Here is a 101150-nt window from a genome sequence, read left to right on the forward strand (position 1 = left end):
TTCCTGGTGATCATGGCGGCGGGTTCTATCGTTGGCACCTTCATTGGTGGTCAATTGCTAGGCTTCGTTCCAAGCGGGGTGCTGCTTCCGGGGCTTGCATTTATCCTGCTGATATCCGCTGCAAAGGTATGGAGGCACCGCTAACAAGGACCGCTGGGTACGACTTGGGCCGGTTGCGGGCGTTCAGCCCGAGGGATTAGCACGTCCGCCGACCACCCTCCCGCGACCTTCCCGTCTGCAAACGGGCGGCCGCGCCTCCCCGAGCCGTGTGGACGAGCGTGCTGCACTGGGCATGACGATCTCCGGTCGCCTCAATAGCCCTGCTGGATCGCGACGACGACGGCCGCCACATCGGCCCGGGCGGCGGAGTAGTCCTGCAGCGACAGGAAGGGGATGGTGTTGACCATCAGGCTATAGACAAGCCGGCGTCCGCTCCTGGCGTCGATATATCCGGTCTGGGTGGTGGCAAGCGCGACGAGTTGCCCGGCAGCACTTCCGGCGACCATATCGCCATCCTTGATCCGGACATGCGCGGCCGCCGGCGATCCAGCCCCATTCAGCGCCTGCGAGCCGTCGACCCCGAGGACGGCCATGCCATCATGAAAAGCGCTGCCCCAGGGGGTGGTCGTGATCTCCCTCAGGAACGTCGCGAGATCCGACGGCGTCGTCCGGCTGTCATGGCTGCTTCCGGCACCGTCGAAGACATAGGTTCCGGTCGACGAAACGCCATGCCGGGCGAGCAGCTTCAGCACCCCGGCCAGCCCCTCGCCGCAATCGCGGCTTCCGGCCTTCACCGCGGCAAGACAGACCATGAGGTCGGCGCCGCGGTTGTAGCTCACCTTCAGGATCACCTTGACGAACTCGGACAGCGGCGGCGAGACGTGTTCCGCCACCCGGTTGGCAGCACTATGGGCGCCCGCCTCGGGCAGCGGCCTGGCGGGGCCGAGCCGAGGCGCGGTGACCCTGATCCCGGCCCGCACGAGCGCCTCGATGAAGACGCTGCGCGCGAAGGCAGTGGCATCGGCGATCTGGGACATCGTCAGGATCGGCGGCCCGTCCGAAGCGATCTTTCCGCTGACCCGAACCACCCCGCCGCCTGGTGTCGTCACCTCGAGCGGCCCGGCCGTGCCGGCAACCGTGGTGACGTCGTTCTCGACGGCGATGGCCGCGCTCTTCGGACGCCAGTCGATTTTGGGTTTCTCGCCGGGCTTCGTCGGCGTCACCATGATGTCGATGACGTTCTCATTGACCCAGATCGGAGCGATCGGCCCTGACGAGAACCCCCGATAGGTCTCGAAGAGACGATCGTCGATCATCACATCGCCGGTGATTTCGCGAATCCCCGCAGCCTTGACCTGCGCGGCCAGGGCATCGAGCGCCGCGAGCGGATCGCTGTTCCGGACATAGGCGCCGCCCGGGAAGCCGGTATAGGTGGTGTTGTGGTCGACCTCCGGCAGGCTGTTGAAGCCAAGCGTGCCGTCGGGCTGCTCGCGGAGTCCAAAGCTGAAATCGCCGGACGCGACGAGGACGAGATCTCCGTCGAGCACGTCGCCCTTGACGGGGCCGAGCCTGTAGACCGGGGTCCGGAACCGGTAATCGGCGCCATAGAGGTCAAGGGCGGTCGCAACGCTGTAGGTCTTCATCACCGAGGCTGGCAGCAGCGACTTACTTCCGGCCTGATCGATCAACACCTTGCCAGTCGCGAGATCGACGAGGTGGATGCCCCAGCTCATATGGGCAAAGACCGGCTTGGCTTCAAAACCCCTTATGGCCTGGGCAACGGAAGCCGGCACCTCTCCGGATGTCCCCGCTGCGGGATCAGCGGTCGCTGCGCCCCCCGCCGACAGCACCGCCAGGAGAGCGATCGCGACACGACTGATCACGGTCATGGCCTGGACCTGCCTCACCAGCCGCGCTGCTGCTTGAACATGCGCTTCTGCGCGTCTTTCTGGTGACGCCAGTAGTCCTTCTGCGCCTCCTGCTGCATTTGATAGTAATCGCGGATGCGCTCCTTCCGGGACGTCGTGTCCCGGTAGCGCTGCCAGTCATAGTGATCGTCGTGAACGTAATCGTCCTGATCGCCCAGGAAATCGATGATCCCGCGAAGCATGTTGGCGGCCGGCAGGATATGCCGCTGCTCGCTCAAGGCCTGAGAGGGAGCAGCGGCCGGGGCCGCGTCAGCCGCGGCGGTCACCATGCTGAAGGCGAGGACCAAGGGAATTGCGGCCAGGCTACTGGAGAAAATCTTCATTGGGCTCGTCCTCGGAATGGCTCGGGCCTATTGGCCAGGCTGGCGTGTGAAGACATGCGGCAGTTCCGGAGAGAGCCAGCGAAGCTCGCTGATGCTGCCGGCGCTGTCGCGGTCGAACCGGATCTGGGTGAAGGGAACATCGCCGGCGATGGCCACGAGCGGCTCATAGCCAGGCGTCGCCAGGAGGCGCGCCGAGAACAGGTTCGGATCATCCTTGCTGGACACGAGCAGAGCGACCGCGTCGGTCTTTTCAAGCGTCATCTGCAGTTTTCCGTCGACGGCGGCGACCGTCGCCGTGCCGAGAACCGGAGAGACATAGCTCCCGACAAATGCGCTGGCGGAGGGAGCAAGCGGCCCTGGGATGAAGGCCGCCGCCTGCTTGCGCTGCAGCTCATGGTTGGCCCGCATGGCGGCGGCGGCGAGTGCGATGTTGTCGATTTCGGGATTGCCGAGAACCCGGTCGTAGAACCATTGCGCGAGCGCATCCGCCATCGCCGCGTTGCCGAGATTGCTCAGGATCACGATGCCGGTCCTGCCATCCGGCAGGAAGCCGGCATGGGCGCCGAAACCCGGGGTCCCGCCATTATGCCAGATCACGCGCCCGTTTGGCGTGGTGTTGACGACCCAGCCGACGGCATAGCTCAGGCGCTCGCTCATCGCGACGCGCGGTGTCCAGGTGACGTCGAGATTCTCCTCGGAGACCAGGACCTTCTCTCCGAAATGCCCGCGTCCGAGCTGCAGGCGCAGCCATTGCGCCATGTCCTTGACATTGGAGTTGATGGCGCCGGCGGGGCCGTACGCATAGGGGAAGGCGGCGTGGAACGGGATCGCGACCGGACCCTCGGCAAATCTGTGGCCGGTGGCATGGTCGGCCGCTTGCGTGATGGCTTCGAGGCTGGCGGTCGTCGAGGACATGCCGAGAGGGTCGAGCAGCGTCCGCTTGACCGACTCGTACCAGCTTGGCGAACCGTTCACCTTCGCCAGCACCTCGCCCGCGACCATCTGCGGGATGTTGAGATAGGCGAACTGCGAGCGGAAGATGCCCGTCTGCGGCGCGACGCGCAGAGACTGGATCAGCGTCTGCTTGTCAAAGCCGAGAAGGGTCAGGTCGTCATTGACGTAAGGGGTGAGGCCGGAGCGCTGCGCGGCGAGGTCGAGGATGCGGAGATCGCGCGAGACCCAGGGATCCGCCAGTTGGAAGGAAGGCATGTGATCCACGACGTGATCGGCCCATTTCAGCCGGCCGCCATCCACGGCCTGGGCGAGCGATGTCGCGAGGAAGGCCTTGGTCGTCGAGCCGATCTGGAAAATGGTGTCGGGCGTGACGCGGTCGGCCTTGTCGATCGTCCTGACGCCAAAGCCCTTGCTGTAGACCAGCTGGTCGTCGAAGACGATGCCGATCGCCATGCCGGGAACCGAGAACTCCTTCATCCCGAGAGCGGCCTGCTTCTCGAGGCCGGGCAGCAGCGCCTGAATCTTTTCGCCCGTGATCTCTGCTTTGACCGGATGAACGGCAGCGAGCGTGACGAGCGCCGCGGCGATAAGACTTCCGCTATGTTTCATGTCGATCGGCTTTCGCTCAAAGGATGTTGATGCTTTGCGTGGCATAAGGAAATGATCCCGGATTTTGCAGTATTCCGCAGGGGACTAACCCGTCGATCAGCGACTCAAGTGGTTCAAGATCGTGAACCCCAGTCTCGCAAAGGCCGGAGGACGAAGAGGTGCCCAGGAATTCGACGATGCCCTTGCCTAGCGCCGGCCTTGCGACATCGCCGCGATAACCGAGGCCCGCCAATTCACGCTCGACCAGCCCCCCGTCCGCATCGAGATAGCCTGTGCGCGCGACCCAATTCTCGGCCTGGACGCCCTGCGCCCGCAGAAGCAGGATGCGGCAGGCGGTCGCCCGAGCGTCGGGATCATGCAACGCCGCGCCGCTGAGAATGCCGCCCAAGATATTGGCTGGGGGGATGAGATTGGCCGGCGGGCAGAGACTGGCCGGCGGCGCTGGCAGGTTCAGCGCCAGAAGCGACAGCCGGTGCGTGGAGGCGCAGGTCAGGGCGCTTTGTGCGGTGCGGCCATCGCTCAGCAATGGCCCGCTCATGACGACCTTACGGTTGAACAGGTTTTCGCTGTAGCTGATCTGCAGACGCTGCATCGCATCGGCGTGGATCGTCACTGTTCCCATGATCAGCCGGCCCGCCTCGACGCGAGAACGGGCCGGCGAGATGGCGAGGTAGGCGCCCTCCAGCCAGTGCCCGCCGGGCTGCCGCCCGCTCCCCCTCGTCAGCGGCGATGCGATGGCGACCGGGGCCCGGCTCGGCGGCAGGCCGGCCTGCGCCCTCAGGGCCGAGAGCGCGGTTTCCGGCACGACGAAGCGGGTGCAGACCGCGTCCTGAAACTCTTCGAAGGAGGACGAGGCCAGGAACGGCGCGGTCAGGAACGGCGCGGTCAGGAACGGCGCGGTCAGCCCACCGCCGAGCACCCGCGCCCAATCCTCATAGACGCTGGAGACCCGCGGCATGGCCTTGCCGCTCATCCATTTATAGGCGTTCTGGGGCACGAACAGCGTCGTCCCGTTGCTGGCGGCGAAGCGCGCACAGAGTTCCTTGTGGGTCGAGCAGCCCAGCACCAGCGACGTCAGCCGCAGTTTCAGCGCGAGGTGGCGCGACGCTTCGGCCATTTGCAAGCGGCGATCCATGTCGACCGGTCGTAGTCCGCTGCCATCCAGTCTGAATTGCTTCACCGCGTTCCCCAACCGGTTGAACTGAACATGGGGCGGCTGGTCGAACCGGCGTCCAAGCCAAAGGATGATCGCGCCTGCGCGCTGCCGTTCACCAGATGCCGCGACGGCCGCGCCACGCTGCCGTGCACCGGCCCGCGCCCGATCCGAAGCATGCAAGATCGAGCCTGACGTTCAGGCGCAGTCACGCTGCGGCAGGTGCAGCTCCGGCAGTCGCAAGACAAGCTCTTCCTCCCCCCAAAAGCTGTCCGGACCGCCATCAGGCTCCCCATTGCTGCCCTGCATGTTGCCGGTATGTGCCATATCGGACGACGCGGGCGATGAGGTGTTGGGTAAGGACCCGATTTTCATTGCCGAATGTGTCGACCCGTTGCCGAATTTGTCTAATGTGGCTTGAAACCGGGCATCGAGGCCGGAGCTGGGGATGCCGATGCCTGCGCCTGTGATTGATCCCGCCCTGCTGGCGACGTTCGATGTCGTCCGGGCAAGGCATTCAGAGGATCTGAGCGGCACATTCCGCGTGACCGAACGGGCCCCACGGTCAAGCCGCACCTACACCTATCAATTGCAGGATCGCGCGCTGTGGCGCCTGCGCTTCGAACAGCCGATCTTCACACTCGCGACGCGCAGCGTCGGCTCGATCGTCGCAAGCTACGCCGACAGCAGCTTCGCCACCAATGGCTTCGTCGATGGCGACGACGGCGGTCTGTTTTGTTTCACGACGATGCTCACGGGCCATACGACCCTGGAGCGAAAGGGAAAGTCCGCGACAGCCACAAGCCGATCCGGCCTTGTCTGGAGACCCGCTCCAGGCGGCCGTCTCTTGATGAGCAACGACAACGCGCGAACCAACATCTTCTTCAAGGTGGCGGATCTGGAGAGCGCGCTGGAGCACATGCTGGATGAGCCATTGCACGAGCCACTCGATTTCGAGCCTGTTCTCGATTGGACCACCGGGCTCGGCTTCAGCCTGAAGCACCAGCTCGATTTCGTCATGCAGGAGTTTCAGCGGGACGACGGCGTGACCAGCAGCCCGGTCGCACTGGCATCTCTGACCGACCTGCTGGCCTCGCTGGTCCTGCGCGGCACCGCCCACAACTATACGGACAGGCTGGCAAACACCGCCGGCAGCGCAGTTTCCGTTTATGTTCGACGTGCGGAGGATTTCATGCGCGCTCAGGGTGCGCAGCCGATCCGGATGGCGGATGTCGCTGCGGCCGCCGGCTGCAGTGTGCGGACCTTGACCGCGGTCTTCAAGCATTTCCGCGGCGATACACCCTTGGCCGTGCTGCACGCCGTCCGGCTCGATCTGGCGCATGCCGACCTCGTTCTCGGCACCTGCGACGCCGCGGTTGCCACCGTCGCCCGCCGCTACGGTTTCACCAACACGGCACGGTTCGCTGCCGCCTTTCGCAGCCGGTTCGGCAAAACACCCACCGAAACCGCCCGGAATGCATCCAGTCGCATGAAGCCCGGACCGGGCGGTCCAGCGAAAGATCGGTAGCCCGCGACGGACCGATCGGACGCACAGAAGAAGGGCAGAACCGGCGTCACCGCCTGGCGTTCGTCACCCGCCGAAGCCGATTTCAGTCCTTGCGCTGGTTGAGCTCGCCCTCGTAGCGCTGTTCACTCTCGATCCATTTGCCGTCCTGGCCGCGCTCGCGCGAATGCTGCGCCTTGTCGCGGTTCGAGAGGACCGCATTGTCGGGAAGCTCGGGCGTCCGGCTGCTCATCGCGCCAACGCCGTCGCCCTTTCCCTTGGCCCCCGCGCCGAAATGCTTCTTGTCTGCCTTGGCCATGTCGGCCTCCCTCGCTTTCTCACTTTCGTGCGCGTGCAGCGCGCCCGTCACGCGCGCTCGCCTTGGCGATGCCGCCCTGGGCGTTGACGTCGTTCTCGCGGTCGCCCTCGATCGTGTTCTCGCCGGCGATCATCTCGAGATCGTCGCCCGCCTGCGGCCGGCCGATGCCCTTCGAGCCACCGATCAACGGGTTGCCGCGCAGATCGGCGTCGCTCGGCTTCTCGGGTTTCAGGTGCTTGCTCATGATGTTCGACTCCAGTGTTTCGACTCCCGATGTTTCAACTCGCGATGTTTCGACTCCCGCGTCTCAGGCGGGCCGGCTGCCGCCGCCCTTTTTCTCGGGATCGCGGGTATGATGAATGTCGCGCTCGCCGCCGCCGCCGGAGATCCGCGAATGGCGGCGGTTGTCCTCGTCGGCCGGCGGCTTCTCGACGCGCAGCGGCTTCTTGGCGTTCTCGTGCGAGGCGCCGGGGCCCCCCTGACGGATGGTCTGTGGCGCTTTTGTCGATGTCGACATCGTATCCTCCCGGCTCAGCGATCCTGCTGATGGCCCTGATGGGTCGTGTTGATGCGCGTGTTGCCCTGCTGTCCCGTGTTCTCGGGGTCGTTCGGGCGGCTTCGCGCCTGTTGGTTACGGGCTTGATCGCGCTGCTTGTGGTCGGCCTCACCCGGGCCCTTGTTGCTGCGGTTGGCGGGTGGGATCGGTGGTTGCTTGCTCATCGCATCCTCCTGTGCTGTCCATGTCGGAACCCCTCCACCCGGCCCGTGGTTCCGCGCCCTGCTTCACGATGCCGCTCCCCCCAGACGCGCAACCGCCACCGCGCCGGCGGTGTCGCAAGCGGAGCGTAGACATTCCGTGGAAGGCCATTTTCGCAACCGATCGGACCCGGCGCGAATGCCATCGCCGCGCTCTTCGGGACGCAGGTGAAGGCGATCTTCGACGCATTGAGGCGCCCCCGGTGAAAGCCGCCGATTTCTTGCTACCCGGTTTCCTGGTTCCGATTTCCTGGAACCGATTTCCTGGAACCAATCTCGGCCTGGCTCAGTTGCACCGAGAACTCCACCGCAGCGGTGCAGGAGCATGAACACGCTCGGGCCGCATGGCGCTGTCGGGGGTGGTCGCTCCCGTGCACGTGGCCGCGTGAAGCCCATGGCCGCCTGAAGCACATGGCCGCCTGAAGCATATGGCCGCCTGAAGAAGGAGCATGACGATGGTTGGCAGAAAGACGCATGAGCAGCAATTGCGCACGCTGGAGCGCAAACCCGACATTCCGGACGGCCGCCAAATGGAGGCGGAAATCCGCTCCGGCGGCAGCGGCGAGCGCCATCGCGAGGCGGCAGCCACGCCGCGCCCCACCGAACATCCGGTAAGCCACACCGGCATGAACCAGGAGGACCGCGATCACAACAAGCATAATCGCGGCGGGCAGCAGGGTCACAAGCCGCAGCGGCACCGTCAGGCGGAAGAGAAAACCTGAGCCCGCCTGCCCTGTCCGGCGGTTGGCACGATCGCCCGTCCCTGTCGCGCCGGCCGCCCCTGCGAGAACGAGCAGCACGGACATCGTTGAAGGCGGTTGGCTAGGGCCACGGTCAGGCGTCGCCTGAGGGTCGGGATCGAGGTCGGGACATGCTCGGGTCGGCCATGATCATCTCGTCGTCCCGCCACAACGTGCCGTCGAAGAAGCTGCCCGCCAACTCGGCCTCGGCCGCTCGACAATTTGCCGCGAAATGCGCCGCTTCGGTATCAGCAGGCCAGCGTAGGGATCATCACGCGTTCCAGAAACCGCTCTTGCGGCCATGCTTCGCCTTGCGCGCCGCAACGTAGGTATCGTGATCGACGTGCCTGTTGTAATCCCCGATCCGTCTTGCAAGATCAGCACAGGTTTGCAGGTGCCGGGCCGCGTGGGGATAACGCGTGGCGCGGGCCTTATCGAGCGCGAAATCGATCATCGCCCTTAGCGCCAATGTCGCGGCCAACGGGTGTTTTGTCTCAAGCGCTTCGGCCGCGTCCGTCAGACAGCCGTAATGATCGCCATCAAGCTCGGAATGGCGAGCGAGGATCATTTTCGCTGCGGCCTCAGGCGCTGGCCATTCGATCAGAAAACCAAGCCCCTGATGAAAATCAGCGAAAGTCCCGGCATGAGCCAAGGCACGCTCCTCGGCTTCGTCGTTATCAAAATCCGGCAGCCGCTTGAGGTAAGCTTTCAGATAATCAGCATGCAGCAGTTTCTCGAAAAGAGACCAGCGCACACGCTGTGCCTCGTCCGCCCGCCCCGAGGCATCCAGCGTATCGATCCGAACCCGGTCCCAATCGGGCCAGGACCCGCCCGTCTTCCGCAGCGCTTCCGCCTTCGTGAGTGCTGCCATCGCGTCGCCGGCCCGGCCCGCAGCCAGCAACCGCTCTGCAATCTGGGCAGCAATCGCGGGATTGGCCTGCTCTTCCCTTGAAAACCGCGAGACATAGCCGTCCACATCGCCCAGAGTATCGGCTATCTCGGTCAGTGCCGATTGAACGAGACGCGCATGGCGACGGATCGCAAGATCGTCCTCATACAGTGCACCGCGCGACGAGGACCAGCCGATCGCGCGCCGTTCGTCCTTGCCGGCGGGCTTCGGCGGATCGGCCGCCAGAGCCTCGAACTTCTTCTTGAGAATCGTCAGCCCTTCCTGCCCCAGCGGCCCGGCCATCAGGGTGACGAGATGATCGAATTGCCCGTACTCATTGGCGCAAACGCCGGCGAAAACCTTCTCCGCCAGCATGCCCGGTGCAGGTTTCGCGGCCTGGGCCGCTCGCCCCAGATCTTCGAGCGCTTCGCTCATGATGCCGCCGACCATCCCGTTGCTGTCGTCACACCGTTCATGAATAGCCGGCGCCAGCCCCAGAAACTGCCAGAGCAGATCGAAGGCTTCCGACGGCTGCTTCGGCGCGACATGGGTCACGATCGCCTGGCGCTGAGCCTCAAGGTCCTGCGCAAACGCACGCATCTTGTGCCAGTCGATGAAAGAACGAGATTTGGCTATCGTCGCCAGTCGTTTGCGAATTTCCCCGGCAACCTGATCCGTACCGACGCTGCTGGCGAGTTCCAGACGAAGGCGTCTCTTGATCGCCGCATCGCCTTCCGCCAGTTCGAACAGGATTTGTGCGAGCCGCCCCACCCCAAGAGCTGCAATGCGCTTGCTATCGAATGTCTTGCCAGACGCCATCCCTCCTCCTCGCAAAGGGACGGGAACCGGTCAAGCACTGGCCCGGTGGACAAGAAGCAAACACGATCAACATAGCCAATCACGAATGGGCACAAGACCGTCCCGGGCGCTGGCGCTCACTACCATCCGTTCCAGGAACGCTCCTCGCGCCATGCCCGCCAGGCGTTGCGCTCGCGCCAGCGCTCCGCACGCCAAGCGTCGCGCTCGTGGAAGCGTTCCGCGCGCCAAGCGTCGCGATTGCGCAAGCGTTCTGCACGCCAAGCGTCGCGATTGCGCAAGCGCTCGGCGCGCCAAGACGGGTCGGAGTATGGATTGTAATAGTGATCGTACTGGACCTGAACCACGCTGGAATCGGCGTGCCTTACAAGCAGATCAACGGTGATCGGCGCCGTTGCCGCCCCCGTTGCGAATCCAGCGGCACCCAACGCCACCACCGCGGCAATGCCAAGGCGAACTTGCTTCATCTCTTTCTCTCCTCTTGTCCCTTGACACGGTCGTCAGCCGCTGGAGCAGGAGTCAGGGCATCTCCCGCACCCGCCTGATTGCATCGCGATTCACGGCGGCCAGAGGCGAAGCGGGATCGGCACCCCGGACTCCATTTATATCCGGCAAAATATATCAAGAGCCACCGCGGTCTATAACCAGATTAAGATGCTAATGTGGCAGAATTTTGATATAATTCTAATTTAGAAACAATCAACTTGCAGATGTTTTTCAATATAGAACTTGATCTTTTATATAAGTCATAATTGAATTCTTGACACATGGACGATTAGAACCTTGATATTGGCTTCTCGACCGAAATCAATTTTGTGATTATCTGACGTACGGTGAATGTCATCTTGAATGAATCATTGTCCGCGACCATTCATCGACTTCCTCGTCGCAATCGCTACGTGCTTGCCTCGATCCGCGATCAGGATGCTCTCGAAGCCTCGCCGCTTGGCGATCTTCTCGTGTTCGTCGATCCCGAGTCGGATGTGGAATGGCTGCGGAGCACGTTTCCGCTTGTTGGCGTCGCGGCCTCCGATGCGGGGGGCGATGACCTGCGGGCCGCGCTCAAGCGGCTCCAGAAGGTGAGGTCCCTGCCGGACATTCCGGTCGTCCGGCTGCAGGAGGCGGCGCTTGCCGCGGAGGCAGGGCTCGCGGCGCAGGTGATCGAGGGCGGTCTCGGGCGCCTGTCGCGCCATATGGCGAATGTCAGCACCGAGCTTGCGATGCTGCGGCGGGAGCGGGAAACACTCTTCGAGAATTACCGCGCGCTCGAAAATGCATTCCATGCACGCAATTGGGACACGGTGTCGGAGGTGTTCAGCCACGAGCCCTCCACCGATCCCAAAGACCAGGGGCTCGCAACCCTGCTGCTCCAATCCGAGATCGAGCAACTCTTCCCGGTCTCAAGCTATGCCGTATCCGGCTTCGCCTTGCACTTTCGTGATATCCCGACGGACGGAGCCGGCCAGCTCATCGTCACGCTCGATTATGTCGAGAGCGGCGAGGGAATCGCGGAATGGCTCATTCCCTATGGCAGCGTCACCCCGGGCTGGAATTTCTTCTCGCTGCCAAAGGCATGCGACGGCAGCCATCGCACGCTGCGGCTCAAGATTTCCGCCAGCGGCGGCATACCGCCCGAACTCTCCCTCGGCCATGTTATCGCCAACGAGCGCTACGCCGCCCGGGCACGGTTGCCGCATGGCGACCTCGACATGCGCCCGCTGGCCTTCCGGATTTTCACCGGGCTTCCGGGCGTGCGTCCAACGGCCCTGCCGAACGTTTTCGTGCCGTCCGCGCTGATCTCCGGGCGCAAGGTCGAGGACTACCGGCTGCCGGTCGAACTGCTGCGCGCTATCGCCAATGTCTCGCTGAGCCCGATCGAGCCGGGCTTTCCGACGGTACGCTTCCTGGAGCTCGAGGATGCGATCGTCTGCCATCCGCTCAGCGAGGGCATCACCGCCGGCGCCGTCCGCCGGGTGGTGGCGCCCGGCACGGCGCGCATCTCGGCGCGCGCCGTGATCGATCATCCCGAAGGCAAGCCCGCCACGGTCGGGCTGATGCTCGTGCCGCTGTCGGCCGATGTCAAAGGGGAGATCGCGACTTTGGCCGGCGGCGGCGAACTCCCGCCCACGGCGTTTTTCAGCGGCTGGACCGATATCACGGCCGCGCAACCGGTGGATATCAACTTCATGCTGGAAGCACCGGCGCCGCGCACGATGGACCTTGTCGTCCTGAGCAAGGCGACCAGCAACTCGGTCGATTTCGCCTGGCTCAAGGTCTTCAACTTCCGACTGGTCAAATATCTCGAAACCCGCCCGGCCCGGGAGCGCGCCGATGCGTGACGAGCCGCAGCAGGATCTGGTCGCCATCGCCATGCCGCTCTACGGCCATGCGGCGCTCGTGCTCGAGGCGCTCGAATCCGCCTTGGCTTCGGTGACGGGTTGCCGCCTGGCGATCGTGGTCTCGGTCGATGGCGACCCGCGCCACGAGGTCTTCGATCAGCTCGTGTTCCAGGCGGCGGCGCATCCCGAGATCCGTGTGATCTTCGGCGAGAATGCCGGCCCGGGCGGCGCCCGCAACCGCGCGATCGACTATATTCTCGAGGAATTGCCCGAGGCCAAGGCGGTCTATTTCCTCGACGCCGATAATCGCGTCCTGCCGCACTCGATCGAGACGCTCTATCGCCGGCTCCAGGCGAGCGGGGCCGGCTGGGTCTACACCAATATCGATACGTTCTCGGTCAATTGGCGCGCGCATTACGGCAACAGCTACTCGCGCCTGATCCACTGCATCACCGACAATATCTGCGACACCGGCTCGATGATCTCGATCGACGTCTTCCGCAGCGGGGTACGCTTCGACGACGATCGCCAGAACGGCTTCGAGGATTGGGAGTTCTGGCTCTCGGCCATCGAGGCCGGCTTCGTCGGCGAGCCCTGCCACGACGCGGCTTTCGAATATCGCCTGCGCGCGGAAGGTCGCTTCAAGGAGGCCAACCGCGAGCGCTCGGCCTCGATCAGCTTTCTCCGCCGACAGCACAAGGCGCTGTTCCGCCGGCCGACCCTGGTCGGCTTCGAGCATCAGGAAGCGCCGCGCTATGCCTTCATCCGCACCGGCGAGGGAGCGCTCGACGTCTTCACCGACCCGACGCTGCCCGCCGGCGCGATGGGCTTCGACGATGCGGTCCGCGCCTTCTGGGGCAGCGTCGGCGAGCCCGACAATTTCCATTTCCCGCCCTTCCTCGCAGCCTGCAGCAGCGAGACGCTCAAGCTTCTTGCGCGCTCGCGGCTCCTGCCGAACATCCTCTGCCATCTCGAGAAGCTGGCGGAGCAGTGCAACGTCGTCTTTGTCGAGCTCGGCAACGTCGATTCGGAGCGGAGCATCGAGTGGGACGTCCTGCCCTCCGGCGCGCGGCAAGGTGCCGCCGATCTCACCTTCGTCTCGACCGGGCTGATCCGGAACGTCATCGACAACAACGCGCTCGACTGGTTCTCCTCGATCGGCGGCGAGCAGGCCTGGCCGACATCGGCGCGCCTCAAGGTCCGCTTCCCCTTCCCGAAGGCAAGGCAGCGCCGCTCGCTGGTCCGGCCTGAGCAGGCGCTGCTGAATCTCGTCAGCGCGATCGCGACCAGCCCGCTGCGACGGACCGCCTCGACGCGCTGGACCTGGCGGCCGCGCCGGCTGCCGGCCCTGTCCGAGCTGTACAAGGAGCTCAGGACCGAGCTCGGCGGCTCGCCGGTGCTACCGCTCGCGCATAACGCGGCGCAGCGCCGGACGGCGGCCGTGCTGGTCCCGAACGCCTCCTTCGGCGGGGCCGAGAAGGTCGCCTATGCGGCCGGGCGCGAGCTCAGGCAGGACGGATTCGAAACCCATCTCTTCGTGCTCGGCACTGGGCGGATGGACGTGCTCGACGAGTTCGACCAGGCCTTCGACTATGTGCATTTCTGGAAGGACGGCGTGCCGGCCTGGGGCGACACCAGCCATTTCCTCGGCCAGGATTTCATCACCGAGGATCATGCGCTCGACTGGCCCGGGCTGAGGGGCCTGCTCTCCGGCTTCGACCTCATCGTCAACAACCACGTCATGGCGGCGCACCCGCTGATGGCGAAGTTCCGTTCCGAGGGCACGCGCACCGCCTGCTATCTCCACGTCGTCGACGAGACGGCACTCAGGCGGCCGGCCGGGCAGCCCTATGCCGCCATCGCCTTCGAGCACTCCTACGACGCCTTCCTGACCTGCTCGGAGCAGCTCAAGAGCTATCTGCACAGCTTCGGCGTTCCTTTCGGCAAGGTCTTCGCCGTGCCGAACAGCGCGAGCTTCTCCATCGATACGCGGCTACGGACACAGGTGAGCGAGGCCCGCAAGGCCGGGCGCGGGAGCGAGCCGATCCGCCTGCTCTATATGGGTCGGCTCGACCGGCAGAAGGGCATCGACCGGCTGCACGGCACGCTCGTCCAGCTCAAGGAGCGCGGCATCGCCTTCGAGGCGCGGGCCGTGGGAGGCGAGATCCTGTCCGACGATCCGAGCTCGTCCTGGATGGCGCGCCTGCGCACGATCGGCGTCCAGGTCGCGCCGCCGGTTTTCGCCGCAAAGGATCTCGCAGCCCATCTCGCCTGGGCCGACATCCTGGTGATGCCGTCGCGCTGGGAGGGCGCGCCTCTGATGATCGCCGAGGCGCAGCAGCTCGGCTGCGTAGCGATGGCGACTGCGGTCGGCGCGGTCGACGAACTCGTCACACCCGATCAGGACGGCATCCTGATCGGGAACGCCACCGACGCGCAGATCGTGGCCGAGATGGTGCGGGCGATCGCCGCCCTGGCGCGGGACCGCGCCGCGCTCGCCGGGCTCGCCGAGGGCGCGCTGGCGACGGCGGCGCAGCGCTCCTGGACCGCCTCCTTCGCCGATTTCATCGCCTGGAGCCGCGGCATTGCGCCGGCGGCCCCAGATCAACGCAGCACCGCTTCGGACGAGCCCGTACGCGATGAGGCTCCGGCTGATGCCGAGCTCTCCGTCCGCGCCGTTGCATGACGATCATCGGAAGGTCCCGAACCCCATGGCCCCCAGAATTCTCCTCACCGGCATCCCGAGCCATCTCACCCGCCTCATTCAAAAGGCCGAAGGCGCCCAGGTCTTCTACTCGGAGAAGCAGCCGCAGCCCGAGAGCAAGGAGGCCTTCCTCCGCGAGCTCAAGAGCATCACCAATACCGGCAATTACCTGATCGGCGAGGGAGCGCTCAGGGCGCTCTCGCCGAATGCGACGCATATCCCGTTCTGGCACCTCTGGAACGCCGTCAACAACGGCACCGGCCTCGATACGATCAACGACCGCTTCGACATCTGCGTCTTCACCTGCGCCAACCTGCTGCGCAAGGGCCTTTCGGCCGATGCCGAGGCGCTCGTCCTGTCGAAGCTCGACATGCCGGTCGTGATGCTCGGTATCGGCATCCAGAACCGGCCGGACCTGGAGCAGTCCCTGCCCGAGGGCACGCAGCGCCTGCTGCAGGTTCTGAAGCAGAAGGAGCATTATTTCCTGACGCGCGGCGAGGAGACCGCTTCCTATCTCCGCGACCAGGGATTCTCCTTCGTCCGTCCGGTCGGCTGCCCGTCGCTCTATTTCATGCCGTCCAATGTCCGGCGTGCGCTGCGCCGGCTGCCGGATGTGAAGGTCGGCGAATGCCGCACGGTCTTCACCGGCTATATGGGCGCAGCGCTCGACACGATCGGCGACATGAACGCGCTGTCCTCGGATGACGGACGCTCATCCTATGTGGTGCAGGACGAGCTCCTGCATTTCGACATGCAGGTCGAGCCGGACGGCGACGGCCGCGTCTACGATTCCGCCTCGGGCGAGATGATCGGTGACCTGACCTTCAAGGGCTCGGGCGAACTGAAGAGGAAGGTCAAGGTCCATGCCTTCTTCGACACCAACCAGTGGCGGGCCTGGACCTCGTCGATGGACTTCGCCTTCGGACGGCGCTTCCACGGCAACATCATCGCGCTCCAGGCCGGTGTGCCGAGCCTGATCGTCGCCGTCGACGACCGCATGCGCGAGATGCTGAATTTTTCCGGGCTGCCGAAGCTCGAAGCTGCCGAGTTCAACAGCGCCAATGATCGCGCGGCCTTCGTCGCCGATCACCTCGCTGCGATGAACATCCCGCAGGTCATCGAGACATATTCCGACCGGGAGCGCAATTTCCGGTCGGTCTTGAGCGAGATCGGCATCGCCTGATGCCGTGTTTGACGAAACGGGGCTGAGGGCAAACAGACATGCGGATCATGGTCACGGGCATCCCATCTTACCTGATGCGGACTGTCGAGAGCGTATCGGGAGCAACCGTCAAGCACCGCCCGTATTTCGAGGCGGTGCGAACCAAGAAGGAGCTGATCGACCAGGTCAAGAAGATCGCCAATACCGGCAATTACCTGATCGGCGAAGGCGCAGCCAACAGCGTGCGCGGTCACGATGTCACCTATGTCCCGTTCTGGCATCTGGCGAACAGCGTCAACTCGCCGGAAACCTATGAGAGGCTGAACCAGAGCTTCGACCTGTGCCTGTTCGCCTCGGCCAACCTGCTGCGGCCGGGCTATGCGGCGACGACCGAATCCTTCGTGTTCGAGCGGCTCGACATGCCGATCGTGGTCATGGGCATCGGCATCCAGAAGAAGGAGAACCTCAAAGATGCCCTGCCCGAAGGCACGCGCCGCTTCCTCAACGTGCTCAAGAAGAAGGAGAGTTTCTTCCTGACGCGGGGCCATTTCACCGCCGATTTCCTCAAGGCCGAGGGCATGAAATATGTCCGCCCGACCGGCTGTCCGTCATTGTATTACGAGCCGGCGGCGATGAAGCGCTCGCTCAGCCATCTGGCCGATCCGGACCTCGCCGATTCGCAGAAGATCGCCTTCGGCGGCTATCTCGGCAGCGTGCCGGACACGATCGTCGATGCCCATGCGCTGCTGCGCCAGGACAGCGTCGCGAGCTATGTCGTCCAGGACGAGATCACCGTCTACAACCTGAACATCGTCGCTGACGACGCGACCGAGGCCTATGACCAGGCCGCCGGCCGCATCACCGCCAAGACCGAGTACAAGCACGCCGAGAAATGGCAGCGGAACTGCGAGTTCCGCGTCTTCTTCGACACGCATAAATGGCGCAGCTGGGTCTCGGGGCAGGATTTCTGCTTCGGCCGCCGCTTCCACGGCTCGATCATCGGCATGCAGGCCGGCGTGCCGGCGCTGATGATCGCGGTCGACGACCGCATGCGCGAGATGCTCGAATTCGTGGGCTTCCCCTATATCGAGGCGTCGGTCTGGAACCGCGAGGCGAAGAAGAAGGCCTTCCTGCAGGACTTCCTCTCCAAGATCGACGTGCCGGCGGCGATCCATCGCTACTCCGCCTGCGAGGAGAACTTCAACGCGGCGCTCAAGGATATCGGGATCCGATGATGGGAGACCTCGCGAGCAGAGCCTCGGGACGGAGGCGGAGCTTCAGGCGACCGGCGCTGCTGCGCCGCCTGATCCCGCTCGTTGCGGCGTCGGGTCTCGCGGCCGCCGCCGTCGCCGCGCCGCCTGGTGCGCCGGCGCAGTTCGGCGTCAACCGCGTCAATCTCGCCTGGCTCGACGCCGCCGGCCGGGAGAAGGTGCTGGATCAGATTGCGCAGAGCGGCATCCGGTCGGTGCGGCTCTCCGTGACCAATCCGATCGATGCCAGCATCGACGCGGTCAGGGTCGCCCATCAGAAGGGCCTCGCGGTCCTGCTCGAGGTCTCGCTCAACAATCGCGCCCTCTATCCCGAGGGAACGAAGCCACGCTCCGGCCGCGGCCGCATCTGGGACATGTACCGGCTCTCCGACATCTCGCCCGATCTGTACCGAACGATCGTCGGAGACGTCCTGCAGCGGATCGACCGGTTCGGGGTCCCGCTCGTCGCCGTCGAGCCCGGCAACGAGATCAATTGGGGCGCCTATAACGGCGACCTCGACATCCAGCCCGAGGCGAATGTCCGAACGGCCCGCTCGCTGGCGGATCTGAGCGATCCGGCGGCGCTGGAGCGCGGCGCGGCGAACTATGTACAGCTCCTGCAGGTGACGCGGCAGGAGCTGGCAAAGACGAAGCTGAGCCGCGGCGCCAAGGTCGTCTCGGCCGGGCTCTCCGACATTCCGCCGGCTCATGCCGACCGGCGCGGCATCGACAGCATCGATCCGGCGAGCTTCACTGCGCTCCTGCGCAAGCACGGCCTGGACAAGGCCGCCGACGGCTATGGCATCCACATCTATCCCGGCGGCGACACGTCGCCGTCAGCGCGTCAGCAGCATGTCGACCAGGCGCTCTCGATCTGCCGCACGCGGCCGGAGGAGGGCAAGCCCTGCTGGATCACTGAATGGGGCTATGCCAACACCGCGAAGACCTGTCCCGCCGATGACAGGCGCCGCGAACGTCTGGTCAAGGCGACCCGCGAGCGCTTCTCCGAGCTGATGCGTGCCGGCCGGATCGCCGCCGCTTTCTACTTTGATTGGGACGCGACGACGTATGGAATCTGGCGCTGCGGCGAACTCTCCCCGGCTGGCCGCGCGGCGGTGACGCCGTGAAGCTGAAGACCCTGATCATCGGCGGTTCCAACACCGTCATGCAGCCCGGCTACCTGTCCTCGCTGCTCCAGGTCATGGCGCGGCGCGGCATCGAGCTCGATATCGTCGCGGACCTCGCGGTCGGCGGCACGACCAGTGCATTCGGCCTCTATCAGCTCAAGATCCGCGAGCAGGAGCTCGCCGATTGCGACCTGCTGCTGATCGAATATGCGCTCAACGACGCCTTCGTCTACGGCGACGAGCGGCGCCCGTTCCGGCACTGGGCCCGCTTCTACGAGGGCATCATCCGCTTCGCCCGCGAGCGCAACCCGAACCTGCGGATCGCCACCCTCGTCTTCGGCGCCCGCAACGGCTCGTTCCTGACGGCCGTGCCCTCGATCGACGCCGGGATCGCCTATATCTCGCAATGGTATGGGACGATCTGCGTCGACGTCTCGCGGCTGCTGATGCAGCGCCTCGGGCGCGAGGTGGTCGGCCATCCCAGCTTCTATTCCGATCAGGGCCACTATGCCCGGCCGGTGGCGACGACCGTTGTCGCCAACCTGATCGCGGATGAACTGGATCCGGCGCTTGCCGCGCCGCTGCGCGTTGCTGCGCTGCCGCCCGCGATCGATCCCGAGCATTTCGCCGGCGCCCGCGCGCTCGACGGCGCCTGGCTGGCCAAGCGGCTTGGGCGGCCTGCCGTAGAATACAGCAACCGCCGCTTTTCGGTGGCAGCGATCGATCTCGGACGGGATCGGCTGTGTTTCGACGTCGAAAAGGGCATGCTGCTCGCGCTGAACTATGTCTGCGAGCCTCGCACCCCGCCGCTCGATGTCCAGGCCGGGAATGACATGCATCGTGCTGCGCTGCTCAAGGGCGGCGTGCGCAACGGCACCTACAAATTCCTGGTCTCGATGCTCAGTTTCGAGTTCCTGTACGGTCCGACGCTGCTCGACATGCAGCAGACGCGCGCGCTGGTTCTGTCGGGCGGGACTGCCGCCGCCGAACCCAAGCTGCACGTGCCGAAGGACAGTATCCGGCACGAGACGTTTCCGGGCGAGCCGGTGCTACCGATCGCCGGCGTTCTCTTCACCGGAAACCTCAAGACCTGCGCCATCGAGAGATCCACCGCGCCGCTGATCCGGCCGGCAGACCAGCCTGCCGAAACCTCGCCCGCGCTCGCGGCGCTGGGCTCCTGATCGCCCGGCTCATCTCGGGTCCGGACTATTCCCCTCTTCATGCGCTAGAGCATTTTCGAGCGAAGTGGACACCGGTTCGCGTGAAGAAAATGCGATAAAACAAAGAGCTAGAGCATTTCCGCGATTCGGAGAAACACGGAAATGCTCTAGCGAGCAGACATGCCGATCGCCATTGCCGATGATCCGACGCTCGACGGCGTGCGCTGCCGACGGACGCGTGGCATTTGGACGAGATGGTCGTCTCGCCCCAGGGGCGGCGCGTGGTTTTATGGCGTGCCGTCGACAGCGAGACGTGACAAGGCACCCGAAAAGATCGTCGCGCCCGTATCGGCGCTTCCGACGGCGGCGCGAAACGACGCGAACAGGTCCCGCCCGACGCCCCAATGCGAGGGTTCGAGATCGGCTTCGGCCGGCACGCGCGCGGCCCAATCCGCGGGGTCCACCAGCACGGTCAGCGTGCCCGCGACCGCGTCAACCCGGATCAGGTCGCCGTCGCGGATCCGGGCGATCGGCCCGCCCTCGACGGCCTCAGGCGTGACATGGATGGCGGCGGGAACCTTGCCGGAGGCGCCCGACAGCCGTCCGTCGGTGACCAGCGCCACCTTGAAACCGCGGTCCTGCAGCACGCCGAGCGGCGGCATCAGCTTGTGCAATTCGGGCATGCCATTGGCCCGCGGCCCCTGGAAGCGCACGACCGCGACCAGGTCGCCCGTGAGCTCGCCGGCCTTGAAGGCGGCCTGCAGCGCCTCCTGGCTGTGGAAGATGCGGGCCGGGGCCTCGATGACATGGCGCTCCCTGGCAATGGCCGAGGTCTTGATCACGGCCCGGCCGAGATCGCCGGTCAGAACCGTGAGCCCGCCGGTCGGCTGGAAGGGGGTTCTGGCGCCGCGCAGCACCGTCTCATCCCCGCTGCGATCAGTGCCGTCGCGCCAGGTCAGCGCACCGTCGGTGCCGAGCGCGGGCTCCTGGACATAGGCGTCGAGCCCGCTGCCCCAGACCGTCTCGACATCGCGATGCAGCAGCCCTGCCCCGAGCAATTCGCGAATGACGAAGCCCATGCCGCCGGCAGCATGAAAGTGGTTCACGTCGGCCTTGCCGTTCGGATAGATCCTTGTGAGCAGCGGCGTCGTTTCGGCGAGGTCGGAGAAATCGTCCCAGGTCAGCTGGATGCCCGCCGCCGCCGCCATCGCGACGAGATGCATGGTGTGGTTGGTCGAGCCGCCGGTGGCATGAAGGCCGACCACGCCATTGACGAAGGCGCGCTCGTCCAGCATCCGCCCCACCGGCGTATAGTCGTTGCCGAGCGCGGTGATCGCCATCGCCCGCTCGGTGGCCGCCCGGGTCAGGGCCTCGCGCAGCGGCGTGTTGGGATTGACGAAGGAGGCGCCCGGCAGGTGCAGCCCCATGATCTCCATCACCATCTGGTTGGTGTTGGCGGTGCCGTAGAAGGTGCAGGTGCCGGGGCCGTGATAGGATTGCGCCTCGGCCTCGAGCAGCGCCTCGCGGTCGACCTTGCCCTCGGCGAAAAGCTGGCGCGCCTTCGCCTTGTCGTCATTGGACAGGCCAGACGTCATCGGGCCGGCCGGGATGAACACCGCCGGCAGGTGGCCGAAGGAAAGCGCGCCGATGATCAGGCCAGGGACGATCTTGTCGCAGATGCCGAGGAACACGGCCGCATCGAAGCTCTGGTGCGACAGGGCAACCGCGGTCGACAGCGCAATGACGTCGCGCGAGAACAGCGACAGCTCCATGCCGGCCTCGCCCTGGGTGATGCCGTCGCACATGGCGGGTACGCCGCCGGCGACCTGCGCGACCCCGCCTGCCGCCCGCGCCGTGGCGCGGATCAGCTCGGGGAAGCGCTCATAGGGCTGATGCGCCGAGAGCATGTCGTTATAGGCGGTGACGATGGCGAGATTGGCGCCCGCGCCGGAGCGCAGCATCGCCTTGTCGCCTGGCGCACAGGCGGCAAAGCCATGTGCCTGGTTGGCACAGCCGAGCCGCTGGCGGCGCGGTCCGGCTTCCGCGGCTGCGGCAAGCCGGTCGAGATAGCGCCGGCGCGTGTCGTGGGAGCGTCGGGCGATGCGTTCCGTCACCTCGCCGAGGCGGGCATCGAGGCTCGGATTGCTGGCTTGGCCGGTCATCGGGACCTCCTGGCTCGGTTGGAATGCGCTACGAACACGGCATGGTCAGGGCATGCGAACTCTCATGCGTCGCCCGTCGCCAGAGCATGCTGCAAAAAGGTGGCCACGGTTTTTCGCAGCATGCTCTAAACGTGATCGGGGCACGGCCATCCCGACGTCGACGCCATGCCCGACCGTGATCGGCGCTGCTCGCGGCGCGCGCCGCCGAGACAATGCTGATCTGCAATCCGCCCTCACGCGCTGCTGGTTGCAGGAGGACGGAACTGGCCACGATACTGATTGGGCGTCAGGCGGATGCGCTGCTTGAACGCCTTGCGGAAAGCGGCGACGTCTTGATAGCCGCAGCGCGCGGCAATCTCGTCTGCCGAGAGGGCGCTGCCTTCGAGGAGCGTCTTGGCGCGCTCCAGCCGAAGGCTCTGGACATATTGCGCGGGGGTCTGCTGCAGTCCTTCCTGAAACCTGCGCAACAACGTGCGTGGGCTTGCCCGGCAATGCCGGGCCAGATCGGCGACACTGATCGGCTGGTCCAGTCGCTGGTTGAGCCAGGTGCGCGCCTGGACGAACAGCGCATCCGTGGGCTGGTCGATGAGCACCCTGGCGACATAGGGCGTCTGGCTCTGCCGCCCCATGTCGACCAGCAGGATCTTGGCACATTGACTGCGCAGCTTGGCGCCCGCGAAATGCTGCACGAGCCACAAGGCCAGATCGTAATAGGCGGCCACGCCTCCTGCCGAGACGCAGTTGCCATCATGGATCAAGGCGCTTTCGGCGCTCATCCGGACATCCGGGAAGAGACGCGCGAACTCGGCTCCGAGCCACCAGCTCGTCGTCGCCTTGCGCTGATCCAACGCACCTGAGGCGCCGATCAGAAACACCCCCGAGCATGTACCGAGCACCAGCCGCCCCGCCGCTGCGAAGCGGGCAATACAGTGCTGCTCCGCGACGAGGTCGACAAGGATATGCTCGATGCCGGGCTTGTTCGGGTGCGCGATGCCCGGAACGATCAAGGCGTCGAGCTCATCGGGATGAGCCGTGACGGTCCGTATCGTGAAGCCACTCGCGGTTTCGCGCGTGCCCCCTTCAGCGGCGACGAAGACGGGTTCGAACCGGATGCGAGGCCCATTTTTGTGGCGCTGCGCCAGGCCATCGCAGACGCGGAAGACATCGAGCGGGATCGCCAGCCCCGCTTCCCCGCACTTTTCAAAGACCAGAATGCCGACCTTGATGTCTTGCATGGCCTGTTCGATGCGCGTGGCGGATTGGAACATAAAATTGTCAGATCGGACAATTGTCGATTTCCGCGGACAAGGCAAGATCAGGCACTCCTCCTCCTCCTCCTCCTCCTCCTCCTCCTCCCTTGGACCGACACCATGACCGCCCTGCCCGCCTTGCCTGCCTTGACCGTCTTGCCTGCCTTGCCCGCCTTCGTCCTTGCCCTCACCGCTCTCCTGCTCAAGGCGACAGTGCTCAGCCTCGTCCAGGTCGTTGCACGGGCGCGTTCCAGAGCGTTCCTGACACCGGAAGATGCGCGCTTGTTCCGCGTCGCGCCCGCTGCACTGGAAGCACCCTTCGTCGTTCGCTGCGGCAATGTCTGGCGCAACGATGTCGAGAACATTCCGTTGTTTCTGGCTGCCGCGCTCGCGTTCACGCTGCTCGGCGGCGACGCCCGGAGCGCGACCTGGCTGTTCGGCAGCTATGTGGCGATCAGAATTCTGCACACCGCGATCTATCTGCGCGGTCTCCAGCCGTGGCGCGCCGTGGCCTATCTGACAAGCATGGCCGTGCTTTGGGCGATCATCCTCAACAGCCTGACACTGCTTCCGTAGGGGCAGATTGGAATACAGACACCATCTCGCGCGAATAGCCTGCGGCCGGGAATGGCTTGCGAGTGCAAGGCCCGGCTGCCTTGTCCTGAGCGGTTGATGCCGTTGGGTGCGTGGGTTCTCCGTCCCGAAAAGGTCGAGTGGCCGAGCTGGCGTGTTTCCGAAAGAGGTCACGAAGCCCAATGGGCAGCCCTTCCCAGCACGTTTTTCGGCTGCCACCTCCCCCCAATTGACATCCGCACAAGTCAGGTTCTTTTTGCGCCAGAAGGCGGATGGGGCGAGCGCTTGGCTGGGCCATGCGGTCGGTTGTTCCGTCGTGGCGGATCGCGCCCTGTCCGGGGTGATCCGCAAAACGTCTGTCGGCGCGTGAGCCGATCCGGTCGTAGCCTACCCGGTCAAAACAAGGAACGCTCGTGAAGACCATCGTTATCTCCGGCGGATTGGACTCCGTCACGCTTGCCCACAAGGTCGCCGCCGAAAGAACCCTCACCCGCCTCGTGTCGTTCGACGACGGCCAACGCCACAAGAAGGAGCTGGACGATGTGCGGAGCTGCGCCTCGCGCCTCGGCGTGCCCCACGACGTCGTCGATATCACCGCGGCCGGACGCCTCCTGACCGGATCGGCGACCAGCGGTGGACCGGTCCGTCCATGAAGGGGCGCATTCGCATCAGCGAAATCTTCGGTCCGACGATCCAGGGCGAGGGTCCGTTGATCGGACGCCCGACGGTGTTCGTGCGCACGGGCGGTTGCGACTATCGCTGCCGCTGGTGCGATACGCTCCATGCGGTGCTGCGCGAATACCGGGACGAATGGACATTGATGACGCCGACCGAGATCCTGGCGCAGGTCGAGGATTTGGCCGGGTCCGTGCCGGTGCTTGTATCGCTGTCGGGCGGCAATCCGGCTCTGCAGCCTCTGGCGTCGCTTATCGCGCTAGGACACCAGAAGGGGTACACCTTCGCCCTGGAAACCCAAGGCAGCGTGCCGCAGCCGTGGTTTGCCGCGCTCGAATGGCTGATGCTCAGCCCGAAGCCGCCGTCTTCCGGGATGGCAACGGACTGGCAGGCCCTTGACGAATGCATCACGGCGGGGGCGCGCGGACCGCGATGCGTCCTCAAGTTGGCTGTGTTTGACGACGACGACTATGCCTATGCCCGGCTCGTTGCGAAGCGCTATCCGGCCCTGCCGATTTACCTTCAAGTCGGAAATCCTGCCCCGTCGATGACTCATGCAGGTCCGGGCAGCGAGGAGGCCGACATCCCCGATTTGATGCAGCGCTTCCGCTGGCTTGTCGACAAGGTCGCGGCGGATCGCTGGTTCACGGCGACGGTCCTGCCGCAATTGCACGTACTGGCCTGGGGTCATAGACGCGGCATCTGACGGGTTCACCTGAATGCTGCAGCCAGCGCGAACGCTGGCCGGTTCTCGCCGATCCGTTTCACGCTCGGTGTCCCCAAAAAAGCGTTGAATGACCGGGGCGGCAATGATTCCAAGGGGTTGTCGAAGCCTCTTGGAACCTGCGAAGTCTCTTGGAACCTGCGAAGCCTCTTGGAACCTGCGATGCGGACCCCAACCACTCGGCGACAGCACAGCCGCATTGGCCTGCGATGCGAAGCGGATTTGACCGACGCCGAATGGGCAGTGCTGGAGCCGCTCTTGCCCGAGCTGCACCGGGTGGGAGGCCTCGCGTCGTGACGGCAATCAGGGCCGCGTCACGGCCATTGTCGCTTCGCAGTCCAGGGCCTGGACGTCACGCCCGATCGAGGCGACGGCGACGATCCTGCCATTCCTCTTGTACCCGACCATGCAGTCGCGCCTGGCGATGTCGCCGTCGATCTCGACGGCGTCCCACGAGCGGGCGTAGCCGACATAACGGATCGACACATCGTAATGCGCGCTCCAGAAAAACGGCACGCTCACGAAGGGCTGGCGCAAGCCAAGCATGTTTTCGGCGGCCACCTGTCCCTGGCGTTGGGCGACGACCCAGTGCTCGACGCGCCGCGATTCCGCGCTGTTCCGATCATGCCACTGGGCGGCATCGCCGGCCGCGAAAATTCCGGCCACGCTCGTCTCCAGGAACTCATTGACCAGGATGCCCTCGTCGATGGCGATACCGGCCTCTGCCGCCAATGCCACGCGCGGCTTCACCCCGACGCCGACCACGACGAGATCGGCATCGAGTTCCCGGCCATCGCCCAGCGCGACGCTCCGCTGGGCGATGCGCCGGGCGGTTGTCCCGAGATGGAAGACGACGCCGTGCTCCTCGTGAAGGGACTGGATGAACGCGCCGAGTTCGGGTCCGAGGACCGCTTCGAGCGGATAAGCCCCCGGGGCCACGACATGGACCGCGATGCCGCGGCCGCGCAGGGCTGCGGCAACTTCCAGCCCGATGAAGCCAGCGCCCAGGACGACAGCCGTCTTCGCATTCCGGGCGTGGTCGATGATCGCGCGGCTGTCAGCAAGAGAGCGCAGCACGAAAACATGCGCATGATCGGCGCCGGGGATCGGCAGGCGCACCGGCTCGGCCCCGGTGGCCAGAAGCAGACGGTCGAATGGAAAGGCGCGTCCATCGGCGGCGACGACCGTGTGGGCGTCGACATCGATGCGCGCGACGGTTGCCCGCAAGTGCAGGTCGATCGTGTTCTCGGCATAGAATTCGGCCGACCGGAGCGGAATCCACGCCTCTTCGGCCGTGCCGGCAAGATAATCCTTTGACAGGTTGGGACGGTCGTAAGGCGCGTCGCCGTCGGAACTGAGCATGGTCACCTGCCCGGCATAATGGCGTCGACGAAGCATTTCGGCAGCGGCGAATCCGGCCGCGCCGCCGCCCACGATGACCACGCGCTCCGGAGAGCCAGGCGCGCTGCCTGGCTGAGGCTTCGCCGCGAGCTCATCGATCGCGATCTTGCCCGTCACCAAGATCTTGCCCGTCACCAAAACGCGGTCGCCCCGGCGCTCGACTTTCCAGCACGCCAACGGGTCGAAGGCCGGCGCGCCGAGTGCTTCTCCGGTGCGAAGACTGAAGCAGGCATGATGCCACGGACAGCGGACCGTCTCGCCGACCACGATCCCATGCGCCAATGGCCCACCGTAATGGGTGCATGATCCGCTCACCGCCAGCACGTCGTCGCCGACGCGGGCCAGAACCACCGTCTCGCGGCCGACATGGCCCTGAAGCAGCGCCGTGTCGTCGAATGTCGCGGCCGGTACGCCGAGGGTGAGGTCGGGGCCGGACTCCTGATCTCCCTGCGAAGCCATCCTGGCTCTCCTCCACGACCGTGCCGGTCGAGCCGATGCTTTGTTCGAGCATCGGCTTTGCCCCAAAAGCCGCGATCCACTTTTCGGTCCGATGCTGTTAGACGCTGCGGCCCGCAATAGGTTCCCATCCGCGTCCACGGGCCTGTTCTTCGCCCTGCACGTCCACCGGCGTGGAGGTCGCGCGACGTTTCACGCCCACCACACCCGCATCGCCACCAAACGCATGCCGGGGATTTTCGAGAAGGATGCCGATCCCAGGCGCAAATTCCTGTTCTCGATCGGCATCTGACGGCCGTGCGGCAAAACCGACGGGTCGGCAGGCTCGCGTCAGCTCAACGATGCTTCAGGACGGAGCGCTCGATCGCCCTGCATCGATGGAAGCTTGCCATTCGTGATGCACGCGCCATATCGATCGTGTGAGCATCGTTTCTCGCAACGTGGTCGATGTCACGCTGGTCTGGATCAGCGCGTGGCTGGACTACGTTGCGACGCCGTGGTTTCTCTATCAAACCATTATCATCATATCCCTTTTCCTGGCGGCGAAGCTCGGGGCGCGGCGTCTCGAACCGCTCCTGGAGAACCGGGCACGCCAGATCAAGGGGCATCCCGGACTGTTGCGGGTCATCGTCGCGCTGTTACGGCGCACAGACTGGATCCTTTTCTCGGTCTTCCTGTTTGTCGCGCTCATCCTCATGCGCAGCCTCACCTGGCCAAGCCGGGCGCATTTCATCGCCATCGCGCTTTCATTGTCCCTGGCGTGGCTGTTTGCATCGGTCCTGTCGCGGATTATCCGCAACCGTCTGGTCGGGCGCACCCTCGGCTGGTTTGCCTGGACCTATGCTGCCCTTGTCATCCTGGGCATCAACGACGAAGCGGCGGCTTTCCTCGACAGCCTCGCCTTGCCTTTGGGCGTGATTCGCCTTTCCGCTCTCACGGTGCTGAAAGCGGCATTGCTGCTTATCGCGACCGTCTGGCTGGCCGTCGTCGTCGGCAAATATCTCGACGAGCGTGTCCAGAGCTCCGAAGAACTGACACCATCGATCCGCGTCCTGGTTGGCAAGGTCGCAAAGATCGGCCTGGTGGTGGTGGCCGCTGCCATCGCTCTTTCTTCCGTCGGTGTCGACCTGACGGCTCTGACGGTATTTTCCGGCGCTGTCGGCGTCGGCCTGGGTTTCGGGCTGCAAAAGGTCGTTTCAAATTTCGTCTCGGGCGTGATCATCCTTCTCGATAAGTCGATCAAGCCGGGCGACACGATTTCGCTTGAAGGCACGTTCGGCTGGATACGCGAGTTGCGGGCGCGGTTTGTTTCGGTGGTGACGCGTGATGGCCGCGAATACCTGATCCCGAACGAGGACTTCATCACCCAAAGGGTCATCAATTGGTCGTTCAGCGACAACCTTGTGCGACTCGACGTGAATTTCGGGGTCTCTTATGACGCCGACCCGCACAAGGTGAGCCAATTGGCGATCGAGGCGGCCATGAGCGTTGCCCGGGTCGAAGCGGACCGGCGGCCGGTCTGCTGGCTTACGAATTTCGGCGAGTCCTCGCTGGATTTCGTCCTGCGCTTCTGGATCCACGACCCTCAACAAGGACTGACAAATGTGCGTGGCAGGGTGCTGCTCGCCTTGTGGGACATCTTCAAGGAAAACGGAATCAGCATCCCCTATCCGCATCGCGAGATCATCATGAAGCAGGATGGACAGGCGCTGGACCAGGCGGATCTTGGGCGCAACCAAAGCGCGAAGATCGGTTAGATCATCGGACCGGACATCGTATCCGGCCCTTCGCCATGTGCTGGCTTAAGCGGTTCTGCTGGCTCAAGCGGCTCCTGGCTCAAGCGGTTCGGAAGCACCGTCGCAAGACGCCCGACACGGCGCCTCGCCAATTCGCGGTCCGCGCGATCGGGTCGACCGCCGTGGTGAAAAGCCGGAGAATCAAGGCGCGGCGCTGGGCGGCGTTCGGCTCCAGACGCAATGCGATCTCACCGCTGCGGTGCTCCCTTGCGAAGGCGCGGATCCAGCCTGCAGTGTCGACCCAGACCTGAAGCGGCCGGGTTCGATCAAGGTCATGCGGCAGCTGGGCGAGCTGAATGGTCGCGCCTTCCATGCCCATCGTCGAGAGCGTGCAGCGGACGGTGCCGATGTCCGTCCTCAATGCGCTCGGCTCGGCGATACGAAACTCATCGGCCTGGCGCGGCCGCTCGAAGCAGATCACAAAGGCGACGAAGGTGATCAGCATCGCGACGCCGGCCCAGAGCAGGTTGAAGTAATCGAGTGGCGACACTTCGCTGGCGCCGGAGGGGGAAACGAACGACCAGATGATCGAGCCGGCCGAAAGCAGCGAGATGGCGCCGAACCATGCCGCCATGGTCCAGCGCACCGACGAGATCGAACGATCCCCACCTTTGTCGGTGACCTTGAAGGGGCGCCCGAACGGCCGGACGGTCGCCGACAGCAGCGTCAAGGTGACCGCCAGCGCAGTGATGGCGTGCGTCACTTCCATGAACAGGGGAAGCGTGCGCTGACCCGACACCCAACCGCTATAGATCCAGAGTGCCAGGAGCGCAGGCACGCCGTAGCGAAGGAAGGACAGGTAGTCGGCGTGGAACGCGGGTATATCGAAGAACCAGTATATCGACGGCGCGATCAACATCAAAACGATGAAGGGCTTGCACAGCCAGTTCAGAACGCCATGCAGATAATGCAGACGTTGCATCAATGTGTAATTCTTGCCCAGGAAAGGGCCGGTCTTCAGGAGCGCAACCTGGATCGTACCGAGGCACCATCGGGTCCGCTGCGTGATGTATTCAGGCAATCCCTCGGCCGATAGCCCCGCGCTCAGCCGCTCGTTGAGCCAGTGCGTCTCATACCCGTCCCGCATCAGCGTGTATGTCAGGTTGATGTCCTCACAGATGGCGTCATGCGGAAAACCACCCGCCGCCGTGACCCGGTCGCGCCGCACGACGAAGGAGGTGCCGACGCAGAAGGCGCACCCCCATGCGTCCTTGGCCGGCTGAAACACGTCAAAGAAGATGCGTTGATCGTCGACCCAGGCGTCCGCGCTCATCAGGTTGTGCTGGATCGGGTCGGCGTTGAAGAAGAACTGCGGTGTCTGCACCACGGCGGCACGCTCATCGCGGAACAGCCCGACCACCCGTCGCAGAATCGTCGGATTCACCGCAAAATCGGCGTCCAGGACGAGAATCAGCGGCGCGTTCGTGCGTCCGGCGGTGTGGACGAGCGCTTTGTTGAGATTGCCGGCCTTGGCGCCTGCATTGTCCGGTCGCGTCAGATAGTTCGCGCCGAGCTCGGCACAGTAATCCTTCAGCCAGGCGCGTCGCGTGTCGTCGCAAACCCAGACCGTGAAGCTGGGATAATCGATGGCCAGCGCCGCGACGATCGACTTCTCGACGACGTCGAGCGGTTCGCTGTAGGTGCAGATGAAGACGTCGACCGCCGGCCAGTCGCCGCTTTCGCGAAGCCGGGCTTCCTCCCGATCGGCTTCCCCCGAACGGTTCTTGAACCGAACCAGAATGATGATCGACATCAGCGTGTAGAGGATGGCCGTAAATTCGAAGGCCAGGAACAGGTACGGCCAGACCTGCTCGACGCTCGGCTCCAGAGGCGGCAAGGTCTCCTGCCAGCGCCAGGCGGCATAGCCCAGGATGAACAGCGCAGCCGTGCCGCCGAACAGCGCGCGCGCAGTGGCATGGGCGCGGTCGAGCAATCCCGTCATGGTCAGAAGGCCGAGAAGAATGCCGAGATCGGTCAGCAGGACGGAGGTGGCATCTGGCGGCGGTGGGAACATGTCGCCTACTCCACGGACTGCCCGGTGAAGGGGTTCCAGCCGAGCGCTGCGAGCACGCCCCAGGCGGTGGCGCCGATATGGGGCCGCCGGTAGTAGAAGAAATCGGGCTCGGTGCTCGCCGGGCCGATCGCGATGCCGGTCGTGATGCGCGGCTCGCGGCTCGCAAACAGCAATCCGGATGGCGAGATGTCGACCGCCAGTCCGTCGAGCAGCTTTGCGGCCGCCGTGGCCTGCCCGAGCGCGCGCAGGGTCAGCGCCGCCTGCGCCGTCCCTTCGACCCAGAGGCCATCGCGATCCTCGTTGAAATCGAACCCTCCTGGCACGGCCAGATTGCGCTGTGCAAAGGCCATCGCCCGACGCCAGGCGTCTGGCGGGTCGGCGACGCCGATCAGCGGCCAGAGCTGCGTGTCGAGCGCCAGATGATCTGTCGGCTGCAACCGGCCGTCCGGCTGGGTTCCCAGGCGGAACAGCCCCGGGTCGGGCACGAAGACCGCGTCGAGGAAGCCGCGCGCGATCCGGGCCATGTCTGCATCGGCCGATCGGCCCTCCAGGCGGCTCAGCCAGGCCGCGACAGCGTGAACATCGAGATTGTGCTCGGTCGATTTCCAGCTCAGCGTCGTCTGGGACGGATCGAACCCGTCGACGCCGCCGGAATACCCGGTCGGCTCGCGCGGATCGTAGGCATGCGCCTGGATCCAGCCGAGCAGGCGCGCGGCACCGTCCCGGTAGGCGCGCTGCCCGGTTGCCTGGTCGAGGGTGAGGAGGGCGAGCGCGGCCCAGGCGACGTTTCCCGTCGCGGTTCCGTCCTGATAGCTGTCCTCCGCCCAGAGCTTTTGCCCTGCGTCCCACCAGCCCGGCAGGGCCGGCGGTCCGGCACCGAGCGCTCCGGCCCGATAGGCGTTGCGGAGGCGGCCATCATGGAAGCTGCGATCATGAGCGAGGGCGTGAAGAAGCGCATCGCCGATCCGTCGCGCCCGGCCGACATCCCCGCAGGCGGTCAGAGCGATGGCGACCAGTGCGTTGTCATAGGTGAACGCGGACTGTCGCAGGGCCGGCACGAGTTCCGTCTCGGCCGGGCCTGGACGATAGCTGGTCAGGAAGAGCGGCTGGTTGCCGCTGTCCTGCGCGTCGACGGCCGCCACGAGAGCAGCACAGAGCGGAGCGGCGACAGCGTGCCGGGGTGCGGCCGCCGAGGCCGCCCCGGCTGCCAGCAGCACGGCAGCCGCCATGGCGCGAAGACACCAGGTCAACATGCCGCTCCGGCCGCGTCGTCGGGTTTCGCGGCGTTGTGCCCGCTGTCACGGTTCGGCTTTGGCGGGGCGATCCAGGACGCCAGCTTGCGAAAGCCGGTCGAGACGGCTTCGGCTGTCCTGGCGGCGCCGCTGGAAACAGAAAGCCAAACCTGTTTCGCTTCATCGGATGTCACGGCACGGACCACCCCTCGCGACGTCGCCTCGGCCGCCCCGACGACTGTCGACGACGTGGCGTCCCAGAGGGCGGCGGCCCGAGGGCCTGAAAGCCCATCCGTCACCGTCCTCCAGGCGACCGAGGCGGACGGTACCCAGCCATTGGCACGCGTGACGGTGACCCATTGTCCAATCGAGCAGATGTCGGATTGGACATCCCCGCGCCGGTCCGCTGCGGGTACGGCGGCCTCAGGCGGATCAAGACTGACCAGGACATACATCTCCCGCCGTTCCGTCTGCGGAAACGGAACTGCATATTGCTCGTCGGTCTTGTCGCTGGCTTTTGGCAGGATTTCGCTGATCGTGCCCTGGCGGTTTGCGCCTGCGGTCGCGCCGGTGACGCTGACCCGGGTGCCGACGGCCAGAGCCTGGGCTTTCCGGTAGGAGAATATCGCCACGACGAAAGCCTTGTCGCAATCGGTGATCGTCGCGATCGCGTCGCCGGCCTTGACGTGACGCCCGGCCGTGCTGCCGAGGCTGAGGATCGAGCCGCCATTCGCCGCCACGATCGCCGCGTTGGTCAAGTTCTCGAGCCGGTCCTTCTCGGCAGCGAGAAGGCTCTGCTGAGCCGCGAGGCTCGATGTGATCTGCGTCTCCTCGATCTCCATGCGTTGGGCATCATAGGCGATATCTCGCCGCTTCTGGGCGAGGATGGCGAGGCCGCTGAGCTCATTCCCGACGAAGATCCCGCTTCTGACACCGTTGAGCTGCGCGATCTTCTGGTCGAGCTTGGCGACCTCCGCTTCCCCTTCAAAGCGAGCCGCTTCGTATTGCCGCTGGGTTGGACGGACGAGATCCAGGCTGGCGACGTTGCGGGCGACCAGCGATTGCTGGCGATCGACCACAGCCTTCTTGGCAAGCCCGCCGGCCTCTGCCGCCGCGACGCGGGCGCGGGCCTCGTGGATTTCGGCTTCCAGACGTCGCGTTGTCTGGTCGACCTGCTTCAGGATTTCGGCATCGAGCGCGGCGATGTACTGGCGATCTGCGTCCTTCTTTTCGGTGGCGGCCAGAAGGGCCCCCTGAAGCTCTTCAGCCTTGCTTTCCAGCGTGATCAGGGTCGTGCGGTCGACACGTCGGTTTTCGACATGGGCGACAGGCTCGCCCGGCTGCATGTGCTGGCCCACCTGGCCGGTCATCTGCCTCAGCTCGCCGTTGATCGGAGCGGTGAGGAGCGTGATCGGCGCATTGATGACGGCCCGGTCCGATTGATCGGCCAGAATCGGCGGCAAGGTCGCCGTGGTCATCAGGAGCGCCAGAACGGTTGCGACCGAGTAAGCGGATATCCGGATCAGGCGCGAGTGGTTTCTCTGGCGCTTTGCATTCGCCGCGGCAGCAGACTGCGAGTCAGCGGGGGGGCCGATTTCCTGTGTCATCCATGCCTCCTGAGGCTGAATCCTTTTCATGGTCCCAGCGTGCCTTTCCCGGCGCACAAGTCTCCCCAACGAACCAGCGAGCGATGGGTTCCATATTTTTGCGGCGCCGCAGCAAGGACATTTGTGCAGCGCAGCTTGACGGAGGCGCGATGACAGCCGGCGCCGGCGCCTGTCGCCGGCGACGACGAGGTTGATAAGACCTCGATGATACCGGTCGCCCCGGGCCGTGCGGTCGCGGAGCGCAGGCATTCCCGAACACGCACTCGCCTGGTGGATGCTGGCGCTGAAACTGCGCCGGCCTCGGGCCTATCGATCGAGTTTCCCGAAAGCGGACCTGCAGGAGCATCGGACCGGAAAGTGGAATCCGGTTTTCGGGCAAATCCGATGCTCAAACAAAGAGATAGATCGCCCACCCTGCGTCCCAACGGACGCACGGCGATCCAGGCGCCAGGAAAGGGCCACAGACGCCCGTCGCTCGTCCGGGGAAAACGCACCGTGAGCGACATTCGGCGCCTGCCGGAAAGCGGACACTCGTCAATCGCCACAACAATACCGGTTCACGATCGTGAAATCGCCGGGCCGTCGCCACGCCCGGAAACGGCCGACCCATTGGGCCTCTCGCCGGCGACATCTTGCGCCGGCGACATCTTGCCTGCGAAACGTGTTCAGCCCTGACAGGAGCCCTACAAGTCGGCAATCGGCCCCGTGCCCTGGCGGAACGTTCTTTCATGCCCCCTCGTCCGCGATGCGGACCCGCGTTCGATCTGGACGGAGAGGCTGAAGTCAAGCGCGCCAGAGCAGCGGCCGTTGAAGGTGATCTTCCCTTCCCCATGATCGCCGCTGAAGCTGCAGGTGAGCGACTGGCTGGACCCAGCGGGGCGTTGATCCTGCGCCCAGGCTGGCGATGTCGCGGTCAAGACGAGGGCCACCGCAAATGCCTTATCGGTAAGGGCGTGTCGCATCGGACTTTCCTCCCGTCGGCTAAAAGCATCGGCCCGAAAAGTGGATTGCGGTTTTCGGGGCAAAGCCGATGCAAACACAAAAAGGTCAGATCATCGGACCGGATACGAATTCCGGTCCGATGATCCAAACGTGGGAGAGCGCAGAATGCTCAGGTCGGCGTGAAGAATTCTGTTGCTCGGCCTCCACCGGATGACCGGGATCCCTCACCCGAAGAGCAGCGCCTCTCTCACTTGCCCATGTCGCCACTTGCCCAAGACGTCACTTGCTCATGACGTCACTTGCTCATGACGGGCCAAACTTAGCACGGCGGTCGCCCGCCATGCCACAGATCCGTCTGCTCGGTAGAGGGGCAGTCGCTTCGACCAGCGCGACGATATCGCCGATCTCCCAAAGCCGATCCGGAACGCCAGCCGCCATTGCCGGCGACGTCCGCGGCTACCAGGAGAACCGACGTCGGAGATCGAAACCACGGATCGCTCGCCATCCTTGCGTGCCGGGTACGCCAAGACCTGACCTTGGCTCAGCGACCGTGATTGGGTTGGTCGCCTTTCGCCTGGAAGGCGCGATGATAGAAGGGCGCATGGACATGCGCTTTACCCTCTGTGGGCCCTTCTCGTTCCGGCAGGAGATCAAGAAGAGCCGCTTCCTTGCGACTGCCGGCCCCATTGCGGATGAAGCAGCGGCCAAGGCGTTTATCGCGGCTCAGTCCGATCCGGCTGCCCATCACAATTGCTGGGCGTGGCGTTGCGGGCCGAGCTACCGGTTCAACGATGACGGAGAACCGAGCGGCACCGCGGGAAAGCCGATTCTCGCTGCCATCGACGGGCAGGCGCTCGATGGCGTCGCCGTTGTCGTGACGCGCTGGTTTGGCGGGGTCCTGCTCGGCAGTGGCGGATTGATCCGCGCTTATGGCGGCACGGCCGCCTTATGCCTGCGCGAGGCCGAGAAGACGGCGCTGATCGAGGCTGCCTCGGCGATGATCACCTGTGCCTTCGGCGACCTGGCGCGCGTTCACGCGCGTCTTGCCGATCGACCGGGGGTGCAGGTGAATGATCAGGTCTTCACGGACACCGGCGCCGTGCTGTCGGTATCCGTTCCAAAGCGCGAGGCCGATGGGGTCTCCCAGCTGGTGAGGGATGTCACCAGCGGACGCGCGGTGATCAGCTGGAACGAATAGGGTCTCGACCTCCGTGCGGACGCGAGCTCGGCGCCATCGCGTCAGCATGAGATTGGCGACAGATCGCTCCGTCTGCACATCAAGCGATCTCCGCTTCGACCGATGCCGGGCGTTACTCAGCCGCGAGCCCCGCAGTCGACGGCCTGTCTCCCTATCGTCGCTTGAGCGCGTCCATAAGGGCGGCACCCAGAGCACCCTGGGTTTCCTTCTGTGGTGTCCGCGGCGGCCCTGCCCGGCCGACGTTGCCCTTGCCAGCACGAGCATCGTTGCGCCCGTTCTCACGCTGCCCCTTCGAGGCCTCGGAGCCCGCGTCGCTACGCATGGAAAGCGAGATGCGCTTGCGCTTGATGTCGACCTCCAGCACACGCACCTTCACGACGTCGCCGACCTTCACCACCTCGTGCGCATCCCTTACGAAGCGCTCGGCAAGTTGCGAGACGTGGACGAGCCCATCCTGATGGACGCCGATGTCAACGAAGGCACCGAAGGCGGCAACGTTCGTCACCGTGCCCTCCAGCATCATCCCGGTTTCGAGGTCCTTCATGTCGTCGACGCCGTCCGCGAAGGCCGCGGTCTTGAAGGCAGGGCGCGGGTCGCGGCCTGGCTTGTCGAGTTCGGCGATGATGTCGCGCACGGTCGGCAAGCCGAAGCGATCGTCGACGAAGGCGCGAGGATCGAGCCTGGACAGTTCGGCGCTATCACCCATCAGGGAGCGCAGGTCACGCCCGCAGGCAGCGACGATCTTGCGGGCGACGCCATAGGCTTCCGGATGGACCGATGAGGCGTCGAGCGGCTCGGATCCATCCCGGATGCGCAGGAAGCCGGCGCATTGCTCGAAGGTCCGAGGTCCGAGCCTGGCAACGGCGAGCAATTGGCGGCGCGTGCCGAACGGTCCGTTGGCATCGCGATGCGCGACGATCGCTTCGGCAAGCGCAGCGCCGAGCCCCGATACCCGCGCCAGCAGAGAGGCCGAAGCGGTGTTGAGGTCGACCCCGACCGCGTTCACGGCGTCCTCGACCATGGCATCGAGCGCGCGGGCGAGATGGTACTGATCGACATCGTGCTGATACTGACCGACGCCGATCGACTTCGGATCGATCTTGACGAGTTCCGCCAGCGGGTCCTGCAAGCGCCGGGCGATGGAAACGGCGCCGCGCAGCGTGACGTCGAGGCCCGGGAACTCGGCGGCGGCCCGTTCCGAGGCGGAATAAACCGAGGCCCCGGCCTCCGATACGACCACCTTGATCGGCTTGGGCGGCGGTAGATCGCCCAGCATCTCCGCGACCAGCTTCTCGGTCTCGCGACTGCCCGTACCGTTGCCGATGGCGACGAGTTCGACGCCGTGCCTGCGGATGAGGCTCGCAAGCTCGGCCTGCGTGCCGCGAACATCGTTTCTCGGCTGGAAGGGATAGACGGTCGTGGTGGCAAGCAGCTTGCCGGTGCCATCGACCACCGCCACCTTCACACCGGTACGGATGCCCGGATCGAGACCCATGGTCGCTCTCGATCCGGCAGGTGCTGCCAGGAGCAGATTCTTGAGGTTGCGGGCGAAGACATTGATCGCCTCGGCTTCCGCCTTCATCCGCAGATCGGTCATCAGGTCAACCGAGAGGTGAAGCGAGAGCTTCACCCGCCAGGTCCAGCCGACGACCTCCATCAGCCAGGCATCGCCCGGCAAACTTTCGCCGATGGCGTAGGTCTCGGCGATCATGCGCATCACCGGCTTGACCGGACGCGGATCAGCCTTATCGGCCTCGATGTCGAGCGTCAGTATGTCCTCGTTCCGGCCCCGCAGCATGGCCAGCGCACGGTGGCTTGGCACGTTGGCCCAGCGCTCGGTGTGATCGAAATAGTCGGAGAATTTGGCACCCGCCTCCTCCTTTCCTTCGATCACCTTCGCACGCAAATCCGCCTTCTGACGGAGATAGCCGCGGAGACGACCGAGCAGCTCAGCATTCTGGGCGAACTGCTCCGACAGGATGTCCCGAGCTCCTTCCAGCGCGCTCTTGGTTTCGGGCACATCGTCGGTGAGGTAGGCCGCCGCCAGCTCGGCCGGCACCGCCTTGCGATCGGCAAGGATCGCGTCGGCGAGTGGCCCGAGGCCGCGCTCACGAGCAATCTCTGCCCTGTTGCGGCGCTTGGGCTTGAAGGGAAGATAGATGTCCTCCAGCTCCGCCTTGGTCGTGGCGGCAGCGATGGAGGCCTCGAGTTCAAGCGTGAGCTTTTCCTGCTGGCGAATGGCCTCGAGGATGGTGCCGCGTCGGCCTTCCAGCTCGCGCAGATAGATCAGCCGTTCGCCGAGCTGGCGCAGTTGGGTGTCGTCGAGTCCCCCGGTGGCCTCCTTGCGATAGCGCGCGATGAAGGGAATGGTCGCACCCTCGTCGATCAGTGCGATGGCGGCGGCTGCCTGCGGCAGGCGCGCGCCGATCTCGGCGGCGATGCGGGATGCGATGGCGGAGTTGTCGGACATTCAGAACACTGGAACCGTTGCTGGAACAGAAATGATAGTTGGCGGCCATTCAGGTGCCTAGGCGATGCAGCATCCGCACCGATCATGCCTCTTTCATAGCACCGCTCTCGATCACCTCCATCCCGCACCGACGGTCCCGTCCGGAACCGGACGCTCGCCGCTCCATGCTTACCCCGAGCGGTTCGGGCCATCTCCGGTCTCATTGGAATGCGAGGCCTGAGCCGACACCCGCGCTGCGCAAACGCCAAGCCGACGAAGGGGGCTGGCAGAGGCGCGATTCGACGTCTACGTCCCCCGTGCCTTCGTTCTCACATCGTGGCCGTGGCTCGGCCCTGGCTTCCCGTCGCGCCGCCGCGGAGCGCCCGCTCAGCCGATCAGCGTGTCGCCATGAGCCCGCGCGGTGCGGATTGCGGCCGCAACGTCGGAGCGATCCGGTAGCCTCGCCAGGCTGGCGGCCATCTGAGAGCCACTCAACCTGCCAGCATGCAATCCGCCAAGCTGTAGCAGTGGCTCGCCTGATAGGCGTTCCGACCCCGGTTCATGTGCGTCAGATTGAAAGTCCGAATGGCACCCAGGATGCGGCGAGCCGCAAGGAAACGGCGGATCGAGGCGGAGCTCCGCACATTGATGCCGAACATATCTGCGCCGCGCGGGAAGAAATAGCTGACATCTTCTGGCGCCGTGACGCAGTGTTGGAGAAAAGGTTCGTCCACATGGCTCTGTGCGGGTGAATGGTCCGTGGTGAAATCCGAAAGATGCACCAAGAATCTCGCACGGATGCCCTCGCCGTCCGCATAGATTGTGAAAAGCTCCATCCAGCTCGCATTAACGCGGACGAGCGGCTTGTCGGACGTCGAGGGCAGACAAGAAACCGACCAGTAGTGACGCTCGCTCTTGCGCGGGATGGGGATGCAGTTTTGGCCGTAGAGCCTGAGAATCTCCAGAACGTCTTGTGCCTGCGGGCGACGAAGCAGCTTTTGAAATCTCGTGACGTACTTGAACCGCAGTTCGAGGGACTCCGAGCGCTCGTCGGCGTCGCACAAGTCGATCCTGCCCTCTATCCAATTGCGCTGCTGCTCAAGATCCAGAAATTGGCGCAGGCCGGTGGTGCCGCGGCGAGGAGTCGTGCTCACGTCAGGTGCCATGCGAGATCCATCTGTGCCGGCCATTGCGGGGATTCTGCCAGATCATGGATCAGTCTCAGGACAATACATGACCGTAGCTGACGTCGGCGCGAATCCCGAAGGTGGCTATTGCCGATCACGCGGCTTCCTCGTTGCGCCCAACCGTCCAGTGAGATTGTTGGCTTGCTCTCCCGCGTTTGCCCGGGGCGAGTGGCTGTCGGCAAACGGGAGACCGAAACCGGGCCGCCGACGGCACTAGCTTCTCACATCGATGCCGCAGTGCGCCATAAGCAGACATCCGGCGAGGATGATACCCTTCATGGTCTATCCCTGATCCTTGAGGAGACGCTCGACGCAGGTCGCCAGCGAGCCGCGCCATGCGGGAAGCGTAACGCCGTGCCGCGCGGCGAGCTTGCCGCAGTCGAGCCGTGAATTGGCCGGCCTCTGCGCTGGCGTCGGGTAATCCGTCGTGGCGATGCGTTTGACCGCGACCGGCTTGCCGCCGAGCCGCTCCCGCTCTGCGAAGATCGCCTCGGCGACATCGGCCCAGACCGCTTCGCCCGCAGCGCTCATGTGAAAGATGCCGCGCAGCGTCTCGTCCTGGGGGCGGGCGACCAGATTGTGCGCCACCGCCAGGACGGCGTCGGCGATGTCGAGCGCGCTGGTCGGGCAGCCCTGCTGGTCCGCGACCACGCCGACCTCGTCGCAGGTTTCGGCCAGGCGCAGCATGGTCTTGACGAAATTCTTGCCGAAGGGGCTGTAGATCCAGGCCGTGCGCAGGATCGCGTGGTTGTCCGAGGCGGCCGCGACCGCCCGCTCGCCGGCCAGCTTGCTGGCACCATAGGCTGAGATCGGCCCGGTCGCGTCGTCCTCGCGATAGGGCCGGTCGAGCGCCCCGTCGAAGACGTAGTCGGTCGAGATCTGGATAACGGGGACGCCAAGTGCGGCAGCCGCGCGCGCCGCTTCACCCGCCGCCTCGCCGTTGACGCGCATGGCGAGGTCGGGTTCGCTCTCAGCCTGGTCAACCGCCGTATAGGCCGCCGCATTGACGATGACATGGGGCCTGGCCGCGCGCAGCGCTGGCGCGACCATTTTGGGGATGGCGAGATCCAGATCCGGGCGGCGGAGCGCGACGACTTCAACACCGGCCGGCACGCGCTCCAGCATGGCGCGGACGACCTGGCCGGTCCAACCGGTGACGACGATGCGCAGACCCATCAGTCGAAAAACCGCAGCATCTCGGCGAGCCGCGGATGCTCAAGCCGCGGATGCTTGCGATCCTTGTCGGAGAGGGTCAGCGAGGTCAGGGGCAGACCCCCGTCGATGCCGAGGGCCGGATCATCGAAGGCGAGCCTATGATCGTTCTCGAGCGCGTAGGGCGTGGTGACCTTGTAGAGCATTTCGGTGTCCGGCTCGGGTGTGACGAAGGGCATTGTCATGTCTGGATGGCGCCTTTGGCAATGTGATTTTGGCGATGCTTGAGCTTTGCGGGTCGGGTGCAGTCACGTCTCCGGCCTGTTTGCGCGGCACGATATGACCGCTGGCCCTGATGTTGTCCGCTTGAACCGATCCCAATCACGTTGACGCGCTGTTGATGCGCAAGACACAAACGCCCGTCGCTCGTCCGGGGAAAACGCGCCGGGAGCGGACGCTGCCTCGACGCCTGAAAGCGGACGCGACGCGGATCAAAGCTCGCCCGGTGTCTACGGAACGAGCAGATGCACAAGCGATGACGGATTCACGAGGGCCGCTTTCCGCTGCGCGCCTTGCGCGCGTTCTTTCCGCCGCTCTAGGATCGGCCTGCTGACATCGCGGCGAGACTAGATCACGCTGCGTTTGGACGAAATCGTCCAAACGCAGAAAACGTGATCGACTCTCATCGTTTAGAGCATGCTTTATGCGAAAAACCGTTGCCACTTTTTCGCAGCAGGCTCTAAGCGCACCCCGCGACCGTTCCCTCTGCTCAAACGGAAGGTCTCAAGGCATGAAGCGTCGGACATTTCTGGGCGCTGCCGCTGGCGCCGCCGTCTCGGTGATCGCAAAGCCCAGTGTCGCGCAGCCGGCAAAAGTCCTGAAATTCGTTCCCGAGGCGGATGTCGCGATCGTCGATCCGGTCTGGACGACGGCGACGGTGACGCGCAATCACGGCTACCTCGTCTTCGATACGCTCTATGGGCAGAACGCCGACTATGGTTTCGAGCCCCAGATGGTGGCGGGCCATACCATCGAGGATGACGGCAAGACCTGGCGACTGACATTGCGCGAGGGCCTGCGTTTTCATGATGGCGAGCCGGTGCGGGCGCAGGACGTCGTGCCGAGCATCCGTCGCTTTTCCGCCCGCGATGCCTTCGGCCGGGCGTTGATGGATGCGACGGACGAGTTGTCGGCCGAATCCGACCGGGTCGTGACATTCCGCCTGAAGCGACCGTTCCCGCTGCTTCCGGCCGCGCTTGGCAAGACGGGAACGTCGATGCCCTGCATCATGCCGGAACGGTTCGCGGTGACCGACCCCAACAAGCAGGTGACGGAGATGGTCGGCAGCGGCCCGTATCGCTTCAAGGCCGACGAGCGGGTGCCGGGCGCATTGGCGGTGTATGAAAAATTCGCAGGCTATGTTCCGCGCTCGAATGGCTCGGCCACCTTCACCGCCGGCCCCAAGACCGTCTTCTTCGACCGGGTCGAGTGGCGCATCATGCCCGACCCTTCGACGGCGGCCAACGCGCTCAGTACCGGTGAGATCGACTGGTGGCAGAACCCGACACCGGATCTGCTGGCTGCGCTGAGAGCCAAGGCCGGACTGAAGCTCGAAGGTCTCGATCCGGCCGGCGGCATCGGCTGCCTGCGCTTCAACAGTCTGCTCCCGCCTTTCGACAATCCCGCGATCCGGCGCGCCCTGCTCGGCGCCATCGACCAGAGCGAGTTCATGACCGCGGTCGCCGGCGACGAACGCTCGATGTGGAAGGACCATGTCGGCGTGTTCAGCCCGGACACGCCGCTCGCGACCACGGCCGGAACGGAGGCCCTGGTCGGCAAGCGGAATTTCGCGGCAGTCAGGCGCGAGCTTGCGGCAGCCGGCTACAGGGGCGAGCGCATCGTGCTGCTGGATCCGACCGATTACCCCTCGACCCATGCGCTGGCGATGGTGGCGGCGGACGCGCTGCAGAAATCCGGGATGAACGTCGACCTGGTCTCGACCGACTGGGGCACCGTCGTTCAACGCCGCGCCAGCAAGCAGCCCATCGACAAGGGCGGCTGGAACATCTTCTTCACCTACCTGAACGGCACCAACAATTTCGATCCCGCAAGCCAGCTCGGCATCCGCGGCAATGGCGATCAGGCCTGGTTCGGCTGGCCGAAATCGCCGCGCCTGGAAGAGCTGCGTCTCGATTGGTTCGCGGCCAGGGACATCGCCGCCCAAAAGACGATCTGCGCCGAAATCCAGAAGCAGTTCTTCGTCGAGGTGCCCTATATCCCGCTCGGCGCCTATTACGAGAAGACGGCCTATCGCGGATTGACCGGGATGCGTATTGGCTTCGCACAATTCTACGACGTGAAACGAGCATGATGTCCAAGCCGATCCGTATCGCCGTTCTCCAGTTCGCGCATGAGACCGTCACCTTCCTCCCCAACGACACCACCCGGGAGGATTTCATCTATCCCGGCTCGCCGGCCGGCGGCGAGGCGCTGCTTGCGACCGACCCGAAGGGCTATATGGGCGGCTTCGTCCAGGTTGCGCGCGACTATGACGATGTCGAGCTGATCGGCATCACCTCCCCGCTCTGGCCACGCACCGGCACGGGCTCGGGCTGGATCACGCGCGATGCCTACGAGCATTTCCTCGGTGTCATGATCGCGGAATTGCGGGCGCAACCGAGGCTGGACGGCGTCTATCTGGCGCTTCACGGCGCGCTGGCCGTGCGCGGCGTAGCCCGTCCCGAGGCCGATATCGCAAGGCGCGTCCGCGAGGTCGTCGGCCGGGAGGCCTTCATCTCCTCGACATTCGATCCCCATGGCAATGAGGACGAAGCCTTTCTCGAGCAGGCCGACATGGCCTTCAGCGTGAAATACTTCCCGCATTACGACATGCACCTGCAGGGCGAGCGCGCGGCGCGCATGCTGGTCAGGGCGATCCGCGGCAGCTTCAGGCCGGTACACCGGTCGCTGCGGATTCCGATCCTCGCCCCCACGGTCGTGATGTGGACCGGCGCCTCGCCCTGGTCCGATCTGGTCCAGCGGGCGCTGATCTGGGAGGCACGCGAGCCGGATGTCTTCGTCAATGTCTTCTTCGGGTTTCCCTGGTCGGACGTTCCCGATGCCGGGATGGGCCTTCAGGTCCTGACCAATGACGACCCGGATCTCGCCGAGCGCGTGCTCCTCGATATGGCCGACTGGATCTGGCGACGGCGCGATGCGCTGCTCGAGACCGTGACGATCCACAGGATGAAGGACGGCGTCGCTCTCGCCCGTGAGGCCGTGACGGCCGGCCGGGCGCCGGTCGTGCTCGCCGATTACAGCGATCGCTCGGGCTACGCCACCTGGCTGCTGCAGGAGATCATCGCGCAAAAGCTCGAACGCACCCTGATCGCCACCATTGCCTCACCCGACGCCATTGCGTCCGTGCTGGCGGCCGGCGCCGGGCCTGGCGACGCGTTCGACGCGGAGATTGGCGGGCTTGTCGATGAAACGGCCGGAGAGGCCGTGCGCATCACGGGCACCATACGCGCTATCCGGGCGGCGACGACCGTGCGCGGCATGGGCAACGCGACTGTCTGCGTCAGCTTCGGCAACGGCAATGTGCTGGTCCTGAGCCCCTATCTGGTCCAGATCATCGAGCCATCGGACCTCTGGCAGCTCGGTCTCAAGCCCGAGGACTTCGATGTCATCGCGATCAAGTCCCGCGTCCACTTCCGCCGGGGTTTCGACGATAGCGGTTTCGCGCCGACGATCCTCCTGGTCGAGCCGCCGAAACCGTTCATGGGCACGGTGCATCTCGAAGCCCTGCCCTACGCCAATCTCACGCTGACGGACTACTATCCCTACGGCAGCCCGCGCTTTCCGCCGGAGGAGAACGGAAACCCCTAGGCGTCACCTCAAGGGTCCAGAACGATGAGCGCCGGCGGGCACGACCGCCCCGGCCGTTCCGCCAGGGGCGGATTCTGCATCGCCGCCCGACAGCGGACCCACACCGCGTAGCCCTCCTTCGACCGGAATCGACCCAATGCGGGCTTTCGACTAACGCCGGTCGACTTTATGGCAGTTTTAGCGAGCGCAACGCAGCCCTCAACCCCGGCTCCTCGACCAAATCAGCCGCGTCGGTCAATTTGAACCAGTGGTGAAGCCGCTGGCTGCGCTCCGGCCAAGTATCGAGCCGATCCTCGACAGTGAGGAGGAATAGCTTCACTTTGCACAGCAGGAAATGATCCGCCATCCGCTTCCAATACATGTAGCGGCCCACTGGCTTCTTGCGAATCCTCCCGACAACGCCAGCCTCCTCGCGCGCCTCCCGCGCGGCAGCATCATGGGCCTTGAGCTTTTTGATCGGCCAGCCCTTCGGGACAGTCCAGCGTTTCGTGGTGCGCGTGGTGACCAGGAGAACCTCGACCGAGCCATCCGACGCGAAGCGCACCGGCACAGCACCGATCTGCAGTCGGGCCTTTCCAGGCGCACTCCGTATCTCTTTTCATTCGTCGTGGATTCACCTCGCCAGGAGAGTCTAGACACGCAGCGCTTCAAAGCTCAACGACTGCAGCGAAATGGAAGCCGGTGTCCGCTTCCCCCCATTGCGGCCATCAAGCTAGCGAGCGCCACTCCAGTCAGCCCCGCGCCAGGGCGGACATGAGCTCATCACCTGAAACCAGGCATTCTATGGCCAGTCGCCGCGAGCTTGGTGCTTGAGGTCGGGGCTGCGGCTCACCGCGCGGGAGCACGTTCAAGGTCAACCGGCAAGGTCAACTGGAGTGAGGCGGTCCATTTTGGCCAGTGTGTAGCGACAGGAGACATCCTGCTTTGATCGCATGAGGATCCCCACTTAAAGCATCGGCCCGAAAAGTGGATTGCGGTTTTCGGGGCAAAGCCGATGCAAACACAGAAAGTTGGATCATCGGACCGGATACGATTTTCAGTCCGATGATCTAGAGCATTTTCGAGCGAAGTGGACACCGGTTCGCGTGAAGAAAATGCGATAAAACAAAGAGCTAGAGCATTTCCGCGATTCGGAGAAACACGGAAATGCTCTAGGGCGTAAAGACGGACCTTATCTCGTGCCAGCTGTGATGATCGGGCGCGCAGAGCAGTCCGGTCGACGGCTTCCCCGGGCGATAGAGGGTTCCGTCCAGCATCCGCGCATACCCCCCGGCTTCACTGTGAAGGAGCGAACCTGGTGCGTGGTCCCAGGGGTTGAGGCGTCCGTAGAGTAGAAAGTGGCAATGGCCCGCAGCGGCCAGCCGATACTCGTGCCCGCAGCACCGCAGGGACGAAACATTGGCGAAAGCCCCGAAGTATCGGGGGAGTTCCGTGCGGCGCGGTTCAGGGAAATACTGCCAGCTGACCATGCCGCTCATTGCGGCAAGCTCCACCGCCTGTGCGGCGCGCAGATCGCGACTGCCCCCATCCGGTTGTGACAGCCAAGCTCCCTCTCCGCGCAGCGCCAGCGCGCTGTCACCGACGACCGGGTCGTGGATGATCGCTGCAACGGTTTCGCCCCGGACGACCGCCGCAGCCATGACGGCAAAGAGCGGCACGTGGGAGGCGTAGTTGAGAGTTCCATCGATCGGATCGATAACGAAAGCCAGGTCTGCGTGGGATAGCCTGTCGAGCAGTGCCGGTTCCGCGCTCACATTTTCCTCACCGACGAGGAGTGCCCCGGGAAAGGCCCTTGAAAGCTCAGCACAAATGAACTGTTCCGCTGCCTCGTCTGCCTGCGTTACGAGGTCTCCAGGTGAACATTTTTGCCGAACCTCGTCGGCTGCCAGCTTACCGAAACGGAGCATGACCTCGCGGCGCCCTGCTTCGACAACGATCTGGGTCAGCCTGTCATGGTCCTGTCGGGTAAAGATCATTCAGGCCCGCCTCTCGCATCCACGGCCACGCGCCTCGCAACTCCCGTTCAATCCAGATCGAATTCGACCAGGATCGGCTGGTGATCGGAGACTTGCGTCTCGACATCATAGGTGATGGAGCGCGCGCGGGCGGCCAGGTCCGGCGTCGCAAACACATAATCGAGGCAACTCGGCTCGCCATAGGTCCGGTCGAACAGGCACGCCGAGGGAGGGTGAGGCGTCTCGCCTTTCACTTGCGGCCACAGATCGACGAGGGATGGAACCTCGCTCCCGAACGGAGCCATCAGTCGGTCCAGGGCCGGATCGTCAGGACGCATGTTGAAGTCGCCGGTCAGGATCGCGCTCGCGGAGGCGGGCGTCAGCCGGTAGGTATGCGGCCCAGCCTCGCGGGGCGTCGCGTGGCGCTCAACCGCCATCCGATGCGCTTCTCTGATCCCCTGAACCTGAGCTGTCCGTAGCATGGCCGACGAGTACTCGAGATGCGTCGTCATGAGTCGCACCGGCCCGACCGGCGTGATCGCCATAGCCTCGATCAGGACCCGCGGCATGTTCCGGGTTGCAGCCGCTTCCCAGGGCAGCAGATGTCGCAATGCCTGGGCGACCGGATAACGGGTCAACAGCAGGTTGCCAAACCGCTTCCGGCCGCCGTCTCCGTCATCGACATCGACGCCGATGCCTTCGATCGCAACGAAGCCCGGCAACAATTCCCTGAAGAGCTGGAACTGGTTGCTGGTGTCATTGCCGTCGAGATCGGGAAAATTGTCAGCAACCTCCTGCAGGCAGAGGATGTCGAAATCCGCCATCTGTCGGGCGTGTTCAATGATGCGGTGGGGTTCGACGCGGCCATCGATGCCCCGCGCCCACTGGATGTTCCAGGTGATCAAACGCATCATCACTTGATTCCGGCACGCATGAAACTTTGCACGAATTGTCGCTGGAACAGCAGGAACGCCACCAATAGTGGCGCCGAGGTCATCAGCGTGGCGGCACAGATCACCGCCCAGTCAATGCCCTGATCGCTGGACGAGAAGATCTGCAATCCCACAGTCAACGGCCGCGCCTCCACGGAATTCGTGATCAGCAGCGGCCAGAGAAAGTTGTTCCAGTGATAGCTCACCGAAACCAGGCCGTAGGCGATGTAGGTCGGCTTGGCGAGCGGCACATACACCTTCATCAGCACTTGCAGCGGGTTGGCGCCCTCGACGCGTGCGGCGTCGTCGAGCTCCTTCGGTACAGTCTTGAAGGTTTGCCGTAGCAGGAAGATACCGAAGGCCGATGCTATATAGGGAAGCGCGATAGCCGTGATCGTATCGACCAAATTGACCCGGGCGAGTGTACGGTAATTCTCCACGATCAACGCATCCGGCATGATCATCAGCTGCGCAAGGATGAGCGCGAAGGCGAGATTGCGCCCCCAGAACTCCTGGCGTGCAAGCGCATACGCGGCCAGTGTGCAAAGGATCAGCTGGAAGCACAGGATAAGGGTCACCAGGACGATCGTGTTCAGGAAGTAGCGAGCGAACGGCGCGGCTGCCCAAGCGCGCGTGAAGTTTTCGAATGTCAGCGGCGCAGCCAGGACGAAATTGGTCGTGTACTCCGGCGGGTGGATGGCCGCCCAGACCGTGTATGCCAGTGGCAAAATCCAGATCGTTGCGAGCAGGATGGCGCCGACCGACTCGAGCGTCAGCGCCCCGCCTCGCGGGGCGTATGGATCGGTCCGTGCAACCACGCCGGGCTGCGGCAGGCCAGGGCCGCTCATCGATAGTGGGTCCTGCGTTCGAGCCAGCCGTACTGCACAAATGCGACGATCGCCAACAGGGCGAGAAGAATGCAGGTCAGCGCCGCGGCATAGGACGTATCCCAGAAGCTGAAGCCGACCTGATAGATATAGAACAGCAGCAGGGTGGTCGCGTTGTCCGGCCCGCCTCGCGTCATGACGAAAATATGGTCCACCATTCGAAAGGCGTTGATCACCGAATTGATGAGGACGAACAGCGTTGTTGGCATCAGCAACGGAAACTGTATCCGCCTGAAGTAGGTCCAGCGCGAAGCGCCTTCGATCGCCGCGGCTTCGCCGAGGCTCGGCGGAATGGCCTGCAGCGCGGCGAGATAGAAGATCATGAAGAAACCGGCTTCCTTCCAGATCGCCACGATGGTGACCGCATAGAGGGCGGTGTCCTGCGATCCGAGCCAATTGGTACTGCGACCACCGAAGAAGCCGACGATCTGCTCGAGCAGCCCGTATTGAGGAGTGAAGAAGAAGAGCCAGATGTTCGCCACAGCGATCATCGGAAGGATCGTCGGTGTGAAATACGCCATCCGCACCCAGGTTCGCCCAACGATCTTGTCGTTGACCCACACCGCCATCAGCAGCGCGAGCGCGATCGAGGTCGGGATGGTGCCCAGGGCAAACCAAAGGTTGTTCGACATCGCCTTCCAGAAGATCGGGTCCGCGATCATCTGCTGGTAGTTGTCGAGGCCGACGAAGCGCGCCGGGCGGCGAGCCCGGGGCGTCGAGTAGAAGCTGTCGATGAAGCTCGCGACAGCTGGCCAATGCGTGAAGACGGCAAGGCAGGCCATGGCTGGAAGCAAGAGCAACCAGCCATGGATCGTCGCGGTCGCGCGATGTGTCATCGCTAGCGATAGGGCTTCAGGATGCGCTCGGCTTCTGCCTGGGCGTCGGCCATCGCCTGCGCCGGCTTCTTCGTGCCGGTCAGGGCGGCCTGCAAGCCGTCATTCAGCGCCTTGGTCACACGCTGGTTCTCATGCGTCGAGAGTTCAGCGACCGCCGTCGGTAGCTGATCGCGGGCCACCAGAGCCTGAGGGAAGTCGGCGACGTATTTCTTCATCGCCTCCGTCTCGTAGGATGCAGGGGTCACGGCGACATAGCCTGTATCGATGCTCCACTGGGCGGCGCGTTCTGGTGTGGTGATCCAGCGAATGAACTTGAAGGCGGCTTCCTGTTCCGCGGGTGATGCCTTCTTGGACAGATAGAAATTCCCTCCCCCGGTGGGACTTCCGGGCTTCTTGCCTGCAGGCAGAACCGCCACGCCGAACGGGAACTTGGCGTTGGCGCGCACATTGGTCAGGTTGCCCGTCGTGGTCCACATCATGGCCACCTTGCGCTCGAAGAAGTCGCGCGGCGTCGTGCCCCATTCGACGATCCCCGGCGGATGCACCTTGTGCTTCTGGGAAAGGTCGACCCAGTATTCCAGCGCCTCGATGACATTCGGATTGGCGAAGTCAGTCTTGTCGCCCGCGGCGTTGGCAAGGATCGCGCCGGCCTGCGTGGTCAGCCCCTGGAAGAGCCAGTAGGGAAAGCCGGAAGCCGGGATCTGGACACCCCATTGCGTCGTGTTGCCTGCCGCATCGCGCTTGGTCAGCTTCTGCGCGAACTCCAACTGCTCCGCCCAGGTCTTCGGGGGCTTTTCCGGATCAAGGCCGGCTTCGCGGAAGAGCTCCTTGTTCCAATACAGGACCACGGTGGAGCGCTGGAACGGGATGCCCCACGTCTTCCCGCCAGTCTGACTGTTCTCCATGAAGCCTGGAAAGAAGCCTCGCAGCCACTTCTTGTCATCGTCTGTCTTGATGAACGGATCGAAGGGAACGATCGCCTCTTCGTCGATCAGGGTGAACATGTCGGTCGAAAGCACGACCGAGATGACCGGCGGCGTGCCGCTCTTATGCGCAGTCAACGCCTTGACGATGGTTTCCTGATAGGTCCCCGCATAGATCGGCTTGACTTTGATGGACGGGTTTTCCTTCTCGAAGCCGGCAGCATAGGCATCGATCAACTTGGTGATCGGCCCCCCAACGGCAACCGGATAGAAGAACGAAATCTCCGTCGACTGTGCCAATGCCGGCTTGCTTATCGCCAGCGAGCCAGCAAGCGCCGCGGCGCCGCTCAACAACTCTCGCCTGTCCATGATGATCCTCTCCTGCTCCCCCGGCATTCTGCCTGGTTTTATGTTCAATGGCCCTCTACACGGTGAGCCTGCGCTCACTCCCGAGATCGAACCAATGCAGATCGGTGTGTGACAACTCGATATGGACACGCTCGCCTGGCGTTGCGCGGATCTTGCCGGGCCTCCTGACGATGAAGCGGTGGCTGTCGATCCGCGTCTCGATCAGCGTGTCCGCCCCCAGATACTCGACTGCGACGACATCCGCAGCGATACCGCGCTCACCGATTACCGTCCTCTCCGGGCGAACGCCGACGGCGACGGCAGCTGGATCCAGCCCGCGCGGCGCCACCAAAACATCGCCATTGCTCCTTGTGGCGAGCGTGGCAAGCGGAACGACATTCATCGGCGGCGTCCCGACGAAGCGCGCGGCGAAAATCGTCGCCGGGACCTCATAAAGCCGATCAGGCGGAGCGTCCTGCTCGATGCGCCCATTGCGCATGAGAACGACCTGATCCGCCATCGTCATCGCCTCGACCTGATCGTGCGTGACATAGACCATGGTGATGCCAAGTCGTTGCTGGAGCTCGCGGATTTCGCGCCGCATCTCGACCCTCAGCTGGGCATCGAGATTCGAAAGCGGCTCGTCCATGAGGCAAACCGGAGCCTGCGCCACGATGGCGCGTCCCAGTGCCACCCGCTGCTGCTGTCCGCCGGAGAGTTGCGAGGGCTTGCGGTCCATCAGGGCGCCGAGGCCCAGGATCTCTGCTGCGCGGGCGAGGCGGTCGTCGCGCTCGGCCCGCGGAACCTTGCGGACCTTCAGGCCGAACGCGATGTTCTCGGCAACCGAAAGATGTGGAAACAGCGCATAGTTCTGGAAGACCATAGCGATGCCGCGGCCCGATGGCGGCGCGTTTGTGACATCCTGGCCACCGATCGCGATGGCGCCGCTGCTGCATTGCTCGAGCCCGGCGATCAGCCGCAAGGTCGTGGATTTGCCGCAGCCTGACGGCCCAAGCAATGCGACGAGATTTCCTTCCGTAACGGAGAAGGTGACGTCGTCGACCGCGGCAGCGCCTCCCCAGTTCTTCGAAACAGCCCTGAGTTCCAAGGACCCCATTCGTTATCCGGCTCTCCCAAGACCGTGCCGCGCTGAGCCAGCGTACAATGCTTCGATTGCTTAGAGCTGGCTGTGGCGAGGATGACGCGAAATTCTTTCTACGCACAAGAGCCTTCAGAATTCGGGGCTGTCCTTTTCATCCGAAATCCCCACTCGCGAAATCCCCACTCGCGAAATCCCCACTCGCGAAATCCCCACTCGTCGGCATTGCGGACAAGGCGGTTCTCATGCAACCCCGCGCCGCCAGCTGCGACGCCCAGACTAAACTCCGACGCATGCGCAGCCGGAAGTCACTCTGCGCCACGTCCGGGCATTGAATGGCCGCCTGGAAGCGGATGTTTCGGCTGGCTTACAATACCAGGGTTGGCGAGGCGCAACTGGCCCGCTGCCGGTGTCGCCCGGCGCTGCCGAAGCCACCTGAATGCGCTGCCCTGTGACATAGGCCGATGGCATCTGCAGTCCCGACGCTTCTGCAATCAAGCGCCAGCCTGTACGCAGTGGGTGGGCCGCGGAAACAGCGGCCAGGCTGAAGCCATGAGGGAGATCCCGACCCGTGCCGACCGGACGCATCTTCAGCACGAACCAAATCGCCGAACGCGCCCGCAAGCGCCTGCCCCGGGCAATCTTCGACTTCATCGAAGGCGGCGCGGGCTCCGAAACCGCCGTGGGGCGCAACCGCGACCGCCTCGCGCAGATCGCCCTGATGCCGCAGGCCCTGCGCGACTGCTCGGCGGCCCATGCCGAGGTGACGATCTTCGACCGTCGCTACAGCGCCCCCTTCGGCATCGCCCCGATGGGCTTTGCCGATCTGGTCCGGCCCGGCACCGACCGTGCTTTGGCAGGGGCGGCGAAGGCCCAGAACATCCCCTATGTCCTGTCCACGGCGGCCACGACCTCGATCGAGACGATCGCCACCATCGCGCAGGACAATCTCTGGTTCCAGCTCTATCCGGGCTCCGATGAGGCCATGGCCGCGACCCTGATGGAGCGGGCGCTCAAGGCCGGCGTCACGACCCTCGTCGCCACGGTCGACATCCCCGTTCCGGGCAAGCGTCCGCGCGATCTCACCAACGGCCTCGCCATCCCGCTACGGCCTTCGCTGCGCACGATCCTCGATGTCGCGCTGCACCCCGTCTGGGGCTTGCGCGCCTTGCGCGGGGAACGCCTGGGCATGGCGAATTTCGTCGAGAACAAGGGCTCGCTGAGCGGATTGGCCCATGCCGAATTCGTCTCGCGCCAGCTCTCCTGCCCGGGCCTCGACTGGAAGCGGATCGAGCGCATCCGCCAGGCCTGGCCGCATCACCTGGTCATCAAGGGTATCCTCAATCCGCAGGACGCATTGATGGCCGAACGCATCGGCGCCGACGGCATCGTCGTCTCCAACCATGGCGGGCGCCAGCTCGATTCGGCGCCCGCCTCGATCGAGGTCCTGCCGGCGATCCGCGAGGCCTGCAGCGACCGGCTGACGCTCATTCTGGACAGCGGCGTGCGGACCGGCGACGACATCGCGCGCAGTCTTGCTTCGGGGGCAGATTTCGTCCTGCTGGGTCGGCCGTTCCTGTTCGCGGTCGCAGCGCTCGGCCTGTCGCGCGGCCCCGATGCGATCATCGACATCCTCCGCGCCGAGTTCTTGAACACGCTGATCCATCTCGGCTGCGCCGACCCGGCCGAGCTCGGCAGCGACCACCTCTGGCCCAGGCAGGGATCGAACCAATGAAGATCGCGATCATGGGAGCCGGCGCGGTCGGCTGCTATTACGGCGCCATGCTGGCGCGGGCCGGCCATGCGGTGACGCTGATTGCGCGGCCGCAGCATGTCCAGGCGATCCGCGATCGCGGCCTCGTCCTGGAGACGCGCGCCTTCACCGAAACCGTTGCCGTCGCGGCGACCACGAAAGCCTCCGGCGTCGCCGATGCCGAGATCGTCCTCTTCTGCGTGAAATCCGGCGACACGGCTTCGGCCGGCCGCGATATCGCGCCGCATCTTCTCCCCGGAGTCTCGATCCTGAGCCTGCAGAACGGCGTCGACAACGCCGAGCGCCTGCGGGAGGTCGTAGGACGGCCGGTGATCCCGACGGCCGTCTATGTCGCAACCGAGATGTCAGGGCCCGGCCATGTCAGGCATCACGGACGCGGCGAGCTCGTCATCGGGCCCGGCCCAACCAGCGCGAGGCTCGTCGATGTTTTCGGACAGGCCGGCATCGAGACCGAGATCTCCGACAACGTCGTCGGAGCGCTCTGGACGAAGCTGATCGTGAACTGCGCCTACAACGCCCTCTCGGCCATCCCGCAGCTCCCCTATGGGCGGATGATGACCGTGGAAGGGGTCGGCGCCTGCATGACGGACATCGTCGCCGAATGCCTGGCGGTGGCGAGACAAAGCGGCGTCGAGGTCGATGACGACATCCTGGACAAGGTGCTGGCCCTGGCCGCGGCGATGCCGGACCAGTCCTCCTCGACCGCCTATGACCTCGCGCGCGGCAAGCGGACCGAGATCGACCACCTCAACGGCTATGTCGCGAGAACCGGTACAAGGCTCGGGATCGCGACCCCGGCGAACCGGCTGCTCACCGTGGTCGTCAAGCTGATGGAGGAAGGGTCTCGCGCCTGAGCGCCGCGCCGGCCCGCGAGGCGATCGACCGCTGGGCCGGCATGCAGTCGCGTTCATTGTCGCCCGCCGATGCCCCATGCCATCCTGCCCGCAGCCGGTATCGGCGAATAAAAAATCGGGCAGGAAACGCATTCCATGAAGCGCAGGACCTTTTTGAAAGGCGCCGGCGTCGGCGCCGCCGCCGGCATTGCATCCCCGGCGATCGCGCAGGGCACGCCGTCGGTCACATGGCGGTTGGCCTCGAGCTATCCGAAGTCGCTCGATACGCTCTACGGCGCCTGCACCCATCTCTCCGAGGCCGTCGCGGCAGTCACCGATGGCAAGTTCAAGATCCAGGTCTTCGCCACCGGCGAGATCGTGCCAGCCCTCCAGGTCGCCGATGCGGTGACGACCGGCACCGTCGAGATGGGCCATTCCGGCTCGTATTTCTACTCGGGCAAGGACACCGCCTTCGCCTTCGGCACGGTGATCCCCTGGGGCCCGAACAGCCGGCAGATGCAGGCCTGGCTCTTCCATGCCGGCGGTCTCGAGCTGCTCAACGAATTCTACGCCAAATTCAACATCTACAACCTGCCCGCCGGCAACACCGGCGCCCAGATGGGCGGCTGGTTCCGCAAGGAGATCAAATCGGCCGCGGACCTGCAGGGCCTGAAGATGCGCATCGGCGGGCTCGGCGGCAACGTGCTGCAGAAGCTGGGCGTGGTGCCGCAGCAGCTCGGCGCCGGCGACATCTACCCGGCCCTGGAGCGCGGCGTGCTCGATGCGGTCGAATTCGTCGGTCCCTATGACGACGAGAAGCTCGGCTTCGCCAAGGTCGCGCCCTATTATTATTACCCCGGCTTCTGGGACGGCAGCGCGGAGCTAAGCTTCTTCATCAATCTGGAGAAGTGGAACAGCCTGCCGCCTGCCTATCAGAAGGTGCTCAGGACCTGCGCCATGGCCGCCGGCCACGACATGCAGGCCAAATACGACGCGCTGAATCCCGCAGCGCTGAAGCGGCTCATCGCCGGCGGCGCCCAGCTACGGCCGCTGCCGAACGACATCCTCAAAGCGAGCTACAAGATCACCAAGGACCTTTATGCCGAGATGTCGGCCGCCAATCCGAACTTTAAGAAGATCTACGACCATCTCTGGGCGTTCCAGCAGGACAGCCTGCGCTACTGGTCCATCTCGGACTTCTCCTTCGACTACATGGCGGTGACCGCTCTGCAGCAGCGCTGGGCGGACGGCTGACACCCTCCTGCGCGGACGACCATCCGCACCCGGCTAAAGCATCGGCCCGAAAAGTGGATTGCGGTTTTCGGGACAAAGCCGATGCAATCACGCAAGGCTGGATCATCGGACCGGATACGATTTCCGGTCCGATGATCCAGCGACTGCGATCGCTGATGCCGATCGCAGGTCTCGAGCGGATTTGAGAAATTCGCTAGCCGCAAACCTCGCGCGCGACGCGTTGATCGCCAACAGAGCTCAGCCCGTGTCCGGTCCCGGCTCAATGCCGCCCCCGGCGTCTTTGAGCGGAGGTGGCTCCTTTCGGGCTCGACGAAGGTCCGCTTCCCGGTAGCTGGCTGACGATATGCCCAACGGGTGGGATTGGGGGATTGTCACGTTAAATGGGGAGGTTCGGATTGAGGAAGGTTAGCTCTGCCGGAGCGGCGTCAAGCTGCGACGGCTGCCACGGCTTTCCAATGAGCCATGGCTTTGAGGCGGTGCAGATGCGTGGCGAGGGGCAACACATCGCTGTTCAGGCTGGTATGGGGTTCGGTCGCGCAAAGTGGCACGCCGCACTTTGGCCGGGCGTCACTTCTCGCAATGCTGGGCGTTCGGCCCGGCAAATGTCCTGAGCAAGGGGGCATCGGGTGTGGAAACTACAGCCTGGAGGGACGCGTGTCGGGCTGGGGACGTCGCCTTCGAGAATGATACGCTTGGCCTTGACGTCCGGGTCCGGCTCAGGGGCAGCCGACAGAAGCGCCTGGGTGTAGGGGTGCTGTGGGGCGGAATAGATCTGCTCTTTGTTTCCGATCTCAACGATGCGTCCGAGATACATGACCATGACCCGATCAGCGATGTGACGGACCACAGCGAGGTCGTGGGCAATGAAGAGGTACGTAAAGCGCTTCTGCTCTTGCAGATCCTGCAGAAGGTTGACGATTTGCGCCTGCACCGAGACGTCCAGGGCTGAGACGGGCTCATCCGCCACAAGGAAACTTGGATCAACCGAAATGGCCCGGGCGATGCCGATCCGCTGACGTTGGCCGCCCGAGAACTGACGCGGGTTCCGGTCCATGAAGCTGGGGGATAGTCCCACCTGATTCAGAAGTTCCGCGACCCGCTCCCGTTTCTCTCGTCGATTGCGAACCAGGCCGAAGGCCTCAAGCGGTTCAGCGACGATGTCGGCAATGCTCCTGCGCGGGCTCAGGGACCCGTAGGGATCTTGAAACACCATTTGTGCCTTTCGGCGCATCTGCCGCATCTCGCTTCGCGAGAGCGTGTTAATGTCCGTACCTTCAAAGAAGACGCTGCCTTCCGTCGCATCGATCAAGCGCAGCAGGAGCCGTCCCATCGTGGACTTGCCACAGCCGGATTCCCCGACGACCGCGACGGTCTCGCCACGGTTGATCGAAAAGGACACGCCGTCTACGGCGCGGACACTGCTGCCTTTCGATCTGAGGAAAAAGCTGCCGGCCTCGCCAAAGGTCTTGCTGAGATTCTCGGTCCGGATAAGCGGCTCGATCATTGGACGGCCTCCGCCCCTGCTGTGACCCAGCAGGCAGCTGTATGGTGCTCGCCGAAGCGGAACATCGGCGGCATTTCCCTGGCGCATTCGTCCACCCGCAGCGAACACCGGGAATAGAACGGGCAACCCTGTTTGACAGTGCCCGGCAGCGGCACCGAGCCGGGAATCTGGAAGAGGCGCCGGCGCTGGTCCTTGAGGTGGGGGATCGATTCCAAGAGGCCGCGCGTATAGGGATGACTTGGCCTCCGGAAAATCGATCGCACGTCGCCGTCTTCCACGACACGACCGGCATACATGACGATCACCCGTTCGCAGACATCGGCGATGACACCCAGATCGTGCGAGATCAGGAGGATCGCCGTGTTCGTCGCGGACCGAACCCTCTTCATCAGTTCGAGCACCTGAGCCTGGATCGTGACGTCAAGCGCGGTTGTCGGCTCGTCGGCGATCAACAGCTTGGGATTGCAGGCGAGCGCCATCGCGATCATCACGCGTTGGCGCATCCCGCCCGAGAACTGGTGAGGATAGGCGTCGACCCGGCCGGCCGCATCGGGGATCCCTACAAGATTGAGCACCTCGATCACCCGACCGCGCCGCGCTTCGCGATCGAGCGGGGAATGGAGCATGATGGCTTCGCCGATCTGATCACCAATGGTCATCAGGGGGTTGAGCGAACTCATCGGCTCCTGAAAGATCATTGCGATGTCGCGACCGCGGATATCGGGCATTTTCGCACGGGGCAGATCCAGGAGATTGACCCCGTTCAGCTCGACCCGACCCTGCACGATCCGGCCCGGCGGCTCCGGGATCAGTCGCAGGATCGACAGGGACGTGATCGACTTCCCCGACCCGGACTCGCCGACGATGCCAACGGCGCCGCCTGCCTCGATCTCGAAACTCACGCCGTTGACGGCACGGATGGGATTGGTCTTGGGCCCGAATTCGACCGCCAGATTCTCCACTTTCAGAAGAGGTGGCGTCATTGCGCGGTCTCCGGATCGAGCACGTCGCGGGCTGCATCGCCGATCAGATTGAAGGCCAGGACGACCATCGTAATGGCGAAGCCGGCTCCGATGATCGGCCAAGGGGAGCCAAAGATGTTCCCCAGGCCGTCGCGGATGATGTTGCCCCAGCTCGGATTGGGCGGCTGGGTGCCAATCCCGAGGAAACTGAGGGAGGCCTCGAGCCGAATGGCCGATGCGACCCACAGCGTCATCAGCACGACGATGGGCGCCGAGATATTCGGAAGCACATGCCGGGCGATGATCATGGGCGTGGTGACACCCGCGGCGATGGCCGCTTCCACATAGGGTTCCTGCTTGACCGCGAGCGTCGAGGCCCGCGCCACCCGGGCAAAGCCCGGGACGAACGCGATGGTTATCACCGCCACGACGTTCCAGAAGCCGCCGCCGAGCACGGCTGCGATCATGATGGCCAGGAGCAGCTCCGGGAAAGCCAGCAGGAGGTCGATGATCCGGGTGACGAGGCGATCGATGATCCCGCCGAAGTACCCTGCCGCAACGCCAAGCGCCGTGCCGAAGATCGCCGCCAGCGTCGGAGAGATCAGACCGAAGATGAGCGAATTGCGTGACCCGAAGATCAGGCGCGAGAGCACATCTCGTCCGAACTGATCCGTTCCCAGCCAATGCTCGGCCGATGGGTATGCGTTGATCGCGAGATAGCTCTGCGCCAGCGGGTCATAAGGTGCGATTGCAGGCGCCAGAACGGCGATGGCAAGGAAGACGGCGATGATGATCGTCGCCATAATCGTGGAGGGCTGCCCCAGGATAATGCTGCGCAGCAATCCGAAGCGCGGCCCTTCCGGCGCGAGAACATGGGTCTGTTCCGTGGCAAGTGTCATCACTTCACCCGAATTCTGGGATCAACCACGATGTAGGCGAGGTCGACCAGCAGGTTGATCAGAACAACGAAGAAGGCGAACACCACGACGCCTGCCTGGATGACCGGATAGTCCCGCTTGGCGATTGCGCTGATGAGGACTTCGCCAATGCCTGGCCGATTGAAGACCAGTTCGATAGCAACCGACCCCGACAGCGTCGCCAGAAGGCTAAGCCCCAGCCCGGTCGTGATCGGCAGCAAGGCGTTGCGCAACCCATGCCGGTAGATGACTCGGTTCTCCCGTGCGCCTTTCGCCCGTGCCGTACGGATATAGTCCTTGCCAAGGACTTCGAGCAGGGAGGTTCGTGTCAACCGACCGAGGAACGCCGTCTTGACCATAGCGAGTGTCACCGCAGGCAAGAACACGTGGTACATGCGGTCGACAAATCCGGTGCCCCCGCCATTGATCGGGAACCAGCCGAGGGTCAGGGCAAACACGATCAGCAAGAGCGCCCCGAGGTAAAAGTCGGGGATCGCGTAGCCGACGAGTGAGAACACACGCACGCCGGCGTCGGGGAGCTTGTTGCGGTTGACAGCCGCAACCACCCCGAGCGGGATCCCGACGAGCAGTCCCATCCCCGTCGCGACAAGCGTCAGCTCGATCGTGTAGGGCAGATTGTCGGCAAGAAGCCTGAGCACCGGCGTTCGATCGATCAGGGACTGACCGAAATCGAGCGTCAGCATGTCCCAGATGAAGGTGAAGTATTGCTGCCAGAGAGGGGCATTCAGCCCCATTTGCTCGCGAAACAGCGCAAGCTGTTCCGCGGTCGCATAGTCGCCGAGGGCGACGAGTGCCGGGTCACCAGGGAGCAGGCGCAACGCGATGAACACGAGCGTCAGCACCAGCAGAACCGTCGGCACGGCATCGAGCAGTCTTGCTCCGATGACAGGCAGCATTGTCTGCTCCCCTAGACGCGCTTGGCTTTGTTCAGACGCCAATAGGCGTAGCCAGACTTGACCGGGAATCCGATGTTCACACGAGGATTGCGCGCGATGACATACGAGAGCGTGTCAATCCCCAGCAGCGGCAGATCGCGCAGAACCTGCTTCTCGATGTCCTGTATGAGCGCAATGCGCCTGTTGAAGTCGGGCTCGTCCTGAGCCTTCTCGATCAGCGCGTCGACGCCCGGAATGGCGACACCGTAATGGCTGTAGTTTTCCGCTCCAGAGCCATCGGCCTTGACGTCCGCGGCGGCCGACAGCAACTGCAGGAAGGGCTGCGTCGGCACCGGCGGGTAGCTGGACGAGTATAGAGCGACCGAATTCCGATCCTTGCGGTTCTCGGAATGCATGGTCGCATGGTCGATGATCTTGAGATCGAGGTTGATACCGACGGCGCGCAGCTGCTCCTGGAGCATCAGCATGATCGCCGCATAATCCTCACGCTGGCTGGTGAAGCAGGGAATGGTCACGCCGTTGGGGTGCCCCGCCTCTGCCAGCAGCGCCTTGGCCTTCTTGGGATCGTAGTTGTATTGCAGCTCAGGCGGCAGATCCGCTTTCTTGACCGCGCCGGCAAATTGCGGAGCAATGACCCCGACCATCGGGACCGCAAGACCGGCAAATGCCGCTGCGATCTGGTCGCTGTTGATGGCGTGGCGGATCGCCTGCCGCACGCGGATATCGTTCAGCGGCGGCCGCGTCAGGTTCAGGTGGAGCAGGTTGAAGCTGCCGGGCGCCGTGGCGTCGAAGATCGTGCTGGCCGAGCGCTGGCGCATCGAGGGGAGCCAGCCGGGAGACCGGACGCCTTCGATCATGTCGACCTGGCCTGAGGCGAAGGCGAGGGTTCGCGCCGTCGTGTCGGCAATGAAGCGGACATGGATCGTCTTGGTAACCGCCGGCCCAGCGAAGTGATCCGGGAAGGCCGTCAATTGGATCCCTTCGCTGGGGCTGACGCTTTCCACCTGGTATGGGCCCGTCCCGACCGGACTCATGGTGAAGTCCTTACCCTTCTCCTCGAAGGCCTTCCGGCAGAGGATCGAGGCAGCGAGGGTGGTCACGACGCTGCCGTTGAACAGTGGGTCGGGCCGTTTGAGGGTGAACTGGACGGTGTGGGGATCGACGGCTTTGACCGCCTCGACATTGGAGTAGAGAGGCTTCTGGTTGGTCACGATCTTCGGATCGAGATGCCGTGCGAAGGTGAAGACGACATCGTCAGCCGTCATTTCACCATAGCCCTTGTGGAACTGCACACCCCGGCGCAGCTTGTATGTCCACGTCTTGGCATCCTCGGAGCTTTCCCAGCTCTCGGCGAGACTAGGGCGGAAGTCCTCGGGCCGGATTGCAAATGTCCCTTCGTCTGATTTCACGAGGGTATCGAACACCTGGTGAATCGCCCAGTTGTCGCCCCCGGTCATCCCGGGCTGCTGCGGATTGATGCTCGTGGGAGAACGCGCCGCCAGGGCGATCGAGAGCGCTTCGTCCTTTGCATGAGCGATGGGAGCTCCCATCGCCGCGGCCGCTGCAATCGTCGAGACGTGAGTGAGAAACGTTCTTCTGGATAGTTTCATTGTTTTTTCCTCCCTTATTGTTTTGTTTTGACGTCAAGCGCTGATGGGAATGCTCCGCTTTTTCATCTCGGCCTCGTCGAATTCCATTCCGAGTCCCGGAGCAGTCGGCAATTCGAAGCGCCCATCGATGGGCTCGGACGGGTTCTTCTTGAAGAGCGATCCAGCCCGCTCCCAGTTATCCGCCAATTCGACCGGTTTGCTGAGATGCATGATGGTCGACAGCACATGAATATTGGCGAGATGGCCGACGGAAGGCTGGGTTTGATGCGGGACGAGCTCGACGCCGTGAGCATAGGCGATGGCGGCGCATTGCATCAGCCCGGTGATGCCTCCCATCTTGACGATATCAGGCTGCACCATGCGCACGCCGGCATTGATCAGGTCCTTGAGCCCCTGAAGCGTGTAGGTCTGTTCGCCGGCGGAAACCGTGATGTCGAGGCGCTGGGCGACCTCGCCCATGGCAGCAACATGATAGTGCTGAACGGGCTCTTCGAACCAGGTGTAGCCAAGGTCTTCGAGCGCCCGGCCGACACGCATCGCGCCACCGACCGAATAGCCGTTATTGGCGTCGAACCCGAGCACGAACTGATCGCCCAGTGCCTTGCGGACAGCCTTGGCCTTGGCAATGTCGCCGGAAATATCGACGTCCTGCCTGGTCCGGTCGCCGTCCCAGCGGATCTTCACCGCCGCGGGCCGCTCCTTCTCCACGCGCCGCATGACGACTTCGACAACCTGGTCCACGGTGCGCCAGGCATTGCCGCCGACGGAGGCATAGCAGGGCAGAGCCGTGCGCCAGGCCCCGCCGAGCAGCTTATGGACGGGCTGGCCCAGGAGCTTTCCCTTGAGGTCCCACAGCGCGATGTCGAGCGCAGCGAGCGCGGCCGTCGTGGCCCCTTCCGGTCCGAGTTTGACGCATTTGTGGAATAAGGTGTCCAGCAGAACGGCATGATCGAGCGCATCCTTCCCGATCAGGGCCGGAGCCATGTCGTTGGCGATGATGACAAGCGAAGCCAGACCGCCTTGCATGGGCGAGGCTTCACCCAGGCCGTACTGACCATCCTCGGTCTCGATCCGCACGAATGCGCTGCGCGCCCCCTTTGCGGACGCGCCCCACTCGACCTGGAATGTCTCCACCTTGGCAATCTTCATTATGATCCACCCTTCGCGCTTTCCACCCACATGATCATCGCAGGGCGATCACCAGCTCACTGCGACGTATTTTGTCTCACAGAATTCGAGGATGCCGTGATGCGCGCCCTCCCGGCCGAGGCCACTCTGCTTGGTGCCGCCGAACGGGGCAGCCGGATCCGACACGAGCCCTCGATTAAGGCCGACCATGCCGCTTTCCAGCTTGCCCGCGACGCGCAATCCCTTGGAGAGGTCGCGCGTGTACACATATGAGATCAACCCATACTCGGTGTCGTTGGCCAGGCGGATCGCCTCCTCCTCGGTCTTGAAGGACGAGATCGGCGCAATGGGACCGAAGATCTCATCGCTGCTAATGGCAGCATCGGTCGGAACCCCGCTCAGCACGGTCGGTGGATAGAAAAAGCCGCTGCGGTCGAGCGGCTTGCCACCAGTCAGCACCGTCGCGCCGCGCTTGACGGCATCTTCAACGAGGCCATCGATGCGGCTGACGGCATCGGCATTGATGAGTGGGCCGCATTGGGTCGCGGCATCGTAGCCGGCGCCCACGACCAAGCCCCCCATCCGCTCCGCCAGCCCCTTCGAGAAAGCGGCCAGGATGCCCTCCTGAACGTAGAAGCGGTTGGCCGCCGTGCAGGCCTCACCGCCGTTGCGCATCTTGGCGATCATTGCGCCATCCAGTGAGGCCTCGAGATCAGCGTCGTCGAAAACGATGAACGGGGCATTGCCACCGAGTTCCATCGAGCAGGAAATCACCGTGTCGGCGGCCTCGTGCAGAAGCTTGCGCCCCACTTCGGTCGAGCCCGTGAACGAGAGTTTGCGAACGCGCGGATCGTGCAGCATGGCGCTGACCGTCGCGCCCGAGCGGGAGGTCGTGATCACGTTGACGACGCCATCGGGCACGCCGGCTTCCGCGTACAGAGCCGCAAGGGCATAGGCTGTGAGGGGCGTCTCGGTGGCGGGCTTGAGGACGACCGTGCAGCCGGCGGCAAGGGCCGGACCGATCTTGCGTGTCGCCATGGCAGCGGGAAAGTTCCAGGGCGTGACCAGCACGGCAACGCCGATCGGCTGGTGCTCGACCAGGATCCGGTTGGCTCCGCTCGGCGCGATCGACAGGTCTCCATTCAGGCGCACGGCCTCTTCCGAGAACCAGCGAAAGAACTCGGCGGCGTAAGCGACCTCACCCTTGGCGTCGCTGAGAGCCTTGCCGTTCTCAAGCGAGATCAGTTCGGCCAGAAAGTCTTTGCGCTCCATCATGAGTTCGAAGCAGCGGCGCAGGATTTCCGAACGCCTGCGCGGCGGCGTGGCCGCCCAGGCAGGGCCTGCCTCATGGGCCGCCCGCACGGCATCCATGGCATCGTCAATGCTGGCATCGGCAACGGAGGCGATAACGGCTTGCGTCGATGGGTCATAGACCTCGATCCTTTTCCCCGTCGCGCCCGCCCGCCATTTGCCGGCAACAAAGATATCGGTCGGGACATCCGCAATGGCGAAGCTGAGCCGCGCGGGGATCGTTTGATGAAGGTTCATCTGCGGGGGGCCTTTCCCTTATGAATTCAGTCGCGCAGCCGCTCTGCGATCCCCGTGGAAGGCGGCCGCGACAAGGGCTGCCATCGACTCCGGGTCGAGAGGACGTGGGTTGTTCTTGATCAAACGCGTGGCGCCCATGGCTTGTGCGGCCACGAGGGGCATCTGGTCCCGCCCTACCCCGAGCTCCGCGATGGTGCGGGGTATTCCGATTGAGCCGAAGAGCGCCGCGACAGCGTCGATGGCCGCACTTGCCTTCTGGTCCTCCGAGAGCCCGGTTGTCTCGGCGCCCATCGCGTCGGCAATCTCGGCCATGGCGGCGCGAGCATGCGACCGGTTGAACTCCATGACATAAGGCAACATGACCGCAACGCCCGCGCCATGCGGCGTATGGGTCAGGGCCCCTACCGGGTACTGGACAGCATGGGCCGCGGCAGTGCCTGCCGTGCCGAAGGCCAGGCCCGCAGCGGTCGCTCCCAACATAAGGCGCTCGCGGGCAACCGTGTCGGTTCCGTTGTCGTAGGCCGGTTTGAGACTTGCGGCGATATGGGAGATCGCCAACAGAGCATAATGGTCGCTCAGAGCATTCTTGCCGAGGAAGACGTGTTCGTGAGCGATCGTCGCGGTCGGGTCGCGCCGGATTGTGGTGAAAGCTTCGATGGCATGCGTCAACGCATCCGCGCCGGAAATGGCCGTCAGCGACGGGGGACACGAATAGGTCAGCTCAGGGTCGCAGATCGCGGTGTGCGGGATAAGATGGGGGCTTGCGATTCCGACTTTCACGGCGCGATCCGGGTCGGCAATCACGGCAACCGGCGTGACCTCGGAGCCCGTGCCCGATGTCGTCGGCACAGCGATGAGCGGCAGCACCGGACCAGGAATCTTGAATTCGCCGTAGTAGTCACTGGCCGTTCCGCCATGCGCCAGTATCAGCGCGATCACTTTGGCAGCGTCGATACAGCTTCCGCCGCCGATGCCGATGATCAGATCGGGATCGAAGGCACGGCCTGCTTCAACCCCCGCGGTGATGCAGGATGCGGGAAGCTCGGCGATCGTCCCTGAAAAGACCTTCGTGGCAACGCCAGCGCGGCTGATGGCGTCGATCAGTGCAGCGAAGGCCGGATCCGCCGCCAGGCGCTCATCCGTCACGACCAGGGCGCGCTGGCCGAGCGAGCGGGCGAACGCTGGCAACGCGCCACGCTGACCAGCTCCAAACACCAGGTTTCGCGGGGTGCGAAGAGTTCCGAACAAGGCTGCGGGCATTCGCTCTAACCATATTTGCGGTTGGGGGAGATGGGTGAGTTTGCGAGCACCTGCAGCCGCTCCCAGACCTCTTCGGCGACCGGTATACCTTCGACGAGGCGCTGCTTGCGGCATTCCCGGGCTCTGTCGCCGGGAACGAGAACGCGATCGAAACCCTGGGCGGGTTCGGTGCTTCGGATGAGATCGAGATAGCCGGCGAGCTTGGGCTGCGGCCCGTCGACGACAATGAACACGTCGCCCTTGTTGCAGATATCGCTCGCATCGAGCGTGCCGCGCACATCAGGGCCGATCGCGGCGCCGGCAAGGCTGGTCACCAGCAATTCAAATGCGAGGCCAAGCGCATATCCTTTGGCTCCGCCGAACGATGCGAGAGCCCCGTTTTTGGCGCGGTTCGGATCGGTCGTCGGGTTGCCGTCGGCATCGAGCGCCCAGTGTTCAGGGATGCTCACGCCGCGATGCGCGTGATCGTGGATCTCACCCATCGACACGATACTGGTCGCCGTATCCATGACAAAGGGCTCGTTCTCCGTCGGGACGCCAATCGCAATGGGATTGGTGCCGATGAGCGCCTTTCGCCCACCCCACGGATGCACCAGAGCTTCGCTTGTCGAGAGTGCAATAAGGGTTTGGCCCTGAGCCGCGACGTTTTCCGCGTACCAGCCAAGCATGCCGATATGGTTGGAGTTCGTGATTGCGGCCAGTGCGATGCCGGTCCGTCGAGCCCGCTCTTGAATCACATCCAGCGCTGCGTTGGCGACGACCGGGCCGAGCCCCATTTGTCCGTCCACCGCCAAGAAGGCATCGGATCGCCAGGTCTGACTACCCTTGGCATGAGGGTCGGCGACGCCGTTGACGATCCGTTCAATGACTCGATCAAGCCGAAGCAAGCCGTGAGACGGTACTCCGCGGAGCTCGGCTTCGAGCAGAAGGTCGAGCTGGAGCGCGGCATGGTCGAGCGGAACGCCCGCCTGGGCGAGCGCCCTGCCCGCCACTTCTCTCACCTTCGAAACCTCAAGCAGCCGCATGATATCAAATCCGATCGGATATAGGATTGAGGTGGGCGGACTATGGTGCTAGGATTCTGGGGCGTCAAGGCGGGGGGGCATAGAAATGCCAAAGGACAGCAGTCCGGAGAAACAAAGTTTCACAGCATCGACTTTGCTGCGGCGCCCTACTCGGCTGGGTGATGAAGTCTACAACGCAATCTATGCGCAGCTCATGTCCCACAAGATTGCCCCGGGCGGGCGGATCTCCGTGGACAATCTGGTGCGTGAACTCGGCGTCTCCCAAACCCCTATCCGCGAGGCGCTCTCGCGGCTGGAAACACAGGGGCTCGTCGTCAAGCGGCACCTCGTCGGCTACAGCGCCGCCGACCAGTTGAACAAGTCACGCCTCGAGCAACTCTACGAACTCCGACTGCTGTTGGAACCCTTCGCCGCAGCGAAGGCCGCCGTCACCATGACGGACGCCTCGATCGAGACCCTGGAAAGCTTGGCACAGGAGATGAAAGCCCTCGAGGCCGAAGATCCTCAGATTGCCTATGGTCAATTTGCGCAACGTGACAGCGAATTTCATGATCTGATCGCGGCAGGCAGCGGCAACGAGTTGGTGCGCGAGGCGCTGGCTAACCTACACACGCACGTGCATCTTTTCCGGCTCTTCTATCATTCTCAAGCCACCGCCGAAGCGAATGACGAGCATGCTCAGATCATCGCCGCCTTGCGAGGGCGGGATGCGGAAGCTGCCGCAGAGGCGATGCGGAGTCACATAGTTCGATCGAGCGAGCGCTTTGCGACATTCTTTACACGCTACCCGCGAGCTTCCTGATTAAACTTCGAATTTTGGGCAAGCATCGTTCTGCTGAGTGCTGGCGTTAAAGCGAGCGAGTTCGCGCTCCAATCCGATCTCGCTGCGACGCATGTCCCATTGAATGATTGGCCGCCGCCACCAGGGTGGTGTGGTCCTTCGAGTTGGCGGCGTTCTGAACGATGGTCCGCGACGGATACATCGGGGCCCCGCCGACCATGACGGTCTTCTCCGGAGGCTTCATGGACTGCGCGGCAGCTGGGGCAAACTGGGCGCCTCCAGGCGGTCGAAGGCCATTGTCGACCTGAAGCGGCAATGGCCATGACGGGTGAGCGTTGCGGCATTGGGAGCTGTGGACGATTCCGCAGCGACCCGCCCCCGCTTGCGATCGATGGGCGCGAAGACGCGGCAAACGCGCCTTGCACCCAAACGGACGAGCGCGCGCTCAGTCGAGCAAGGCCGCACCGAAATTCTGCCTCGGGTCGAGATCGGGAACAAGGCGGCCGGTTGGCATGGCCGCGTTCCCGCCGCTCCGGCTCAGCCAGCGGCCCGAGCCGGGGGTGCCGAGCAGCGCGCTGCCGGAGACGATTTCCAGCCCCCTGACGAGAACGCGCTCCGGCCATCCCGTGACGCTGCGGCCCGCAAAGGGCGTGAAGCCGGTGCGGTCATGCATCGCCGCGTCGGTGATGGTTGCCGTCTTGTTTGGGTCCCAGATCGCGATGTCGGCGTCGTAGCCGGGCAGCAGCGCCCCCTTGCCGGGAAGATTGTAGATCTCGGCGGGTGCGGTCGCAGTCAGGTTCACGAAAGCCTCGAGCCCGCGCCCGGCGAATTCAGGCCGGCCTTTCGAGACCAGAGCGTCGAAGAGCAGCGGCAGCCGTGTCTCCAATCCCGGCAGGCCGTTGGCGATCTGCTTGAAGGTCGGGTTCGGGCCTGCCGAGAGCTTTCCGGTCTCGTCGAAGCGATAGGGCGCATGGTCCGACGAGACCGTCTGGATGTCGCCGAGCGCCAGCGCCTGCCAAAGCGCCTCCTGATCTGTTTCCTCGCGCGGCGGCGGCGAGCACATCCATTTGGCGCCTTCGAGCCCTGGCTTGTCGAGGTCGTGCCGCGTCAGGAAGAGATATTGCGGGCAGGTCTCGGCAAAGACCTTGAGGCCGCGCCCGCGCGCCTGCCGGATCACCTGCGCCCCTTCTGCAGTCGAGACATGGAAGATCATGATCGGCTGGTCGAGCAGCTCTGCGGCTGTGATCAGCCGGTTGAATGCCTCGGCTTCGGAGCCTCGCGGGTGGCTGATCGCGTGGTATTTCGGCGTGACATAGCCCTTCTCGACAAGCTTCCTGCCCATCCAGGAGATCATGCCGTGGTTCTCGGCATGGACGCAGACCAGCGCCCGGTTCTGCCTTGCCGTCAGCAGCAGATCGAGCAGCGGCTCGTCGTCGACCTTGATCAGGTCGTAGGTCATGAAGACCTTGATCGAGGCATGGCCCTCGCCGATCAGTGCCGGCAGGTCCTCCTCGATCGTCTTAGCGTCGGGATTGGCGACGATGAGGTGGAAAGCATAGTCGATCAGTGCTCCGCGCCGTGCACGTTCGGCGTAGTCGTCGACGACCTGCCTGAGGTCGAGGCCGCGGTGCTGGGCCGCGAAGGAGATCAGCGTGGTGTTGCCGCCGAAGGCCGCCGAGGTCGTAGCGCTCTCGAAGGTGTCGGCATTGAGCAGCCCCCCTGCCGAGACCTGCTCGACATGGGCATGGGTATCGATGCCGCCCGGCAGGACGAGCTTGCCGCTGGCGTCGATTTCGCGGGCGCCCGGCGCGAGCCCCAGGCCCAGCGCGGCGACCTTGCCGTCCTTGACCGCGACATCGGCGCGGAAGCTCCCCGTAGCGGAGCCGACGGTGCCGCCGCGAATGACCAGATCGTAGTTCGCTGTCATCTGCTCCCGCCCTTCTCAGCGCACCATGACCGTACCGATCGCCATCGCGACTGCGGCTTGGGTCGGGTCGATAACCGGAATGCCCAGAGCATCTTCCAACGCCCTGCGGTGGCGCGCCATGCCGGCGCAGCCCATGATGACGACGCCTGCACCGTCCTCGTCCCGGAGTTCTCGGCCGACCGTGATCATGCGCTGCAGCGTGGCCTCGCCCGAGGCGCTTTCCGCCACCGAGATTTCGAGAGGCCGCTCGCCGGCCAGCCGGTCCATCTGCCCCATCTGGCGCAGATAGCGGATGTGACGCGGGATCGAGCGCGACTTGATCGCGATGACCCCAAAGCGGTCCGCGCGCGTCAGCGCCGTCAGAACGCCGCACTCGGCGATGCCGAGGACCGGGTTTGTCGTGCCCTCGCGGGTGACGTGGAGGCCGGGGTCGGAATAGCAGGCGATGACGAAGGCATCGACGTCGTTGGCGGCCTCGACACGGCGGCGCAGCGGAAGCGTGACGCTCTCGACATGCTCCTGCGTCTCGATGCCGACCGGGCCCTCGGCAAGTGTCTCGCAGACGATCTCGGGCCCCTCGGCAAAGGAGAACGGCGTCAGAGCCTGGCGCAGCCCTTCCGTGACCGCTTCATTCGAATTGGGATTGATGACGAGGATGCGGGGGCGGCGGTTCATCGGCAAGGTCCAGAATGGGTGGGCTGGTGGTTCAGCATGGCATCGCAGACCGGCTCAGGCGACCTCTCTCGCCACCCAATCGGCGAGGACGGTGCAGGCGGCGAGGAAATCGTCGATCTCCATCGCTTCCAGCGGGTTATGGCTGCCGTGCTCATTGCGCACGAACAGCATGGCGATGGGCACGCCGGCGGCCGCGAAAGCGGCCGAATCATGGGAGGCCGGGCTGCCCAGCGGCATCGTCGCGATGCCCTGACGTGCCGCTGCTGCCTCGAGCCCGGCGACGATGACGGGGTCGACCGGTCCCACGGCCGCGCTGGCGCGCGCGCCGAGTTCAAAGGTCACGCGCCGGCGCGTCTCGATCTCGCGGATGGCGACCAGCATGCTGGCCTCGACGCGCTCCAGCACCACCGGATCATACGCACGCACGTCGAGGCTGAAGGCGAAGTCGCCCGCAACGGTCGTCAAGCCATGAACGGCGGTATCGGTGTGGAAGCGACCGAGCGTCACCGCCATCGGAAAGCCCGCCGCCTCCTCCTCCTGCCACAGCCGGTCGAGCAGCATGGCGAACTCGGCGCCGGCCATGGCGGCGTCGCGGCGGAAGCGGCGTGGCGTGCCGACGTGATCGTAGCGCCCGACGATGCGCGCATCCGGATAGCGGAAATTGCCCGGCACGCCGGTGCAGATCGCGACCGGAAGCCTGGATTCGATCAAGCTGGGGGCCTGCTCGATGTGAACCTCGAGGAAGGCCCGGATCGCGGCCGGGTCCAGATGCCGCTCGCGCCTGCGGATCGCGCCGGAATCGCCGCCGCTGGCGTCGATGCCCGCGGAGAGCAGCCGACCGTCGTCGATGCGCCTGGCGTCCAGCGCACCATCCGGCAAGGTTCCGAGAGCCGAACGGCTGCCGATATAGGAGACCTGGAACCAGACGCTCTCCTCGGCGCGTACCCCCATCGCGGTGACGTTGCAGCACGGCCGGATGCCGAGCGCGCGCAGCGTCTCGATGACGACGAGACCAGCAACGACACCCGCTGCACCATCGAAATTGCCGCCATGCGGCACGCTATCGAGATGTGAGCCGATCAAGATGCGCGGAGCGGTGGCATCGCGACCGGGCAAGGTGACATAGGTGTTGGCCGCGAAGTCGTGCGAGACGACGAGCCCCCGCGCCTGACCGTGCTCCACCAGGAGGCGATGGCCGAATTCCTCGCCGGCGCCATAGGTGTCGCGCGTTATCCCGGGCTCGTCGCGGCTGCCGTCCGCCAACCGCCCGAACAGGTTCTCCACCCAGGCACGCTGCGCGGCCACGGCCTCGGCGATCGCTGTATCGGCGCGGGGCGTCCGGGCGGTTGCGGTCATGATCGGTCCAGTTGGTTGAACCCGGCATCCGGCCGGGATTGAGCTGCGCCGCCTTGCTGGTTGCAGATCGCAACGGTCATAGCGGTGATCGGCAGGTTCACAGGTGCAACTCGCGCCGCGTCACGGGGCGGCGGTCAGCCGCGTTTGAGGTTCCAGAACACCGGTGTGCCCTTCATCATCCCCGATAGATCGCTGCGGAAGAGCGTCGGCTGCTTGTACTGGCCGATCGGATAGTAGGGAACCTCTTGCAAGGCGACCTTTTGAATCTCGTCGCAGATGCGCTTCTGCACGGCGGTATCGCTGGTCGCCAGCCATTGCCCGCGCAACGCCTCGATCTTCTCGCTCTTGACCCAGCCCGGAAAGGCACCGTCTCCACGCAAGGTCGAGTGGACGAGCGGATTGAGCCAGTCGATGCCCTGCCAATTGCCGACGAAGACGTTCCAGCCTCCCTGGCCGGAGGGGCCCTTGTTGACGCGGCGCTTGAGCACCGACCCGAAATCGAGCGCTGTATATTCAACGTTCATGCCCGCCTTCTGCATGACGTCGGCTGCGATATCCCCCAGCGGCTTCTGGGCGAGCGAGTCGGCGGGCACCAGCAGCACGACCTTTTCGCCGTTGTAGCCGGCCGCCTTCAACTCGCGCCTGACCTTGTCGTAGTCGCGCTTGCCCCGGAAGACATCGAGGCCTGCGTCGCTCGCCATGGGCGTATCGGGTGTGAAATAGCCCAGCGGCATGTGCCGGAAGGCCGGATCGTCGCCGGCGACCGCCATCATGAAGGCGTCCTGGTCGATGGCGCCGAGCAGGGCACGCCGAATCGCCGGATTGTCGAACGGTGGTTGCAGATGGTTCACGCGCATCTGGCAGGTGAAGCCGAGCGGATCGAGCACCGCCGTGCGTGCGGCCCTGTTGGCGGCGATGACCGGCATCAGGTCATGCGGCATCGCCTCCTGCCAGTCCTGCTCGCCGGCCTGGACGGCTGCGGTTCCAGTCGCTGCGTCCGGCATCGTAGTCCACTCGACGCGGTCGAAGTGGATGATCTTCGGGCCCGAGGTCCAGTCCGGCGTTCCCTCGCGCGGCTTGTAGCGCGCGAAGCGCTCATAGACGTTGCGGGCACCGGGCACGCGCTCGTCGGCCTTGTAGCGGAAGGGACCGGAGCCGACGACCTCGGGAATGACCTTGAATGGGTCGGTGGCGGCCAGCCGCTCGGGCATCATGAAGCAGACCGGTGCCGAGACCTTGCCGAGCGCATAGGGCAGATAGGGGAACGGCACCTTGAGGCGAAAGCGTATGGTGCGGTCGTCGGGAGCCGACAATTCCTCGGTCGCCTGCATCAGCGCGTCTCCGGCGGCGTCGCGCATGGCCCAGCGCCGGATGCTGGCGACGCAGTCGCGGGCCGTCACTTTCTCGCCGTCGTGCCAGAGCAGGCCGTCGCGCAACGTCAGATTCCAGAGCTTGCCGTCGTTCTCGACCGTGTGGCCTTCGACCATCTGCGGAGACAGTTCGAGCTTGGTGTTCATGCCGTAGAGCGTGTCGAAAACCATGAAGCCATGGGTCCGCGAGACCTGCGCCGTCGCATAGATCGGATCCGGGAAAGCGAGATCGATGACCGGCACGAAACGCAGGGTCGAAGCGGGTGCTGCACGAACCAGAGCCGGCGCGGCGAGCGAGGCGGCGGCGGCGCCGGCGACGAAATGGCGGCGGTTGAGCATACGGCTTCCCTGGGCAATTCGTGACGCAGCCGAGGACCGGTGCGTGCGGTCCCGACCTTGGGGCGATGCGCCCGCTGAGACAATCGCCGCTGCTATGACGATTTCAGGGGTGACATTTGCTGGTTGAATACCGTGCGGAGAGCTCGGGCGCAGCAAGCTTGGTGGCCGTCTCGGCAGCCACCAGCCTGACTTCCCGCAAGAACGCCTCTGCAGCCCGCGAGATCGGGCGCTTGCGGGATCGGACGGCTGACGCCCGAACCTCCGAAGCGGGGGAGAAGGGCCGGATGGCGAGGTCGTAGTGTCCGCTGAAGACCGGTGACAGTGGATCGACCACCGCGACGCCGACACCGCTTTCCACGAGAACGCAGGCCGTGTTGCAATAGCGGACCTCGACGGAAAACCTGAACGGCGCGCCGGCCTGGGCAAAAGCGTTGCGAACGATCGTGCCCATGCGCGTGCCCTGTTCGAGCGCGATATAGGGCACGTCGCGCAGATCCTCCGGAGTGATCGTCGGCTTGGCGGCGAGCGGATGGTCCGGGCGCATGACGCAGACCATGTCTCCGGTGAAGAAGGTCTCGCAGGCCAGCCCGCGGTCGTCGTCCAGGCCCATGACGAAGCCGAGCTCCGCCGTGCCGTTCTCGACGCTCTCGATGACATGCTCGAAGCGCCGGACATCGAAGGAGACCCGCACCTTCGGGCGCTTTGCCAGATAGTTGCGAAGGGCGGAAGGCAGGACTCCGTAGCCCAGCGGCGGTGTGGCGATGATGCGGATATGGCCGGCGCGGTTCTCCTTGATGTCCTGCACCTTGCCCTCGAAAGCGGCATGCAGGGCAAATATCGGCTCGGAATCCTTGTAGAGCGAACGGGCCTCGGCCGTCGGGAACAGGCGGTTGTTGACGCGTTCGAACAGGGGAAAACCGATCTGGCTTTCGAGATGCTTGATCGCGTTACTGACCGCGGGCTGCGACAGCCCCAGCTCCTGGGCGGCGCGAACCGTGGTCTCGCAGCGGACCACGGCGCGCAAAAGCTCGATCTGACGGAGGTTCATATGCGCTTTCCGAATAATATGGCCACATCCTATTCGCCCAGGAAATCATAAGCCACCCCTGGCTGCATCCGACCTCAGGCCCAGCGCAGGCTCGGCGGCGAGAGTTCGTCGACTGAACGCCCGGCCCAATCCAGTGAGGAGGCCGTGGAGAGCGCGCGCCGCTGCGCCGCTTCGAGGCCGTCCGACGCCGCCTGATAGTCCATCGTCAGGACCTTGCCATCGGCGACCACCTGCTTGCCCTGGACGAAGACATGGGCGACAGCCCGGTCGGCTGCGGCGTTGACCAAACTCTTCAGCGGGTCGCGCGTCGGGCGCATCATCGGATGGGTCAGGTCGACCATGACCAAATCAGCCTGAGCGCCCCTGGCGAGCCGGCCGATGTCGTTGCGCCCGAGCAGCTTCGCGCCACCGAGCGTCGCGGCCCGGAAGACCTGCCCCATGGTCACCACCGCATGGCTCTCGCCGGTGATGCGGGCATAGACGCCGGCATGGCGCAATTCCTCCAGCATGTTGTGCGGGAAGGTGTCGGTGCCGATGCCGATATTGACGCCCGCCTTCAGATAGCGGCCGAGGTCACGTAGCGTGAAGCCCCGCCGGCCGAAGACGGTCGGACAATGCGCAACCGAGGTGCCGGTCTCGGCGAGGCGTGCGAGATCGGTCCTGGTCGGCCAGCGCACCCAGGGGTGGTCGTCGAGGAAGATGGCGTGGGCGATCGAGGCGTTCGGGGCGAGGAAGCCGACGCTGTCCAGCCACTGGATCGGCGAGAGCCCGCTGCGGCGGATCATCTCGTGGAACTCGCTGATCGACTGGCCCGCATGGGTCTGGATCGGAATCTTCCGCTCGGCCGCAGCGGCGATCGAGGCGCGGAAGAGCTCCTCCGTGCAGGTGTCGATCTGGGCGGGGCATGCGAGGCCGGAGAGCCGACCGGACTCATGGGCCTGCGCAGCGTCGATGATTCTGAACGCCTCCTCCATCGCCTTGCGGCCAGCGGCATGGTCGAGCTCGTACTCGACGGTATATCCGTTGCGGGTGAACCAGCGGCCGTTGCGGTACATCGGCGCCATGACCATGCGCAGGCCGCTCGTCGCCGCCCGATCGAGCCAGCCCTCGCTCGGGAAGGAGAGGTCGACCAGCGTGGTGACGCCGGACATCAGCAACTCCGACCAGGCAACATGGTTCAGATGCGGAATGCCCTCCGCATCGGCGCGAAACAGCCAGAGGAATTCGTAGAGCGAGGAGTTGTAGAGTTTTGGCGTGCCGACCTCGTCGGTCATGCCCTTGTTGCCGGGCTCGCTCGACGGGTGGGAGTGGATGTCGACGAGGCCCGGCATGACCATGAAGCCCTTGCCGTCGATCTCACGCGCGATCTCGCCCGCGAAGCCCTCGCCGAGTTGCAGGATGCCGCTCGCATCGAAGACGACATCGAGATTGCGGCGGTAGACATGGTCGTCGGACGCCGGGTCATAGGCGATGACGATGTCGGCATTGCGGATGCGGGTGGTCATGGTTCGCTTCACCTCGGCGTTCCCGGGGGTATTTGAGCCCTCATTCCGAGGAGGCCCGGAAGGCCGTCTCGACGGATGCTCCAGACGGCTCTGGATCATCCTTCGAGACGCCGCGCGCCGCGGTTCCTCAGGATGAGGGCTTGAGAGTGGGAGGATGCGCCCTTCAGGCGCCCGCCGCCTTCTCCTGCGCGCGGAAATGCTCGGCGATCTCCTTGCCGGTGGCGATCCAGACGTCACCGTAGCCGCGAGCGCGCGCCAGGAAATCGCGCATGATGCCGATCCGCATCGGCCGCCCCGAGACCTGCGGATGCATCACCATGGAGACGAGCCCGCCCCATTCGCGCGTCTGGTCGAGCTCGTCGTTCCAGATCGAGAGCACATGCTCCTTCGGGAACATCGGGCGCGGCGAGAAGCGCTGCGACAGGCCGTAGAGCCAATCGTCGAACGACATGTTGACCGGCAGCTCGACGGGCCCCTTCGAGCCGTCGCGGAGCTTGTGACGGTAGGGGCGGATATCGTCGCGAAAGGAAGAGGAATAGACGATGCCCTTGTCGCTGAGATAGCCGAGCAGCTCGTCGTAATTCTCACCCGACGGGGCCCGGTAACCGACCGGCGTCACGCCGAGCACGCGCTTGAAGATCTCCAGCGTCTTGTCGATCTCCTCCTTGTCGGCGGCGAAGTCGCCGGGCTCCGGCCGCTTGTGGGAGTAGCCGTGATGGCCGACCTCGTGCCCGTCCCTGACGATGGCCTCGCACATCTTCGGGTGCACCTCGACGACCCAGCCGGGGATAAAGAAGGTCGCCTTGATCTCCACCGAGCGGAGGTAGTCCAGGATCTTGGGGACGCCGACCCGCTCCTCGTAGCCGCCGAAGGAGAGCGTCACGAGCCGATCGGTGTTCTTGGCGTCGTATTGCAACCAGGCCGTCTCGGCATCGACGTCGAAGGCCGGGAACACCGCGCACCGGTACCCGGCCGGCCAGGGATAGTCCGGGGCGGGATCGGCGGGATTGGCGGCGCGCTGGGGGAAATCTGTGAGCATGGCAGGCGTCTTTCGCGAATGGGCGCCGCCCGCTTGACGGCGGGAGCGTGACGGGAGCGGTTCGTGTTTGGATTCAGTTCTTGGTTTCGCCGTTGATCATCAGCGTGTCGACCTTGGCGTCGGCCAGCTCCCACTTCTGCAGCACGGCGGCATAGCTGCCATCGGCCAGCATCGCGGTGAAGGCCCTGGCGACCGCGTCGCGCAGTTCGGTATCCTTCTTGGCGAAGGCGAGGCCCTGATAGACGGTGGTGAAGGGCGTCCCCAGGACCGCGTAGCTGCCGGGCTCCTGATTCATCAGATAGGGCAAGGTCTCGCTGCCCTGCACGGCGGCATCGAGGCGCTTCTGCCTGAGTTGCGTGCGCGCATCGGCCGAGCCCTCCGTGCCGACGATCTGCAGCGCCGGCTTGCCCTTGGCCTCGCAGTTTTCCTTGCTCCAGCCTTCCATCTCCTTGGGAAAGGAGGTGCGGCGGCTGGCGCCGACCTTCTTGCCGCAGAGGGCGGCAAGGTCCTTGAACTCATCCTTGCGGTCGCCATTGGTGTAGAACTGCGCGCCGGAGGCGAGATAGTCGACGAAATCCAGGCTCTCGCGCCGCCCCGGCAGATCGCTCATGCCCGAGAGGATCATGTCGGCGCGGCCGGTGGTCAGTGCCGAAATCATCTGCTCGAAGCTGATCTCCTCCCATTTGACCGTGACGCCGAGCTGCTTGCCGAGCGCTTCGCCGAGGTCGATGTCGAGGCCTGTCAGCTTGGAGGTCTTCGGGTCCTTGAACTCGAGCGGCGGATAGTTCGGCACGTTGGCGACGACGAGCGTCTTCTTCTCCAGGATGCGCGCCGGCAGGCTCTGGGCCTCGGCGAAGCCCGCCGCGGCACAGAGCGCGAGGGCCGAGAGGCCGAGCAGGATGGATGTCTTCGACATGGTTTTCCCCTTGTTCGTCAATGGCGGACGGCGTTGATGAAGGCACGGGTGCGGGCCTCCTTCGGGTCGACCAGCACGGCGCGCGGATCACCGAGCTCGACGATCTGGCCCTGGTCCATGAAGGCGACGCGGTGGCCGACATCGCGTGCGAAGCCGAGTTCGTGCGTGACGCAGATCATGGTCATCCCGGTCTCCGCGAGGTCGCGCATGACGCGCAGCACCTCGGAGACCAGCTCCGGGTCCAGTGCCGAGGTCGGCTCGTCGAAGAGCAGGAGCTCCGGGCGCATGGCGAGCGCGCGCGCGATGGCGACGCGCTGCTGCTGGCCGCCGGAGAGCTGGGAGGGATAGGCGTCGCGCTTCTCGGCGAGCCCGACCCGTTCGAGGAGGGCGAGCGCGCGGGCCCTCGCTTCGGTGGCCGGCTCGCCCAGCACCTGCACCGGCCCCTCGATGATGTTCTGCAGGGCCGTCAGATGCGGGAACAGGTTGAAGCGCTGGAACACCATGCCGATCGAGCGGCGCTGGCGGGCGATCGCTGCGTCGTCGAGCTCGTAGAGCTTGTTGCCCTCGCGGTGGTAGCCGACGCGCTCGCCCGAGACCCAGAGCGCACCGCCATCGATGCGCTCGAGCTGGTTGATGCAGCGCAGGAAGGTGCTCTTGCCCGAGCCGGAGGGGCCGATGATGCACAGCACCTCGCCTTTCGAGATCGCGAGGTCGATGCCCTTCAGCACCTTGAGCTGCCCGAAATGCTTCTCGACCTTCTGGGCGAGGACAAGGGGGGCGCCGGCGGCGAGATGGTCGGGATCGGTCGTCCGGACCTTGGGGAGGGTGTCGTTCATGGCCCCCTCTCCTCAGCGTCGTGCCGGCGCGGCGACGCCGCGGGCGTAATAGGCTTCGATCCGCCCCTGGATCAGGCTGAGGATGGTGACGACGACCAGGTACCAGATCGCGGCAACGATCAGCAGCTCGATGACGCGCGAATTGGCGTAGTAGATGTTCTGCGCGCTGTGCAGGATCTCGGCGAACTGGATGACGCTCGCGAGCGAGGTGAGCTTCACCATGCCGATGAACTCGTTGCCGATAGGCGGCACGATCACGCGCATCGCCTGGGGCATGATGATCCGCCGCAGGAGCTTCAGACGCGTCATGCCGAGCGTCTGCGCTGCCTCGTACTGGCCGTTGTCGACCGAGAGCAGGCCGGCGCGCACCACCTCGGCCGTGAAGGCACCCTGCTGGATGCCGAGGGCGAGCAACGCCGCGACGAAGGGCGTCATCACGTCGACGGTCTTGAACGAGAACAGCCCCGGAATGCCGATGGTCGGGAAGACCAGCGCGAGGTTGAACCAGAGCAGCAATTGCAAGAGCGCCGGCACGGCCCGGAAGAACCAGATGTAGCCAACAGCCGTCTTCGACAGCACGGGATTGGCCGAAAGCCGCATCACCGCGAAGACGACTCCGAGCGTGATGCCGAGCAGCATCGCCAGGATCGCCATCACGATCGTGTTGACGAGGCCGGTCATAATGGCCTCGACCGTCAGGAATTCGGCGACGTAGTTCCATTCGATCTGCCCGACCGCGAAGGCGCGAACGATCGCGGCCAGTGCGAGGCAGACGATGGCGGCGCCGATCAGCCTGCCGAAATGTCGCCGGGGAACGATGATGAGGTGGTCGGATTCTGCGATCATCTTGTCTCGATGGCTTCGGGGCGTAGAAGGAACGCGCAGGGATTGACGAAGAATTGGCGCAGGCTCGCCGGTTCAGCCGGGCGCTTCCGGGCAGGTCAGCAGGATCTTCCCGACATGGCTGCCGCTCTCCATGTATCGGTGCGCGGCTTCGGCCTCGGCGAGCGGAAAGCTGCGGTCAATCACGGGCGCGATGGCGCGGCTGGCGAGATGGGGCCACAGGTCGCGCAGAACGCCGGCCAGGATACGCGCCTTCGCCTGAGGAGGCCTGTCACGGAGCGACGTCGTGAACAGCGAGGCGCGCTTGCGCATCATGGTGCCAAGCGCGATCGTCGCCTCGCGCCCGCCTTGCAGGCCGATCATGACGATGCGTCCGTCGGAAGCGAGCGCCGCGACATTACGGTCGAGATAGGCCGCGCCCATGTTGTCGAGGATGACATCGACGCCCCGGCCGCCGGTCTCTGCTTCGATGACGGCGGCGAAATCCTCCTCGGCATAGGAGATCGCGCGATCGGCGCCGAAATCCCGGCAGCGCTGCAGCTTGTCGGGGCTACCCGCCGTGGCGAAGACGCGGACGCCGATCGCCTTGGCCGCCTGGATGGCGAAGGAGCCGATGCCACCGGCACCGCCATGGACGAGCAGGCTCTCGCCCGGGTTCAGCGCGCCGAGATCGAAGACGTTCGACCAGACGGTGCAGGCTGCCTCGGGCAAGGCGGCCGCGGCGAGCAGATCGATGCCTTTCGGCACCGGCAGTACCTGCGCCGCCGGAGCCACGACGAACTCGGCATAGGCCCCTTCCGAAACCAGGGCACAGGCTTCGTCGCCGACGCACCAGCCGGTCACCCCTGCCCCGACCTCCGCGACGGTGCCCGAGCATTCATAGCCGATGATCCTCGGCAGGTTCTGCTCGATGCCATAGGTCCCGCGACGCTGCAGCAGATCGGCATAGTTGAGCGCTGCTGCGCGAGCGCGCAGCACGATCTCGCCGGGCCGAGCGCGCGGGACCGGCATATCCCTCCAGGCGAACACCTCGGGCCCGCCGAAGCGAGGCAGAATGACGGCCTTCATGAGCCGATCCTCATGAGCAGGCATTACTGCCCGGCGTCGACCGTTGGCTCGGGAAGGCTCTGCCGCTCGAGGCCGAATTTCTTCAGGGCCTGCTGATAGGCGCCGTTCTTCATGACCATCGCGATTGCCTTGGCGACGGCGTCGCGCAGCTCGGTGTTCTTCTTGTCGAAGGCCAGGCCGAAAAGCGTCTTGTTCAGCGGTTCGCCGACGAACGCATAGGTATTCGGCTCGTCCGCCATGAGATAGGCGACGTATTCGGGGCCGAGCACCGCGGCGTCGAGCCGGCCCTGCTTGAGCTCCAGCCGCGTCGCGGTCGCACCGGCCGTGCCGTTGACGGTGATCGCGGGCTTGCCGGCGCCAGCGCAGTTCTTCTCGCTCCAGGCCGCCGTGACCGGCATGTAGCTCGTGGTACGAGGGGCACCGACCGTCTTGCCGCACAGATCCGTGTTGCTCTTCAGCTCGCCGGCCTTGGCCGCCAGGGCGAAGGGCTGCGCGCCCGTGGCGAGATAGTCGACGAAGGTGAGCTTGTCGCGGCGCGACGGCAGGTCGCTGATCGCGGTGCCGATCATGTCGATGCGGCCGGTCGTCAGCGAAGTCATGAGCTGCTCGAAGCTCATCTCCTCCCATTTGACGGGGATACCGAGTTCCTTGGCGATGGCGTTGACGAGTTCGACATTGAAGCCGGCGCGCTCGTTGGTCTTCGGATCCTTGTACGCCATGGGCGGATAGGTCGTCTCGATGCCGACCACGATCTGCCCGGCAGCCTTGAGGGAGGCCGGCAACGCCGTCCCCGCCTGCTGGGCGCCAGCGGGCAGAGCAGTCGCAAGGCCGAGCGCCAGTGCGAGGGCGCTGGCCCGAAGATTTCGGTTGGCTGAGGTCTTGGCCATCATCTTGGCGGTCATAGTCATTCCCCGTTTTGTTGCTTGCGAGCCGTGCCGCCCCGGCAAAGAGATGCCAGGGACAAGCACGCTCGAAGCGAAGGCACTTTTGGCCCTGCGCTGCAGCGATCTTAACGGGAGCCGCCACCAACGGGGCACGAGACGGGGCTCTCGCGCTATGATTTGTTTCCGGTCGCTATTCGGCGCAGTTATACGATGGCGCCCCTGAAATCATCGGCTGTATGCCTTGAGGGACGCGCGCCCGGACCGGAAGGGCAACGCTGCAAGGAGCAATGCCCCGGTGGAGCCCGTTCCGATCAGCTTGCACCGCAAGCTGATCGGAAAAACGGTCTCCATTCCAAAGTGAGAGACCGGTCGCCGGCCTCGGGCGCTGCGATCATCGCCCGATGCTCGGGCAGGCCCGCGCCAGATGGGGGCTCGCGGCCGTGATCGAACGGGCGCCATGAACCTTCTGCGCCATCATCGGCTCGCAAGCGGGACGCCCCTCCGCGCCGCGTGTTGCGATCACCTGCGGGACGGCGCCGGAGCGCCTCGGCATGATTCACGCCGAGCGGGCCACAGCCAATTCAGAGGGCAACAGCCCAGGCGGGAGAACGCGCTATCGCAACCCGGCGATGCCTTTCGCGTCCTTGTCGACGAATAATATGCAAGGCACTATCAACCTGCACTGCGCCGGGGCGACGGGCCTAAGCTGGATCGCCCACCCGTGCCAGCGAAAGCCGGAGCATTCCGGGAACTGAACGAACAGGGGATAGCGATGACGATTGGGGTGGGAGGCTCGAGCTTCGAGGCGGAACTCGCCAGGCTGAATCCGATGACGTCCGGCATCGAGCCGATCGCGGTCAACGAGTTCAAGGCACGCGTTGAGAAGGCGCAGAGCCTGCTGCGTGAACAGGGGCTGCAGGCGCTCTATCTCGATACCTCGGCCAACCTGCACTATTTCACCGGCATCGAGCTCAAGCTCAGCGAGCGGCTGCATGGCGCGATCGTCCCGGCCGAGGGCGAAATCGTCAATCTCAGCCCGGCCTTCGAGGAACCGAAGACGCGCGAATACATGAAGTTCGGCGACGATGTGCGGTGCTGGGAAGAGCATGAGGACCCGACCGCGCTCGTCGTGGAGACGATCCGCAGCCTCGGCTATGACAGCGGCACGATCGCGCTCGATCCGCACACCCCCTTCTTCATCGCCGACGGACTGCGCAAGGCCGGCAACCGCTACAGTTTCGCGAGCGGCGGCCCGGTTGCCGCAACGTGCCGCCAGGTCAAATCGGCAGCCGAGATCGCCCTGATCCAGCGTGCCATGGACATCACCATGACGGTTCACCGGGCGGCGGCGCGGGCGCTGCGCGTGGGCGTGACGACGACGGAGCTGGTCGAATTCCTCGACCGCGCCCATCGCAAGCTCGGGGTGAGCCCGACCTTCGGCGCCGCGCAGTTCGGCGAGGCCACGGCCTATCCGCACGGCGTGCCCTATCCGCAGACGCTGACTGACGGCGACATGGTGCTGATCGACATGGGAACCAAGGTCGGCGGCTATCACTCGGACATCACCCGCACCTATGTCTTCGGCGAACCGACGGAGCGTCAACGGGAGATCTGGAACCTGGAGAAGCGCGCACAGCTCGCCGGATTTGGGGCGGCCCTGCTCGGCGCGCCCTGCGAGGCCGTCGACCAGGCTGCGCGCGGCGTGATCGAGGCCGCCGGCTTCGGCCCCGGCTACAAGGTGCCGGGCCTGCCCCATCGCACCGGGCACGGTCTCGGCCTCGAGATCCACGAGGAGGCTTTCATGGTCAAGGGCAACCGCACGCCGCTGGCGGTGGGGATGTGCTTCTCGGTCGAGCCGATGATGTGCATCTACGGTGAATTCGGCGTTCGCCTCGAGGACATCGCCTATATGGCGGAAGACGGTGCGCGCTGGTTCACGCAGCCGGCCCATAGTGTGGACGATCCCTTCGGCTCCGCAGCCTGAGCCTCACGCGGCCGGTTAACCGTCCGCCGGCGTCGCGATCGACTCGGCACGCCTGCCCGTGACATGGCTGCGGGCGTGTCGTCCGGCAGAATACCGGCGCGGTCTGCGCGCGCTGTCGACGCATTTGGGAGACGCCGGACAGTGAAACGCGCGGCCGCCATGATCGCCTTCGTCATTCTCGGGACAACGCCGGCGATCGCTCAATCGAGCCCGACCTACCAGGCATTGGAGCAGCTCGGCTATCGCTACGTGGCCAAGGACCAGCCCGGCTTCGTGAGCTGGTGCTCGTGGGTCTATGTGCGCCGCTGTTCCGACCCCGTCTATTACTGCAGTTGTGGCGGGCAGAGTCGAAATTACGGTCGCTGCGATATCGTCTCGCAGAGAGTTGCGGCGCACTACCAACGCTATTGTCAGCGTTGAGAACGGGCCAGGCTTGAGTGCGACGTCAGCGCGGATGAGTGGATCTCAGGCGCTGACGCCGCTCCGCTCAGGAGTTCTAGTCATCACGATTGTCGGAGCATGTGTAGCCGACAAAGCACGAACTCGAATTCTGGGTCCTGACCCAGGCGGGCGCGAGATACATGTCCTCCGCACAGAACGCGGAATCCTTTACGTACCGATTGAAGATGTTGGGGCCCGAGGAACCGCCGGTCGAGCGCGGGCGTTGGCAGGGAAGCAGCGTCCCGAACGGAGCCGGCCATGGTCAAAACCTTCCATGTCTTCACCTTGCTGCTCGTCGCGATTGCCATGGCGCTCTCGCTGGCGCACGCGCTCGAATTCCCGGGCAAGCTGCGCCTGTCGCGCGATGCCTATATCGAGGTCCAGTCGATCTATTATCCGGGCTTCACCCTTGGCGGCATGGTCGGCGATGCCGGCGGCCTCCTGGCTCTGGCTATCCTCACCTGGCTGCTGCGCGACGCCGGCAGCGCCTTCTGGTGGCTGATTGCAGCTTTCGCGCTGCTCGCCGCGATGAATCTGGTCTATTGGGTGCTGATCCATCCGGTGAACGGCTTCTGGCTGCGCGATACCGACCTCGGCAAGTTCGGCGGCAGCTTCTTCTCGATCCCGCTGGGAGATGATCAGCGCAGCTGGACCCGGCTGCGCGACATCTGGGAGTATTCCCATCTCGCCCGAGCCGTTCTCGCGATGGGAAGCTTCCTCGCGACCGCAATCGCGCTCACCGCCTGACCGTGGCCCCATCGCGGACAAGCAGCCCGACCGGAGCGAAGCGGAGGCCTCCCGAACTTCAGCAATCCACCCGTCTCGAACGTTGGAGGCGCGCCGTCGCTCCTTCCGGAAACGACCCAAAGCGGACACCGCTAGCTCTCAGCAATTCGCTCGCACGAAGGCTCGCCGCTTCTCGGGTTCCCGAGCAATAGTCCCGTCGCCTGGCCGCAGCTCGATCAAGACGAGCCAATCAAGTCGGCAGCCTTCCGGAGTGTAGCCCGCTGCATTGTTGCGGCAAACGTAGATGTCCGGACTCCCAAATTCATAAAGCGTTGAACAGGCAAATCTCGCAGCCTTGAGCGCTTCATTTACAGGGCTTTTCGGGCCCTTTTGACCCCTCTTCACGCGATACGGAGAGAGAACATCGTTCAAAATGTCAGTTGCGCTTTGAATGGGGCGCCCCTGTTGATCATACTGAAGAGTTGCGAGCCGTTCGGCGAACGGGCCGGTTGGAGGCATAAAGCTCGCTTGGAAGGCGCGACTGCTGGTCAGCAATATCGCGCAGAAGCCTATTATCCCACTCCACGCGATCAAGCGGACATTCATGGCGACGATAGGCCTCTTTCTGCTTGTCGCACTTCGTCCAGCAGAATGATTCCGTCAAGATTTGTGACAAATCGTGGTTGATGGACTTGGCTCGAACTTCGGCTCCCCACCCAACTAAGACGTTGGCGGCGCGTCGTCGCCACTTCCGGAATCGACCCAACTGAGACATTCGCGATGAAGCGCTTGACGGTCGAGATGTGCCCCGTGGGAGACATTCGACCGCTTGGACCTTTATCGCGTAATCGCTTACGCTCGGGTTGAGAGCATCGGGCATGACAGGCAATGCAGCGGCGCGAGTTCATGTCGCTTGTCGGTGGAGCGGCGGCGGCGTGGCCGCTCGCTGCGGATGCTCAGAGGCCGGCGATGCCCGTAATCGGGGTTCTTGAGAGTGGGTCTGCGACGTCCACAACGAGCCTTTCGGCCGAATTCCACGCCGGGCTAAAGGAGTCTGGTTTCGTCGAAGGACGGAACGTCACGATCGAATACCGGAGGGCGGAAGCGCAATATGATCGGCTGCCGGCATTTGCGGCTGAGCTGGTTGGCAGACGAGTGGCCGTGATCGTTGCGAGTGGCGCAACCGTCTCACCCCTTGCGGCTCAAGCGGCAACCAAGATCATTCCGATCGTGTTTTTGATGGGGACCGATCCGGTCCAAACCGGCCTCGTCGCCAGCCTGAGCCGGCCGGGCGGAAATATGACCGGCGTTACCGTATTCGGTAGCGAAATTCTGTCAAAGCAATTGGAAATACTCCGTGAGCTGGTGCCGAAGGCAAGAGCCATCGCCATGCTGGTAAATCCCAACAATCCAACTCACCTGGGCGGTAAAGCCCGTTGGCAAATTTTTGCCGACGCCATCGGAGTACCCATCGAGTCTGTCAGCGCCAGCACCGAAAGCGAGTTCGAGTCGGCCATCGCTAGTCTTGCCGAAAAGCAGGTCGAAGCGATCAATGTTGTCCCGGACACTTTGTTCGGAAGCTACCGAGACAGTCTCATCGCCGTACTCGCGCGCCATGCGATGCCCGCGATGTTCCCTTTCCGGGAAGCCACCGTGGCCGGAGCGCTCATCAGCTATGGGAGTAACTACGCGAGCGCGCTTCGCCTGGTCGGCATCTATGTCGGCCGAATTCTCAAGGGCGAGAAGCCAGCCGACTTGCCAGTGTTGCTGCCGACCAAGTTCGATCTCGTCATCAATCTCAAAACGGCGAAAGCGCTGGGCCTCACGGTGCCAATCACGCTCCTCGCACAGGCAACTGAGGTCATTGAATGATGTCGGCTATTGGGCACGAACCGGCCCAGCCGGGATAGCGGGGCCAAACTCTGCAAACCACGCATGCCGGTCGTTGCAGAAGAGTTTTACATCGGCCCGCGCTTTGCCAAGCTGTCCGAGTTGTGCGGAGGTAATTCAATGCTTAGTCGCATTCTTGATTTTCTAAATCCGCTCCATAGCGCTGAAACCATCAATAAACGATACTTTGGAGGACTGTTAGTTCAGTTGGTTCGCCTAAAAGGTGATGCGAAAGTGGTGTTTATGATGCCTCGCGACTTCGACGAAAGTGGCGGCAACCTCGACGGCTATCCGGTCATTTTGCCTCCGGAGACATTGGACGGGATGATAGCGTTTCTTCAGGAATGCAGGGAGGCAGTTGGTCGGAATCGTCCATGACGGCTTCCGTCCCTTATCTGATCGCCCCTTCCGAAAACGACCCGTTGCCGACATTGACGGTACGACAAGTTTGAGGCGACCATCTAAGATGAAAGGCGGGGCTTTCTACCGTCTCTAACCGAAGCAGCGGAGAGCCGCTTGAGACTTGGCTTTAATCTTCGCGGCGACCTCGCCAAGCTCGGCGATGATGAACTTGCTGACCAACTTGAAAAATGTATCGCCTATCGGGAATGGCTTGCGTCGCGTGCTGGCGACGCTCCCAACCGATGGCTGTACAAGACGGGCTTGGCGATGCCCTTCGGCAGAGGCCCCTTGCACGCCCGCATTTTTTATCGCGTCATGGGCCTCCTATATGGCGGCCCTTTGAAAGGGCGCTCTCTGGGCGACCTTTACGTCGTGGATTGTGAGGTCAAGGACATCATGGATGAACTCAAACGCCGGGTGAATGCCGCTCGCCGGCTTCGCCTCAGCCGCTGATCAATGGTTGCTCTCGGCCCTTAGCGGCCCTGGCTCGATCTGGATCATGGCTACGGCACGAGCGTTCTGGGGACGTAAACCTGTCCCATCTGCCGATAACCGACCTCCACCGCAACGATACAGAAAATGCCGAATGCCACGGCCAAGACGATGGCTGTTGCAATCATCCGCCTTGCAGATCGGCCAGGGTCGGATGTGGTTTGCTGCCGTCGCGCCATATACCTTTTCCACGATGAGGTTCTTGCGTCCGCGAGGATAGCAGATGCCGCTACAATGTGTGTCCGCATTCCACACTCATGCCGGTCATTGCGTCGACGCGGACCCGTCGGGCGAGTTGCGTGATCAGGCAGGAACGTAGGTCAACCTGACCACGTCATCGCCAATCAGATCGCTGGCCACAAAGCGAAGCGGCGGCCGGGGGCCGGCGAAGAATGGCTTGCCGTGACCAAGCACGAACGGTTGCAGGTAGAGTTGATACTCATCGATCAGACCAAGATCGGTCAGGCTTCGTGCCAGGTTTGGTCCGGAGACTGAAATCTCCCCAACGAGCTCGGCCTTCAGCCCCCGTATCACCGCCTCGACGTCATCCCCGACAAGCGTGGCGTTGGGGCCGACCGACTTCAGCGAGCGCGACACACCCCATTTCGGTTGGCCCCGCCACGCCGCCGCGAAGTCGCGTCGCTCCGCGTCCCACTCAGGACGGTCTTCGTCCCAATACCGCATGACCTCGTACATGCCGCGACCGTACACACTGCCCGCCAGGCCGCGCACCTGCTCCATCCAGTGACGAAAGATCGTGGGGCCGGACGGCATCTCCAGGTGGTCGACATAGCCGTCGAGGGACTGGTTCATTCTGAAAATGAGCTTCGCCATGCTGTACGGATCCGGCACTCAAGAGCAAAAGCCAGATTGATCCAACGTCGCCGACTTGATCAATACTCCCTGCCACATGGGGACGTTTGGAGCCTCTCACCAGAACCGCATCGGCATAGGAGGACCGAATGCAGGTCAACTGTGGAAACGGATGGGCCCGTTACGCGACAGCGGATCGAACGAGAAACTCCCTCAGGTCTGTGGCAGGTCGACCGAGGAGATCAGCACTATCCGTCGAGACCCGTGCGTAGCGCCCCTCCCCGATGGAGGCGCACAGCGTCGTGAAGGCATGGGGCCAGGGATCGTGCATGTCCGCCCAGGCTCGTCTCAGATAGTCACTCGGGGAACAGGAGACGTATCGAATCCGCGTGCCGAAGACCTCGTTTGCCACCTCCGCAATCTCGTCGAACGCGTATGCTCTCGGGCCGGTCAATTCATACATCTTGCCGTTCACTTGGCCGTTCATCTGGCCGTTGCGATCCGCGGCGACGGTCAGCGCGGCGGCCGCCGCGGCAACATCCGCCCGAGAAACAGGCGCAACGCGTGCCTGCCCCACGGGAAGGCAAAGTTCCCCAGTGGCTCTCGCGGGTTCGAGCCAGTGCGAGAGCAGCAGGTCGCAGTACAGGCCGCATCGAAGTATCGTGTAATTCAATCCACTCTCTGCCAGCCGCCGCTCGGCATCCCGGTAAACCGGGGTGTAATAGAACGGTGACGTCTCTTCGATGTCGAGAATGCTGGTAAAGATGACCTGCTTGATGCCCGTGGCCGCGGCTGCATCGATCACGTTCGCATGGTGGCGCAGGACGTCCCGCCCGTCGCCGTCACTGGCAACGAACAGGAGGCTGGAGACGCCAGCGAAGGACGTCTCGAGACTTGCCACGTCATCGTAGTCGGCGATCCGAACTGGAACACCTGCCGGCACGGTCTCCTGCGCTTTGCGGGGGCTGCGAGCCATCGCGGCCACGCGACACCCCATGGCAGAAAGGCGGCGGAGCGCCATGCCGCCGACAGATCCCGACGCTCCGGTCACGAGAATCATGTGCGGCGCGTAGGCCTGTCGATTGTTTCCACGGATTGCAGAGAATATCTCATCCGTCCAGGCACTTACCTGCTGTTTCGTAGTTTTTGCTGCCGAATACGGGTCAGATCTTCAACCCCAGGGTCTTCAGACTAAAGCATCGGCCCGAAAAGTGGATTGCGGTTTTCGGGGCATAGCCGATGCAGACACAGAATGCATCGGCCCGAAAAGTGGATTGCGGTTTTCGGGGCAAAGCCGATGCAAACACAAAAAGGTCAGATCATCTGACCGGGCACGCTATCTGGTCCGATGATCTAACGACGGGCCCGGACCTTCATCGGCATGCCGCCCTGCGGCCTAAGCGTGATCTGCTGCATCGGGACCGGCGGATCACGGCCGGCATAGTCGAAACGGAAAGCGCCGATCAGCATCGTCAGGCCCAGCACGGCCTCGGTCATCGCGAATTGCTGGCCGATGCAGACCCTCGGCCCGGCGCCGAACGGCAGATAGGCGTAGCGATCGATCGTCTCGCGCTCTCCAGGCAAGAAGCGTTCCGGCCAGAATTGCCGCGGTGCGGTCCAGAGAGTCCGATGCCGGTGCAGCACATAAGGCGAGATGATCACGAGCGCGCCTTTGGGGATCGCGACGCCGCCGGCGTGGTCCTCGGCCAGCGCCGCGCGCGACAGCGAGGGCACAGGCGGGTAGAGCCGCATCGCCTCCTCGATCACGGCGCGCGTCATGGTCAGGCGATCACCAGCGAGCGCTGCCGCAACCGGGTCGGCAGCGACAGTGTCAGCCTCGGCCTCGAGGCGCTCCCTGACATCGGGGGTCATCGCGACGAGGTAGAGCGACCACGTCAGGGCGTTGGCGGTCGTCTCATGGCCGGCGCCGATGAACGTCACGATATTCGCCCCGACCTCCGCTTCACTGAGGCCCGTGCCGGTTTCGGGATCGCGCGCATCGAGAAGCGCATCCAGCAGGTCGCGCCCATCCGGGTCTGCGATTGCCGGACGAGACATGCGCAGCGCTTGCCGGTCGGTCACGATCGCGTCGATCTGCCGTGCGAAGAAGTCGATGGCCGAACGCGCCCGAAGGCGGCCGATGCGCGGGATCCAGGCCGGTGCGCCCAGGACGTCGAGCGGATCAATTTTGCCCTGTGTCGCGAAATAATGGGTCAAAGCCCTCCCGAACGCCGTGGCGCCGCCCGCGATCGCGTTCGAAAACAGCGTTTCGGCCAGAACGTCATAGGTCAGCCGCGTCATGTCCTGGCTGATGTCGACGATCCTGCCTGGACGTCGTTGCGCCATCCGGGCCACCTGCCCGGCGATCGGGGGCAGCATCCTTTTGGCGAGCGCTTCGACGCGCCTCGGCGTGAACAGGGGTGCAAGCGTGCGGCGGGCCCGCTTCCAGGCGTCGCCCTCGACCGTCAGCAGCCCCTCGCCCAGGCCGGGCGCGAGAATGGCTCTCTGAAGCGCGTCCTTCTGATAATTCGCGCCGTTCTCGACGAGCACGTGCCGGATCGCAGCGGGATCCGAGATGACGACGCCATAGCCCAGCACGCTCTTGCCGGCGACGATGGGGTCCTGGAAATGCTGCTCCCGCCAGAGTGTCAGCGGGTTGCGACGCAGGCGCAGCAGCAGCTCCAGCCGGCCGAATTCCCGGTCGCTGGGAATCGGCGCCGGGGGCGTTCGCCTTTTACGCCGCTCGGCAATGACCTCCGACAGAGCCATTCGACGCCACCTTCTGATCGCATGACCGCCAGGCCAAGGTGACCGATGCGGATGTCGTTTCAAAGGCCGGAGCGGGTCGCATCTTGAGTTTCGCCCGAGCCGCCGATGCAGCGGCCCGAAACGCGCCCGCCAATAGCCGAACTCTGGCGCCAGGCTGGAAGCCGATTTGCGGAGCGCGACAGCGGCGGGGCAGAATCGCCCCATTGCGGGGCCTCTGGAAGCGCGCCGGTCAGGTGTGGGGCATGTCGGACCGGAAAACATCGGCCTTTCCAGGCGCAGCGGTGGGCCGTTCGATCGAGAGGATCACGTCCGGCGCGTCATGCCCCATGTGCAGGTCGACGAGACTGGCATTCAGCGCTTTGTCGGCTGCCGTTTGGCGATAATTGAAGCGCAGATAATCGTTCCAGGTGGGCGTGCGGAACGTCTCGGTCCAAACCGTCGTATTGTGCAGATTGCGCGTCAGAATCCATCTCCGGGCGCCGTTGCGCCCTTGGGCTCGCCGGCGCTGCTGCATCAAGGCGAGAAAGGCCTCAACCTGATCGGTGGCGACCCGATACTCGATCTTGACCGCAATCGGCCCGCTTCGCGGCTTCAGGTCCAGGCCGATCGCGGGCGCCTCGAAGTGATCGGGCGTCGAAACATCGGATTCCTTGCGCTGATGGATGGGCAGGAAGAAACCGATAAGGGCGACGCCAAGAGAGGCTGCGGTCGACGCCTGCAGGGCGAAAACCAGGGAATAGCTCTCGGTGATCATCCCCCACAGCCAGCTCCCGGCGGCGAGCCCGAGTGAGGTCAGAGCGTAATAGAGCGAAATCGTCCGGCCGATGACCCAGCGGGGGCTCGCCCATTGCACGCTGATGCTCAGGCCCGACCACCCCAGGACCCATCCGGCACCGCCGAGCATGAGCGCGACGGCCGCGACGGCAGCGGTTTGCGTCAGCGAAAGACTGATCGTGCATGTCGCGCAGGCAATGCAAGCCAGCTTCAGCAGCTGTTCATCCGACAATTTTCGCCTGAGCGCCGTCGAGGACAGGCCCGCCAGCAGCGCTCCTGCGCCGAAGCCGGCCATGAGGACCCCGTAGGCAACGGCTCCCTGTTTCAGCTGATCGCGAACCACCAACGGAAGAAGTGCGAGGATGGCGATGCCGGCGAGTCCGAACAGGAAGCCGCGTGCGATCGCGGTCTTGATCTCCGAAGACAGGGACGTGAAGCGGATTCCGTCGGAGATCGCCGTCAGCATCGCTTCGGGTGGCAGTCTCGCGGCGGGAACTTTCCACCGGGATCGCCAGACGACGATCAGCGGCGCGAGGTGGCCAAGGGTGTACAGGCAAAACGCCGTCAAGGGGCCGAAGGAAGCGAGAATGATGCCGCCGAGCGCCGGCCCCACGCTGCGCACGGTGTTGAACCCGACGGATGTCAGCGTGACGGCCGCCGCGAGATCTTTTCGATCGACGATATCGCCCACCGACGCCTGCCAGGCCGGGTCGTTGAAGGCGATGCCGCACCCCGCGAGGAAGCTGAAGAACAGGATGATCCAGGGGTTGATCATTCCCACTGCGACGAGGATCGTCAGCGCGACAGCGGTCACGGCCATCAGGGACCGCGCCATCAGCATCACCTTGCGGCGATTGAAATTGTCGACGATGGCCCCGGCGAAGATCGATAGAATGAAAGCGGGCAGGTTCGTCGCGGCCTGAACCAGTGCGACCATCAGGCTGGACGGCGTGATGGTTGCCATCAGCCAGCTCATTGCGATGGTCTGGATGAGCCATCCCAACCCCGAGATCAATCCGGCCAGCCAGATTGCCCGGAACGTCACGTTGTTCAGAGGCGCAAACGGCCCAGTGCTGGCCGCGGGCTTTTGCACATCCATAACTCGGCTCAATTCCGACGTCGGTTCTTCGGGCGCCGGCGTTGGCTCCGAGCGTGATTGCGAAATCTTACGTCACCCATTCTGTTTGGAAAGCACCAACAGCGGACGTCCCGCATGCACCCCGAACAAACGGTCCGAGCGTCATTCGCCTCGAACGACCGCCGCGAATCGCGACGGCAGCGCAAGCGGCTCCAGATCATCGGACCGGAAACCGTATCCGGTCCGATGATCTAACCCTTTGTATTTGCATCGTCCTTCTCGAAAACCGCCATCCACTTTTCGGGCCGGGGCTTTAGGCGTGACGGATGCAAGCCTGACCTTGAACGTTTCCCGCGGTGTTCACCGCCGCCGCGCCGCATGGGCGTCACGAGCTGGACTTCGCCGCCGCGATCGAAGGCGGCGCGGCCAACAGACTGGGTCGTTACCGATGACTGCCGAGTGGTTCTGCCAGTCCGATGAGAAGGCCTTCGGGGCCGCGGATGTAGCAGAGCCGATACGCATCCTCGTACTGAACCACGTCGCCGACGAGCTGCGCACCGTGCGTGCGAAGTCTGGTGAGTGTTTCGTCGATGTCGCTCACCGTGAACATGGCACGCAGGTAGCCGAGGGCGTTCACCGGGGCGCTCCGGTGATCGGCGACGACAGCCGGGGTGAGAAAACGCGAGAGCTCGAGGCGGCTGCGGCCGTCGGGAGTGACCATCATGGCGATCTCGACGCGCTGATGACCCAGTCCAGTGACGCGTCCGGCCCATTCTCCTTCAACCATGGCGCGCCCCTCAAGCGTCAGGCCAAGCTCGATGAAAAAAGAGATGGCATCATCGAGGGATTCCACCGCGATGCCGACATTGTCCATTCCTAGCAATTTGCTTTTGGTCATGATGTCGGTCGCGCCCCGTGATGGTGTCGCTGCTGGACGGTAGCCGACGAACTCGCAGCCGGCACCTGTTTGCCGGCAGGCCAATCCCACTTCGCGCTGGAACTTCGCGTCCCCTTGCCGGTTCGGCCTCTCGGGAGGACTTCGCCATGGCTCGATGCGATCAATGCGGAAATGACTACGACAAGGCGTTCCAGCTCGTTTCGAACGGTCAAACCTACACATTCGACAGTTTCGAATGCGCCATCCAGAAGCTCGCACCGACCTGTCCGCATTGCGGATGCCGGGTCATAGGACATGGCGTCGAGCAGGATGAGATCATCTACTGCTGTGCCCATTGCGCCGAACAACAACAAGCGACCGCCCTCAAGGACCAGGCGTGAATGATGGGCACTGGGCAGGCCGAGATCGCGGCCACCGCGATGGCGCAAGCCGTGGCGCGAACGGCGCACTGCGCAGCCGTTCGCGTCAGGCGTCCTGAGGAGAGACATGGGATGGCTGGCGCCCACCCCGAAATCGAAGCCTTGCTCGACCGCCGCATCGAGGCCTGCCGCGACAAGGATATCGACAAGCTGATGTCGATCTTCGCCCCGAGGTCGTGTATTTCGACGTGGACATCGAAACCTGGCCTGACAGCGGACATTCCGGATAGACCTGGTCAAGGCCCGGTCTCGACCAGCAACAGAAGCCATCGCTCTCCAGACCGTACGGAATTGTTGCGCGTTCACTCGCAGAGGTCTTGAGCGGTCGCTTCACAGACATGGCGGACGAAGAGAGCCGAGAGCGGCGACAAAGCTCGGCCGCTCTTCTTGACGAGACTGATTTGCCGGACGAATCCGGCAGCCTCGATCGCCCGCGACCGGAGCGTCGGATCCACGCCGATCTCCTGCGCCGAAGACGGCAGTATCGTAATGCCGAGACCGGCCTGGACCATCCCGATCGCTGTCATCATATAGGTTGCTTCCCCGGCCGGTCGCGGGATGAAACCGGCAGCGTGAAAGCCCGCCTCCACCACGGAGCGGACGCTGGTGTCGGGGTCCATCATGATCAGCGGGTACTGCATGAGCAACTCCGGCGAGATGGTCTCGGCCGCCGCCAGGGGATGAACCTGCGGAAAGACGACATGCATGCGATCCTCGATGGAGAGCAGAACGTCGACGTCGTCCGTGTTCGTCGGGCCGCCCGTGATCCCGATATCCACCTCTTCTTCCTCCACGAGTACCAGTACGCGACGGGCTATGACGTCGCGCACTCTGAAATCGGCGCCGGGATGGGCGGCGCGAAACGACTTGATGGCCTTTGGCAGCAGTCCGGCGGTCGCCGTAGGCAATGCGGCGATCCTGACCAGCCCTCGATAGCCGGTGCCTTGGCTGCGGACCTCGGAGAGCAGGCCGTCCAGATCCTGGACGAGCCGCGCCAGCACCGGCAGCAGGTCGCGACCGGTCTGCGTCAAGGCGACCGAGCGGGAGGTCCGGTCGAATAGCCGGACGGCAAGCGCTTCTTCGAGCTTCCTGATCTGCACCGTCAAGGTCGGCTGTGCCACATGCAGCAGTGCAGCCGCCCGGGTGAAGCTGTTCAATCGCGCGACGGCGACGAAAGCCCTGATCTGACGAATGCTGACATCCATAGTAAAACCCTATCGGTAAGATTAAATTATTTCAATTGCTTGATTGTTTCCCATCGCGCACCGTGAAGCATGCGGACAATCAGGATCGGTGCCGGAGCTGGTTTTGCGGGGGATCGGATCGCGCCCGCCGTCGAGCTCGCGCAGCGCGGACGGCTCGACTATCTCGTCTTCGAATGCCTGGCCGAGCGCACCATCGCGCTCGCCCAGCAGGAGCGTCTCAAAGACCCGCACAAGGGATACGATCCTCAGCTGGAACGGCGGATGTCGGCGGTTCTTCCGGCCTGCCGCGCCGCCGGTACGCGGGTCGTCACCAACATGGGCGCCGCCAATCCGCTCGCTGCCGCAGGCGTCGTCCGCGACGTGGCGCGCCGGATGGGCCTCGCCGGCCTCAAGGTTGCCGCCGTCACGGGCGACGACATTCTCGACAGCATCGCGGAAAACGATCTCCCGCTTCTGGAAGGCGGCACACTGTCCGATCTGGGGAGCCGGGTGATCTCGGCCAACGCCTATATCGGCGCGGGGCCGATCGCGGAGGCGCTCGCCGCCGGCGCGGATGTCGTCGTCACGGGGCGCGCCGCCGATCCGGCCCTGTTTCTCGGGCCGCTGATCCACGCCTTCGGCTGGCGCTCCGACGACTGGCAGCGTCTCGGCAAGGGCGTTCTGGTCGGCCATCTGCTCGAATGTGCCGGGCAGATCACCGGCGGCTATTTCGCCGATCCGGGCGTGAAGGACATCCCCGATCTCGCGCGCCTGGGTTTTCCGATCGGCGAGGTGTCCGAGAATGGCGATCTGATCGTGACCAAGCTCGAAGGCACGGGCGGGGCAGTAACGACGGCCACTGTCAAGGAGCAGTTGCTGTACGAGATCGAGGATCCGGCGCGATACCTCCAGCCCGACGTGGTGGCCGATTTCTCGCAGGTCCGTGTGCGGAGCACAGGAACGGATCGCGTCGCCGTCGAAGGCGGGCGCGGTGGAGCGAAGACCGGCCTGATCAAGGTCTGCGTCGGCCATCTCGACGGTTTCGTCGGCGAGGGCCAGATCTCCTATGCTGGAGCGGGAGCGCTGGAACGTGGCCGTCTCGCGCTCGCGATTGTGCGCGAACGCCTGGCGATGACCAGCGTCCCTATGGTGGAGGCCCGCTTCGACTTGATCGGGGTCGACGCGTTGCATGGCGCCGACCTGTCGCGCGGTGGCGCGCCCTACGAGGTGCGGGTCCGTGTGGTCGCGCGTACCGGGACGGTCGCCGACGCGACGGCGATCGGCAACGAGGTCGAGGCGCTCTACACCAACGGACCGGCCGGCGGCGGCGGTTGTTGGAAATCGGTCAGGCAGGTCGTCGCGATCGCCTCGACGCTGGTGCCCGAAAGCATCGTCTCGACGCAGCTGACCGTATTCGAGGCATGATGCGATGAAGCTTCGCCAGATCGCGCACTCCCGGACCGGCGACAAGGGCGATGTCTCGACCATATCGGTCATCGCCTTCGACGAAGCCGACTACCCGTTCATCGCCGAACACGTGACCGCGAATCGGGTGGCCGCGCTCTTCGCCGGCATCGTGACCGGACCGGTCACGCGCTACGAGCTGCCGGGGCTCGGCGCCCTGAACTTCGTCATGAGGGGCGCGCTCGGCGGTGGCGTCACGCGCTCGCTGGCGCTCGACGCACACGGCAAGGCTCTCAGTTCGGCCCTGCTCGATCTCGATCTGCCCGCTCCGGCGGGCGGCACCGTCTGACGGGGCAATCATCAATTCAAAGAGGGGATCGGCTATGACCACAAGACGCGGATTTCTTGCCGGTATGGCGACGGCGCTGAGCATGCCATCGATCGTGCGGGCACAAGGTGCCTCGGTTCTCAAATTCGCTCCGCAGTCCGACGTGGCGATCCTCGACCCGATCATGAGCGTGTCCTACGTCACGCGAAATCACGCGCTGATGATCTTCGACACGCTCTACGGAGCCGACGAGCACAACCGCGCCCAGCCGCAGATGGTGGAGGGCCATCTCGTGGAGCAGAACGGCCTTCAGTGGACGCTTACCCTTCGCGAAGGCCTGCGCTTCCACGACGGGACCCCGGTGCTCGCCCGTGATGTGGTCGCAAGCCTGAAAAGGTGGTGGAAGCGCGACAATGTGGGCCAGGTTCTGGCGGCGATCACGGACGAACTCTCGGCCGTTTCGGACCGTGCCGTCCGGTTCCGGCTCAAGGCTCCGTTCCCGATGCTGCCCGACGCGCTCGGGAAATTCGGCACCAACAACGCGGTGATCATGCCCGAGCGACTCGCGCTGACGGAGCCTACGGCTCAGGTCACGGAGATGGTCGGCAGTGGCCCCTATCGCTTCGTCCCTGGAGAGAGGGTGCCAGGCAGCCGCCTCGTTTACGAGAAATTCGCAGGTTATGTGCCGCGTCAGAGCGGGCAGACGAGTGCCTTGGCTGGTCCGAAGATCGCCCATTTCGACCGGGTCGAGTGGCTGGTCATGCCGGACGTCGCCACGGCTGCCTCTGCCCTTCAGACAGGAGAGATCGATTGGTGGGAGCAGCCTGCTTCCGACTACTGGGACCTGCTTGCAGCGAGAGGGAACGTCAAGCTGGACCTGATTGACACCTTCGGATCAGCCGGTGTCATCCGCTTCAACTTCCTGCAGGGGCCGACGAGCGAGGCGCTCGTGCGGCGAGCCGCGCTGGCAGCGATCAGTCAGAAAGACGTCATGACCGCCGTCATCGGCGAGGATCCCAAGCACTGGAGGGACAAGGTCGGCTATTTCCTTCCCGATACGCCGATGGCGAGCAAGGTCGGTCTCGACGCATTGAGGGAGCCGCCGGACAGGGGGGCGGCTCGGCGCCTGCTCAAGGAAGCCGGCTACAAGGGAGAGCCGCTGGTCTACCTCGTCCCCGGTGACATCGCCACGCTCAAGGTCCAGGGCGAGGTCGTCACCGACGCCTTGAAGCAGGCCGGTTTCAATATCGACATGCAGGTGATGGACTGGGGCACGGTGCTCGCCCGCGCCAATAACCGTCAGTCTCCCGACAAAGGCGGCTGGCACCTGGTCGGAACCTTCACCGCTGGAGTCGGCCTGCTCAATCCTTCGAGCAACAATTTCCTCCGCGGCAGCGGCACCTCCGCGATCTTCGGCTGGTCCGACATCCCACGTCTCGAGGAGTTGCGCATGGACTGGTTCCGCGCACCGGATGAAAAGACACAGGCCACGATCTGCGCCGACATCCAGCGTGTCGCCTTCGAAACGGTGCCCTACGCGCCGACGGGCCTGTACTTCCAGCAGACGGCCTATCGCAGCAACCTGACGGGCGTGCAGAAGGGCCTGCCGCTGTTCTACGGAGTGCGCAGGGTATGAGTGCCGACAACGCACAGCCGCACCAGCACGTTCCGCGTGGCGAGGATTTCCTGCTGCTCTCGCCGACCTGGCAGGCCTATGCCTATCGCAATGTCGACAGCATGTTCGCAACGCGCAAAATCGCGCGGGGCGAGCGCGCCTTTCCCCTCGCGCGTGGCCCGGAGGTCGCCTCGGAATACGAGCTCGGCGGCGAAATTCGCGGCGTCGAGGATTACATCCACCGAACCAATGTCGCCGGGCTTCTGGTGCTGCAGGGTGACACCATCCGGCTCGAGCGCTACGCGCTCGGGCTGGAGGAGCACCTGCGCTGGTCGTCCATGTCGATGATCAAGTCGCTGACCTCGACGCTCGTCGGCGCCGCCCTCCAGGACGGTGCCATCGCCAGCCTCGACGACGCGGTCTCGCGCTATCTGCCGACGCTGCTCGGCAGCGCCTACGATGCAGTCAGCGTCCGCGACCTCATCACCATGTCGTCCGGCGTTGACTGGAACGAGGATTACACCGATCGCAACTCGCATGTGAACCGCTACAGCAAATCCCTCGGCGACAAGGTCCCCGGCGGCGTCCTGGCGCTGATGCGGAGCGTGCGCAACCTGCACCCACCGGGCACGCACTTCAATTACAACACCGGCGATACCTATGTCCTCGGCGCGCTGCTTTCGGCGGCGACCGGACAGACACTGGCTGACTACATGTCGGCCAAGGTGTGGTCGCGGTTCGGCATGGAGTTCGACGCCTTCTATACGCTCGAATCCGAAGGCGGTCAGGAGATCGGCGGCAGCCGCGCCGGCATGGCGCTGCGGGACTTCGGCCGGTTCGGTCTCTTCCTGCTCCGGGGAGGGCTGACCGCCGGCGAACGTATCCTTCCCGATGGATGGCTCGACGCCGCAGGCTCTCGCATGTTCACGCTCGATCCGTCGACGAACACCTACGGGGCCGATGGATACGGCTACAGTTGGTGGATCGATCCGGACGGCGCCATGGTCGCGTCCGGCTTCGCCGGTCAGACGCTCTACCTCAATCGCCAAGCGGACGTCGTCATCGTCACCTTGTCATGCCATCCGCAGCCACCATTCGCTGTGAGTTACGGCATCGACTACAAGGCCGAACGCTTCGCGTTCAAAAGGGCCGTGCTCAGCAATCTATGAACTGAAGCCCAGAAGCGGACATAGGCGAGGTCCGTTATGGGTCACAAACGCCCGTCGCCCGTCCGGGGACAATGCGCCACAGGACCAAGCCGCTCTCGCGGCAGGGTGCTGCAGGACTGTCAGCACTGAGATTTCGCCATGTGAGGCGCTGCATCCGAGGATTTCGGGGTTTCCCCTGATCCTCGGAGAGCCCCATGACCGAGCTTGCCGCCGTCAGCCCGCTACGCCAGCGGATGATCGAGGACATGACGATCCGCCCAGGGGGCGGCTCAGTAAGATCGACTGTCACACGACTGCATCCTCTTCGGGGCGCCGCCGAACAGCCGCTGGGCCTTCGAAGACGGCTCCTCAGTTAAAGACCGCCAACGACAGCGCCTGGCCCATAGCTGGGCGCTCGACGGCGCCGGCATCGTCCTGAGGTCGATCTTGGGCGTCAGGCGTAGGCGCCGGCCGAATAGGTCAGCTCATAGCTGTGGCTGTAGATCTCGATGATGTTGCCAAACGGGTCTTCCATATAGACCATACGATAGGGCTTCTCGCCGGGGAAATATTCCCGGACAGGCATGCGCCGCTTGCCGCCGGCCGCGACGATCTTTTCCGCCAGCCCTTCGACGTCGGGGTCCTGGACGCAGAAATGGAAGATGCCGCTCTTCCAGTATTCGAAATTGTTCTCAGGGCGCTCGGCATTGGGAAACTCGAAGATTTCCACGCCGACGCGATCACCCGTCGACAGATGAGCGATGCGGAATGAGCCCCATTTCTCGCCGAACACATCGCTGCACATGATGCCGATCGCGGACTTGTCTTCCGTGATCGTCGTCGGCGGCATGATCAGATACCAGCCCATGACGTCGGTGTAGAATTTGACAGCCTTATCGAGGTCCGTGACCGACAGGCCAATATGAGAGAACGTGCGGGGGTAGACGTCAGACATGGTGCGCTCCGTGCAAATGATGCCAACGGTCTAGCTAGGATTGATATGGTATAATGAGAATTGTCATTGGATTATCGTTCTCATAAAATATCATTATGATGCACCCTCAATGGCTTCGCAGCTTCGTTGCTCTGGTCGACCACGGCTCCTTCACGCGGGCGGCCGATCACCTCGACCTGACGCAGGCGGGCGTCAGCCAGCATGTCGGGCGGCTCGAACAGGAACTCGGGCCGCTCGTGCTGCGACGTCCACGCAATCTCGAACTGACGCCGGCCGGCCGCGCCTTACTGGACTATTGCCGGGAGGTGGGCGCGGCCGAGGAGCATCTGCGGCATCGTCTTTCCGCCGCCGACGAGAAGCGCGGCGAAATCAGCCTGATCAGTCCGGGCAGCATCGGTCTTACGCTTTATCCACGGCTGCTTGCGCTTCAGGAAAAACATCCGGGCCTTTCGATCCGGCACCGCTTCGCGCCAACGCAGGAAGTGGTGGAAGCCGTCCTCTCCAGCCGCTTCGAGCTGGGGCTGGTGACGATCCGACCGGATGATCCGCGCCTCGCCGTCGAGAAATTCGCCGAGGAGCCTCTGGAGCTGATCGCGCCCGCAGGGGAAAGGGTGGAAAACTGGGAGGATCTACAGAGGCTCGGCTTCATCGACCATCCGGACGGCGAGGCGATGGCGACGCGGCTCTTGCGGGCGCGTTTTCCCGGAAATCCCGGCCTGCACGGCCTTCGCCGCAGCGGCTTCACCAACCAGATTGCCCTGATCCTCGAACCTGTCTCGCGAGGACTGGGTTTCACTGTATTGCCCCAGCATGCGCGAGAGTCGTTCGCTCAACCGGAGAAAATCCAGGTCGTTCCGGGAAAACGCGAGGTCTGCGATACGCTTTGGCTTATCCATCGTGCCGAATGGCCATTGAGCAGGCGTGCACGGCTGATGCTAGACCGTCGGACGTTTAATCGTACGCATACCCGGCATGTTTGAAGAGGTTTTGGCACTCTTGCGGCTTGAATAGGTCGCAGATGTTGCCGACGGCCTTCCAGAGCGCATCGAAGGTTCTGGCCTGCGCCTTTCGGAGATGCGCCTTGAGCTTGGC

The 101150-nt window shown here is 64.3% G+C and carries 86 protein-coding genes and 7 pseudogenes; 36 read left to right on the forward strand and 57 right to left on the reverse strand.

The features are described 5' to 3' along the window. Positions 1-144, forward strand: a pseudogene (locus FG93_RS33675) (sulfite exporter TauE/SafE family protein); the annotation flags it as partial. Positions 145-311: 167 nt separating this feature from the next. Here FG93_RS33675 and dacB read toward each other — a convergent pair. From dacB to FG93_RS24560, 4 genes are read right to left on the reverse strand one after another with little or no spacing between them, the layout of a single operon-like run. Beyond that, entirely contained in the window at positions 312-1889 is a 1578-nt protein-coding gene (gene dacB, locus FG93_RS24545) for a D-alanyl-D-alanine carboxypeptidase/D-alanyl-D-alanine-endopeptidase (RefSeq protein ID WP_152579607.1), read from the reverse strand. A 14-nt stretch (positions 1890-1903) separates the two neighbouring features. Next, complete coding sequence (locus FG93_RS24550; RefSeq protein ID WP_043239753.1) at positions 1904-2251, reverse strand: hypothetical protein; 348 nt, start codon at positions 2249-2251, stop codon at positions 1904-1906. 27 nt (positions 2252-2278) lie between these two features. Continuing rightward, positions 2279-3814, reverse strand: a complete 1536-nt coding sequence (locus FG93_RS31410) for a serine hydrolase (RefSeq protein ID WP_052514157.1) — start codon at positions 3812-3814, stop codon at positions 2279-2281. Between the two features lie 16 nt (positions 3815-3830). Then, positions 3831-4994, reverse strand: a complete 1164-nt coding sequence (locus tag FG93_RS24560) for a hypothetical protein (protein WP_152579608.1) — start codon at positions 4992-4994, stop codon at positions 3831-3833. Between the two features lie 421 nt (positions 4995-5415). Here FG93_RS24560 and FG93_RS31415 point away from each other — a divergent pair, with 421 nt between their 5' ends. After that, positions 5416-6495, forward strand: coding sequence for an AraC family transcriptional regulator (locus FG93_RS31415; RefSeq protein WP_052514158.1), 1080 nt, complete (start codon positions 5416-5418; stop codon positions 6493-6495). Positions 6496-6577: 82 nt separating this feature from the next. Here FG93_RS31415 and FG93_RS24570 read toward each other — a convergent pair whose 3' ends face one another. The 4 genes from FG93_RS24570 to FG93_RS24585 all read right to left on the reverse strand — a co-directional run bounded on the left by FG93_RS24570 (position 6578) and on the right by FG93_RS24585 (position 7510). Beyond that, the gene (locus tag FG93_RS24570; RefSeq protein WP_043239895.1) at positions 6578-6790 is read right to left on the reverse strand and encodes a hypothetical protein; all 213 of its coding nucleotides are present in this window, start codon (positions 6788-6790) and stop codon (positions 6578-6580) included. A gap of 19 nt (positions 6791-6809) precedes the next feature. Continuing rightward, a complete protein-coding gene (locus tag FG93_RS24575; protein WP_043239756.1) occupies positions 6810-7034 on the reverse strand; it encodes a hypothetical protein in 225 nt (74 codons plus the stop codon). Positions 7035-7097: 63 nt separating this feature from the next. Then, positions 7098-7307 (reverse strand): hypothetical protein, encoded by a 210-nt coding sequence (locus FG93_RS24580; protein ID WP_043239758.1) that lies wholly within the window; start codon positions 7305-7307, stop codon positions 7098-7100. Positions 7308-7321: 14 nt separating this feature from the next. After that, a complete protein-coding gene (locus FG93_RS24585) occupies positions 7322-7510 on the reverse strand; it encodes a hypothetical protein (protein ID WP_043239760.1) in 189 nt (62 codons plus the stop codon). A 485-nt stretch (positions 7511-7995) separates the two neighbouring features. Between FG93_RS24585 and FG93_RS24590 the strand changes: the two genes are divergently transcribed. Next, entirely contained in the window at positions 7996-8268 is a 273-nt protein-coding gene (locus FG93_RS24590; RefSeq protein WP_244448724.1) for a hypothetical protein, read from the forward strand. Positions 8269-8557: 289 nt separating this feature from the next. Here the strand turns inward: FG93_RS24590 and FG93_RS24595 are convergent, their stop codons facing one another. Next, entirely contained in the window at positions 8558-9994 is a 1437-nt protein-coding gene (locus FG93_RS24595; RefSeq protein ID WP_043239764.1) for a DUF6880 family protein, read from the reverse strand. Positions 9995-10113: 119 nt separating this feature from the next. Beyond that, the gene (locus tag FG93_RS24600) at positions 10114-10458 is read right to left on the reverse strand and encodes a hypothetical protein (RefSeq protein WP_152579609.1); all 345 of its coding nucleotides are present in this window, start codon (positions 10456-10458) and stop codon (positions 10114-10116) included. A 432-nt stretch (positions 10459-10890) separates the two neighbouring features. Here FG93_RS24600 and FG93_RS24605 point away from each other — a divergent pair, with 432 nt between their 5' ends. The 7 genes and pseudogenes from FG93_RS24605 to FG93_RS33680 form a co-directional block, all read left to right on the forward strand. Next, on the forward strand, positions 10891-12330 hold the full coding sequence (locus FG93_RS24605; protein WP_244448725.1) for a DUF6212 domain-containing protein: 1440 nt from the start codon (positions 10891-10893) through the stop codon (positions 12328-12330). Then, complete coding sequence (locus FG93_RS24610) at positions 12323-15016, forward strand: glycosyltransferase (RefSeq protein ID WP_043239768.1); 2694 nt, start codon at positions 12323-12325, stop codon at positions 15014-15016. The genes FG93_RS24605 and FG93_RS24610 overlap by 8 nt, the downstream gene beginning before the upstream one ends. A gap of 25 nt (positions 15017-15041) precedes the next feature. Then, positions 15042-16217 (forward strand): polysaccharide pyruvyl transferase family protein, encoded by a 1176-nt coding sequence (locus FG93_RS24615; protein ID WP_043239770.1) that lies wholly within the window; start codon positions 15042-15044, stop codon positions 16215-16217. Positions 16218-16255: 38 nt separating this feature from the next. Next, positions 16256-17431: a polysaccharide pyruvyl transferase family protein gene (locus FG93_RS24620; RefSeq protein ID WP_043239773.1), complete on the forward strand. Its 1176-nt coding sequence runs from the start codon at positions 16256-16258 to the stop codon at positions 17429-17431. After that, positions 17428-18573 carry a glycoside hydrolase gene (locus FG93_RS24625; RefSeq protein WP_244448726.1) on the forward strand — a complete coding sequence of 382 codons (1146 nt, stop codon included), beginning with the start codon at positions 17428-17430 and terminating at the stop codon, positions 18571-18573. The genes FG93_RS24620 and FG93_RS24625 overlap by 4 nt, the downstream gene beginning before the upstream one ends. After that, on the forward strand, positions 18570-19754 hold the full coding sequence (locus FG93_RS24630) for an SGNH/GDSL hydrolase family protein (RefSeq protein WP_052514159.1): 1185 nt from the start codon (positions 18570-18572) through the stop codon (positions 19752-19754). Before FG93_RS24625 ends, FG93_RS24630 begins: the two co-directional genes overlap by 4 nt. A 191-nt stretch (positions 19755-19945) precedes the next feature. Further along, positions 19946-20044 (forward strand): annotated as a pseudogene (locus tag FG93_RS33680) (IS6 family transposase); the annotation flags it as partial. Here FG93_RS33680 and edd read toward each other — a convergent pair. After that, positions 20021-21895 carry a phosphogluconate dehydratase gene (gene edd, locus FG93_RS24635; RefSeq protein ID WP_043239775.1) on the reverse strand — a complete coding sequence of 625 codons (1875 nt, stop codon included), beginning with the start codon at positions 21893-21895 and terminating at the stop codon, positions 20021-20023. The pseudogene FG93_RS33680 and the gene edd sit on opposite strands and share 24 nt — an antisense overlap. A 233-nt stretch (positions 21896-22128) precedes the next feature. Further along, the gene (locus tag FG93_RS24640) at positions 22129-23163 is read right to left on the reverse strand and encodes a GlxA family transcriptional regulator (protein ID WP_043239777.1); all 1035 of its coding nucleotides are present in this window, start codon (positions 23161-23163) and stop codon (positions 22129-22131) included. Between the two features lie 102 nt (positions 23164-23265). Here FG93_RS24640 and FG93_RS32595 point away from each other — a divergent pair, with 102 nt between their 5' ends. The 4 genes and pseudogenes from FG93_RS32595 to FG93_RS32035 form a co-directional block, all read left to right on the forward strand. Continuing rightward, positions 23266-23721, forward strand: a complete 456-nt coding sequence (locus tag FG93_RS32595) for an MAPEG family protein (RefSeq protein ID WP_052514160.1) — start codon at positions 23266-23268, stop codon at positions 23719-23721. A 410-nt stretch (positions 23722-24131) separates the two neighbouring features. After that, positions 24132-24344 (forward strand): annotated as a pseudogene (locus FG93_RS24650) (7-cyano-7-deazaguanine synthase); the annotation flags it as partial. A gap of 23 nt (positions 24345-24367) precedes the next feature. After that, a complete protein-coding gene (gene queE, locus FG93_RS24655; protein ID WP_043239779.1) occupies positions 24368-25099 on the forward strand; it encodes a 7-carboxy-7-deazaguanine synthase QueE in 732 nt (243 codons plus the stop codon). Positions 25100-25279: 180 nt separating this feature from the next. Further along, a pseudogene (locus FG93_RS32035) lies at positions 25280-25381 on the forward strand (IS5/IS1182 family transposase); the annotation flags it as partial. Between the two features lie 39 nt (positions 25382-25420). Here FG93_RS32035 and FG93_RS24660 read toward each other — a convergent pair. Further along, positions 25421-26977, reverse strand: coding sequence for an FAD-dependent oxidoreductase (locus tag FG93_RS24660; RefSeq protein ID WP_043239781.1), 1557 nt, complete (start codon positions 26975-26977; stop codon positions 25421-25423). A 40-nt stretch (positions 26978-27017) separates the two neighbouring features. Between FG93_RS24660 and FG93_RS24665 the strand changes: the two genes are divergently transcribed. Beyond that, on the forward strand, positions 27018-27266 hold the full coding sequence (locus FG93_RS24665) for a hypothetical protein (protein WP_152579611.1): 249 nt from the start codon (positions 27018-27020) through the stop codon (positions 27264-27266). 133 nt (positions 27267-27399) lie between these two features. Continuing rightward, on the forward strand, positions 27400-28731 hold the full coding sequence (locus FG93_RS24670) for a mechanosensitive ion channel family protein (protein WP_152579616.1): 1332 nt from the start codon (positions 27400-27402) through the stop codon (positions 28729-28731). Positions 28732-28810: 79 nt separating this feature from the next. Here FG93_RS24670 and FG93_RS24675 read toward each other — a convergent pair whose 3' ends face one another. From FG93_RS24675 to FG93_RS24685, 3 genes are read right to left on the reverse strand one after another with little or no spacing between them, the layout of a single operon-like run. Next, complete coding sequence (locus FG93_RS24675; protein ID WP_043239785.1) at positions 28811-30784, reverse strand: glycosyltransferase; 1974 nt, start codon at positions 30782-30784, stop codon at positions 28811-28813. A gap of 5 nt (positions 30785-30789) precedes the next feature. After that, a complete protein-coding gene (locus FG93_RS24680; RefSeq protein WP_043239786.1) occupies positions 30790-32037 on the reverse strand; it encodes a hypothetical protein in 1248 nt (415 codons plus the stop codon). Continuing rightward, on the reverse strand, positions 32031-33623 hold the full coding sequence (locus FG93_RS24685) for an HlyD family efflux transporter periplasmic adaptor subunit (RefSeq protein ID WP_052514162.1): 1593 nt from the start codon (positions 33621-33623) through the stop codon (positions 32031-32033). The genes FG93_RS24680 and FG93_RS24685 overlap by 7 nt, the downstream gene beginning before the upstream one ends. A 1549-nt stretch (positions 33624-35172) precedes the next feature. Here FG93_RS24685 and FG93_RS24695 point away from each other — a divergent pair. Next, positions 35173-35763, forward strand: coding sequence for a YigZ family protein (locus FG93_RS24695; protein ID WP_244448727.1), 591 nt, complete (start codon positions 35173-35175; stop codon positions 35761-35763). Positions 35764-35914: 151 nt separating this feature from the next. Here the strand turns inward: FG93_RS24695 and FG93_RS24700 are convergent, their stop codons facing one another. From FG93_RS24700 to FG93_RS24715, 4 genes are all read right to left on the reverse strand, one after another. Beyond that, a complete protein-coding gene (locus FG93_RS24700) occupies positions 35915-38233 on the reverse strand; it encodes a Tex family protein (RefSeq protein WP_043239789.1) in 2319 nt (772 codons plus the stop codon). A gap of 470 nt (positions 38234-38703) precedes the next feature. Continuing rightward, positions 38704-39378, reverse strand: coding sequence for a hypothetical protein (locus tag FG93_RS24705; RefSeq protein WP_043239791.1), 675 nt, complete (start codon positions 39376-39378; stop codon positions 38704-38706). Between the two features lie 303 nt (positions 39379-39681). After that, positions 39682-40575 (reverse strand): dTDP-4-dehydrorhamnose reductase, encoded by an 894-nt coding sequence (gene rfbD, locus FG93_RS24710; protein WP_081881826.1) that lies wholly within the window; start codon positions 40573-40575, stop codon positions 39682-39684. Beyond that, positions 40575-40796 (reverse strand): dTDP-4-dehydrorhamnose 3,5-epimerase family protein, encoded by a 222-nt coding sequence (locus FG93_RS24715; protein ID WP_081881828.1) that lies wholly within the window; start codon positions 40794-40796, stop codon positions 40575-40577. The genes rfbD and FG93_RS24715 overlap by 1 nt, the downstream gene beginning before the upstream one ends. A gap of 545 nt (positions 40797-41341) precedes the next feature. Here FG93_RS24715 and FG93_RS24720 point away from each other — a divergent pair. Together FG93_RS24720 and FG93_RS24725 are read left to right on the forward strand one after the other, a co-directional pair. Beyond that, positions 41342-42922, forward strand: a complete 1581-nt coding sequence (locus FG93_RS24720) for an ABC transporter substrate-binding protein (RefSeq protein ID WP_043239795.1) — start codon at positions 41342-41344, stop codon at positions 42920-42922. Further along, positions 42919-44439: a M81 family metallopeptidase gene (locus FG93_RS24725; RefSeq protein WP_052514163.1), complete on the forward strand. Its 1521-nt coding sequence runs from the start codon at positions 42919-42921 to the stop codon at positions 44437-44439. The genes FG93_RS24720 and FG93_RS24725 overlap by 4 nt, the downstream gene beginning before the upstream one ends. Before the next feature lie 166 nt (positions 44440-44605). On the opposite strand, the gene FG93_RS24730 is transcribed toward FG93_RS24725, so the two are convergent. From FG93_RS24730 to FG93_RS24760, 7 genes are all read right to left on the reverse strand, one after another. Beyond that, a complete protein-coding gene (locus FG93_RS24730; protein WP_244448728.1) occupies positions 44606-44989 on the reverse strand; it encodes an NUDIX hydrolase in 384 nt (127 codons plus the stop codon). Between the two features lie 601 nt (positions 44990-45590). Next, positions 45591-46415: an inositol monophosphatase family protein gene (locus FG93_RS24735; protein WP_043239800.1), complete on the reverse strand. Its 825-nt coding sequence runs from the start codon at positions 46413-46415 to the stop codon at positions 45591-45593. Positions 46416-46462: 47 nt separating this feature from the next. After that, positions 46463-47308: an endonuclease/exonuclease/phosphatase family protein gene (locus tag FG93_RS24740; protein ID WP_052514164.1), complete on the reverse strand. Its 846-nt coding sequence runs from the start codon at positions 47306-47308 to the stop codon at positions 46463-46465. Beyond that, positions 47308-48174, reverse strand: a complete 867-nt coding sequence (locus FG93_RS24745) for a carbohydrate ABC transporter permease (RefSeq protein ID WP_081881829.1) — start codon at positions 48172-48174, stop codon at positions 47308-47310. Before FG93_RS24745 ends, FG93_RS24740 begins: the two co-directional genes overlap by 1 nt. Then, on the reverse strand, positions 48171-49049 hold the full coding sequence (locus tag FG93_RS24750; protein WP_043239802.1) for a carbohydrate ABC transporter permease: 879 nt from the start codon (positions 49047-49049) through the stop codon (positions 48171-48173). Before FG93_RS24750 ends, FG93_RS24745 begins: the two co-directional genes overlap by 4 nt. A 2-nt stretch (positions 49050-49051) precedes the next feature. Next, positions 49052-50341, reverse strand: coding sequence for an ABC transporter substrate-binding protein (locus FG93_RS24755; RefSeq protein ID WP_043239927.1), 1290 nt, complete (start codon positions 50339-50341; stop codon positions 49052-49054). Positions 50342-50396: 55 nt separating this feature from the next. Then, positions 50397-51437, reverse strand: a complete 1041-nt coding sequence (locus tag FG93_RS24760) for an ABC transporter ATP-binding protein (RefSeq protein ID WP_043239804.1) — start codon at positions 51435-51437, stop codon at positions 50397-50399. Between the two features lie 553 nt (positions 51438-51990). Here FG93_RS24760 and FG93_RS24765 point away from each other — a divergent pair. From FG93_RS24765 to FG93_RS24775, 3 genes are all read left to right on the forward strand, one after another. Beyond that, the gene (locus FG93_RS24765) at positions 51991-53154 is read left to right on the forward strand and encodes an alpha-hydroxy acid oxidase (RefSeq protein WP_052514165.1); all 1164 of its coding nucleotides are present in this window, start codon (positions 51991-51993) and stop codon (positions 53152-53154) included. Further along, the gene (locus tag FG93_RS24770) at positions 53151-54047 is read left to right on the forward strand and encodes a ketopantoate reductase family protein (RefSeq protein WP_043239805.1); all 897 of its coding nucleotides are present in this window, start codon (positions 53151-53153) and stop codon (positions 54045-54047) included. Before FG93_RS24765 ends, FG93_RS24770 begins: the two co-directional genes overlap by 4 nt. 135 nt (positions 54048-54182) lie before the next feature. Beyond that, positions 54183-55280 (forward strand): TRAP transporter substrate-binding protein, encoded by a 1098-nt coding sequence (locus FG93_RS24775; RefSeq protein ID WP_043239807.1) that lies wholly within the window; start codon positions 54183-54185, stop codon positions 55278-55280. A 511-nt stretch (positions 55281-55791) separates the two neighbouring features. On the opposite strand, the gene FG93_RS24780 is transcribed toward FG93_RS24775, so the two are convergent. From FG93_RS24780 to FG93_RS24820, 9 genes are read right to left on the reverse strand one after another with little or no spacing between them, the layout of a single operon-like run. After that, positions 55792-56784, reverse strand: coding sequence for an ABC transporter ATP-binding protein (locus FG93_RS24780; RefSeq protein WP_043239809.1), 993 nt, complete (start codon positions 56782-56784; stop codon positions 55792-55794). After that, positions 56781-57767: an ABC transporter ATP-binding protein gene (locus FG93_RS24785; protein ID WP_043239811.1), complete on the reverse strand. Its 987-nt coding sequence runs from the start codon at positions 57765-57767 to the stop codon at positions 56781-56783. The genes FG93_RS24780 and FG93_RS24785 overlap by 4 nt, the downstream gene beginning before the upstream one ends. Next, positions 57764-58645, reverse strand: coding sequence for an ABC transporter permease (locus tag FG93_RS24790; RefSeq protein ID WP_043239813.1), 882 nt, complete (start codon positions 58643-58645; stop codon positions 57764-57766). Before FG93_RS24790 ends, FG93_RS24785 begins: the two co-directional genes overlap by 4 nt. Continuing rightward, the gene (locus tag FG93_RS24795; protein ID WP_043239814.1) at positions 58645-59580 is read right to left on the reverse strand and encodes an ABC transporter permease; all 936 of its coding nucleotides are present in this window, start codon (positions 59578-59580) and stop codon (positions 58645-58647) included. The genes FG93_RS24790 and FG93_RS24795 overlap by 1 nt, the downstream gene beginning before the upstream one ends. Before the next feature lie 11 nt (positions 59581-59591). Then, entirely contained in the window at positions 59592-61190 is a 1599-nt protein-coding gene (locus tag FG93_RS24800; protein ID WP_043239816.1) for an ABC transporter substrate-binding protein, read from the reverse strand. A 33-nt stretch (positions 61191-61223) separates the two neighbouring features. Then, positions 61224-62339 carry a mandelate racemase/muconate lactonizing enzyme family protein gene (locus FG93_RS24805; protein ID WP_043239818.1) on the reverse strand — a complete coding sequence of 372 codons (1116 nt, stop codon included), beginning with the start codon at positions 62337-62339 and terminating at the stop codon, positions 61224-61226. A 48-nt stretch (positions 62340-62387) separates the two neighbouring features. Continuing rightward, positions 62388-63866, reverse strand: a complete 1479-nt coding sequence (locus tag FG93_RS24810; protein ID WP_043239820.1) for an NAD-dependent succinate-semialdehyde dehydrogenase — start codon at positions 63864-63866, stop codon at positions 62388-62390. A gap of 18 nt (positions 63867-63884) precedes the next feature. Beyond that, positions 63885-65126, reverse strand: coding sequence for an iron-containing alcohol dehydrogenase (locus tag FG93_RS24815; protein ID WP_043239822.1), 1242 nt, complete (start codon positions 65124-65126; stop codon positions 63885-63887). 5 nt (positions 65127-65131) lie between these two features. Next, positions 65132-66151 (reverse strand): Ldh family oxidoreductase, encoded by a 1020-nt coding sequence (locus FG93_RS24820; RefSeq protein ID WP_043239825.1) that lies wholly within the window; start codon positions 66149-66151, stop codon positions 65132-65134. A gap of 85 nt (positions 66152-66236) precedes the next feature. Between FG93_RS24820 and FG93_RS24825 the strand changes: the two genes are divergently transcribed. Next, positions 66237-66953, forward strand: coding sequence for a GntR family transcriptional regulator (locus FG93_RS24825; protein WP_043239828.1), 717 nt, complete (start codon positions 66237-66239; stop codon positions 66951-66953). Between the two features lie 112 nt (positions 66954-67065). Here FG93_RS24825 and FG93_RS33685 read toward each other — a convergent pair. The 13 genes and pseudogenes from FG93_RS33685 to FG93_RS24885 form a co-directional block, all read right to left on the reverse strand. Beyond that, positions 67066-67248: pseudogene (locus tag FG93_RS33685) on the reverse strand (hypothetical protein); the annotation flags it as partial. 129 nt (positions 67249-67377) lie between these two features. Continuing rightward, positions 67378-68859: a dihydropyrimidinase gene (hydA, locus tag FG93_RS24830; protein WP_043239830.1), complete on the reverse strand. Its 1482-nt coding sequence runs from the start codon at positions 68857-68859 to the stop codon at positions 67378-67380. Positions 68860-68874: 15 nt separating this feature from the next. Beyond that, positions 68875-69534 (reverse strand): aspartate/glutamate racemase family protein, encoded by a 660-nt coding sequence (locus tag FG93_RS24835; RefSeq protein ID WP_043239832.1) that lies wholly within the window; start codon positions 69532-69534, stop codon positions 68875-68877. Between the two features lie 54 nt (positions 69535-69588). Continuing rightward, positions 69589-70890, reverse strand: a complete 1302-nt coding sequence (locus FG93_RS24840) for a Zn-dependent hydrolase (RefSeq protein ID WP_043239834.1) — start codon at positions 70888-70890, stop codon at positions 69589-69591. 134 nt (positions 70891-71024) lie between these two features. Then, positions 71025-72599: an ABC transporter substrate-binding protein gene (locus FG93_RS24845; RefSeq protein WP_043239835.1), complete on the reverse strand. Its 1575-nt coding sequence runs from the start codon at positions 72597-72599 to the stop codon at positions 71025-71027. Positions 72600-72702: 103 nt separating this feature from the next. Further along, positions 72703-73647: a LysR family transcriptional regulator gene (locus FG93_RS24850; RefSeq protein ID WP_081881831.1), complete on the reverse strand. Its 945-nt coding sequence runs from the start codon at positions 73645-73647 to the stop codon at positions 72703-72705. 74 nt (positions 73648-73721) lie between these two features. Continuing rightward, positions 73722-75152 (reverse strand): amidohydrolase family protein, encoded by a 1431-nt coding sequence (locus tag FG93_RS24855; protein WP_043239837.1) that lies wholly within the window; start codon positions 75150-75152, stop codon positions 73722-73724. 163 nt (positions 75153-75315) lie between these two features. Beyond that, the gene (locus FG93_RS24860) at positions 75316-76191 is read right to left on the reverse strand and encodes a polysaccharide deacetylase (protein ID WP_043239839.1); all 876 of its coding nucleotides are present in this window, start codon (positions 76189-76191) and stop codon (positions 75316-75318) included. Between the two features lie 73 nt (positions 76192-76264). Next, complete coding sequence (locus FG93_RS24865; protein WP_043239841.1) at positions 76265-77107, reverse strand: ABC transporter substrate-binding protein; 843 nt, start codon at positions 77105-77107, stop codon at positions 76265-76267. A 17-nt stretch (positions 77108-77124) separates the two neighbouring features. Further along, on the reverse strand, positions 77125-77943 hold the full coding sequence (locus FG93_RS24870) for an amino acid ABC transporter ATP-binding protein (protein ID WP_043239842.1): 819 nt from the start codon (positions 77941-77943) through the stop codon (positions 77125-77127). Positions 77944-77955: 12 nt separating this feature from the next. Continuing rightward, positions 77956-78789 (reverse strand): amino acid ABC transporter permease, encoded by an 834-nt coding sequence (locus FG93_RS24875; RefSeq protein ID WP_043239844.1) that lies wholly within the window; start codon positions 78787-78789, stop codon positions 77956-77958. Positions 78790-78861: 72 nt separating this feature from the next. After that, entirely contained in the window at positions 78862-79854 is a 993-nt protein-coding gene (locus FG93_RS24880; protein WP_043239936.1) for an NAD(P)H-quinone oxidoreductase, read from the reverse strand. A 23-nt stretch (positions 79855-79877) separates the two neighbouring features. Continuing rightward, positions 79878-80756: an ABC transporter substrate-binding protein gene (locus FG93_RS24885; RefSeq protein WP_244448729.1), complete on the reverse strand. Its 879-nt coding sequence runs from the start codon at positions 80754-80756 to the stop codon at positions 79878-79880. 754 nt (positions 80757-81510) lie between these two features. On the opposite strand from FG93_RS24885, the gene FG93_RS24890 reads away from it, so the two are divergent. The 6 genes from FG93_RS24890 (at position 81511) to FG93_RS32610 (ending at position 86634) form a co-directional block, all read left to right on the forward strand. Continuing rightward, positions 81511-82722: a Xaa-Pro peptidase family protein gene (locus FG93_RS24890; protein WP_043239845.1), complete on the forward strand. Its 1212-nt coding sequence runs from the start codon at positions 81511-81513 to the stop codon at positions 82720-82722. Between the two features lie 141 nt (positions 82723-82863). Further along, positions 82864-83142, forward strand: a complete 279-nt coding sequence (locus FG93_RS24895) for a hypothetical protein (RefSeq protein WP_152579612.1) — start codon at positions 82864-82866, stop codon at positions 83140-83142. Between the two features lie 279 nt (positions 83143-83421). After that, on the forward strand, positions 83422-83910 hold the full coding sequence (locus FG93_RS24900) for a hypothetical protein (RefSeq protein ID WP_043239849.1): 489 nt from the start codon (positions 83422-83424) through the stop codon (positions 83908-83910). Between the two features lie 885 nt (positions 83911-84795). Further along, a complete protein-coding gene (locus FG93_RS24905; RefSeq protein WP_210165840.1) occupies positions 84796-85761 on the forward strand; it encodes an ABC transporter substrate-binding protein in 966 nt (321 codons plus the stop codon). 63 nt (positions 85762-85824) lie between these two features. Further along, positions 85825-86157, forward strand: a complete 333-nt coding sequence (locus tag FG93_RS32605) for a hypothetical protein (RefSeq protein WP_152579613.1) — start codon at positions 85825-85827, stop codon at positions 86155-86157. Positions 86158-86295: 138 nt separating this feature from the next. After that, on the forward strand, positions 86296-86634 hold the full coding sequence (locus FG93_RS32610) for a hypothetical protein (protein WP_152579614.1): 339 nt from the start codon (positions 86296-86298) through the stop codon (positions 86632-86634). Between the two features lie 342 nt (positions 86635-86976). Here FG93_RS32610 and FG93_RS24915 read toward each other — a convergent pair whose 3' ends face one another. From FG93_RS24915 to FG93_RS24930, 5 genes are all read right to left on the reverse strand, one after another. After that, a complete protein-coding gene (locus FG93_RS24915) occupies positions 86977-87507 on the reverse strand; it encodes a dihydrofolate reductase family protein (RefSeq protein ID WP_043239856.1) in 531 nt (176 codons plus the stop codon). A 160-nt stretch (positions 87508-87667) separates the two neighbouring features. Beyond that, positions 87668-88546 (reverse strand): NAD(P)H-binding protein, encoded by an 879-nt coding sequence (locus FG93_RS31420; RefSeq protein WP_052514167.1) that lies wholly within the window; start codon positions 88544-88546, stop codon positions 87668-87670. 293 nt (positions 88547-88839) lie between these two features. Next, positions 88840-90255: a cytochrome P450 gene (locus tag FG93_RS24920; RefSeq protein ID WP_052514168.1), complete on the reverse strand. Its 1416-nt coding sequence runs from the start codon at positions 90253-90255 to the stop codon at positions 88840-88842. A gap of 229 nt (positions 90256-90484) precedes the next feature. Continuing rightward, positions 90485-92128, reverse strand: a complete 1644-nt coding sequence (locus tag FG93_RS24925) for an MFS transporter (RefSeq protein WP_043239859.1) — start codon at positions 92126-92128, stop codon at positions 90485-90487. A gap of 421 nt (positions 92129-92549) precedes the next feature. Further along, positions 92550-93005, reverse strand: coding sequence for a VOC family protein (locus FG93_RS24930; protein WP_043239860.1), 456 nt, complete (start codon positions 93003-93005; stop codon positions 92550-92552). 146 nt (positions 93006-93151) lie between these two features. On the opposite strand from FG93_RS24930, the gene FG93_RS24935 reads away from it, so the two are divergent. Then, a complete protein-coding gene (locus FG93_RS24935; protein ID WP_043239863.1) occupies positions 93152-93385 on the forward strand; it encodes a hypothetical protein in 234 nt (77 codons plus the stop codon). A 341-nt stretch (positions 93386-93726) separates the two neighbouring features. Here the strand turns inward: FG93_RS24935 and FG93_RS24945 are convergent, their stop codons facing one another. Continuing rightward, a complete protein-coding gene (locus FG93_RS24945; RefSeq protein ID WP_043239870.1) occupies positions 93727-94629 on the reverse strand; it encodes a LysR family transcriptional regulator in 903 nt (300 codons plus the stop codon). A 69-nt stretch (positions 94630-94698) separates the two neighbouring features. On the opposite strand from FG93_RS24945, the gene FG93_RS24950 reads away from it, so the two are divergent. Genes FG93_RS24950 through FG93_RS24965 form a run of 4 tightly spaced genes read left to right on the forward strand, consistent with a single transcriptional unit; the run spans position 94699 to position 99124 of the window. Beyond that, the gene (locus tag FG93_RS24950) at positions 94699-96033 is read left to right on the forward strand and encodes an acyclic terpene utilization AtuA family protein (RefSeq protein WP_043239873.1); all 1335 of its coding nucleotides are present in this window, start codon (positions 94699-94701) and stop codon (positions 96031-96033) included. Between the two features lie 4 nt (positions 96034-96037). Next, positions 96038-96361 (forward strand): hypothetical protein, encoded by a 324-nt coding sequence (locus FG93_RS24955; RefSeq protein WP_043239875.1) that lies wholly within the window; start codon positions 96038-96040, stop codon positions 96359-96361. Positions 96362-96395: 34 nt separating this feature from the next. Next, complete coding sequence (locus tag FG93_RS24960) at positions 96396-97976, forward strand: ABC transporter substrate-binding protein (protein WP_043239877.1); 1581 nt, start codon at positions 96396-96398, stop codon at positions 97974-97976. After that, on the forward strand, positions 97973-99124 hold the full coding sequence (locus FG93_RS24965; RefSeq protein ID WP_043239879.1) for a serine hydrolase: 1152 nt from the start codon (positions 97973-97975) through the stop codon (positions 99122-99124). Before FG93_RS24960 ends, FG93_RS24965 begins: the two co-directional genes overlap by 4 nt. A 433-nt stretch (positions 99125-99557) precedes the next feature. Here the strand turns inward: FG93_RS24965 and FG93_RS24970 are convergent, their stop codons facing one another. Next, a complete protein-coding gene (locus FG93_RS24970; protein ID WP_043239882.1) occupies positions 99558-100058 on the reverse strand; it encodes a lactoylglutathione lyase family protein in 501 nt (166 codons plus the stop codon). A 98-nt stretch (positions 100059-100156) separates the two neighbouring features. On the opposite strand from FG93_RS24970, the pseudogene FG93_RS34070 reads away from it, so the two are divergent. Further along, positions 100157-100279 (forward strand): annotated as a pseudogene (locus tag FG93_RS34070) (LysR family transcriptional regulator); the annotation flags it as partial. Positions 100280-100294: 15 nt separating this feature from the next. Continuing rightward, a complete protein-coding gene (locus FG93_RS24975) occupies positions 100295-101038 on the forward strand; it encodes a LysR family transcriptional regulator (protein WP_244448730.1) in 744 nt (247 codons plus the stop codon). Here the strand turns inward: FG93_RS24975 and FG93_RS33690 are convergent. Continuing rightward, positions 101010-101150 (reverse strand): annotated as a pseudogene (locus tag FG93_RS33690) (IS630 family transposase); the annotation flags it as partial. The gene FG93_RS24975 and the pseudogene FG93_RS33690 sit on opposite strands and share 29 nt — an antisense overlap.

The organism is Allobosea sp. LC85 (assembly GCF_000735605.1).
GTDB lineage: Bacteria > Pseudomonadota > Alphaproteobacteria > Rhizobiales > Beijerinckiaceae > Allobosea.

Coding starts and splice junctions, on each gene's coding strand:
- FG93_RS31420 (WP_052514167.1), bottom strand. CDS start 88,546: ATGATTCTCGTGACCGGAGCGTCGGGATCTGTCGGCGGCATGGCGCTC.
- FG93_RS24680 (WP_043239786.1), bottom strand. CDS start 32,037: ATGTTGACCTGGTGTCTTCGCGCCATGGCGGCTGCCGTGCTGCTGGCA.
- dacB (WP_152579607.1), bottom strand. CDS start 1,889: ATGACCGTGATCAGTCGTGTCGCGATCGCTCTCCTGGCGGTGCTGTCG.
- FG93_RS24925 (WP_043239859.1), bottom strand. CDS start 92,128: ATGGATGTGCAAAAGCCCGCGGCCAGCACTGGGCCGTTTGCGCCTCTG.
- FG93_RS24570 (WP_043239895.1), bottom strand. CDS start 6,790: ATGGCCAAGGCAGACAAGAAGCATTTCGGCGCGGGGGCCAAGGGAAAG.
- FG93_RS24905 (WP_210165840.1), top strand. CDS start 84,796: ATGTCGCTTGTCGGTGGAGCGGCGGCGGCGTGGCCGCTCGCTGCGGAT.
- FG93_RS24840 (WP_043239834.1), bottom strand. CDS start 70,890: ATGACCGCAACCGCCCGGACGCCCCGCGCCGATACAGCGATCGCCGAG.
- FG93_RS24915 (WP_043239856.1), bottom strand. CDS start 87,507: ATGGCGAAGCTCATTTTCAGAATGAACCAGTCCCTCGACGGCTATGTC.
- FG93_RS24760 (WP_043239804.1), bottom strand. CDS start 51,437: ATGGGGTCCTTGGAACTCAGGGCTGTTTCGAAGAACTGGGGAGGCGCT.
- FG93_RS24825 (WP_043239828.1), top strand. CDS start 66,237: ATGCCAAAGGACAGCAGTCCGGAGAAACAAAGTTTCACAGCATCGACT.
- FG93_RS24865 (WP_043239841.1), bottom strand. CDS start 77,107: ATGTCGAAGACATCCATCCTGCTCGGCCTCTCGGCCCTCGCGCTCTGT.
- FG93_RS24870 (WP_043239842.1), bottom strand. CDS start 77,943: ATGAACGACACCCTCCCCAAGGTCCGGACGACCGATCCCGACCATCTC.
- FG93_RS24875 (WP_043239844.1), bottom strand. CDS start 78,789: ATGATCGCAGAATCCGACCACCTCATCATCGTTCCCCGGCGACATTTC.
- FG93_RS24770 (WP_043239805.1), top strand. CDS start 53,151: ATGAAGATCGCGATCATGGGAGCCGGCGCGGTCGGCTGCTATTACGGC.
- FG93_RS32595 (WP_052514160.1), top strand. CDS start 23,266: ATGACCGCCCTGCCCGCCTTGCCTGCCTTGACCGTCTTGCCTGCCTTG.
- FG93_RS24700 (WP_043239789.1), bottom strand. CDS start 38,233: ATGTCCGACAACTCCGCCATCGCATCCCGCATCGCCGCCGAGATCGGC.
- FG93_RS24845 (WP_043239835.1), bottom strand. CDS start 72,599: ATGCTCAACCGCCGCCATTTCGTCGCCGGCGCCGCCGCCGCCTCGCTC.
- queE (WP_043239779.1), top strand. CDS start 24,368: ATGAAGGGGCGCATTCGCATCAGCGAAATCTTCGGTCCGACGATCCAG.
- FG93_RS24885 (WP_244448729.1), bottom strand. CDS start 80,756: ATGACCGCCAAGATGATGGCCAAGACCTCAGCCAACCGAAATCTTCGG.
- rfbD (WP_081881826.1), bottom strand. CDS start 40,575: ATGGGTCTGCGCATCGTCGTCACCGGTTGGACCGGCCAGGTCGTCCGC.
- FG93_RS24625 (WP_244448726.1), top strand. CDS start 17,428: ATGATGGGAGACCTCGCGAGCAGAGCCTCGGGACGGAGGCGGAGCTTC.
- FG93_RS24970 (WP_043239882.1), bottom strand. CDS start 100,058: ATGTCTGACGTCTACCCCCGCACGTTCTCTCATATTGGCCTGTCGGTC.
- FG93_RS24660 (WP_043239781.1), bottom strand. CDS start 26,977: ATGGCTTCGCAGGGAGATCAGGAGTCCGGCCCCGACCTCACCCTCGGC.
- FG93_RS24890 (WP_043239845.1), top strand. CDS start 81,511: ATGACGATTGGGGTGGGAGGCTCGAGCTTCGAGGCGGAACTCGCCAGG.
- FG93_RS24810 (WP_043239820.1), bottom strand. CDS start 63,866: ATGAACCTTCATCAAACGATCCCCGCGCGGCTCAGCTTCGCCATTGCG.
- FG93_RS24620 (WP_043239773.1), top strand. CDS start 16,256: ATGCGGATCATGGTCACGGGCATCCCATCTTACCTGATGCGGACTGTC.
- FG93_RS24860 (WP_043239839.1), bottom strand. CDS start 76,191: ATGCTCACAGATTTCCCCCAGCGCGCCGCCAATCCCGCCGATCCCGCC.
- FG93_RS24775 (WP_043239807.1), top strand. CDS start 54,183: ATGAAGCGCAGGACCTTTTTGAAAGGCGCCGGCGTCGGCGCCGCCGCC.
- FG93_RS32605 (WP_152579613.1), top strand. CDS start 85,825: ATGCCGGTCGTTGCAGAAGAGTTTTACATCGGCCCGCGCTTTGCCAAG.
- FG93_RS24850 (WP_081881831.1), bottom strand. CDS start 73,647: ATGAACCTCCGTCAGATCGAGCTTTTGCGCGCCGTGGTCCGCTGCGAG.
- FG93_RS24815 (WP_043239822.1), bottom strand. CDS start 65,126: ATGCCCGCAGCCTTGTTCGGAACTCTTCGCACCCCGCGAAACCTGGTG.
- FG93_RS24610 (WP_043239768.1), top strand. CDS start 12,323: ATGCGTGACGAGCCGCAGCAGGATCTGGTCGCCATCGCCATGCCGCTC.
- FG93_RS24950 (WP_043239873.1), top strand. CDS start 94,699: ATGCGGACAATCAGGATCGGTGCCGGAGCTGGTTTTGCGGGGGATCGG.
- FG93_RS24585 (WP_043239760.1), bottom strand. CDS start 7,510: ATGAGCAAGCAACCACCGATCCCACCCGCCAACCGCAGCAACAAGGGC.
- FG93_RS24805 (WP_043239818.1), bottom strand. CDS start 62,339: ATGAAGATTGCCAAGGTGGAGACATTCCAGGTCGAGTGGGGCGCGTCC.
- FG93_RS24740 (WP_052514164.1), bottom strand. CDS start 47,308: ATGATGCGTTTGATCACCTGGAACATCCAGTGGGCGCGGGGCATCGAT.
- FG93_RS24600 (WP_152579609.1), bottom strand. CDS start 10,458: ATGAAGCAAGTTCGCCTTGGCATTGCCGCGGTGGTGGCGTTGGGTGCC.
- FG93_RS31415 (WP_052514158.1), top strand. CDS start 5,416: ATGCCGATGCCTGCGCCTGTGATTGATCCCGCCCTGCTGGCGACGTTC.
- FG93_RS24550 (WP_043239753.1), bottom strand. CDS start 2,251: ATGAAGATTTTCTCCAGTAGCCTGGCCGCAATTCCCTTGGTCCTCGCC.
- FG93_RS24590 (WP_244448724.1), top strand. CDS start 7,996: ATGACGATGGTTGGCAGAAAGACGCATGAGCAGCAATTGCGCACGCTG.
- FG93_RS24920 (WP_052514168.1), bottom strand. CDS start 90,255: ATGGCTCTGTCGGAGGTCATTGCCGAGCGGCGTAAAAGGCGAACGCCC.
- FG93_RS24715 (WP_081881828.1), bottom strand. CDS start 40,796: ATGACAATGCCCTTCGTCACACCCGAGCCGGACACCGAAATGCTCTAC.
- FG93_RS24640 (WP_043239777.1), bottom strand. CDS start 23,163: ATGTTCCAATCCGCCACGCGCATCGAACAGGCCATGCAAGACATCAAG.
- FG93_RS24855 (WP_043239837.1), bottom strand. CDS start 75,152: ATGACCACCCGCATCCGCAATGCCGACATCGTCATCGCCTATGACCCG.
- FG93_RS24720 (WP_043239795.1), top strand. CDS start 41,342: ATGAAGCGTCGGACATTTCTGGGCGCTGCCGCTGGCGCCGCCGTCTCG.
- FG93_RS24755 (WP_043239927.1), bottom strand. CDS start 50,341: ATGGACAGGCGAGAGTTGTTGAGCGGCGCCGCGGCGCTTGCTGGCTCG.
- FG93_RS24675 (WP_043239785.1), bottom strand. CDS start 30,784: ATGTTCCCACCGCCGCCAGATGCCACCTCCGTCCTGCTGACCGATCTC.
- FG93_RS24965 (WP_043239879.1), top strand. CDS start 97,973: ATGAGTGCCGACAACGCACAGCCGCACCAGCACGTTCCGCGTGGCGAG.
- FG93_RS24695 (WP_244448727.1), top strand. CDS start 35,173: ATGCGCTTTACCCTCTGTGGGCCCTTCTCGTTCCGGCAGGAGATCAAG.
- FG93_RS24785 (WP_043239811.1), bottom strand. CDS start 57,767: ATGACGCCACCTCTTCTGAAAGTGGAGAATCTGGCGGTCGAATTCGGG.
- FG93_RS24790 (WP_043239813.1), bottom strand. CDS start 58,645: ATGACACTTGCCACGGAACAGACCCATGTTCTCGCGCCGGAAGGGCCG.
- FG93_RS24800 (WP_043239816.1), bottom strand. CDS start 61,190: ATGAAACTATCCAGAAGAACGTTTCTCACTCACGTCTCGACGATTGCA.
- edd (WP_043239775.1), bottom strand. CDS start 21,895: ATGACCGGCCAAGCCAGCAATCCGAGCCTCGATGCCCGCCTCGGCGAG.
- FG93_RS24735 (WP_043239800.1), bottom strand. CDS start 46,415: ATGATCTTTACCCGACAGGACCATGACAGGCTGACCCAGATCGTTGTC.
- FG93_RS24750 (WP_043239802.1), bottom strand. CDS start 49,049: ATGACACATCGCGCGACCGCGACGATCCATGGCTGGTTGCTCTTGCTT.
- FG93_RS24575 (WP_043239756.1), bottom strand. CDS start 7,034: ATGAGCAAGCACCTGAAACCCGAGAAGCCGAGCGACGCCGATCTGCGC.
- FG93_RS31410 (WP_052514157.1), bottom strand. CDS start 3,814: ATGAAACATAGCGGAAGTCTTATCGCCGCGGCGCTCGTCACGCTCGCT.
- FG93_RS24945 (WP_043239870.1), bottom strand. CDS start 94,629: ATGGATGTCAGCATTCGTCAGATCAGGGCTTTCGTCGCCGTCGCGCGA.
- FG93_RS24725 (WP_052514163.1), top strand. CDS start 42,919: ATGATGTCCAAGCCGATCCGTATCGCCGTTCTCCAGTTCGCGCATGAG.
- FG93_RS24705 (WP_043239791.1), bottom strand. CDS start 39,378: ATGGCACCTGACGTGAGCACGACTCCTCGCCGCGGCACCACCGGCCTG.
- FG93_RS24795 (WP_043239814.1), bottom strand. CDS start 59,580: ATGCTGCCTGTCATCGGAGCAAGACTGCTCGATGCCGTGCCGACGGTT.
- FG93_RS24615 (WP_043239770.1), top strand. CDS start 15,042: ATGGCCCCCAGAATTCTCCTCACCGGCATCCCGAGCCATCTCACCCGC.
- FG93_RS24880 (WP_043239936.1), bottom strand. CDS start 79,854: ATGAAGGCCGTCATTCTGCCTCGCTTCGGCGGGCCCGAGGTGTTCGCC.
- FG93_RS24955 (WP_043239875.1), top strand. CDS start 96,038: ATGAAGCTTCGCCAGATCGCGCACTCCCGGACCGGCGACAAGGGCGAT.
- hydA (WP_043239830.1), bottom strand. CDS start 68,859: ATGACAGCGAACTACGATCTGGTCATTCGCGGCGGCACCGTCGGCTCC.
- FG93_RS24835 (WP_043239832.1), bottom strand. CDS start 69,534: ATGAACCGCCGCCCCCGCATCCTCGTCATCAATCCCAATTCGAATGAA.
- FG93_RS24580 (WP_043239758.1), bottom strand. CDS start 7,307: ATGTCGACATCGACAAAAGCGCCACAGACCATCCGTCAGGGGGGCCCC.
- FG93_RS24595 (WP_043239764.1), bottom strand. CDS start 9,994: ATGGCGTCTGGCAAGACATTCGATAGCAAGCGCATTGCAGCTCTTGGG.
- FG93_RS24930 (WP_043239860.1), bottom strand. CDS start 93,005: ATGACCAAAAGCAAATTGCTAGGAATGGACAATGTCGGCATCGCGGTG.
- FG93_RS24900 (WP_043239849.1), top strand. CDS start 83,422: ATGGTCAAAACCTTCCATGTCTTCACCTTGCTGCTCGTCGCGATTGCC.
- FG93_RS24960 (WP_043239877.1), top strand. CDS start 96,396: ATGACCACAAGACGCGGATTTCTTGCCGGTATGGCGACGGCGCTGAGC.
- FG93_RS24745 (WP_081881829.1), bottom strand. CDS start 48,174: ATGAGCGGCCCTGGCCTGCCGCAGCCCGGCGTGGTTGCACGGACCGAT.
- FG93_RS24935 (WP_043239863.1), top strand. CDS start 93,152: ATGGCTCGATGCGATCAATGCGGAAATGACTACGACAAGGCGTTCCAG.
- FG93_RS24685 (WP_052514162.1), bottom strand. CDS start 33,623: ATGACACAGGAAATCGGCCCCCCCGCTGACTCGCAGTCTGCTGCCGCG.
- FG93_RS24780 (WP_043239809.1), bottom strand. CDS start 56,784: ATGATCGAGCCGCTTATCCGGACCGAGAATCTCAGCAAGACCTTTGGC.
- FG93_RS24820 (WP_043239825.1), bottom strand. CDS start 66,151: ATGCGGCTGCTTGAGGTTTCGAAGGTGAGAGAAGTGGCGGGCAGGGCG.